A 113478-nucleotide genomic window follows, 5' to 3' on the forward strand; every position below is an offset into this window, starting at 1 on the left:
ATCTTCTGGACCAACCTGTCGCCGAACGGCGGCGGCCAGCCGGAGGGCGAGCTGAAGGCGGCCATCGACGAGTTCTTCGGCTCGTTCGAGAAGTTCCAGGCCCACTTCACCGCCGCGGCCATGGGCATCCAGGGCTCGGGCTGGTCCGTGCTCAGCTGGGACCCGATCGGCGCCCGCCTGATCATCCAGCAGCTGTTCGACCAGCAGGGCAACACCGCCCAGGGCACGGTCCCGCTGTTCCAGCTCGACATGTGGGAGCACGCCTTCTACCTCGACTACCTGAACGTCAAGGCGGACTACGTCAAGGCGGCGTGGAACATCGCCAACTGGGAGAACGTGTCGAACCGTTTCGAGGCTGCGCGCGAGAAGACCAACGGACTGCTGGTACTGTCGTAAAAGATGGGCGTCCTGATGGGCGTGAAGCCCATCAGGACGCCGTTGTCCGTGCAATCCGCAAGAATCACGCACTTCCTTGAGTAAGAACCAGGAGACTTTCGTGTCTGTCAAGATCGGTATCAACGGCTTCGGCCGAATCGGACGGAATTACCTTCGCGCGGCTCTCTCGCAGCACGCCGATCTCGAGATCGTCGCGGTGAACGACCTCACCGATCCGAAGGCTCTCGCGCACCTGCTGAAGTACGACTCCGTCGGAGGTGTGCTGAACGCGGACGTCTCCTACGACGGCGACACCATCACGGTCGACGGCAAGACGATCAAGGTCCTCGCGGAGCGCGACCCCGCCGCCCTGCCGTGGGCCGACCTGGGCGTCGACATCGTCATCGAGTCGACCGGCCGCTTCACCAAGGCCGAGGACGCCGCCAAGCACATCGCGGGCGGCGCGAAGAAGGTCATCATCTCCGCTCCGGCGACCGGCGCGGACGGCACGTTCGTCGTCGGCGTCAACGAGGAGACCTACGACGCGGCCAACCACCACATCATCTCCAACGCGTCCTGCACCACGAACGCCCTCGCGCCGCTCGCCAAGGTCTTCAACGACGCGTTCGGCATCGAGCGCGGCTTCATGATGACCGCGCACGCGTACACCGCCGACCAGAACCTCCAGGACGGTCCGCACAGCGACCTGCACCGCGCCCGCGCCGCCGCGATCAACATCGTCCCGGCCTCGACCGGCGCCGCCAAGGCCATCGGGCTGGTCCTCCCGGAGCTCGACGGCAAGCTCAGCGGATCCTCCTACCGCGTCCCGGTCCCCACCGGCTCGATCGTCGACCTGACGCTCGTCACCGAGCGCGACGACCTGACCGTCGACGAGGTCAACGCCGCATACCGTGCGGCCGCCGCGGAGGGCCGCCTGCAGGGCTACCTGCAGTACAACGAAGACCCGATCGTGTCGAGCGACATCCAGCAGAACCCGCACTCCTCGGTCTTCGACGCCGGCCTCACCAACGTCGCCGGCAACCTCGTCAAGGTCTCCAGCTGGTACGACAACGAGTGGGGCTACTCGAACCGGCTCGTGGACCTGACCGAGTACGTCGCCGAGCGCCTCTAAGCTCAGACACATGACTCTGCGCACCCTCGAATCCCTCGCCGATTCGGTCGGTTCGCTCGACGGAACGCGCGTCATCGTCCGTTGTGACCTCAACGTCCCGCTCCGGGACGGGGTCATCACGGACGATGGCCGCGTTCGCGCGTCGGTGCCGACCCTCCAGGCCCTGATCGACCAGGGCGCCCGTGTGATCGTCTGCTCGCACCTGGGCCGCCCGGATGGATCCCCGGATCCGCAGTACAGCCTCGTCCCGGCCGCCCGCCGTCTCGGCGAGCTTCTCGGGCAGCCGGTGGCGTTCGCCACGGACACGGTCGGCGATTCGGCGCAGGCCGCCGTCGCCGCCCTGCAGCCCGGCGGCGTCGTCGTGCTGGAGAACCTCCGCTTCAACCCGGGGGAGACCTCGAAGGACGACGCGGAGCGCCGCGCGTTCGCCGAGCAGCTCGCCGCCCTGGGCGATGCGTTCGTCTCCGACGGCTTCGGCGTCGTGCACCGCAAGCAGGCCAGCGTCTACGACCTCGCCGAGCTGCTGCCCTCCGCGGCGGGCCTGCTCATCGAGGCCGAGCTGAAGGTCCTGGACCGCCTCACCGAGAACCCGGAGCGCCCCTACACGGTCGTACTCGGCGGATCCAAGGTGTCCGACAAGCTCGGCGTGATCTCGCACCTGCTGCCCCGCGTCGACCGTCTGCTGGTCGGCGGCGGCATGCTGTTCACGTTCCTCGCGGCGGAGGGTCACGCGGTCGCGTCCAGTCTCCTGGAGAAGGACCAGCTGGACACCGTGCGCGGGTACATCGCGGAGGCGAAGGAGCGGGGCGTGGAGCTCGTGCTCCCCACCGACGTGGTCGTCGCCGCCTCGTTCGCGGCCGACGCCGCGCACGAGACCGCCGCGGCGGACGCGATCGAGCAGACCTCGTTCGGCGCCTCCGGCATCGGCCTCGACATCGGACCCGACACCGCCGCGCGCTTCGCCGAGGCGATCCGCGGCTCCAGGACCGTGTTCTGGAACGGCCCGATGGGCGTCTTCGAGTTCCCGGCGTTCGCCGCCGGCACGAAGGCGATCGCCGAGGCGCTCACCGAGACCGACGGTCTCAGCGTCGTCGGCGGCGGCGACTCCGCCGCCGCGGTGCGCCAGCTCGGCTTCGCCGACGACCAGTTCGGTCACATCTCGACGGGCGGAGGCGCGAGCCTGGAGTTCCTCGAGGGCAAGAAGCTTCCCGGCCTGGAGGTGCTCGGATGGGCGTGAACAATCGGACCCCGCTGATCGCGGGCAACTGGAAGATGAACCTCGACCACCTGCAGGCGGTCGCGTTCGTGCAGAAGCTGCACTGGACGCTGAAGGACGCCAAGCACGAGGACGGCACGGTCGAGGTCGCGGTGTTCCCGCCGTTCACCGACCTGCGCAGCGTGCAGACACTCATCGACGCCGACCGGATCCCGTTCGCGTTCGGCGCGCAGGACGTGTCCGCGAACGACTCCGGCGCCTACACCGGCGAGATCTCCGGCGCGTTCCTCGCGAAGCTCGACGCACGCTACGTCATCATCGGCCACTCGGAGCGGCGCGAGTACCACGCCGAGTCCGACGAGGTCGTGGCGGCGAAGACCCGCGCGGCGCTCAAGCACGGCCTCGTGCCGGTGATCTGCGTCGGCGAGACCGCCGAGGACCTGGAGGAGTTCGGCGCGAGCGCCGTTCCCGCCGGGCAGCTCGAGGCGGCCCTCGCCGGGCTCCCCGCGAACGCGGACATCGTGGTCGCCTACGAGCCGGTCTGGGCGATCGGCTCCGGCCAGGCTGCCACTCCGCAGCAGGCGCAGGACGTCTGCGCCGTGTTGCGCGGCGTGATCGCGAAGACCGTCGGGGAAGAGGCGGCCGCGCGGACGCGGATCCTCTACGGCGGCTCGGTGAAGGCGGCGAACATCGCCGCGTTCATGCGCGAGCCGGACGTGGACGGCGCGCTCGTCGGAGGCGCCAGCCTCGTGGTCGACGAGTTCGCCTCGATCGTGCGCTATCAGAAGCACGTCGGGGTGTGAGCCAGGGGCGCATCGCGCCCTCGACGTATAATTGACCGTTACCCGGGCCCCCGAACGACCGACGGGGCCCGAGCGAAAGGCCGATCCGTGGATATTCTCCAGTTCATCCTGCAGGTGCTGCTGGGCATCACCAGCGTGCTGCTGACCCTTCTGATCCTGCTCCACAAGGGGCGCGGAGGGGGCCTGTCCGACATGTTCGGCGGCGGCATGTCCTCCGCCGTCGGATCCTCCGGACTGGCGGAGCGCAACCTCAACCGGTTCACGGTGGTCCTGGCACTGGTCTGGTTCGTGTCCATCGTGGCACTGGGCCTCATCACGAAGTTCGAGGTGATCTGATGGCGACGGGCGGAAACGCGATCCGGGGCACCCGTGTGGGCTCCGGCCCGATGGGCGAGCAGGACCACGGCTACCACGCCGACCGCATCGCGATCTCGTACTGGGACGGGCTCGGCAACGAGACCGTGCGGTACTTCGCGGCGGGCCTGCCCGAGGAGGAGATCCCGGACATCATCGACCACCCGCACTCCGGCCTTCCGGCCGGGCGCGACAAGGCGAACCCGCCGGAGATCGCCAAGGCGGAGCCCTACAAGACGCACCTCGCGTACGTGAAGGAGCGCCGCACCGACGAGGAGGCCGAGCAGCTGCTCGAGGACGCCCTCGTCCAGCTGCGCGAGCGCCGCGGACAGCGCTGACGCTTCTGGCAGCATCGAGAGCCCCTGCTTCGGCGGGGACTCTCGTCGTTGCCGGGACGGATCCGGATCCGCAGGCGGCGGACCCGGATCAGCGGCAGGTCGCGGCGGTCGCGATGAGCGAAGCCGGCGGGGCGCCGTACGCGGAGGTGCCGTTGGCGTCGTTCGTGAAGCCCATGCTGATCGCCCACGCGGTCGCCCAGGCCTCCGCGGTCTGGTGGTTCGTGGCGTCGTACATGCCCTTGCAGCGGACGGTGATCGCGTGGCCGACCTCGTGCGCGACGATCGCATGCGCGGCGTCGCTCGGCCAGTCCTCGGCGATCGAGTCGGACAGCCGGATCGACGCGTATCCGCCCTGGTCGTACCACCATGCGGTCTCGCCGGACAGATAGTTGTTCGGGCCGCCGAGGCCGTTGACCAGCTCCGCCCAATGGAAGTCGATCAACACCCCGGGCGCGAGCGACCGCGCGAACGCCTCGATCTGCTGCCGCGAGTCGAACAGCGGGCCGGACTCGGCGGAGAGGGTGTCCGCATGCGACTGCTGCAGCTTCTGCACGGCGACGACCAGGCCCGGGTACACGCTGGCGAGCTGGTCCTGGAACTGCGGAGCGAGGTCCTTCACCTCGGCGACCGAGCTGCGCAGTGTCAGCACGCTGTCGTTGGCCGCCGGCACGTTCGCGGCCTCCGCGCCGGCCGCCCGGTCCGCCGCCGCGGTCACCGCGGCGGTGCCGGAGGCCTGCAGCGCCTTCGTCGCCTCGCCGAGCTTCGTCTCCGCGGCCGAAAGGGCTTTCGCGCTCCGACGGGCGTCGGCGGTCTCCGTGCGAATCCGGTCCGCGGCCGCGATCGACTCCCAGAACCAGAACGGCTTCGCGGGCGTCGCGGCGTGTGCGGGCGGGATCAGCGCGGTGGCCGCCGTCGCCTGCTTCTTCACGCTCTCGTCGGCGGCGGTGAGCGTCGCACGGTCGGCATCCGCGAGGAGACCCGTGCCCGGTGCTGCGAGCACGGCCGTGGCGGTCGTCGTCGCGGCGCCGCTCCGCGCGAGCACTGTGCGCGTCTGCCCGATCGTGGCGTCCTGCGCGGTCTGCGCCTGCCTGAGGCTCGCGCGGGCGTCGTCGTATCCGCTCGAGGTGGCGATCTGCGCGCCGACGAATCCGCCCGAGAGCAGGAGCACGCCGAGGATCGACAGCGCCCAGATGCGCGCGGTCCGGCGGTTCCGCGGATGGCGCGGCCGGAGGGGATCCGCGGCCGAGGCCGACCCGGAGAACCGCAGCGGAAGGACGTGATCCGCGCTCATGCCGCCGGGGGAGGTGGCGAGCGGATCGGTCATCGATGTCCTGTCGATCGGCGTCGATTCGTATCAGAGAGGGGGTGACGGGAATCGAACCCGCACTACCAGTTTGGAAGACTGGGACTCTACCATTGAGCTACACCCCCGGGCCCTTCGGCAAGCTCAGGGACCGGTCGGGGCTTGACGCCTCCGACTCCTACGAGCATAGCGGACCGCCGGGCGTGCTCCGTTCCGTTAGACTCTTGTGGGCCGTTCCCGCGCGCGCGGGTTCCTACCCGGGGCGTAGCTCAGCTTGGTAGAGCGCCCGCTTTGGGAGCGGGAGGTCGCAGGTTCAAATCCTGTCGCCCCGACGTCCACGACGTCGCACCCGCGCCCGTCAACCGCGTGGGACATTCACAAGGAGAACACACCAGCATGGCGAACAGCACCGTCGAGAAGCTTGCCCCGACCCGGGTCAAGCTCCACATCACGGTCACCCCCGAGGACCTCAAGCCCAGCATCGAGCACGCCTACGAGCACATCGCGCAGGACGTGCAGATCCCCGGCTTCCGCAAGGGCAAGGTGCCCGCACCGATCATCGACCAGCGCGTCGGCCGTGGCGCCGTCATCGAGCACGCGGTCAACGAGGGCCTGGACACCTTCTTCCGCGCGGCCTCGCTCGAGCACAACCTCCGCATCGTCGGCCGCCCGTCGGCCGAGGTCGTCGAGTGGCCCAGCGAGAAGGACTTCACCGGTGACCTCAAGGTCGAGATCGAGGTCGACGTCCGTCCCGAGATCGAGGTCCCCGCGCTCGACGGCATCACGGTGACCGTCGACGCCGTCGAGGCCGACGACGCGGCGCTGGACGCCGAGCTGGACCGCCTGCGTGCCCGCTTCGGCACCCTCGTGCCGGTGGACCGCCCCGCCAAGGCCGGCGACTTCGTCGAGCTCGACCTGGTCGCGACCATCGACGGCGCCGAGATCGACCGCGCCGACGGCGTCTCCTACGAGATCGGCTCCGGCGAGCTGCTCGAGGGCATCGACGACGCGATCGACTCGCTCACCGCCGGTGAGGACACCACCTTCCGCTCGACGCTCGTCGGCGGCGACCACGCCGGCGAGGAGGCCGAGGTCGCCGTGACCGTCAAGGCCGTCAAGGAGCGCGAGCTCCCCGAGGCCGACGACGACTTCGCGCAGATCGCGAGCGAGTTCGACACCATCGCCGAGCTCCGCGAGAGCCTCGGCGAGAGCGTCGCCCAGCAGGGCGTGTTCACGCAGGCGTCCGCGGCGCGCGACAAGCTCGTCGAGACCCTGCTCGAGCAGATCGAGATCCCGGTCCCGCCGCAGCTCATCGAGGACGAGGTGCACAACCACCTCGAGCAGGAGGGCCGCCTCGAGGACGAGGAGCACCGCGCCGAGGTCACCGAGGCCAGCACCAAGCAGTTCAAGACCCAGGTGCTGCTCGACGCGATCGCCGAGGACGCCAACGTCCAGGTCTCGCAGGACGAGCTCAGCCAGTACCTGATCCAGTCCGCCGCGCAGTACGGCATGGCTCCGCAGGAGTTCGTCGAGGCGCTGCAGTCCGCGAACCAGCTGCCCGTGCTCGTCGGCGAGGTCGCCCGCAACAAGGCCCTCGCGGTCGCGCTGGGCAAGGTCACCGTCGTGGACAGCAACGGCAAGGCCGTCGACCTGACCGGCTTCGTCGCGGACGAGGACGAGGCCGAGGAGACCGCCGAGGCCCCGGCCGAGGAGAAGAAGCCGGCCGCCAAGAAGGCCCCGGCGAAGAAGGCCCCGGCCAAGAAGCCCGCCGCCAAGGTCGCGGACGACGCCGAGGCCCCGGCCGAGGAGAAGAAGCCCGCCGCCAAGAAGGCTCCGGCGAAGAAGGCTCCGGCCAAGAAGGCGGCCGACGCCGAGTAAGCAGACGCACCCCCATTTCTGGGGTTGTTGAGCGAAGACGCCCGAAGGGCGACTGAGACGAAACGCCGTTCCCGACCAGCTTGACGGGGGCGGCGTTTCGTCTCGCGGAGACCGGCACTGACCGAGCGCAGCGAGTCGAAGCGTCGCTCGACGACCGGGAGTCGACATCGAGGAGTGACATGGACGACTGGCAGGAACGGATCGGAGCAGTCTGGGAGGCTGCCGCGGGCGGGCTCGTCGACGACGAGGTGATCGCGCGGATCGACGCGCTCGCGGCCGAGCGCGATCCGGGCGATGCGGAGGCGCTGTTCGAGCGGGCGGGCGCCCGCGACTCCGCCGGCCGTCCGGACGAGGCCGTGCCGCTGTACCGTCTCGCGCTGGAGCGGGGTCTGGACGACGATCGCCGCGCTCAGGCGACCATCCAGCTGGCCAGCTCGCTGCGCAATCTGGGGGACGTGGAGGGCGCGCTCGAACTCATCTCCGCGGAGCACGCCGCGGATCCCGATTCGCCGTACCGCGATGCGATCGCCGCGATGCATGCGCTCGCACTCGCCAGCGCCGGCCGACCGGAGCGCGGCCTCGAGGTCGCGATCCTGGCGCTCGTCCCGCACATGCCCCGGTACCACCGGTCCATGACCGCCTACGCGCGGGCGCTCGGCGGCGGCGACGCCTGATATGCCGACGGCGAACACGGCCGGGCGCTCGCGTCGCCGCCGGTAGATTCGAACCACCGAACACGGAAACAGGAGCGGAAATGGCTGAACCCCTGGTCGCGACGAGCGTCTTCGACAGGCTGCTCAAGGATCGCATCATCTGGCTGGGATCCGAGGTGCGGGACGAGAACGCCAACGAGATCTGCGCCAAGATCCTCCTTCTCGCCGCAGAGGACCCCGAGAAGGACATCTACCTCTACATCAATTCGCCCGGCGGATCGATCACCGCCGGCATGGCGATCTACGACACCATGCAGTTCGTCCCGAACGACATCGTCACGGTCGGCATCGGCATGGCCGCCTCGATGGGCCAGCTGCTGCTCACCAGCGGCACCAAGGGCAAGCGCTACATCACGCCGAACGCACGTGTGCTGCTGCACCAGCCGCACGGCGGCTTCGGGGGCACCGCGAGCGACATCCAGACGCAGGCGCAGCTGATCCTCGACATGAAGAAGCGCCTCGCCGAGATCACCGCCTCGCAGACCGGCAAGACCGTGGAGCAGATCAACGCGGACGGCGACCGGGACCGCTGGTTCTCCGCCGCGGAGGCGCTCGAGTACGGCTTCGTCGACCACATGCGCGAGCACGCGAGCGACGTGCACGGCGGCGGCGGCACGGGCGCCAACGGCGCGGACAAGTAAGGCAGGAGAGGACACCCATGTACACACCCACGTTCCGCTCCGCCGGCACCCTTCCCTCGAGCCGCTACGTCCTGCCCCAGTTCGAGGAGCGCACGGCCTACGGCTTCAAGCGCCAGGACCCGTACAACAAGCTGTTCGAGGACCGCGTGATCTTCCTCGGCGTGCAGGTCGACGACGCGTCCGCCGACGACGTGATGGCGCAGCTGCTCGTCCTGGAGAGCCAGGACTCCGAGCGCGACATCACGATGTACATCAACTCGCCCGGCGGATCCTTCACCGCGATGACGGCGATCTACGACACGATGCAGTACGTCGCGCCGCAGATCCAGACGGTCGTCCTCGGTCAGGCCGCGTCGGCCGCCTCGGTGCTGCTCGCCGCGGGCGCCCCCGGAAAGCGCCTGGCGCTGCCGAACGCGCGCGTGCTGATGCACCAGCCGGCGATGGGCGAGGCCGGCCAGGGTCAGGCCTCGGACATCGAGATCCAGGCGAACGAGATCATGCGCATGCGCACCTGGCTCGAGGAGACCATGGCCAGGCACACCGGTCAGCCCGTCGAGAAGGTCAACCGCGACATCGACCGCGACAACATCCTCTCGGCCGAGCAGGCCAAGGAGTACGGCATCGTCGACCAGGTGTTGTCCAGCCGCAAGCGCCAGCCGCTGAACTGAGGCACGCGTCCACGGTGACACGGGGCGGTCCGGATCGATTCCGGGCCGCCCTTCCGCGTCCGCCCGCGGTTGCGCGGGTGAGTGGGGGCGCCTGCTCATATGAGCAGAACAGCGCGCGTGCGTGTGTCGGGCGGTAGTCTCTCAGCATGGCCCGGGGCACGATCGACGACGACGAGCTGCTCGCCGTCCGCGTCGCCGAGCTGTACTACGACGAGGACAAGACGCAGGACGAGATCGGCGGGCTCCTCGGCATCTCCCGCTGGAAGGTCGGCCGCCTCCTGCAGCAGGCGCGAGCCGATGGGATCGTCCGGATCGAGATCGTGCACCCCCGGGCCCGCAAGCTCGGCATCGAGCGCGAGCTGCGCGCCCGCTTCGGTCTGACGGACGCCGTCGTCGTGCCGAACGGCGGCACCGACGCGGAGACCCTCGGCCGGGTCGCGCAGGGCGCCGCAGATCATCTCACCGCGCTCCGCCCGGTGCCGAAGACGCTCGGCGTGAGCTGGGGGCGCACCCTCACCGCCGTCGCCGACCGCCTGCCCGACGGCTGGGCGCGCGGCGTCACCGTCGTGCAGATGAACGGCGGCGTGAGCGTGAACCGCCGCCCCGGCGGCGCCGCCTCGCTGGCCGCCACGATCGCGCAGCGCGCGTCCGGGCACGTCGCGCTGCTGCCGAGCCCCGCGATCCTGGAGCGGCTGGAGACCAAGCAGGCGATCGAGCGGGACCGCACCGTCGCGGGCGTGCTCGAGCAGGCCGCGCACGCCGACGCCTATCTGTTCACGGCCGGTGTGTGCGACGCCGGATCCGCGCACGTCGAGAACGGCTACCTCAGCGTCGCCGACATCGACGAGCTCGCCCGCCGCGGCGCGGTCGGCGACGTGCTCGGCCGTTACATCGACGCGGACGGCAACATCGTCGACCCCGAGCTCGACGCCCGCACGGTCGGGCTGGATCTGGACCGGCTGCGCGCCGCGCGCACCTCCGTCTTCGTCACCGCGGGGGAGTCGAAGCACGACATCGCCCGCACCGTGGTGACCGCGAACCTGTGCACGATGGTGGTCACCGACGAGGCGACCGCCCGAACCCTCCTGGAGGAAGAGTGACGACGACCGAACTCGCCCGGCGCACCGCGCTGCAGGTGCTCGGCGGTGAACCCGACGACCTGACCCTGCGCCGCTTCCTGCACGGGCTCCCCGGCGTGGACGCCGTGGGACTGGAGCAGCGATCCGCCGGCCTCGGCACCCGGTCCATCAAGACCACGTCGAAGGCGTGGGCCCTGGACACGATCATCCGCCTCATCGACCTCACCACGCTGGAGGGTGCGGACACCCCGGGCAAGGTGCGCTCGCTCGTGTCGAAGGCCAAGCTGCCGGACGCGGCGGATCCGTCCTGCCCGTCCGTGGCCGCCGTGTGCGTCTACGGCGACATGGTGCCGTATGCGGTCGAAGCGCTCGGCGCGCGGCACGGCGACCCGGATCACGGCGGCATCTCCGTCGCCGCCGTGGCGACGGCGTTCCCCAGCGGCCGCGCCTCGCTCGCGGTCAAGCTCGCCGACACGCGTGACGCGGTCGAGGCGGGCGCGGACGAGATCGACATGGTCATCGACCGCGGGGCGTTCCTCGCCGGCCGCTACGGCCAGGTGTTCGACCAGATCGTCGAGGTCAAGGAGGCCTGCCGCCGCGAGGACGGCACCACCGCCTCGCTCAAGATCATCCTCGAGACCGGCGAACTGAACACCTACGACAACATCAAGCGCGCGTCCTGGCTGGGGATCCTCGCCGGCGGCGACTTCATCAAGACCTCCACCGGCAAGGTGCAGCCGGCCGCGACCCTGCCGGTCACGCTGCTCATGCTCGAGGCCGTGCGCGACTGGCACCGGATCACCGGCGAGCGCATCGGCGTGAAGCCGGCCGGCGGGATCCGCACCTCGAAGGACGCGGTGAAGTACCTCGTGCACGTCGCGGAGACCGTGGGGGAGGAATGGCTGCAGCCGCACCTGTTCCGCTTCGGCGCGTCCAGCCTGCTCAACGACGTGCTGCTGCAGCGCCAGAAGCTGACCACCGGCCACTACTCCGGCCCCGACTACGTCACGATCGACTGAGAGGCCCGCAATGGGATTCCTGGAATACGCGCCCGCGCCCGAGTCGCGGAGCATCCTCACCCTGAAGGACGAGTACGGCCTGTTCATCGACGGCGAGTTCGTCGAGGGGCGCGGCGGATCGTTCGGCACGATCTCGCCGGCGGACGAGTCGCGGATCGCGACCATCGCGCACGCGTCCGACGAGGACGTCGACCTCGCCGTCGCCGCGGCCCGCCGCGCCTACACGAAGGTGTGGTCGAAGATGAGCGGCCGCGACCGCGGCAAGTACCTGTTCCGGATCGCGCGCCTCGTGCAGGAGCGCGCCAGGGAGCTCGCCGTGGCGGAGAGCCTCGACAACGGCAAGCCGATCAAGGAGAGCCGCGACGTCGACGTGCCGCTCGTGGCCGCCTGGTTCTTCTACTACGCCGGCTGGGCGGACAAGCTCGACTACGCCGGCGTCGGCCCGAACCCGAAGGCGCACGGGGTCGCCGGTCAGGTCATCCCGTGGAACTTCCCGCTGCTCATGCTGGCGTGGAAGCTCGCCCCGGCGCTCGCCGCCGGCAACACGGTCGTGCTGAAGCCCGCCGAGACGACGCCGCTGACCGCGCTCATCTTCGCGGAGATCCTGCAGCAGGCCGACCTGCCCGCGGGCGTCGTGAACATCGTCACCGGTGCCGGCGCCACCGGTGCCGCCCTGGTGCGCCACCCCGACGTCGACAAGGTGGCCTTCACCGGATCCACCGGCGTCGGCCGCGAGATCGCCCGCACGGTGGCCGGCACCGGCAAGAGCCTCACGCTCGAGCTCGGCGGCAAGGCGGCGAACATCGTCTTCGACGACGCGCCGATCGACCAGGCCATCGAGGGGATCGTCAACGGCATCTTCTTCAACCAGGGGCACGTGTGCTGCGCCGGCAGCCGCCTTCTCGTGCAGGAATCGGTCCACGACGAGGTCATCGACCGGCTGAAGTCGCGGCTGTCGACCCTGCGCATGGGCGACCCGCTGGACAAGAACACCGACATCGGAGCGATCAACTCGGCGGAGCAGCTGGCGCGGATCCGCGAGCTCAGCCAGGTCGGCGAGGACGAGGGCGCCGAGCGCTGGACGGCCGACTGCGTGATCCCGGAGAAGGGCTTCTGGTTCGCGCCGACGATCTTCACCGGCGTCGAGGCGTCCCACCGCATCGCCCGCGAGGAGGTGTTCGGTCCGGTGCTCTCCGTGCTGACCTTCCGCACCCCGGCCGAGGCGATCGCGAAGGCGAACAACACCCCGTACGGCTTGTCCGCGGGCATCTGGACCGACAAGGGATCCCGGATCCTCGCCGTCGCCGACCGCCTGCGCGCGGGCGTGGTGTGGGCGAACACGTTCAACCGCTTCGACCCGTCGAGCCCGTTCGGCGGATACAAGGAGTCGGGCTACGGCCGCGAGGGCGGCAAGCACGGCCTCGCCGGCTACCTGAAGGGATCCGCAGCATGAGCGCGCGACTGACCGTGCCGAAGACGTACAAGCTCGCGATCGGCGGGGCGTTCCCGCGCAGCGAGTCCGGCCGCACGTACGAGGTGGCCACCCCCCAGGGAGCGTTCCTGGCGAACGCGGCGAAGGCGTCGCGCAAGGACGCCCGCGACGCGGTGCAGGCCGCGCGTGCGGCGCAGGCCGGCTGGGCCAAGGCGACCGCGTACAACCGCGGCCAGGTCCTCTACCGGGTGGCCGAGGTGCTCGAGGGGCGCAAGGCGCAGTTCGCGGACGAGATCGTCGCGCAGCAGGGCGTCTCCGCGGCCGTCGCTTCGGCGCAGGTCGACGAGGCGATCGACCTCTGGGTCTGGTACGCGGGCTGGTGCGACAAATACGCGCAGGTCGCCGGCAACCTGAACCCGGTGGCGGGCGCCTACTTCAACATCTCCGCCCCGGAGCCGACCGGCGTCGTCGCGATCGTGGCGCCGCAGGACTCCGCGCTGCTCGGCCTCGTCTCCGTGGTCGCCCCGGCACTCGTCGCCGGGAGCACCGTCGTCGTCGTCGCGAGCGAGCGGCACCCGCTGTCGGCGATCAGCCTCGCCGAGGTGCTCGCGACCAGCGACGTCCCCGGCGGCGTCGTGAACGTGCTCACCGGATCACCGGCGGAGCTGACTCCGTGGCTGGCCGCGCACGCCGACGTCAACGCTCTCGACCTCGCCGGTGCCGGATCCCTGGAGTGGGTCGACCTGCAGATCGCGGCCGCCGACACGCTCAAGCGCGTGCTCCCGCCGGGCGAGGTCGTCGCCTCCCCGCAGCGGATCGCGGCGTTCACGGAAGTCAAGACGGTCTGGCACCCGAAGAGCATGTTGTGATCTGACACGTCCTCCGACGCGAGCGATGTCCCTGGGCGGCTGCGGCCCCCGGGGACATCGTCGTCCCGGCGCGAAGTCACAGCCTGCGCACAGACTGCCGGGACCAAAACGGGCGAGCTGTTCGTTGTCTCTGATGTCGCCGCAGCCGGCGGTGACGACAGAGGAGCATCCCGATGAATCCCACCGACTACCGCAAGACCCCCGAGGCGCTGAGCGCCCTCACCCCGCACCAGTTCCGAGTGACGCAGCAGGGCGGCACCGAGCCGGCCTTCCGCAACGCCTACTGGGACAACCACGATCCCGGCATCTACGTCGACGTCGTGTCCGGGCAGCCGCTGTTCTCGTCCACCGACAAGTTCGACAGCGGCACCGGATGGCCGAGCTTCACCCGGCCCATCGACCCGGACGCCGTCACGACCTCGACCGACCGCAGCTACGGCATGATCCGCACCGAGGCGGCCTCGTCCGGAGCCGGCAGCCATCTCGGCCATGTCTTCGACGACGGCCCGCGCGAGGCCGGAGGTCTGAGATACTGCATGAACTCGGCCTCGCTGCGCTTCGTCCCGGCGGCCGAGCTCGAAGAGCAGGGATACGGCGCCTACCGCCGCCTGTTCGACCCGACCGCAGACACCCCGACGCAGACCACTGAGGAGAGCGCATCATGACCAGCGGAACCGCCGACACCGGAGAGATCGCCCGCGTCCCGGGCGCCGAGACCGCCGTCCTCGCGGGCGGCTGCTTCTGGGGGATGGAGGATCTCATCCGCCGTCAGCCCGGAGTGCTCGCCACCCGCGTCGGATACACCGGCGGGAGCAACGACCACGCGACCTACCGGAACCACCCCGGGCACGCGGAGGCCGTCGAGATCGTCTTCGATCCGTCGAAGACCACGTATCGCGACATCCTCGCGTTCTACTTCCAGATCCACGACCCGTCGACGCTGAACCGTCAGGGCAACGACATCGGCACGAGCTACCGCTCGGCGATCTTCCCCCTCGACGGAGAGCAGGAGCGGGTCGCCCGCGACACGATCGCCGACGTCGACGCCTCGGGCCTGTGGCCGGGGAAGGCGGTCACGACGATCGAGCCGTCCGGCCCGTTCTGGGAGGCGGAGCCCGAGCACCAGGACTACCTGATCCGCTACCCGGACGGCTACACCTGCCACTTCCCGCGCGCGGGCTGGGTGCTGCCGCGCCGGGACGCCGTCTCCTCCTGACCGACGGTCCGAGCGGGCGCGCCGCCCTCCGGGTGCGGCCGGATCCGCTCCGCCGACGAAGGCCCTCACCATCCGTGGATGGTGAGGGCCTGTCGCGTCGCTCAGCGGCCGCGCGGGGCCCAGACGACCTCGCGGCGCTCCGCGTCGGGGTCCGTGAACGCCAGGAGCGCCTGCCCCTCCTCGGCGACGGCCGCGGCGTCCCGCGTGCCGAACGGTCGGTCGTACGGGCGCACCGTCAGCGTCGCGGCGTCGCCCTCGCGGGTGATCGTCCAGTCGGCCGCGGTGAACCCGTCGACGAGCAGGATCTGCGGGGCGGGCCGCTGCGTCCGGTAGCCCTGCTGTCCGTGCGCGTCCGTGATCACCCGGCTGCGGTCGGCGTGAGACAGCAGGAGGTTGTCGAAGTCGTACAGGAACCGCGGCGGCGCGGGCATGTCGGGATCCGGTCGCGGCGCGTCCGGCAGGTCGAACAGCTCCTGCCCGTTCTCGTCGCGGAACGTCAGCAGATCAGGCCGCATCCGGTCGACGACCTCGCGCAGCCGCGTCAGCCCCGACCACACCTGCACGTCCTTCACGGAGGCCGGACCGAATGCGCCGAGATAGCGCGCGATCGTCCGCCCGGGTGTGATCGGGGGCGTCCGGTCCGGCCCGAGCCAGGCGTCCGCCGTGGTGTGCGCGATCGGGCCGCTGCGCCCCCACAGGCCGCGTGGTGGCACCTGCACGAGCGGCACCTGGTTGCGGATCGCGTAGACGAGCGACGCGGGCGCCCGGTCCGGCCAGCGCTCGGCGAGCCGGGCGCCGAGCTGCGGATTGGTCAGCGGTGCCGGGGCGAGCAGCTCGGCGCCGTCCGCGACGAGCCGCGCCATGTCGATGCCCGCGACGGGCTTGCCGTGCGTATGGTTGCGGTAGAGGTCGCGATCCAGGACCGGCTGGACGAGCGGGCGCAGCGCGCGGGCGTCGTCAGCGGAGACCAGGTGGATCGTCGAGCGCATCAGGGCGATGCGGACGAGCGTGCGGTCGGTGAGCGGATCGGCCGCCTGCGCCGGGGCGAAGCCGGCGAGCCGCGACCACAGCCCGACGTACCAGGAGTGCGGCGTCTGCGCCTGCAGGCCGACCAGATGCCGCACGGCGTCGATCACCGGCAGATCCGACCGGCGCAGCAGGAGCTGACGCTCGAGGGTGGCACGGCTGAGCGCACGGCGGTCGAGAGTCACGGTCATCCCACGAGCCTCGCAGGAGTTCACGTCCGTCCGGCGAAAGAACGCGCGGATGTCGGCGATCAGCGGATCGGGGGCGCGGCGAGGCCCCGGGATCCGTGGCGATGCGACCCGTTGTCGGATGTTGCGGTTAGGCTCGAACAGCGGTATCACCGCCCCCGCGATCGAGGGCACATCGGCCGCGGACCAGGTCTCGAAGGAGGACCCGCATGGCTCGTATCGGTGAGAGCGCCGACCTCTTCAAGTGCTCGTTCTGCGGCAAGAGCCAGAAGCAGGTCCAGCAGCTCATCGCGGGCCCCGGCGTGTACATCTGCGACGAGTGCGTCGAGCTCTGCAACGAGATCATCGAAGAGCGCATGGCGGAGTCGGCGAACGGCGAGGTCGCCGAGTTCGATCTGCCCAAGCCCCGCGAGATCTTCTCCTTCCTCGAGGAGTACGTCGTCGGGCAGGACCAGGCGAAGCGGGCGCTCGCCGTGGCCGTCTACAACCACTACAAGCGGGTGCGCGCCCGCGGCACCCTGCAGCCGGCCGAGCAGAAGGCCGACGAGATCGAGATCGCCAAGAGCAACATCCTGATGATCGGTCCCACCGGCTGCGGCAAGACCTACCTCGCGCAGACCCTGGCCAAGCGGCTGAACGTCCCGTTCGCCGTGGCCGACGCCACCGCCCTCACCGAGGCGGGCTACGTCGGCGAGGACGTGGAGAACATCCTCCTCAAGCTCATCCAGGCCGCCGACTACGACGTCAAGCGCGCGGAGACCGGGATCATCTACATCGACGAGGTCGACAAGATCGCCCGCAAGGCGGAGAACCCGTCGATCACCCGCGACGTCTCCGGCGAGGGCGTGCAGCAGGCGCTGCTGAAGATCCTCGAGGGCACGGTCGCCTCGGTGCCGCCGCAGGGCGGCCGCAAGCACCCGCACCAGGAGTTCCTGCAGATCGACACGACGAACGTGCTGTTCATCGTCGCCGGCGCGTTCGCCGGCCTCGAGGACATCATCTCCGCCCGCGTCGGCAAGCACGGCGTCGGCTTCGGCGCCCCGCTGCACGACAAGGGCAAGGATCTCGACCTGTTCAGCGAGGTGCTTCCGGAAGACCTGCACAAGTTCGGCCTCATCCCGGAGTTCATCGGCCGTCTGCCCGTCGTCGCCTCGGTCACGCCGCTCGACCAGGCCGCCCTCATCGACATCCTCACGGGCCCGCGCAACGCGCTCGTGAAGCAGTATCAGCGGATGTTCCAGCTCGACGGCGTGGAGCTGGAGTTCGAGGAGGACGCGCTGCAGTCGATCGCCGACCTCGCCGTCCTGCGCAAGACCGGCGCCCGCGGCCTGCGCGCGATCCTGGAGGACGTGCTCGGGCCGATCATGTTCGAGATCCCGTCCGCGGAGGACGTGCAGAAGGTCGTCGTCACCCGTGCCGCGGTCGAGGAGGGCGCACCGCCCACGCTCGTCCTGGCCCGCAAGCGCAAGAGCGCCTGACCGGACGGTCCGCGCCGGTGCGCCGTCGCGGATGACGAACCGCGTCGGCGGCGCTGCTCAGTCGGCGACGCGCAGGAACAGGTCGGTGCGCTGTTGGTGGGCGGGCGTCGTCTGAAGATCGTCGTGGTAGACCTCGACCCAGACGCCGGCGGGGCGGCGTCCCTGCGCGATCATCGCGTCGTGCAGGCGCTCCCAGGCCGGGCCGAGGCCCTCGTACGAGCCCGTCAGTGTGCTGGCGAGCGCTGGGCCGTCCGGTACAGCGGAAGGGACGATCCTGCACCCGCCGAAGAGCAGTTCGCCCTCGGGCGGATCCTGCACCGGGTAGCCGAGTTCCATGTCGAACAGCGTCATGGGGTCGCCGCGATAGATCGCGATCGCCGGACCGGTGCGGACGAGCGCGTCCGCGTCGAACGCCTCGCGCAGGGCCGCGATGGACGTGTCGACGGCCGTTCCCAGGTCGGAGAGTCGAAGCTCGGTGAATCGGACGACGGCGAGCGGCTCCGCCGGCAGCTCGAGGGGAGTGGCCTCGCCATACGGCCCGTCAGAAAGTGTGAACATCGGGATCTCCTCCAGGGCAGGGCAAGAACAGGACAGAGAGCACGGCAGAGGTCGGGGTCGGGTCCACGACCTCTTCTCCCAGCCTAGATCCGTGCCGGGGTGCCGGGAAGAGTGTGACGGTCAGGCATCCAGCCCACGGCGCTTCAGCAGCGGGGCGATCTCGGCGGCACGGCCGCGGAAGTCGCGGTAGGCCTCGAGCGGATCCTTCGCCCCGCCCACGCCGAGCAGCCGCCGGCGGAAGCGCTCGCCGTTGGACCGGGTGAGGCCGCCGTTCTCGCGGAACCACTCGACCGTGTCGGCGTCGAGCACCTCGCTCCAGATGTACGAGTAGTACCCCGCGCTGTAGCCGCCCGAGAACACGTGCGCGAAGTACGCCGACGAGTACCGGGTCGGCACAGCCGGGTCGTCCAGTCCTATGTCCGCGAGCGCCGCGGCCTCGAATCCGGCGACGTCGTCGATCGTCTCCCCGGCGTGCAGCGCGTGCAGCGCCTGATCGAGCCATGCCGCGGCGAGGTACTCGCTGGTCGCGCGGCCCTGGTCGAAGGTCTCGGTCGCCCGCAGCCGCTCCACCAGGTCGGCGGGCAGCGGCTCGCCGGTGAGGTGGTGGCGGGCGTAGGAGTCGAGGATCTCCGGCCAGAGGATCCACATCTCGTTCACCTGGCTGGGGAACTCGACGAAGTCGCGGAACACGTTCGTGCCGGAGAAGTGCGGGTAGGTCACGTCCGAGAAGAGCCCGTGCAGCGCGTGCCCGAACTCGTGGAACAGCGTGGTGACCTCGTCGAGAGTGAGCAGGGTGGGCTCGCCGTCGGCGGGCTTCGCGACGTTGAGGTTGTTCGCGACGACGGGCGCCGCCCCGCGCAGCGCGGACTGGCTGACGATCGGGTTCATCCACGCGCCGCCGCGCTTGCTGTCGCGCGTGTACAGATCGAGCACGTACAGCCCGAGCGGGGATCCGTCCTGCTCGGACACCTCGAAGACCCGCGCGTCCGGGTGGTACGCGCGCAGGTCGGCGCGCTCCGCGAACGTCACGCCGTACAGCCGGCCGGCCGCCGCGAAGACGCCGTCGTGCAGCACCCGTTCCGCCTCGAACCAGGGCCGCAGGGCCGCGGCGTCGATGTCGTAGCGCGCCGTGCGCAGCCGCTCGGTGTAGAACGCCCAGTCGTGGGCCTCGAGCGGGAACGGATCCGGCTCGGTCCGGTCGACGAGCTCCTGCAGGGCGGCGCGCTCGGCGGCGGCGTTGCGGGCCGCCGGCGCGGCCAGGTCCCGGAGCATGCGCTCGACCGCCGCGGGCGACCCCGCCGTCTCGTCCGCGGTGACCGCGGCGGCGTGGGTGGCCGCGCCGAGCAGGGCCGCGCGCTCGGCGCGGATCGCGACGATCTCCGCCAGCGTCGCGCGGTTGTCATGCCTGTTGCCGCGGGAGCCGCGGGACAGGGACGCCGCCAGGATCCGCCGGCGGCTGTCCCTGTTCGTCAGCGACGACAGGGCAGGGTGCCCGGTGAACAGCGGCAGGGTGAGCACGTGGGCGCCGTCCAGGCCGCGGTCGGCCGCGGCGCGTGCGGCGGCGGACAGCTCGCCCGGGCTCAGGCCGTCGAGCTCGGCGGGGTCGTGGAAGACCACGGCGAGCTCGTTCGTGTCGGCGAGCAGGTTCCGCTCGAACGTCGTGCTCAACGTGGACAGACGCTGGTTGAGCGCGGTCAGCCGGGCCTTGGCGTCGTCGTCGAGGGCGGCGCCGGCGAGGGTCATCTCGCGGTGCCAGCGCTCGACGAGGCGGCGCTGCTCGGGCTCGAGAGGGAATGCGGCGAGGTTCTCGTGCAGCAGCGAGATCCGCCAGTACAGCGCCGAGTCGAGCAGGATCGCGTCGTGGTGCGCCGCCATGAGCGGTGCGAGCTCTTCGTCGATCGCCTGGATCTCGGCCGTGGCGTCGGCCGAACTGACCGTGTAGAACGTGTGCGCCGTGCGATCCAGCAGCTCGCCGCTGCGCTCGAGCGGTTCCATCGTGTTCTCGAACGTCGGCATCGAGCGCGCCATGGTGATCCGCCGGATCTCGGCGAGCTGCTCCTCGCAGCCGAGCCGGAACGCGGGCAGGTAGTGCTCGGGGCGGATCGCGGAGTAGTCGGGGAGCCGGTACGGGAGGGCGGAGGGCTGCAGCAGCGGGTTCGTCTCGACCGTCATGGGTCCGAGCCTAGGCGGGCACCGCGCCCTTCGACAGGCTCAGGGACCGGTCCGGGCTCAGCCGGTGAGTTCGCCCATCACCCGGACGAGGGCGTCGGCGACGAGCCGGACCGCGCGGCGGCGCAGGTTCTCCGGGCGGGCGAGCAGGTCGATCATGCGGTTCGTGCTCACGTACTGCAGCGGGCGGCGGACGACGGTGTCGGCCACCGCGGACGTGTACCGCGGGAGCACGCCGATCACGTCTCCGGTCGCGATCACGGACGCGGCGACGCCGTAGTCGTTGATGCGGTGCACGATCTCGGCCGGACGGTTCGTCACGGCGGAGATCGTGCGGAGCACGTCGTCGGGGGAGTAGCCCGCGCGGCTGGTCACCCACCGCTCGCCGACGACGTCCGCCGGGTACAGCGAGGACCGCTTCGCGAGCGGATGATCCGGGGCGAGCGCGACGTCGAGGGGCTCTGCGGCCAGCGTGACCACCCGGATGCCCGTCTTCGGCCACGGCGGGCTGTGCTCCATGCGGTGCGCGAGTACGAGATCGTACCGGGCGGTGAGCGCCGGGAACTCGCTCTGCGCGACATCCTCGTCGGTGAAGCGGATCGCGGGGACGTCCGGCCCGGATCCCAGCTCGCGGATCAGCGGCCCGAACAGCGCCTGGGCCGCGCTGAGGAACCCGCTGACGGTGACCTCGCCGCCCTCCGCGGTCTCGAACTCCTCGACGGCCGTGCGGGCGGCGGCCATCGCCTCGAGCGCCGCGGCCCCCGCCTCGGCGAGCGCCTCCCCGGCGGGCGTCAGCACGAGCGTGCGCCCCTGCTTGCGGGTCAACGGGGCCCGCACACCGCGCTGCAGGGCCGCCAACTGCTGCGACACCGCGGACGGTGTCACCCGCAGCGCCTCGGCGACCGCGGTCACGCTGCCGAGCGCGCCGAGTTCGCGGAGGATCTGGAGCTGCTGGAGCTGCATATGTCCATTAGATCATGTAGTGATGCTTAAGGATCCCTCCAGATACTCGGCATTGATCTACATTATCGGGTGGAGTGAGATGGAAGCATGAAGGCTCTCTACAAGGACGGCCCGCACGCGGGCCTGGAACTCGTCGACCGCCCGGACCCGGTGGCGGGCCCCGACGAGGTGGTCATCCGCGTGCTCCGCACCGGAATCTGCGGCACCGACCTGCACATCGAGCGGTGGGACGACTGGGCCGCGTCCGCGGTGAACTCCCCGCTCATCCCCGGGCACGAGTTCTACGGCGAGGTCGTCGAGATCGGGCCGCTCGTGCGCGACATCGCCGTCGGCGATCGCGTCTCCGGCGAGGGGCACATCGTCTGCGGCACGTGCCGCAACTGCCGCGCCGGTCGTCGCCAGATGTGCATCCGCACGATCGGCCTCGGCCTGCAGCGCGACGGCGCGTTCGCGGAGTACCTCTCCCTGCCGGCCACGAACGTGTGGGTGCACCACGCCGACGTGTCGCCCGAGGTGGGCGCGATCTTCGACCCGCTCGGCAACGCCGTGCACACCGCCCTCGCCTTCCCGATCATCGGCGAGGATGTGCTGGTCACCGGCTGCGGCCCGATCGGACTGATGTCGATCGCGATCGCCCGGCACGCGGGAGCCCGCTTCATCACCGCCACCGACGTGAGCAGGCCGCGGCTCGAGCTCGCCAAGGAGATGGGAGCCGACGTGGTCGTCGACGTCTCCCGCGAGGACATCCACGACGCGCAGCGCGCGCTCGGCATGCGCGAGGGCTTCGACGTCGGCTTCGAGATGAGCGGCGCGCCGAGCGCCCTGCCCGCCATGATCGACAACATGAACCACGGCGGCCGGATCGCGATGCTCGGCCTGCCGACCGGCCCGTTCAGCGTGGACTGGGGCAAGATCGTCACGCACATGCTCACCGTCAAGGGGATCTACGGCCGCGAGATGTTCGAGACCTGGAACGCCATGGGCGCGATGCTGCAGACCAGCCCGGTGCTGCGTGACGCGATCACGCGGATCATCGCCGAGGTCATCCCGGCCCGCGACTGGAAGAAGGGCTTCGCGGACTCCGCGTCGGCGGGCACGGGCAAGATCATCCTCGACTGGACCCAGGTGTAGGAGACCCCATGTACGGAGCATTCCAGAACCACCTCGCGAGCGAGCTCGCCGGGATCGAAGAGGCCGGCCTCACCAAGCACGAGCGCGGGATCCGCGGTCCGCAGAGCGCTGAGATCGTCGCCGACGGCGCGGAGGTGCTGAACTTCTGCGCGAACAATTACCTCGGTCTCGCGGACGACGCGCGTCTCATCGCCGCCGCCAAGGGCGCCCTGGACGACTGGGGCTACGGCCTCGCGAGCGTGCGGTTCATCTGCGGCACGCAGGAGCAGCACCTCGAGCTCGAGCGGCGGCTGTCGGCGTTCCTCGGCACCGACGACGCGATCCTGTTCTCCTCGTGCTTCGACGCCAACGGCGGCGTCTTCGAGACGCTGTTCTCGGCGGAGGACGCGATCATCTCGGACGAGCTGAACCACGCCTCGATCATCGACGGGATCCGCCTCTCCAAGGCCCGCCGGCTGCGCTACCGCAACCGCGACATGGCCGACCTCGAGGAGCAGCTCAAGGCCGCCGCCGACGCCCGCTTCCGGGTGATCGTCACGGACGGCGTGTTCTCGATGGACGGGTACATCGCCCCGCTCGCCGACATCTGCGACCTCGCCGAGCGCTACGACGCCCTCGTGTTCGTGGACGACTCGCACGCCGTCGGCTTCATCGGGGAGCACGGCCGCGGCACCCCCGAGCTGTGCGGCGTCGAAGGGCGGGTCGACATCTACACCGGCACCTTCGGCAAGGCCCTCGGCGGCGCCTCCGGCGGATACGTCGCGGCGCACCAGGACATCGTCGACCTGCTCCGCCAGCGCGCGCGTCCGTACCTGTTCTCGAACACGCTCGCGCCGTCGATCGTCGCCGGCACCCTGCAGGCGCTCGACCTCGTCGAGGGATCCGGCGCGTTGCGTGCGCAGCTGCAGGAGAACGCCGCGCTGTTCCGTCGACGGATGACCGAGGAGGGCTTCGAGCTGCTCCCCGGCGAGCACCCGATCGTCCCGGTCATGTTCGGCGACGCCGCGCTGACCGCCCGGGTCGCCGCGGAGATGCAGAGGCAGGGCGTGTACGTGACCGCGTTCAGCTTCCCGGTCGTGCCCCGCGGGCTCGCACGGATCCGCGTGCAGCTGTCGGCGGCGCACACCGCGGAGCAGGTGGAGCGCTGCGTCACGGCCTTCGTCGCCGCCCGCGCCGCCGCCTGACGGATCCGTCATCGAGAGCGCGCGAGGGACACCCCCTGGCGCGCTCTCGTGTTCTCCCGGTGCGTCCGCGGCCCGAGTCGCATCGAGGGGAGCGGACGGGGTCGGCGGCGGTGGAGGAGGGGCGGGGAGGGCGTTGTCGTGGCGCTCCCCGCGGCGTAAGATTGCCGCCGCGCGTCGATGGGGACCCCGGGGGATGAGTGCGGGAGCACCGATTCCTGCGGCATCCGTCGACGCGGCGACGACACGAGAGTGCCGTCGGTCACGATCGCCGAACCCGACGACCGCAAGAAGATCGAGCGCCGCACGGCGCCAACCGTCTGGGATGGCTGACGTCCGCCTGCCCGCGCGATCCAGACATTCTGGGGAAACGATGTCGTGGAGTCTGACCGGGAGCTACGCGGAGACGTGCTCCTGCGAGCTGATGTGCCCGTGCAACCTGAGCTTCGACCACGGAGCGACCTATGACTACTGCCGCGTGACGCTGGCGTTCGACATCCGTGAGGGCGCCATCGACGACACGAGCGTCGATGGGCTGAAGGTCGTCCTCATCGCGGACACGCCGAAGGTGATGACGGAGGGGAACTGGAAGGTCGGCGTCTTCGTCGATCAGGAGGCGAGCTCCGACCAGTTCGATCGTCTCGTCGAGGTGTTCGGCGGTGCGCGCGGCGGACCGATGGCGGGCCTCGCGCCGTTGATCGGCGAGATGCTGGGTGTCGAGCGCGCGGACATCACGATGGCCGACGACGGGCTCCGGCACTCCGTCCGGGTCGGCGACAGCCTGATGTTCGAGATCCAGGACATCGTGCCGTTCGGCAAGGAGGACGGCCGGCCGATCCGCTTCGACGGGATGTTCCATCCGGTGGGCGGCGACCTCACGATGGCGGAGGCGACGAGCTCGCAGATCGACGCGTTCGGCATCGCCTACGAGGCCAAGACGGGGCTCTCGTACGCGAGTTTCTCGTGGGCGGGCTGAACGAGTGTCCGCTGGATCCTCCCGAACGGCGGACGAACCCGGCGGTCTGACGGCGGCCTACCGCGCCGTGCGCGTACGGATCGGCGCCGTCCTCGTCCTGCTCGTCCTCGCCGGCGCGGGATGGTGGTGGACCGCCGGGCAGATGACGGGGATGGACGGCGGACCCTGGTCGCCGCTGGGATCGCCGGGCTGGTTCCTGGTCGTGTGGACCGTCATGATGGCCGCGATGATGTTCCCCTCGGTGGCCCCCACCGTCGCCCTCTACGCCCGGATGACGCGGACCCGGCAACCCCTGCTGCCGGCGGCGTTCACGGTCGGATACCTCGCGGTCTGGTTCGGCGCAGGAGCGCTGGCCCTCGCTCTCGCCGCACTGGCGGACATCATCCCGGGCGACGTGCTGGCGTGGGACCGCTGGGGTCGACCGCTCACCATCGCGACGCTGCTGCTGGCCGCGGCATACGAGTTCACCCCGTGGAAGAACGCCTGCCTCGGACGCTGCCGCAGCCCGCTCGGCTTCCTGCTGGGCACCTGGCGGGACGGATGGTCGGGCGCGGGGGTCATGGGTGCGAGGCTCGGGGCGTGGTGCCTGGGCTGCTGCGGGGCGCTGATGGCGGCCCTCTTCGCCCTGGGCGTGATGAACCTCGTCTGGATGGGATCGGTCGCCGCTCTCATCGCGCTCGAGAAGCTGCTGCCCTGGCGACGCACCGCGACCACGGTGACCGCCGCGGTGCTGGTCGGGCTCGCGGTCCTGGTCATCGTCGCCCCCAATGCGATCGCGGGTCCCGCCATGACGCCGACGGCCCCGATGGGCTGACGCGTTCCGGGGCTCGTCATGGACGGGGATCCGCGGCAGACTGCCGTCATGACGCACTCTGTGGAGGCGACCTGGACGCTCGACGGCATCGACATTTTCGGCACGATCACGAAGCCGACCGGCGACGGGCCGTTCCCCGCCGTGGTCCTCGTCGCGGGGAGCGGCCCGACCGACCGGGACTGGAACTCGCCGCTGCTGCCCGGCACGAACGGCTCCGGCCGGCTGCTCGCGGAGGAGCTCGCCGAGAACGGGTTCGCGTCGATGCGCTACGACAAGCGCGCCTCGGGGCCGCACGTCATGCAGAACCTGCCGCGGCTCTCGGGCACGTTCAGCATGGCCTCGCACCTGGCGGAGCTCGGGGCCGCGGTCGACGCGCTGGTCGCGGATCCGGCGATCGACCGCACCCGCGTCGTGGGGCTCGGGAACAGCGAGGGATGCCTGCACGTGCTGCACTACGCCGTCACCGGGGCCGCCGTCGGGGCCGTGGGCCTGGCCGTGCCGTTCGCCGGCGCGGTGCTGACCGGCCCTCCGGGTCGCAGCGTCGGGCAGGTGCTGGACATGCAGCTCGCCGCCGCGGCGGCGGCGATGCCCGACGGGGAGCGGATCCTGGTGCTCGTCCGCGAGGCGATGGCGCGCTTCAGCGGGGGCGGGGCGATGGATCCGGACCCCGCCATCCCGGATGACGTGGCGAACGTGCTGCGCAGCTTCGACGCGCCTGCGAACCTGCCGTTCGCACGCGAGCTCTGGGCGGAGAGTGCCGCGGACGACCTCGCCCGGGTCGCGATCCCGACACTCGTGCTGATCGGGGGGAAGGATCTGCAGATCGACGCGACGGCGGACGGCGACCCGCTCCGGGTCGCCGCCGCGGGCAACGTGCACGTGTCGTTCGCCTTCCCGCCCGATGCCAACCACGTGCTCAAGCACGAGCCTCGCCCCCGCGTCGAGATCGTGCCGGGGTCGAACTACAACGAGGACGGCGCGCAACTGGATCCGGGCGCGGTGGCCACGATCGTGGACTGGCTCCGGCAGATCCTCGTGGTGTGACCGAGCGGGACGGGTCAGTCCTCGAAGGGACGGACCACGACCTCTCCGGACGCGGTGCGCAGGACCTCCCAGCCGGTGTCGAGCTCGGCGATCGGCCGGCCCTCCAGCCAGGTGAGGGTCCAGGTGCCGCGGAGCAGGTTCAGCACGCCGGTCTGCAGGCTCAGGGTGCCGTTCTCGACGCTCCGGGCCTCGGCCTCGGCGATCGCGGGGCGCAGGGCCGCGGGGACCGAGGCGGGCGGCTCGGATCCGGCCGCCCAGCGCGTGCCGAGCTGCATCATCTCGCCTCCTCGATCGCGGCCAGTTCGATCGCCGTGACGAGGAGCTCCTCCGCCTCGACGAAGGTCAGCTCGGCGATCCGGCCCACGGCTCGCAGGTCGTCGGCCGCGGCGCGCAGCGACGCGATCTCGGTGGCCGGCGCGGCGATGGTCGCGGAGGACACCGGGGTCTTCTGCGACGCCTTCGCCTCGGTCTTCGCGCGGCGGATGCCGATCAGCGCCCTGCTCGCGGTGGCCAGGATCGCGGGCTCGCCCGCGCTCTCGGACGGCTCCGGCCAGGACGCCGTGTGGATCGAGCCCTCCTCGAACCAGCTCCACGCCTCCTCGGTTGCGAACGACACGACCGGGGCGAGCAGGCGCAGGAGCGTCGACAGGGCGAGGCGCAGCGCGAGCGCGGCGGACGCCTGGCCGACGTCGGTGCGGTCGTAGGCGCGCTCCTTGACGAGCTCGAGGTAGTCGTCGCAGAACGTCCAGAAGAACGCCTCTGTGACCTCGAGCGCGCGGGCCTGGTCGTAGTTCTCGAACGCCTTCGTCGCCTCGCGCACGACGCCGTCGAGCGTCGCGAGCATCGACGCGTCCAGCGCGTGCGTGATCTCGGCGTCCTCGGGCACCGGGAAGGACAGCACGAACTTCGCCGCGTTCAGGATCTTGATCGCCAGGCGACGGCCGATCTTCACCTGGGTGGGGTTCTGCGGGTCGAACGCGGCGTCGGCGCCGAGGCGGCTGGAGGCCGACCAGTACCGGACCGCGTCGGATCCGTGCGCGTCGAGGATGTCGGCGGGCGTGACCACGTTGCCCTTCGACTTCGACATCTTCTTGCGGTCCGGGTCGACGATGAAGCCGCTGATCGCGGCGTTGCGCCACGGGGTGCGGCCGTCCTCGAGGGTCGAGCGGAGCATGGTCGAGAACAGCCAGGTGCGGATGATGTCCTGGCCCTGCGGGCGCAGGTCCATCGGCGAAACGAGGTCCCACAGCTCGGCGTCGCGCTCCCAGCCGCCGGCCAGCTGCGGCGTGAGCGACGAGGTCGCCCAGGTGTCCAGGATGTCAGCCTCGGCGTCGAACCCGCCCGGCACGCCGCGCTGCTCGGCGGAGTAGCCCGCCGGCACGTCGCTGGTCGGGTCGATCGGCAGGTGTGCCGCGTCGGGCACGAGCACGCGGTCGTAATCGCGCTCGCCGTTCTCGTCCAGCGCGTACCAGAGCGGGATCGGCACGCCGAAGAAGCGCTGGCGGGAGACGAGCCAGTCGCCGGTGAGGCCGCCGACCCAGTTCTCGTAGCGGACCCGCATGAAGTCCGGGTGCCAGTTCAGCTCGGTGCCGTGCGCGAGGAGCTGGTCGCGCAGCTCGGCGTCGCGGGCGCCGTTGCGGATGTACCACTGGCGGGTGGACACGATCTCGAGCGGGCGGTCGCCCTTCTCGAAGAACTTCACGGCGTGGTTGAAGGGCTTGCCGATCGCGGTGAGGGCGCCGGTGGACTGCAGCTTCTCGACGAGCGCCTTGCGGGCGGAGAACACCGTCTTGCCGGCCATGTTCTCGACGTACCAGGTCGCGGCGTCGGCGTTCCCGACCGAGGCGGGGGCGTCGGCGAGGAAGCGGCCGTCCAGGCCGATCGTGGTCATGTTCGGCAGGTCGCGGCCGTCGGTCGTGCGCAGCTCGCGCCACCACACGATGTCGGTCACGTCGCCGAAGGTGCAGACCATGGCGGCGCCGGTGCCCTTGTCGGGCTGGGCGAGGTGGTGGCCGTGGATCTCGATGTCGGCGTCGAAGAAGGGCGTGCGCACCTTCGTGCCGATGAGGTGCTTGTGCGGCCCCTCCGGGTGCGTCACGAGCGCGACGCAGGCGGGCAGCAGCTCCGGGCGGGTCGTCTCGATCGTGAGGGCGCCGGATCCGTCCGCGAACGGGAAGTCGATGGTGTGGTACGCGGCGGGCTGCTCGCGGTCCTCCAGCTCCGCCTGCGCGATCGCGGAGCGGAAGTCCACGTCCCACAGCGTCGGGGCGAGGGACTGGTAGGCCTCGCCGCGCTCCAGGTTGCGCAGGAACGCGAGCTGCGACTGCCGGATCGACTCGTGCGAGATCGTGCGGTAGGTCTGGGTCCAGTCCACGCTCAGGCCGAGCTGGCGGAACAGCGCCTCGAAGTGCTTCTCGTCCTCCTCGGTGAGGCGCTCGCACAGCTCGATGAAGTTGCGACGGCTGATCGGCAGCTGGTCGGCCGCGCGCGAGGACTTGTTGTCGCCGCCCTCGAACGGGGGAGCGAACTCGGGATCGTACGGCAGCGACGGGTCGCAGCGCACGCCGTAGTAGTTCTGCACGCGGCGTTCCGTCGGCAGGCCGTTGTCGTCCCAGCCCATCGGGTAGAACACGGTCTTGCCGCGCATGCGCTCGAAGCGCGCCTTCACGTCGGTGTGCGTGTACGAGAACACGTGCCCGATGTGCAGGCTGCCGCTCGCGGTGGGCGGCGGGGTGTCGATCGAATAGACGCCGTCGCGGCCGCTCTGCGCGGCGCGGATCCGGTCGAACAGGAAGGTCCCGTCCGTCGACCAGCGCTCACCCCACTTCGCTTCGAGGCCTTCCAGCGCGGGCTTGTCGGGAACCGGGTTCGCCACTGACATGGGTGAATCTCCTCGTGCGATGTGTGCGGCACCGTGTGAGCGTGCCTGAGTGTGGGGGTTCCCGACAGTCTAGCCGGGCCCGGCGGGGAGGCCGTCCGGCATCGTCCGGCGGCCGCCGCGAATGATCCACCCGGTGCACAAACCGATAGCCTGGAGTGTCCCGATCACAGCACTCCGAGGAACACCCATGCCTTCTCCGCTTCGGCGCCGACTCCTGCCTCTCGCCGCGCTCGCCGCGGCCGCCGCGCTCGCGCTCAGCGCCTGCTCCGGCGCCTCGACCTCGAGCGGGGGCGGATCGGGCGACGGCGAGCTCGTCTGGGGCGTGGACGGCAGCCTCCTCTCCGCGGGCAAGATGGACCCGCAGTCGAGCCAGCTCGACGTGACCGCCATGGTGCAGCGCGCCGTGCTGGACTCGCTCGTGTTCCAGAAGGCCGACGGATCCTTCGTCCCGTGGCTGGCGAAGAGCTGGGACGTCTCGAAGGACGGCACGGCCTACACCTTCCACCTCCGCGACGACGTGACCTTCACCGACGGCGAGAAGTTCGACGCCGCCGCCGTCAAGGCGAACTTCGACCGGATCGTCGACCCGGCCACGAAGTCGGCCCAGGCGGCGAGCATGCTCGGCGGCGAGCTGTACAAGGGCACCGAGGTCGTCGACCCGACCACCGTGAAGGTGACGTTCTCGCAGCCGTACGCGCCGTTCCTGCAGGCGGCCAGCACCGCGCAGCTCGGCTTCTACGCGCCCAAGGTGCTCAAGGACCACGCCGCGGACCTCGCCGCCGGAGGCAAGGGCATCACGGTCGGCACCGGCCCGTTCGAGCTGAGCGGCTACACCCCGAACCAGGAGATCGTCTACACCCGCAACGCGAAGTACGCCTGGGCGCCCGAGGGCATGAAGGCCCCCGCGTTCCAGACCCTGCGCGTGCGGATCCTGCCCGAGGCGTCCGCGCGCAGCGGATCCGTCGCCTCCGGCGAGATCGACCTCGCCTCCCAGCTGCCCCCGAACCTCGTGGCGGCCCTGAAGGGCAAGGCCACGGTGAAGTCGGCCGAGGTGCCCGGCCTGCCGTACTCGCTGTTCCTCAACGAGAAGTTCGGCGTGTTCGCCGACCCGAAGGTGCGCGAGGCGTTCACCCGCGCGGTCGACGTCGACACGGCCGTGGACAAGATCTTCTTCGGTCAGTTCCCGCGCGCCTGGAGCATCCTCGGCCCGACCACGCCCGGCTACGACAAGACGCTCGAGAAGAGCTGGCCCTTCGACAAGGCCCTCGCGAACAAGCTGCTCGACGAGGCCGGCTGGACCCAGCGCGGCGCCGATGGCATCCGGATCAAGGACGGCAAGCGCCTCAGCGCCGACTGGATCGCGTGGACCCCGGTGTCCGACGACCACGCGGCCCTCGCGAACGCGATCCAGTCCGACCTCAAGGCGGTCGGGTTCGAGATCACCCGGGAGACCCTCGAGCCCGGCGCGTACAACGCCAAGTACGGCCCGAAGACGTTCGACATCACCGACTGGGACTTCTCCGGCGTCGACCCCGACCTGCTGCGCAGCCACCTCGCGACCGACGGCTTCCAGAACGCCTCCTCGGTGAGCGACCCGAAGGTCGACCAGCTGCTCAAGGACGGCATCGCCACCACGGACGGCGCGAAGCGCTCCGCCGTCTACGCGCAGCTGCAGCAGTGGAACGCGAAGGACGACGCGATCATGCCGCTGTACGTCACCTCGGCGATCACCGCGGTCGACGACAGGGTGTCGGGCCTGACCTTCGACATCTACGGCCGTCCGCTGTTCTTCGGCACCAGCGTCAAGTAATCCGATGCGCCGCGTCCTGCAGCGGATCGGCCCCATCCCTCGCCGGATCGGGTCGATCCTGCTGTCGGTCGCGCTCGTGCTCTGGGGCGCCGCGACGGTCTCGTTCCTCGCGTTCCGGGTGCTGCCGGGCGACCCGGTGAGCGTGATGCTCGGGCCGCAGGCGCAGGTGAGCGAGGCGGTGAAGGACCGGATCCGCGCCGACCTGGGGCTGGACCAGCCGCTGTGGCAGCAGTACCTGACGTCGCTGGGATCCCTGCTCCGCGGGGATCTCGGCACGTCCTATCAGCTGCGGATGCCGGTGAGCGAGGTGATCGGCGGCCAGCTCGGCGCGACCGTGCAGCTGACGGCGGCCGCTCTCGCGATCGCGGTGATCCTCGCCCTGGCGGGTGTGCTGATCGCCCGAAGGCCCCTCGCCCGCGGCCTCATCGCGACCGGCGAGCTGATCGTGCTGTCGTCGCCGGTGTTCTGGATCGGTCTGCTGCTGCTCACCGTGTTCGCGTTCGGGCTGGGCTGGTTCCCGCTGTCCGGCGCGCGGACGGGGGCGAGCCTGGTGCTGCCCGCGGTCACCCTCGCGCTGCCCGTCGCGGCCCTGCTCGGGCAGGTGCTGCGCGACGGCGTGGAGGCGGCGGAGCGGCAGCCCTGGGCGCTCACCGTGCGTGCCCGGGGCGCCGGGCACGGCCGTCTCACGCTGCGGCACACGCTCCGGCACGGTTCGATCGGGGCGCTCACGCTGAGCGCCTACCTCGTGGGATCGCTGCTGGGCGGGGCGGTGCTCGTCGAGACCGTGTTCGCCCGTCCCGGGCTCGGCCGGGTCACGCTCGCGGCGATCACCGGACGCGACCTGCCGGTCGTCACCGGGATCATCCTGCTCAGCGCGCTCGTGTTCGTCGTCGTGAACACCGCGGTCGAGCTGCTCGCGCCGCTGCTGGACCCGCGGCTGCGGGATGTGTTGGCCGCGCCGGCCCGCCCCGACGCCGGGGGCGCACGATGAACGCCCTGCGCCGGATCCTGCTCGTCCTCGCCGTGCTCGTGCTCGCGGTCGCGGTGCTCGCGGCGCTCCTGCCGGGGGTGCTCGCCCCTCTGGACCCGCTGCAGACGAACGTGCGTCACGCGCTGCTGCCACCGGGCGCCGGGCATCCGTTCGGCACCGACCAGAGCGGCCGCGACGTCTACACCCGGGTCGTGCACGGCGCCGCGCGCTCGCTCGGCATCGGCGCGCTCGCCACGGCGCTCGCGCTGATCGTGGGCCTCGTCGTCGGATCGGTCGCGGGCTCGGCTCCGCGTTTCGCGGACACGGTGCTCATGCGGGTCAACGACGTGCTCATGGCGTTCCCGGAGTTCCTCGTGGCGCTCGTCGTGGTCGCGATCCTCGGGCCCGGTCCGGTGAACGTCGCGGTCGGCGTCACCCTCGCCGCGATGCCGGTGTACGTGCGGCTCGCCCGCGCGCAGACGCAGGTGCTCCGCCGCGCCGAGCACGTCGAGGCGGCGCGGATCCTCGGCGTCGGGCGGTTCACCGCGTTCCGCCGCCACGTCGTGCCGGGCGTGCTCGGCTCGCTCAGCGTGCTCGCCACGATCGGGCTCGGGTCGAGCATTCTGGCCGCGGCGGGGCTCAGCTTCCTCGGGCTCGGGCCGACCGAGCCCGCACCCGAATGGGGGCTGATGCTCTCCGGCGGGCGGAACGTGCTCGGTCAGGCGTGGTGGATCTCGGTGTTCCCGGGGCTCGCGATCACCCTCACCGTGCTCGCGGCGACGTTCCTCGGGCGCACTCTGCGGGCGGCGGCCGAGGGGAGGCGGGCATGAACTCGGTCGCCCCGGCGCCGTCCGCGCTTCGCGTCGCCGGTCTGCGGATCCGGCTCGGCGGGCGGACGCTCGTCGACGGCGTGTCGTTCGACGCCGCGCCGGGCGAGTGCGTCGCCCTCGTCGGCGAGTCGGGGGCGGGCAAGTCGCTCACCGTCCGTGCGCTGCTCGGCCTCTCGCCTGCGGGGGCTGACGTCTCCGCGGACGAGCTGACGGTGGACGGCACCGACGCCCGTGCGCGTGCGGAGCGCGGCTGGCGCGAGCTGCGCGGATCCCGGATCGCCCTCGTCTCCCAGGACGCGCTCGTCTCGCTCGACCCGCTCCGCCGCATCGGCGCCGAGGTCGCCGAGCCGCTGGAGATCCACGGGACGGTGCCCCGCGAGGACCGCGGCGCCCGGGTGCGCGCGCTGCTCGAGGCCGTCGCGATGCCGGATCCGGATCGCCGTGCCCGGCAGCATCCGCACGAGCTGTCCGGCGGGCTGCGGCAGCGGGCCCTGATCGCGTCCGCGCTCGCCGCGGCGCCGGCCGTGCTGATCGCCGACGAGCCGACCACGGCCCTGGACGCGACCGTGCAGGCGCGGGTGCTCGATCTGCTGCGTCGGATCGCCGACGACGGCACGGCGGTGGTCCTGGTCAGCCACGACATGGCGGCGGTCCGGCGGGTCGCGGACCGGATCGTCGTGCTCCGCGGCGGCGCCGTGGTGGAGCAGGGTCCGGCGGAGGTCGTGCTGTCGAACCCCGCGGTGGCGTACACGCGCGAGCTCGTCGCAGCCGCCTCGCCGGAGGTGCGCGCCGAGCCCGCCCCGGCGGCATCCGTCCTGGGCGCGGCGCAGGGGCTGGGCAAGAGCTTCGACCGCCCCGTGCTGCGCGACGTGTCGTTCGCGGTGCACGAGGGGCGCACGCTCGGCGTCGTCGGTGAATCCGGATCCGGGAAGACCACGCTCGCGCGCATCCTCATCGGCGTGGAGCGGCCCGACCACGGCACGCTCGCGTGGCGGGACGGCGCACGGCCGCGGATCCAGCTCGTGCACCAGAACCCGCTCGGCGCCTTCGATCCGCGCTGGAGCATCGGACGGTCCCTGCGCGAGGCGCTCGCTGCGGGCGGGGTGCCCCGGGCTGCGCGCCCGGCGCGGGTGGCCGAGCTGCTGCGCGAGGTCGACCTGGATCCCGCCCTCGCCGGCCGGCGCCCCGCGGCGCTGTCCGGCGGTCAGCGCCAGCGCGCCGCGATCGCCCGTGCGCTCGCGGCGGATCCCGCCGTGCTCGTGCTCGACGAGCCGGTGTCGGCCCTCGACGCCACCGTGCGTGCGCGCGTGCTGGCACTGCTCGACCGGCTGCAGCGCGAGCGCGGGCTGACGATGGTGCTCGTCTCGCACGACCTCGACGTGATCGCGGCCGTGGCGGACGAGGTCCTGGTGATGCAGGACGGCGCGGTCGTGGAGCAGGGATCCGCCGCGCAGGTCTTCGCGGACCCGCAGCACCCGTTCACGCGCGAGCTGCTCGCGGCGTCCGGATCCGCGTCCGGCTGAGATCCGTGCCGCGTGCGCACGGTCGGATCCGTACGCCCCGTCGGAGTTGTACGGCAACCGCGGACCGGTTCGCCGGATCCGTCCGAAGTTCGCGCACATCTCCGAGGCGACCGCGCGCGGTCCTGATCCCGGTGGACCTCGGCCGATCGTCCTGCACCGCGCGGTCGCCGGGCGGATTCTGCACGGGATCCGTGGTCCGGACCGGTGACGGGTCCGATCCGCGACACGGTGGGGAGATGACTTCGCGTGCACCGGATCCTGCCGAGTTCGTCGCCGACCGCGGCGGTGTCGTCCGGGTCGTGCGCCTCACGGATCACGGGATCGGGCGCCGCGCGATCGACGGTGCGGTCCGGGCGAACCGGGTGATCCGGGTGCGGCGGGGCTGGGTGGCGACGCCGGATGCGGATCCGGTGCGGGTCGCGGCTGCGCGGGAGGGCGTCGTCGTCACCTGCGTCTCGCAGGCCGCCCGCCTCGGGCTGTGGGTCCACGACGTACCGACCGCGTTCCACGTCGGCGCGGATCCGAAGTCCGCATGCCGTCCGTCGGAGCGCACGCACGTGCACTGGTTCGCTCCGATCCTGCCCCGGGATCCGGACGCCCTGGAGGATCCGATCGAGAACGTGCTCACGGCCGTCGCGGACTGCGAACCGTTCGAGCGAGCCCTCGCGACGTGGGAGTCGGCGCTCAACCGCGGACTCGTCACCCTCGAGGGGCTCTCGCGACTTCCGTGGAAGCCCGCGGCACGCCGGATCCTCGCCGAGGCGACGCCGTTCGCGGATGCGGGGCTGGAGACCTACCTGCGCCCCCGGCTGGGCTGGCTGAGGCTGCCGATCCGCATCCAGACCTGGATCGCCGGGCACCGGGTCGACGCGCTCATCGGCGATCGGCTCGTGCTGCAGATCGATGGCCGGCATCACGTGGGCGGTCAGCGCAGCGAGGACATCCGGCACGATGCCGAGCTGCGCCTGATGGGCTATCACGTGATCCGGATCAGCTACCCGCAGATGATGTTCGAGTGGCCGATGGTGCAGGACCTGATCATGCGCGCCGTCGCGCAGGGGCTCCACCGGGCGCGGTGATCCTGCGTGCGGCCCGGTGTTTCCGTGCGCCCGTTTCGGAGATGTGCACGTTCTTCGGACCGATACCGCGGATTCGTCCGAAGCTCGCGTACATCTCCGACCGAGCAGCACACGTGGGGATCCGCGGACAGGGACATGGATCCGCGCCACTGGACCCGGATCCGCGTCGCGTCAGTCCTGCACGTCGATCCCGGCGGCTCTCGCGAACACCGGGGCGAGCAGAGCGACCTGGTGCGGGGTCAGCGTGGCGCCGCGCAGCGCGGACACGTCGAGGAACGCCTCGGCGTCGAGCCCGCGCAGATCCAGGGAGTCGGCGCGCAGGCCGCGGGTGTCGACCTCGTCGACGCGGGTGCGCTCGAACCGGACCCGCGTCGCCGTCGCCGCCGGCAGGTCGAGGGTCGTGAGCGTGCAGTCCGCGATGAGCGAGTCCTGGATCTTCGCCGCGGCGAGCGTCAGGTAGTCGATCCGCGCGTGCTCGAGGATCAGCTCGGCGACGTGCGCGCCGGACAGGTCCAGCGTCCCGATCCGGCCGCCCGAGATCCGCAGCCGGCGGACCGTCGCGTCCTTCAGCGTGACGACGGCGGCACGGACGTCGACGATCTCGACGTCGAGCAGGGTGACGCCCGTGAGATCCGCCCGATCCGCGGATCCCGACAGGGAGCACTGCTCGAACCGGGCGTGCGCGAGATCATCGGCGAGCGGGATCCGCTGAAGCACATGGTCGCCGTTCCGACGTCCCGCGGCGTCGTTCAGTGCCTCGGGCAGATCGGGCGGGGAGACGCGCGGCGGGACGGGACGAACGGTGGGGCGGGCCATCCGACGAGAGTAGGGCCCGAGGCCGAGCGCGGCTCACGGCCGGATGGGCTACACGGCCCTCCCTCCGCGACACGAGAGGCGGGACGTCCGAGCGGAAGATTCGGAGAAGTACGCGACCTTCGGACCGTATCGCGGGATCCGTCCGAAGATCGCGCACATCTCCGCGCGAAGCGGACGCGACCACCCGGCCGACATGCGCTCCCGGGGAGGCGTCGTAGACTATGACCACGAGCATCGATCCGGCCATCACCGGGGAGCTCTCGGAAGAACGCTTTCGCCCGACAGGGACGGATGTCAGTAGAACCGAGCGGGGCAGGCCCGTCACAGCCGCAGGGAGAGTGGCCGCGTCCGCCGGACGGGGCAAGCAGGGTGGTACCGCGGTCCGCACGGATCGTCCCCGCAGCAGCATCCGCCCGCCACCGACACTGCGAGACACGATGACCTATCCGCGTTCCTCCGCCGCCCCGACGAGCTCCGCGAGCGGATCCGCATTCGGCTCCGCCGCCGTCACGCCCAGCCCGCGCTTCCCCGAGATCGAGCGCGAGGTGCTCGCCTTCTGGGAGGCCGACGACACCTTCCGCGCCTCGATCGCGCAGCGTGACGGCGCCGAGGAGTGGGTCTTCTACGACGGCCCGCCGTTCGCGAACGGCCTGCCGCACTACGGCCACCTGCTCACCGGGTACGCGAAGGACCTGTTCCCGCGCTTCCAGACCATGCTCGGCAAGAGGGTTGACCGCGTGTTCGGGTGGGACACGCACGGCCTGCCCGCCGAACTCGAGGCGATGAAGCAGCTCGGGATCACCGAGAAGGACGAGATCGAGCAGATGGGCATCGACGTCTTCAACGCGAAGGCGCGCGGGTCCGTGCTCACCTACACGCACGAGTGGCAGGACTACGTCACTCGGCAGGCCCGCTGGGTCGACTTCGAACGCGGATACAAGACGCTCGACCTGAGCTACATGGAGAGCGTGCTCTGGGCGTTCAAGACCCTGCACGACAAGGGCCTCGCCTATGAGGGTTACCGGGTGCTGCCGTACTGCTGGCGCGACGAGACGCCGCTCAGCGCGCACGAGCTGCGCATGGACGACGACGTGTACAAGGAGCGTCAGGATCCCTCCGTCACGGTGAGCTTCCCGCTCACAGGGGACAAGGCGGCGGCGCTCGGGCTCGAGGGCGTGCGGGCGCTCGCCTGGACCACGACGCCGTGGACCCTGCCGACCAACCTCGCGCTCGCCGTGGGGCCGGACATCGTCTACGCCGTGCTCCCGGTCGGCCCGAACGGCGCCGCCGAGGGTGCGCACGTCGGTCGCTTCCTGCTCGCGAAGGACCTCCTCGGCGGCTACGCGAAGGATCTCGGCTACGACAGCGTCGACGACGCGGTCGCCGCGATCGAGACCACCGTCACCGGCGCCGAGCTGGGCGATGTGGCCTACGACCGCCTCTTCGATTACTACGCCGACGTCGAGACCTGGGGCACTCAGAACGCCTGGCGGATCCTCGTCGACGACTACGTGACGACCTCCGACGGCACCGGCATCGTGCACCAGGCACCCGCCTACGGTGAGGACGACCAGCGCGTCGCCGGCGCCGCCGGGATCCCCACGATCCTCTCCCTCGACGAGGGCGGCCGTTTCCTGCCGTCGGTGACCGACGTCGCGGGCGAGCTGTGGATGGACGCGAACACCCCGCTCGTGCGCCTGCTGCGCGCGAACGGTCGCCTGCTGCGCCTGCAGAGCTACCTGCACTCCTACCCGCACTGCTGGCGCTGCCGGAACCCCCTCATCTACAAGGCCGTCTCCAGCTGGTTCGTGCGCGTCACGGACTTCAAGGACGACATGCTCGCGGGCAACGAGCAGATCACCTGGGTGCCGGAGAACGTCAAGCACGGTCAGTTCGGCAAGTGGCTCGAAGGAGCCCGCGACTGGTCGATCAGCCGCAACCGGTACTGGGGATCCCCGATCCCGATCTGGAAGAGCGACGACCCGGAGCACCCGCGCGTCGACGCCTACGGATCCCTCGCCGACATGGAACGCGACTTCGGCCGCCTGCCGCGCAATGCGGAGGGCGAGGTCGATCTGCACCGCCCGTACATCGACGAGCTGACCCGTCCGAACCCGGACGATCCGACCGGCAAGAGCACGATGCGCCGCATCGAGGACGTCTTCGACGTGTGGTTCGACTCCGGATCCATGCCGTTCGCGCAGGTGCACTACCCGTTCGAGAACCAGGAATGGTTCGAGGCGCACTCGCCGGCCGACTTCATCGTCGAGTACATCGGGCAGACCCGCGGCTGGTTCTACGTCATGCACGCCCTCTCGACCGGGCTGTTCGGCCGCCCCGCCTTCACGGGCGTGAGCTGCCACGGGATCGTGCTCGGTTCCGACGGCAACAAGATGTCGAAGTCGCTGCGCAACTACCCGGACGTGTCCGAGGTGCTCGACCGCGACGGATCCGACGCGATGCGCTGGTTCCTGATGTCCAGCTCGGTGCTGCGCGGCGGCAACCTGTCGGTGACGGAGGAGGGGATCCGCGCGGGCGTGCGGGAGTTCATCCTGCCGCTGTGGAACTCGTGGTACTTCTTCGCGACGTACGCGAACGCGGCGGCCGGCCCGGACGGGGAGGGCTACGTGGCGCAGTGGCGCACCGACTCGACCGACGTGCTCGACCGCTACATCCTGGCCCGCACCGGTGACCTCGTCCGTGGGGTGCAGGAGGACCTCGAGGGTCTCGACTCGACCACGGCGGCCGCGCGCCTGCGCGACTTCGCCGAGGTGCTCACGAACTGGTACATCCGCCGGTCCCGCGACCGGTTCTGGGTGGGCGTCGACGCTTCGACAGGCTCAGCGACCGGCTCCGGCACCGAGGCGTTCGACACGCTGTACACGGTGCTCGAGACCCTCACCCGCGTGGCCGCCCCGCTCGTGCCGCTGATCGGCGAGCGCGTGTGGCAGGGCCTCACCGGCGGCCGCAGCGTGCACCTGACGGACTGGCCGGACGCCGAGCTCTTCCCGCACGCCGACGACGTGCGCGACGCGATGGACGCCGTGCGCGAGCTGTCCAGCGTGGGCAACGCCCTGCGCAAGAAAGAGAAGCTGCGCGTGCGCCTGCCGCTCGGCCGCTTCACCGTCGTCTCGCCGGTCGCGGCCTCGCTCGCCCCGTTCGAGGACATCCTCCGCGAGGAGCTCAACGTCAAGTCGGTCGAGCTCGTCGCGCAGAGCGAGGGCACCGCCGTCGAGTACGGGATCAGCCACCGCCTCAGCGTCAACGCGCGTGCCGCCGGTCCGCGCCTCGGCAAGGAGGTGCAGCGCGTGATCCGCGCCGCGAAGGACGGCTTCTGGACCGAGGAGGGCGGCATCGTGACCGCCGACGGCATCGCGCTGGAGCCGCACGAGTACGAGCTCGCGCTGGAGACCACGGGCCGCCCCGACGGCGAGGCCCTCGCGGTCGTGCCGAGCGGCGGCTTCGTGCTGCTGGACACCGCGACCACGCCCGAGCTCGAGGCGGAGGGCCTGGCCCGCGACGTGATCCGTGCCGTGCAGGACACCCGCAAGAACGCCGGCTTCGACGTGAGCGACCGGATCCGACTGCAGCTGCGCTTCGACGACGCGGAGGACGCGGCGGCGGTCCGTGCGGCGTTCGACATCGCCGGCGTCGCAGAGGAGACCCTCGCGGTCGAGGCCGCGGTGTTCGGCGCCGGCGCGGAGTTCGCGGCGGCGGAGTTCGTCGCCGACATCGACAAGGGCACCTACGCCAACCGCGGCGGCTTCGCCGTGGCCGTGAGCCGGATCGGAGACGCCGTATGAGCAGCGACCGCGAAAGGGCCGACGCCGTCTACACGGCGCTGCTGGAGCGGGCGGGGGAGCGCTGGGTGCAGCCCCGCAAGGAGCGCACCGCGCGTCTGCTCGAGCTGATGGACGACCCGCAGAAGACGTACCGGGTCGTGCACATCACCGGCACGAACGGCAAGACGTCGACCGCCCGCATGATCGAGAGCCTGCTGCGCGCGCACGGGCTGCGCACCGGCCTGTTCACGAGCCCGCATCTGGAGCGGTTCACCGAGCGGATCATGATCGACGGTCAGCCGATCGGGGACGCCGCGGTCGCCGACGCCTGGGACGAGGTCGAGCCGTTCGTCGGCATCGTCGACGCCGAGCTCGAGGCCGGCGGCGACGCCCCGCTCACCTTCTTCGAGCTGCTCACCGTGCTCGCGTTCGTGGCGTGCGCGGACGCCCCCATCGACGTGCTGGTCCTCGAGGTCGGCATGGGCGGATCCTGGGACTCGACGAACACGGCCGACGGCGACGTCGCGGTGTTCGCCCCGATCGACCTCGACCATGCCGACCGTCTCGGCGGCACGATCGCCCAGATCGCCGAGGTCAAGGCCGGGATCATCAAGGACGGCGCGGCCGTCGTGTCGTCCCGGCAGACGCCCGAGGCCGAGGCCGTGCTTCGCCGGGTCGCCGCCGAGCACGGTGCGACGATCGCGTTCGAGGGGCAGGAGTTCGCCCTCGCCGAGCAGCGCCTCGCCATCGGCGGGCAGCAGATCACCGTCCGGGGGCTCGCCGGTCAGTACCGCGAAGAGTACCTGCCGCTCTACGGCGCACACCAGGGCTTCAACGCCGCCCTCGCGATCGCGGCGGTCGAGTCCCTCATCGGCGGCGCGCAGCACGCGATCGTCGGCGACGTGCTCGCCGAGGGCCTGCAGGGCGCGACCTCGCCGGGCCGTCTGCAGCTGCTCGGCATCGCCCCGACCGTCGTCGTGGACGCCGCGCACAACCCGCACGGCGCCCGTGCGCTCGCCGAGGCGCTGCGCGACAGCTTCGACTTCGACGAATGGGGTCTCGTGCTCGGCGTGCTGGGCGACAAGGACGCCGCGGGGATCGTGCAGACCCTCGTGCCGTCCGTGCAGCACGTGTTCGCCACCGCCCCCGACTCCGACCGGGCGAGCGACGCCGACGCGATCGCCGACCTCGTCGAGCAGGCCGGCGGCCGGGTCACGGTGCACCCGTCTCTCTCCGACGCGGCCGACGCCGCGCGCGAATGGGCGGCCTCGGCCGACCGTCGTGCGGTCGTGATCGCCGGATCCGTGGTGCTCGCCGGGGAGGCCATCGCCCTCGCCGCCGAGGAGGACTGGAAGAGCGGATGGCGGTCGTGACCGACGCGGGCGCCCCGGGATCCGAGGGGGCCAAGCCCCGCCGCGCCCGCGCACCCCGCGGGCTCGTGCAGAAGCTCGGATCCATCATCCTCGGTTTCGAGGCGGTCGTCGTCGCGCTCGGCGGGCTCACGGTCTTCGGCCTGAAGGCGCTCGGACCCGACATCGCCCCGTGGTGGGGCATCGTCGGCGGGGCCGTCGTGTCCGTCGCGATGCTCGTCGCGGCCGGCCTCATGGGCAGCCGCGCCGGAATCGTGATGGGATGGATCCTGCAGGTCGTCGTCCTGCTCTCCTCCTTCGTGGTCACCGCGATGCTGCTCGTCGCGATCGTCTTCGGAGGCATGTGGGCCTACGCGATGATCGTCGGCGGTCGTGCCGACCGTGCCGCCCGTGCCGCGGCCGCCCACCCCGAAGCCCCCGCTCATCCGACAGAGAGTGATTGACATGCCCATCGAAGAGACCCTCGTCCTGGTCAAGCCCGACGGCGTCGCCCGCGGCCTCACCGGCGCGGTCCTGGCCCGCATCGAGGCCAAGGGCTACGCCCTCGTCGACATCCGTCTCGTCGAGCCCGACCGCGACGTGCTCGCCGCGCACTACGCCGAGCACGAGGGCAAGCCGTTCTACGAGCCGCTCATCGAGTTCATGCTGTCCGGCCCGTCGGTCGCGATCCGCCTCGCAGGCAACCGCGTCATCGAGGGCTTCCGCTCGCTCGCCGGCACCACCGACCCGACGACGGCGGCGCCCGGCACGATCCGCGGCGACTTCGGTCGCGACTGGGGCCTCAAGGTGCAGCAGAACCTCGTGCACGGCTCCGACTCGCCCGAGTCCGCCGCGCGCGAGCTCGGCATCTGGTTCGCCTGAACCCGCGACAGAACGCCCCTGTCGGTCCGCGTGTTCGTCGGGCCCGACAGGGGCGTTCTCGTTCGCCGCGAACCCGCGAGACTCCTCGTTCCGCATGAGACATCATGACTCGCGTGGTGTCTCATGCGGAAAATGGAGTCTCGCCGGATGGGCGTCGTAGCCGAGCGGGGCGAGGCGGATCAGCCGCGGACGAGACGGAGGATCTCGCCGATCAGGTCGATGCCGGAGGTCTGGGCGAGGGCGAAGATCACGGCGAACGCGAGGATCGACGCGAGCGGCACCCAGACGCCCAGGCGACGGGCGCCCTCCTGGGCGCGGTGGCTGATCGGGAACGTCCCGTTGGCGAACAGCTGCTGCACGGTCGCGAAGAACGTCGGGATCACGACGAGGTAGGTGAGCCCGCACCACGGGCACAGCGTGTGCAGGGCGTAGAAGCTCTGCCCGATGAGCCAGCAGATGAACACGAACGCGCCGGTGATGCCGAGCCCGAACAGCCCCCAGAACCAGCGCGGGAAGCGGGCTCCGGCGAGGATCGCGACCCCGACGACGAGTGGGGCCATCCAGCCCGTCAGCCCGATCAGCGGGTTCGGGAATCCGAACACCGACCCCTGCCAGGACTCGAGGTTCTTGCCGCACTGCACGAAGACGCTGACGTTGCAGCTGAGCGAGGAGTTCGGATCCTCCAGCGTCGCGAACTTGTCGAGCGTGAGCTGGAAGGCGGCCCACCAGCCGACGACGCTCGCGATGATGAGCCAGATGGCGTAGCCGACGGGGCGGTTGCGCTGTGCAGACATGGCCCGATTATCCCAGGTGCGGTTCGGCGCGGGGTGCGCACCCGACGTGTCGGAACGCGTCGGCGCGGGGTTCCTTGCGGGAAGGTGCGATAATGGTCAGGTCGCGCCGCCCCGCTGGGCGGACGACGGATACAGACTTCGGGAGCTCCGGCTCCCAGCGATCAGAGCATGTGCCGATCGCAGACCGATTGAGTTCGCGGCGCTCAGCGAGCGCCGCACGAGAGAATTCACGGCGGCCGGGCCGCCGTGCAGGGAGTACGCCAGAGATGGCCGACGAGAACAATGACAACGCCCCTACCCTCGACCTCGATGCGCTGCTGCCGGTAGCGCCGGAGGAGCCTGCCGCGCACGAGCAGGGCGCCGACGAGGCTGCCGAGGCTCCGTCGGACGAGGCCCCCGCGGTCGAGACCGAGACCGAGCGGGTCGACGAGACGACCTCCCCGGTCGCTGAGCCCGTCGACGCGGCGGAGACTCCGGCCGAGGACCCCTCGACGGGCTCAGTGGCCGACGACGCCGGGACCGACGATGCCGGGACCGCCGACGCCGGGACCGACGATGTCGAGCCTGCCGCAGGGCAGACCGGCCCCGAGGCCGAGCAGACCGCCGAGCCCGAGGCCGAGCAGACCGCCGATGACGAAGCCCCTTCGACAGGCTCGGGGACCGAGGTCGCCGAGACCGTCGTAGCGCCCGAGCCCGCCGCTGTCACGGCGGTGAGCCTGGGCCTGCTGCCCGAGGTGTTCGTCTCCCGCGTCTCCACCCAGCTGCACTTCTACGCGCCGACGATCGTGCCGCTGCCGGCGCGCAGCACGCGCGAGCCCCGCGAGTCCGACGAGAACCGTCGCACGCGCAGCCGCGGCGAGGGCGAGCAGCCCCGTCAGCGCCGCGTCGTCGAGTACATCACCGAGCCGAAGGCGATCAAGGGATCCACCCGGCTCGAGGCGAAGAAGCAGCGCCGCCGCGACGGCCGCGACGCCGGCCGCCGCCGTCCCGTCGTCACCGAGGCCGAGTTCCTCGCCCGCCGCGAGGCCGTCGACCGCGAGATGATCGTCCGTTCCAAGAACGGCCGCACGCAGATCGCCGTGCTGGAGGACAACGTCCTCGTCGAGCACTACGTCGCCCGCAATCAGGACGCGTCGCTGATCGGCAACGTGTACCTCGGCCGCGTGCAGAACGTGCTGCCCAGCATGGAGGCCGCCTTCGTCGACATCGGCCGCGGCCGCAACGCGGTGCTGTACTCCGGCGAGGTCGACTGGGACGGCGTCGAGACCGGCAACCAGCCCCGCCGCATCGAGCTCGCGCTCAAGCCCGGCGACCGCGTGCTCGTCCAGGTCACCAAGGACCCGGTCGGCCACAAGGGCGCCCGCCTGACCAGCCAGATCTCGCTGCCCGGCCGCTACCTCGTGTACGTGCCGAACGGGTCCATGAACGGCATCTCCCGGAAGCTCCCGGACACCGAGCGCGCCCGCCTCAAGCGCATCCTCAAGGAGGTGCTCCCGGAGTCCAGCGGCGTGATCGTGCGCACCGCGGCCGAGGGCGCCACCGAGGAGCAGCTCACCAACGACGTGCAGCGCCTCACCGCGCAGTGGAGCTACATCCAGAAGCAGGTCGAGTCGCAGCAGGCCCCCGCGCTGCTGCACGCCGAGCCGGACCTGCTCGTCAAGATCGTCCGCGACGTCTTCAACGAGGACTTCACCCGGATGCGGATCCAGGGCGCCGACGCCGGCCGCACGATCCGCTCCTACCTGGAGTCCGTCGCCCCCGACCTGCTCGAGCGGGTCGAGGCGTACGAGGACGAGAGCGACCCGTTCGACGCGTACCGCGTCACCGAGCAGATCGAGAAGGCCCTGGACCGCAAGGTCTGGCTGCCCTCCGGCGGATCCCTCGTCATCGACCGCACCGAGGCGATGACCGTGGTCGACGTCAACACGGGCAAGTTCGTCGGCTCCGGCGGCAACCTCGAGGAGACCGTCACCAAGAACAACCTCGAGGCGGCGGAGGAGATCGTCCGCCAGCTGCGTCTGCGCGACATCGGCGGCATCATCGTCGTCGACTTCATCGACATGGTGCTCGAGTCGAACCGCGACCTCGTGCTGCGCCGGCTGGTGGAGTGCCTGAGCCGCGACCGGACCAAGCACCAGGTCGCCGAGGTCACCTCGCTCGGCCTCGTGCAGATGACGCGCAAGAAGCTCGGCCTCGGTCTGCTGGAGACCTTCAGCGAGCCCTGCGAGGTCTGCGCCGGCCGCGGCGTGATCGTGCACCACGACCCGGTCGTGAAGCACCGCGCCGCCGCTCCCGCACAGAGCTCGAACCGTCGCCAGCGCGGCAACGGCGGCGGGAACCAGGGCGGCAACGCCGGCGGACAGGCGCCCGCGGCCGCGCCGGCCAGCGGCGGCACCCACGGCATCCCCGAGGGCGCGAAGTCTGCCCTCGCCCAGATCGCCGCGTCCACCCGCGCGGTCGTCGGCGAGACCCCGGCCGCCGCCGAGGCTCCGGCCGAGACCGCCGTCGAGGCGGCCCCGGCCCCGGAGCGCACCAAGCGCCCGCGCAAGAAGCGCGGCGGATCCGACCGCGGCAAGGGCCCCCGCTCCGAGGCCGAGCAGCTGCTCGACTCGGTGCTCGACGCGCTGCCCGAGCCGAAGGCGCCCGGTCAGGGCCGCAACCGCCGCCGGGTGACCACCGCCGCCTTGTCGGCCGGCACCGCGGTCGTTCACACGACCGAGGCCGCGCCGTCCTCCGACGCGGACTGAACGGGAACGACCCCGGAGGTTTCGAGGAGGACCCGGCGCTACGCCGGGTCCTCCTCGTCGTCCGCGGCCTCGCCGAGGGGCCCCTGCGCGTTCAGATAGCGCTCCACCCGCCGGTCCGGCACGAGCCAGATCACCGCGACGGCGACGAAGGGCACCAGCCCGATCCACGGCTGGACGAAAGCGAGCCCGATCCCGATCAGGTACAGGATCGGGGAGATCACGCCCTTGAGGTCACGGCCGAACGCCGCACGGATCCGTGCTCCTCCGGGCCGGTGCGCGATCGTCTGCTGCAGCACCATGTACGCGATCGCCGCCCCGAGCAGATTCAGCCCGTACACGACCGTCGGCACCTCGGCGACCCGCGTCTGGGTGAGCCAGGCGGTCGTGAACGGGTACAGCGAGAGCCACAGCAGCAGGTGCAGGTTGGCCCAGAGCACCGCGCCGTCGACGACGGGCCGCAGCTGGAACAGGTGGTGGTGGTTGTTCCAGTAGATGCCGATGTAGACGAAGCTCAGCACGTACGTGAGCAGACCGAGGCCGGACGTGTGCACGAGGTCGGTCCAGCTCGCGCCCTTGGGCACGGCGAGACCGAGCACCATGACGGTGATGATGATCGCGAGCACGCCGTCGCTGAACGCCTCGAGCCGGCTGGAGGTCATCGCACGTGCCGATCCGCGCGATCGCGGGCCGGGATCCGCAGGCCGGACGCGATCAGGCGGCGGGTGAGCTCCTTGCTGCCGACGTGCTCGGCCCCGCCGGCGAGCAGGCGGGGGAGCGCCTCCTCCGGGACGTCGTAGTGGTCGAGGTCGAAGGCGCGCGGCGGGATGTCGTGCGAGGCGGCGAAGGCGTGCAGCTCGTCGACGCTGGAGTCGCTCACCAGATGCGCCCAGAGCCGGCCGTGCGCCGGCCACATCGCATCGTCCACGAGGATCGCCATGCCGCGATCCTACGGGCGCGAAGAGGATCCCGGATCCGGATCCCGACACGGTCGCCCTCGCTTTGCGGCATCGGAACGCATCCGGTAAAGTGGCTCCTTGGTGCACCGCGCCGGACGCCCCACTCGGCCGCCGCGGGATCATGCAACTCGCGCCCGCCACTGCGGATCCCTCTGCTGTGGCGCGATGCAAGCACAGTCTTCCCGTGAGAATACGGAGCGATCCCGCTCCCCAATGAAACAGGTATGAAGTGGTTTACGCAGTAGTGCGCGCCGGCGGACGGCAGGAGAAGGTCGAGGTCGGCACGATCGTTCAGCTCGACCGCCTGAAGGCGGCCCAGGGCGACAAGGTCGAGCTCGCGGCGGTGCTCCTCGTCGACGGTGACAACATCACCACCGACGCCGACAAGCTCGCGAAGGTCAAGGTCACCGCCGAGGTTCTGGGCAACCTCCGCGGCCCGAAGATCGTCATCCAGAAGTACAAGAACAAGACCGGTTACAAGAAGCGCCAGGGCCACCGTCAGGACCTCACGCGCGTCAAGATCACCGGCATCAAGTAAGCACGAAGAGGAGCTGAGAAATGGCACACAAAAAGGGTGCGAGCTCGACCCGCAACGGTCGTGACTCCAACGCACAGCGACTCGGCGTGAAGCGCTTCGGCGGCCAGGCCGTCAACGCCGGCGAGATCCTCGTCCGTCAGCGCGGCACGCACTTCCACCCCGGCGCGAACGTCGGCCGTGGCGGCGACGACACGCTCTTCGCCCTCGCCTCCGGCGCGGTGGAGTTCGGCACGAAGGGCGGCCGCAAGGTCGTCAACATCGTCGCGACCGCCGAGTAACACGGCGAACATCTTCGGGAACGGGGCGGGCTTCGGCTCGCCCCGTTCTCATATCTCTGCTCCCGTCCGCTGCCCGTAGCGGCACCACCCCAGGAGGATCCCGCATGGTCACGTTCGTCGACAGGGTGACGCTTCACCTGCGCGCGGGCAAGGGCGGCAATGGCTGCGTGTCCGTGCACCGGGAGAAGTTCAAGCCTCTCGGCGGCCCGGACGGCGGCAACGGCGGCGACGGCGGAGACATCGTGCTCGTCGCGGATCCGCAGACGGGCACCCTGCTCTCGTACCACCACTCGCCGCATCGCACGTCGGCGAACGGCGGCTTCGGGATGGGCGACCACCGCTCCGGCTACGACGGCGAGGACCTCGAACTCCCGGTCCCGGTCGGCACCGTCGTGAAGAACGCGGACGGCGAGGTGCTGATCGACCTGGTCTCCCCGGGCGAGCGCTACGTCGTCGCGCCCGGCGGCCAGGGCGGTCTCGGCAACGCGGCGCTGGCCACCCCGAAGCGCAAGGCCCCGGGGTTCGCGCTGCTCGGCACCCCCGGCTACGAGGGCGACGTCGTCCTCGAGCTGAAGACCGTCGCCGACGTGGCCCTCGTCGGCTACCCCTCGGCGGGCAAGTCCAGCCTGATCGCGGCGATCTCCGCCGCCCGGCCGAAGATCGCCGACTACCCGTTCACGACCCTGCACCCGAACCTCGGCGTCGTCCAGCAGGGCGACTTCCGGTTCACCGTCGCCGACGTGCCCGGCCTCATCGAGGGCGCGAGCGAGGGCCGCGGCCTGGGCCTCGAGTTCCTCCGCCATGTGGAGCGGTGCTCGGCCCTGCTGCACGTCATCGACTGCGCCACGCTCGAGCCGGGCCGCGACCCGATCAGCGACCTCGACGTGATCCTCGCCGAGCTCGGCGCCTACGAGGTGCCGGAGGGGCAGATCCCGCTGCTGGAGCGCCCGCAGCTCGTCGCCCTGAACAAGATCGACGTGCCCGAGGCGCGCGAGTTGGCCGACTTCGTCCGCCCGGATCTGGAGGCCCGCGGCTTCCGCGTCTTCGAGATCTCCACGGTCGCGCACGAGGGGCTGCGCCCGCTGACCTTCGCGCTCGGCGAGATCGTCGACAAGCACCGCGCCGAGCTCGCCGCCGAGGCCGCGAAGCCGTCCGAGCGGATCGTCATCCGGCCGAAGGGCGCGCGGCGCGAGTTCGAGATCCGCGTCGAGGGCGGCAGCTACGGCAACATCTACCGGATCCTCGGCGACAAGCCGGTGCGCTGGGTGCAGCAGACCGACTTCACGAACGAGGAGGCCGTGGGCTACCTCGCCGACCGCCTGGAGAAGCTGGGCGTCGAGGACGAGCTGTTCCGCCTCGGCGCGACCCGCGGATCCACCGTCGTGATCGGCCCCGGCGAGAGCATCGTGTTCGACTGGGAGCCGCAGCTGTCCTCGGCGGCCGAGCTGATCACGTCGCCGCGCGGCCTGGACTCGCGGTTCGACCCCAACACCCGCCGCACCACGAGCGAGCGTCGCGAGCGCTACCACGAGCGCATGGACGCGAAGGCCGCCGCCCGCGCCGAGCTCGAGAACGAGCGCCTCGCCGCCCGCGCCGCCGCGCTCGACGAGGGCGACGAGTGACCGCCCGCACCAGGGCGGACCTGGCCGGCGCAGGGCGCATCGTCGTCAAGGTCGGATCCTCGTCCATCAGCGGCGAGGCCGCGTGGCGGATCCCGCTGCTCGTCGAGGCGCTGGCCGCCGCGCACGCGCGCGGCACCGAGATCGTCCTGGTGTCCTCGGGCGCCATCGCGACGGGGATCCCGTTCCTCGCCCTCGACGCGCGCCCGACCGACCTCGCGACCCAGCAGGCCGCGGCCGCGGTCGGCCAGAACGTGCTGATCTACCGGTACCAGGAGGCGCTGCGCCCGCACGGGATCGTCGCGGGGCAGGTCCTGCTGACGACCGGCGACCTCGAGCACCCGACCTCCCGCAGCAACGCGCAGCGCGCGATGGAGCGGCTGCTGGGCCTGCGCGTGCTGCCGATCGTGAACGAGAACGACACCGTCGCCACGCAGGAGATCCGCTTCGGCGACAACGACCGACTCGGCGCCCTCGTCGCGCAGCTGATCGGCGCCGACGCCCTGGTGCTGCTGAGCGATGTCGACTCCCTGTACACCCGGCCGCCGTCCGACCCGGCGGCGAAGCCGCTCGACGTCATCCCGGCCAGCTCCGACCTGTCCGGGCTGGAGTTCGGCTCCACCGTCGTGAACGGCGTCGGCACCGGGGGAGCGGCGACCAAGGTCTCCGCCGCGCGGCTGGCCTCGGCCTCCGGGATCGGCGTGCTGGTCACCAACGCCGACCGGGTGGAGGAGGCGCTCGCCGGCGCCGAGATCGGCACCTGGTTCGAGCCCGCGCTCTGATCCCGTTCTCCACTTCCGCTCGCTGGTCGCGAATCGTCGCCATGCGCCCGGAATAAGGGCATGTCACGACCAGGGAACGGTGGGTGGTGGGCTGGATCCTGTTCCGCTCGCTGCCCGCGAATCGTCGCCATGGGCCCGGAATGAGGGCGTGTCGCGACCAGCGAGCAGGAAGGGGTGGATCCGTCATCCTCGATCCCGGGGCGTCGGGGCGTGGATACACTGGCGACATGCCCACCGTCACCGCCGACCCCGCCGTGCCCGCCTCCACCGTCGAGGACTCGCCCGAGACGCGCATGCGGCGCGCCAAGGAGGCCGCCAGGGACACCGCGCGGCTGACCAGCGACGGCAAGGTGAGCGCCCTGCATGCGATCGCCGACGCCCTCGTCGCCCGGGCGGCGGACGTCATCGCCGCCAACGGACGCGACCTCGCCCGCGGGGCGGAGCAGAACATCGGCGATGCCCTGCTCGACCGTCTGCGGCTCGACGAGAAGCGCGTCGCCGCCCTCGCCGCCGCGGTCCGTGACGTCGCGGCGCTGCCGGATCCGGTCGGCCGGGTCGTCGGCGGACACAGGATGCCCAACGGCGTCGCCCTGGAGCAGGTGCGGGTGCCGTTCGGCGTCGTCGGCGCGATCTACGAGGCCCGCCCGAACGTCACGGTCGACATCGCCGCCCTGGCCCTCCAGTCCGGCAATGCGGCCGTGCTGCGCGGCGGCAGCGCGGCGCGGGAGAGCAACACCGTGCTCGTCGGCATCATGCGCGACGCGCTCGCCTCGGTCGGGATCACGCCGGAGGCGATCCAGACGGTCGACGACTTCGGCCGCGCCGGCGCGACGGCCATGATGCACGCCCGCGGGCTCATCGACGTGCTCGTGCCGCGGGGGAGCGCCTCCCTGATCGAGACGGTCGTCACCGAGTCGACGGTCCCGGTGATCGAGACCGGCGCCGGCGTCGTGCACATCGTGCTCGACGAGAGCGCGCCGCTGGACTGGTCCCGGGACATCGTCGTGAACGCGAAGGTGCAGCGCCCGAGCGTGTGCAACGCGGTGGAGACCGTCCTCGTGCTGCGTGCGGCCGCCGAGCGGGTCGTTCCCGACGTCGCGGCCGCGCTCATCGACCAGGGCGTCACGATCCACGGAGACGAGGACATCCGCCGGCTCGTGCCGGCCGCGGTCGCCGCGACCGAGGAGGACTGGGCGACCGAGTACCTCGGCCTCGAGCTGGCGATGCGCGTCGTGGACGACCTGGACGAGGCGCTCGCGCACATCCGGCGCTACAGCACGGGCCACACCGAGTCGATCATCAGCACCGACGCCCTGCGGATCGAGCGCTTCCTGGCCGAGGTCGACTCGGCCGTGGTGATGGCGAACGCGTCCACGCGGTTCACCGACGGCGGCGAGTTCGGCTTCGGCGCCGAGGTCGGCATCTCGACCCAGAAGCTGCACGCGCGGGGGCCGATGGGGCTCGCCGAGCTGACCAGCACGAAGTGGCTCGCGCGCGGAGCGGGGCAGACCCGCGCCTGAGGGCTAGACTGGGGACCCGAGATCCACCCTGGTCACACTCTTGGAGTATCGATGAACCTCGTCGCACAGTTCGTGCACGCCGCGGCCGAAGCCCCCGCGAACCACGGGAACGTGGCACTGGAGACTCTTCCGTTCGGCCTGATCGCCGCCGGCGTGTTCACCCTGCTCGGGCTGGTCGCGTTCTCCTACCGCCACGTCGCCAACCGTCACGCCGCGAAGGCGGAGGCCTGGGCTGCCGAGCACGGACACGAAGGGCACGGGGCCGGTCACGGCCACTGAGCGCAGCTGATGACGACGACTCCGGCGCCGCGGATCGGCGTGATGGGCGGGACGTTCGACCCCATCCATCATGGTCACCTCGTCGCCGCGAGCGAAGTCGCGCACTCGTTCGGGCTCGATGAGGTGATCTTCGTGCCGACCGGTCAGCCGTGGCAGAAGAGCGGCGTGTCCGAGAGCGAGCACCGCTATCTGATGACGGTGATCGCGACGGCGTCGAACCCGAGCTTCACCGTGAGCCGCGTCGACATCGACCGCCACGGACCGACGTACACGATCGACACGCTGCGGGATCTGAAGAAGGAACGGCCCGATGCGGAGTTCTTCTTCATCACCGGTGCCGACGCCGTGGCGCAGATTCTCAGCTGGAGGGATCATGATGAACTGTGGGACCTGGCCCACTTCGTCGCGGTATCCCGACCCGGTCACGTGCTGAGCACGGACGGTTTGCCCAGTGATGACGTCAGCCAGCTGGAGGTCCCTGCCCTCGCGATCTCGTCGACGGACTGCCGTTCCCGGGTCCGTGAGGGGGATCCCGTCTGGTACCTCGTGCCGGACGGAGTGGTCCAGTACATCGCGAAGCATCATCTTTATCGGAGCACGTCATCATGAGCACATCGGATCAGCAGCTGACTCGCAAGCAGTTGCGGGAAGCCCGACTGACCGGATCGACCCCGATCGTCACCCCCGAGGAGGCCGAGGCCTCCCGTCAGGCCGACGCGGCCGTCCACGTCGCTCCCGCCGCCCCGGTCGTCGAGACCGTTCCCGAGCCCGAACCCGAATCCGCTGACGAGCCGCTGACCCGCCGCCAGGTGCGCGAGCAGGAGCGGATCCGCACCGCCTCGGTGCCGGTGCTGGACGAGACTCCGCAGAGCCCGGCCCTCGCGCCCGTCGGCTCCCCTCCGATCCTCCCCGCTCCCGTCGCGTCGGCCCCGGCTGCCGCTCCCACGGCCCCGCCGCGCCCCGACCGCGCGGAGACGACCGGGACGCCGTCGATGATCACGGACGTGCCCCGTCCGAGCTTCCTGAGCCGTCGTCGCGCCCCCGAGCCGTCGCCGGCCGCCCCGGTCGGTGCGGACGAGCAGGACGGCGTCGACGACGCCGAGCAGGGCGTCGCGCCGGTCTCCGCCTCCGCGCTCATGCGGGCCGAGGAGGACGCCGGCCGGGCCCACTCCGTTCAGGACGCGAAGCCCGAGCCGCCGGCACCGATGGTCGAGAGCATCGCGGCCCCCGTCGCCCCGGTGCTTCCAGCCTCCTCGAAGCCGTCCGCGCCCACGGGGCCGACGCCGCTCGAGGCCCTTCTGCAGCAGGCCGACGCGCCGCGCCCGCAGGCCGACGCGCCGCGCCCGCAGGCGGAGGCGCCGCGCCCGCTGACGGGGGAGTCGACGGTGAACCCCGGCTTCGGTCAGCGCGTGCTCGCGGATCAGGCCGTCGACCCCGCCCCCGGCTCGTTCGACCAGCTCCTGGTCAGCGACTCGACGGGCTCGCACCACGCGGCCCCGAACGCCCTGATCTTCCAGCAGGCGCCGGCCGGTCTCTCCCTGTCCGGGCCCGTGGCCTCGACCGGCGAGGTCCTGGTGACCGGCAGCTACGACCTGCCGGCCGGCCTGGGGTCGCGCGGACACGCCGACGGCGTCGCCGACGGCAAGGAGATCGACGCGATCCTCGTCGACGGCGAGCTCGCCCCCGCGTCCTCGCCCACCCCGATCGCGGCCAGCGCCGCGATCGGCACCATCAAGCCCGCCGGCGAGGTCATCCGCCCGCCGGAGCCCGAGAAGGGCAACAAGCTCATGCTCGCGCTGACCATCACTGCCGGCGCCCTCGCCGTCGCCCTGGTCGGCGCTCTCATCGTCGCCATCACCACAGGAGCCTTCTCTTGATGCAGTCGCCCGTCTCCGCCGTCGAGATGATGCAGATCGCCGCCGACGCGGCCCGTTCGAAGGGCGGAGAGGACCTGCTGGCGCTGAACGTGTCGGAGCCGCTCCCGCTGGTCGACATCTTCCTGCTCGTCACCGGCAACAGCGAGCGCAACGTCGCCGCGATCGCCGACGAGGTCGAGGACAAGCTGGTCGAGGCGGGGCACAAGCGCGTGCGACGCGAGGGCCGCAGCGAGGCCCGCTGGGTGCTGCTGGACTTCGGCGACCTCATCGTGCACGTGTTCCACGAGGAGGAGCGGGTCTACTACGGCCTCGAGCGCCTCTGGAAGGACTGCCCCGTCGTCCCGATCGCCGAGCCGGCGCCGCTCGGCACGGCGCCCGCAGACAAGGACTGACCCGGAAGAGCGAGCGCGGCGCCGGTCACATCTCTCGGGCGAACAGATCGTCCCAGGTCTCGCGGCGGATCACGGCCCGGGCCGCGCCGTCGCGGACGAACACGACCGGCGGGCGGCGGTAGCCGTTGTAGTTGTTGGCCATGGTGTGCGTGTAGGCGCCCGTGGCCGGCACGACGAGAAGGTCGCCGACCCTCGCGGCCGGGATCTGCAGCGGGTCGATGAGCACGTCACCGGACTCGCAGTGCCGGCCGACGACGACCACGTCCTCGGCGGGGTCCTCGTGCATGCGACCCGCGAGCGCCGCCTCGTAGCGCTGCTGGAACAGCGCCACCTCGAGGTTGTCGCCCATTCCGCCGTCGACCGCCACGAACGTCCTCGCGTCCCGTTTCACGGTCGTGACGGTGTACAGGGTCATCGCGGAGGCGTTCACCATGCTCCGGCCCGGCTCGATGATGAGTTCGGCGTCCGCCGGGAGGTGCTCCCGGGCCGCCGTGAGCAGCGCGTCGACGTACTCGTCGACCGAGGCGGGGTGCTCGTCGTAGGTGTAGCGGGCGCCGAGGCCGCCGCCGAGGTCGTAGACCCCGAACGTGCCGAGAGCCGCGAGCGGCGCGACGGCGGCGGCGAGCTCGGCCGGATCCATGATCTGCGATCCGACGTGCGCGTGCACGCCGCGCATGTCCAGCCGCGGGCTCGCCTCGATCCGGGCGATGAGGGCCTTCGCGGCAGGGGCGGTGAGCCCGAACTTCGAGCCCACCTGCCCGGTCTGCACGTGCGGATGGGTGGACGACTCGACCTCCGGGATCACGCGGACGAGCACGCCCTGTGCGCGTCCTGCGGGCACCAGCTGCTCCAGCCGGTCGACGTCGTCGCCGTTGTCGACGACCACCAGGCCGACTCCCGCGTCCACGGCGATGCGCAGCTCCTCGGTCGTCTTGGCGTTGCCGTGCATGACCAGCAGGGCCGGATCGACACCGGCGCGCAGGGCGCTGAGGATCTCGCCGCCGCCCGCGACATCGAGCCCCAGGCCCTCCTCCACCATGACGCGCTGCACGGCCGTCGCCGGGAACGCCTTCGATGCGAACACCGCGCGGGCGTTCGGCCATCGCGACGTCAGCGCGGTGCGGTACTCCCGAGCGCGAGCGCGCAGAGCGGCCTCGTCGACGATGATCGCCGGCGTATCGAACTCCCGGGCCAGGTCGTCGGCGCGGCAGCCCGCGATCCGCAGGACGCCGTCGTCGTCGACGCTCGTGCCGTCGGGGAGGAGTTCGAGGAGGGGGTGCGACACGTCAGGTCCTTCCGTACGGGCCAGGCGGATCCGATTCAGCGGTGGTCGTGCTCGAGCGCGCCGCGGGGCACGACGACCACGGGGACGGGGGAATTCCGCACCACCTTGGTCGCGTGCGAGCCGAGGAACACGCGGGCGAGCGGCCCGAGGCTGCTCGATCCCACCACCAGCACCTCATCCTGCTCCCAGGGCACATCCGCGATCGCGCCCTCCCAGTCGTCGCCCCTCCCGATCACGGTGCCCTCCAGAGTCGGTGGATCCGCGAGCGCGGAGACCTCGGACAGCAGCTGCGCGGCGTGCCGCTGCACGTCGGCGGCCCAGCTGTCCGCGATGCTCTGCTCGATGTCCAAGCCCGTGCCGGCGGCGCCGGAGACCGGCGGCACCACCGCGAACGACGCGATCCGCAGTGCAGCTCCGACCCGGCCCGCGACGTCGGCCGCGCCGTGCACGAGATCGGCCGAGGTGTCCGTGCCGTGGTAGGCCGCCGTGACCCGGCCGACGCGCGACGCTTCGGGGGCCCGGAACCCGCGCGGCGCGATGGCCACGGGGACCGGGGAGACGTGCAGCAGGCCGTCGGTCTCGGATCCGAGCGCGATGCGGCCGGTGGGAGCGGTCACCGAGGATCCGACGACGACGAGATCCGCCGCGTGCTCCTCGGCGAGCTCGAGCAGGCCGCGGCGGACGGACGCCGCCTCGTGCACGAGGTACCGGGCCGGAACCGCGTCGCCCAGCACAGCGGCGGCATGGTCGAGAGCGGCGTCGGCCGTCGCGCGCGTGTGCTGCCGCCATTCCGCGTCGGCGGAGCCCACCGAGAGGTGCCACGTGCGGGGGACGACCGCCGCCACGACGAGATCGGTGTCCGCCGAGCGGGCCAGCATCGCCGCGAGGTTCAGCGCCGAGGCCGAGCGGTGCCCGGGATCGACGCCGACGACCAGGGTCATCGCAGACCCGCCTTGCGGCGTTCGGCGCCTGCCTGGCGCACCGCCTCGGTGCTGGGCTGCGCGACGTTCGTCGTGTAGGGGGCCTCGGCGTCGGCGACGGGGCGGCCGACCTCGAGCGCCGAGTGCTTGCGTCCGTAGAACCAGTAGAAGACGAGGAACACGGCGGCCCAGATCAGGAACACCACGATCGTGATGACGCGCAGCTGGGTGATGATCGCGATGCAGCCGATGATCGACAGGATCGGGATGGTCCAGCCGAGCGGGAGGCGGAAGCCGCGTTCCAGCTCGGGCTCGCGCACGCGCAGGATGATCACGCCGACCGAGACCACGAGGAAGGCCACGAGCGTGCCGATGCTGGTCATCTCGGCGAGGAAGTTGATCGGGATCACCGCGGCGAGGATGCTCGTGGCGATCATCACGATGACCGTATTGCGCACCGGGGAGAGCGTGCGCGGGTCGACCTTCGCGAACACCGGCGGGATCATGCCGTCACGCGACATCGCGAACAGGATCCGGGTCTGGCCGTACAGGCAGACCAGGGTGACCGAGAAGATGGAGATGATGGCGCCGATCGCCACGACCGTGCCGGGCCAGGTGGATCCGATGATGTTCTGCAGGATCGCGGCCAGACCCGCGTCCTGGTTCTCGAACTTCGCGGGAGCCTGAGCGCCGAGGGCGGCGAGGCAGGTGAGCACGTACAGCGTGATGATGATGCCGAGGGCGAAGATGATCGCCAGCGGCAGGTTGCGCTTCGGGTTCTTCGCCTCGTCGCCCGCGGTGGAGACGGCGTCCAGCCCGACGAACGAGAAGAAGATGATGCCGGCGCCGCCGACGATGCCGGCGAAACCCGCCGGGGCGAAGTTGTGGAAGTGGTCCGCATTCCAGCCTGTGAAAGCGACGGCGCAGAAGAACAGCACGACCGAGATCTTGACGACCACCATGATGCTGTTGACCAGCGTGGATTCGCGGGCGCCGCGCATCAGGAGCAGGCCGCACAGCACGATGACGATGACGGCCGGCACGTTCACGATGCCGCCCTGCTCGGGCGCCTGGGAGAGCTGCACCGGCAGCTGCCAGCCGAACAGGTTCTGCAGCAGTTGGTTGACGTACTGCGACCAGCCGACCGCGACCGCGGCGGTCGAGACGCCGTACTCCAGCAGCAGGCAGGCGCCCACCGCCATCGCGGTGCCTTCGCCGAGCGTCGCGTAGGCGTAGGAGTACGTGGATCCGGAGACCGGGACGGCGCCCGCCATCTCGGCGTAGCAGAGGGCGGTGAGGCCGGCGACGATCCCGCCGATCACGAACGACCAGATGACGGCCGGGCCGGCGACGGGCACGGCCTGCGACAGGATGAAGAAGATCCCGGTGCCGAGGGTGCCGCCGACACCGATCATGGTCAGCGAGAAGAGCCCGATGCTCCGTTTGAGGTGCACCTCGCCGGCGCCGACGGGGGTCGTCGGCTTCCGGCGCAGCAGCTGCTGGGCGATGGTGGGCATACCAGTCTCCTTCGAATGGTGGGGGTCGACCCGCGACGCGGTGCGCCGCGGGATGCGTTTCAGTCTTCTTTCGTCACCCGGAAGGACGCGACCTGGGGGTCGGCCGCGCCTCGCACGTATCCGCTGGGGGAGGCGGCGACCGCCTGGAGGAAGGCGACGGTCTGCGCCGTGATCTCCTCTCCGGGGATGACGTTCGGGATCCCCGGAGGATAGGCGGCGAGGGTGTCCGCGGAGATGCGCCCGACGGCCTCGGCGGCCGGGACGAGCTCCGTCTCGGAGAAGAACGCGTCGCGCGGGAGCACCCGCAGCGGTCCGGACGGCGGCAGGGCCGGGAAGGCCGCGGCGTCGCCCGTGGTGCGCTCGGCGTGGGCCTCGACGGAGTCGACGGCCGCGACGAGCGCGCGGTGCGCGGCGGCCAGGTCCGGAACGGAGCCCGCGCCGATGAGGGCGACGAGCGAGGTCGCCGTCGACATCTCGAAGAAGATGCCGTCCTGGTCGATGAGGCGCTGGCGCAGCCAGTGCCCGCTCACGCCCGTGGCCGAGACGTCGATGGGGACGCGCAGCGGGTCGGTCGCGACGATGTCGTCGAATGCGCCGAAGTCGTCGCTGAGGACGGCGAAGCGCGGGTCGTCGCGCAGAGCCGCGCGGAAGGACTCCGCGGCGGCGATCGACCGGCCGATCAGCTCCTCGCCCGTGACGAGGGAGTGGCGCGCGATGTCCAGCGAGGCCTGCAGCAGGGCGGACGACGACGTCGACGCGGTGAGCGCGACCGCGCGCTCGATGAGAGGTTCCAGCCGGTCGGCGAACGGGCCGTGCCCGAGGTGCAGCATCGCCGACTGGGTGAGGGATCCGGCGAGCTTGTGCGTGCTCGAGACGACGAGGTCGGCGCCGAGCCGCGCGGGCGACTCGGGCAGGTCCGGGTGGAACCCGAAGTGCGGCCCCCAGGCGCCGTCCACGATGAGAGGGGCGCCGTGCGCGTGCGCCACCTCGGCGAGACCGGCGACATCCGCGACGGACCCGAAGTAGCTGGGGGAGACGACGTACACGGCGCTCGCCGCGTGCCCGTCGTGCGCCGCGGCGATCAGCGCCGCGTCCAGCGCGGCCGGGGAGACGCCGTGCGCGATGCCGTGCCGCGAGTCGACGGAGGGCAGCACGAAGGACGGGGTGAGCCCCGCGGTGAGGACGCCGTCGCTGAAGCTGGAGTGGGCGCTGCGCTGGGAGAGGATGCCGGATCCGAGCCCGCGCACGGCGAGCGCGGCGATCCGGTTGGCTTGCGAGGCGCCGCCGGTGAGGAACCAGGTGCGGCGGGCTCCCCAGGCGTCGGCGGCCAGGTCGAGCGCCTGCGCGAGCGGGGAGTCCTCGCCGAGGTCGATCCCGTCCAGCAGCATCGGGACGTCGAGCTGCAGCGGGCGCTCCCCGAGGAAGTCGGCGAGCCGGGCGCTGAGGCCGCGGCCGTCACCACCGTGGCCCGGGACCATCAGCTGGATCGGCGCACGTCCCGCGTGCCGGTCGAGCGCGTCCGCGTACGGCGTCTCCCAGTGCCGCAGGTCCGGGGAGGGGCCGGACGAGGACGGGGCGACGGTGGCGGACTCGGAGAGCATTCTTCCATGGTGAGACCTGTCCGCCGGGGGAGGAATCCCCCGAAGTTCGCCCAGCCCACATATTCTGTATGTGACTGACGGCGAAGTCAGGGTGTGTAATGACATAGGAGGTTGGTGTAAGTGGTCGATCTGCGACAGCTCGAAGCGCTCCGGGCGGTGCACGCCGAAGGGTCGGTCACTGCCGCCGCGCGCCGGCTCGGGTGGGGGCAGCCGACCGTCGACTACCACCTCAAGAACCTCGAGCGGCTCGTGGGGTCGCCGGTGCTGATCCGTTCTCCGCGGGGCAGCAGGCTCACGCCGGTCGGGATGCTGCTGCTGGAGCGGGCGCAGGAGATCCTGACGCTGAGCGAGCGGGCGATCCGGGACGCGAGGGAGCTGACGTCGATGGGGAGGGTGCGGCTGCGCTTCGGGACGTTCCCGACGGCGGCCGCGAAGATCCTGCCCTCCGTGGTGTCGCGGGTCAACGATCTCGGGATCGAGGTCGACGCGGTGCTGGAGGAGGGGCCGTCGCTCGTCGAGCGGATCAACCGGGGCGCGCTGGATGCGGCACTGATCTACACGGTTCCGGGGTACGAGCTGCCGTTCCGGCCGCATGTCGCGACGGTCGAAGTACACCGGGATCCGCTCATGCTGGCGTTGCCGACCGGGCATCCGCTGGCGTCGCGGGCCTCGGTGGACGTCGCCGCCCTGCTGTCGCTGTGGAACGAGCGCTGGCTGTTCGCCGCGGCGGCGGACGATCCGATGGACACGATCGTCATCGACGCGTTCGCCGCCGAGGGGCACACCCTGGACGTTGCGATCCGCACCGACGACTTCCAGGTCATGCTGGGCATGATCGCCGCGCGGATGGTGGTGGGGCTGGTCCCGGCGCTCGCGACCGGGGGAGCGCATCCCGGCATCGTGCTGCGGCCGATCGACGACCCGTCGTTCGTGCGGTCGATCCTCGTCGCGACGACGGCCGAAGGGGCGTCGCGACGCCCGTCGACCGCGGTCCGTCAGCTCGTCGCCGCGATCCGCGACGGGTTCAGCGCGCTCGCGGCCGGGGCGGGGGCGGAGTGAGCCGGAGTCCTTGCGATGCGGACACGCCCGGAGGTCGGGATCGCGGCGTCGATTCGCATCCGCTGAGATCCATGTTGTAAGCTGAATGAGTTGTCGCGGGAAGCCGCGAACAGCAGATGGGCCTGTGGCGCAGCTGGTAGCGCACCTGCATGGCATGCAGGGGGTCAGGGGTTCGAGTCCCCTCAGGTCCACCGTGTGATGAGTTGGGACATAGGTCCCTGATGAGTCACGACATATGTCACGAACGAGAGCCCGGCCATCGGCCGGGCTCTCGTTGTGTGTTGCGCCAGTATGCCCGGGTGGGGTCGATGGTGTTTGTGGCGATGATCTCGCGGTCATGCCGGCGGCTTCGAGGCCGACGTGGGTGCGGTGGGCGAGGGACTGCCACGGAGCGACCTCACCGATGAAGTAGTACGGGATGCCGCAGATGGAGAAGCTCGGGTAGGCGTCGGCGACAACGACGGTCACGTCGACGGTGGGCTCGAGTTCGCGGGCGCGGAGCGCCGCGGAGATCCCCGCTTCGCTACCGCCGATCACGGCGATATGGGTCGTCAGGATGCTTCTTCCAAGTCGGAGGGAACAACCGTCGCCTGGGCATCCGCGACGGTCGGCGGTGGAGGGAACAGCAAGAGGATGAGTCCGATCCCGACTGCGGCGCCGACGAGCTGCGCAGCCAGGTAGGGGAGCATGGAGGCGGGGGCGATGCCGGCGAAGGTGTCGGTGAAGATGCGCCCGATGGTGACGGCCGGGTTCGCGAACGACGTCGACGAGGTGAACCAGTATGCCGACCCGATGTAGGCGCCGACTGCGGCCGCGATCTGTGGGAGCGTCGCCCGCGCCCGGCTCAGCCCGGCGATCAGGAGCACGAGGCCGGCGGTAGCGACGACCTCGCCGAGTAGCGTGCCAGGGGTGGCCCGGTTGGTGGTGGAGATCGCGGTCGGGAGCTGGAACATCGCGTTGGCCAGCACCGCTCCGCAGATGGCGCCGAGTATCTGCGCGACGATGAAGACCAGAAGGTCCAGACCGGCGAGGCCGGTGCGGTCGCGGCGGCCGAGGATCGCGTTCATCGCGGAGACGACCGGGTTGAAGTGCGCGCCGGAGACCGGGCCGAGCAACAGAATCAGCACCCCGAGTCCGAAGGCGGTCGCGATCGAGTTCTCCAGCAACCGCAGGCCCGTGTCCGCGGAGAGTCGCTGCGCGGCGATCCCGGACCCGACCACGACCGTGACCAGCAGGCCGGTGCCGAGGAACTCCGCGAGCGCGCGCCGCGCAATGCCCGAGGTCATGTGGCGGTCCCGGCAGGGTGAGCGTGCAGTTCGGCGAGGAGGTGCTCGACGTGGGCCTGGATCTCGTCGCGCACGGCACGGATGCCTTCCATGTCGAGGTCGGCGGGGTCGGCGAGCTGCCAGTCGAGGTACCGCTTCCCGGGGTAGATCGGGCACGCATCCCCGCACCCCATTGTGATAACCGCGTCCGCGGCGCGAACGACGTCGTCGGTGAGCGGTTTCGGGAACTCCTCACCGAGGTCAATGCCGGCTTCCTCGAGCACGGTCAGCACCCCGGGCAGCAGGCCCGCCGCGGGCTGGGAGCCGGCGGAGCGCACATGCACCGTGTCGCCGGCGAGTTGTCGGGTGATCGCGGCGGCCATCTGGGATCGGCCCGAGTTCTGCACGCAGACGTACAGGATCTCCGGCACCGGCTTGTCCACCAGCCCGCGGGACTGGGCGAGAGCGGTGAGCCGGTCGCGGGCGAACTTCTCTGCCATCGCCGGAAGGTGCGCGGTCACGGTCGCGGTGCGGGCGAGTGCCGTGTACGACTCGAAGACAACCCGCTCCACAGTCTCCTCACCCACCAGCCCGGTGAACTGGTGGGCGAGGCGTTCCGCGGCGCGGCGGAGCACCGCGTCGGCAGAGGAGAGGCCATCCTGGCCGTGCGGCCAGGGTCCGGCGTTCATGCCGCACCGCCAGCAGGAAGCAGCTCGCCGATCAGGGTCTCGACGCGGGCGCGGATCTCGTCTCGGATGCGCCGCACGGTGGCGGTGTCCTGCCCTGCCGGGTCGTCGAGTACCCAGTCCTCGTACCGCTTCCCGGGAAAGATCGGGCAGGCATCCCCGCAGCCCATGGTGATCACCGCGTCCGCCTCCCGCACAGCCTCGGTGGTGAGCAGCTTCGGGGTGTTGCCGGCGATGTCGATGCCCTCTTCGGCCATCGCAGCGACGGCGATCGGGTTGATCTGATCCTTCGGCGCCGACCCGGCGGAGAGCACCTCGATGCGGTCCCCGGCGAGGTGCTGCAGATAGCCGGCGGCCATCTGTGACCGGCCGGCGTTGTGCACGCAGACGAACAGAACAGTCGGCTTCTCAGTCATAGTCGGGTCCTCTCCTGGCGGGTTTGCGTGTCCATCTTGACGAACCGACTATAGCTCAGTCAAGATTGAGGCGATGAACGTTGAGGGAATTCCGTCGGTGGAGGATCGGGCGCGGAAGCATGCCGCGCTGGCCGATCCCGCACGTCTCCGGATGCTCGACATGCTCACCTACGGGGACCTCACGCCGACCGAGCTGCGCGAAGAACTCGGGCTGCCCTCCAACCTGGTCGCACACCACTTGGGGGTACTCGAACGTGAGGGGATCATCGCGCGGACCCGGTCCGAAGGCGACCGTCGGCGCAGCTATGTGCGTCTGATTCCGTCAGCACTGCCCGAGCTGGGGTTCACCGCCGCGGCTGGTGCGGAGCGGGTCGTGTTCGTGTGCTCCCACAATTCCGCCCGCTCCCAACTCGCCCGCGCACTGTGGACAGGGCTCAGCCCTGTCCCGGCAGAGTCCGCCGGCACGCACCCCGCCGCCAAGGTCGCCTCGGGCGCGATCGCCGCGGCGGCTCGTCATGGTCTGGATCTGACCGGTGCGGTGCCGCAGCTGGTCGAGGACGTCGTCACCGAGACGGACTTCGTGATCACGGTGTGCGACCGAGCACACGAGGAATACCGGGCCGGGACCGTGCACTGGTCAGTCCCGGACCCGGTGATCGTGGGCACGGATGCTGCGTTCGAAGCCGCGTTCGCCGACCTCGCCGCTCGCGTCGAGCACTTCTCGCCCCGCCTCCTCGCCCTCGCGTGACGCCCGGCTCGCCCGTTGGGTCAGTCGGTGCCGTTGACGGACGAGCGGCGTTCGACGAGCACGGCGTGCCGCCAGGCGCCGGCGTGCAGGCCGAGCCGCGACTTCGCTTGAGTTCCCGCCTGCCGAAGACCCGGAACACGGCAGGTCGTGCAGGCGCAGGCTCGCCGTGTTCTCGGGGAAGATGCTCGATTGAATGCTCCAGAACCCGGCCGGATCCGCGGCCTCGATGAACGCGGCCAGCAGGAGGTGCCGACACCCTCGCCGTGGTGGTCGGGGGGGAATGTAGACCGAGTGCTCGATCTCATCCCCGCCCAGCGACTGGTCGCGGTCGACGACGCCGACGTTGTGTGGCTTCCCCCGCGGCGATGCGGGCAACGAAGATCGCCTCCACCGCGAGTCGATCAGCCGCCGCCATCGGACGGATGCATGTCACGAACAGCAGGACCCGCCGCTGCTGTCCCCGGTGGAGCAGACTCCGGTTGCCGGGAGGACGAGCTGCACCCGGGATGCAGCGCTCAGGTCGCCATCCAGCCACGCGGTCACGGACCGGACCTGCTCGTAGCCGGTGGTGAGCAAGAACGTGGGGGCGCGGCCGTACGACTTCATCCCGACGATGAAGAACCCCTGCTCCGGGTGCTTCAGCTCCTGGAACCCGTGCGGGGAGACCGTGCCGCACGAGTGCAGGTTCGGGTCGATCAGCGGCGCAAGGCGCTTCGGAGCTTCGACGATGTCGTCCAGCTCGAGCCGGATCTCACGCAGCATGTCCAAGTCGGGCCGGAACCCGGTCGCCGCGACCACGAGGTCCGCGTCGACGACGGCAGGCTCACCTCGTCGGGTGCCGACCACACGGATCCCGCCGCCAGCCGGCTCGAGGCGGCCGATCTGGAACGAGTCGACGACATCCACGATCCCGGCACTGACGAGTCGCCCGAGGCGGGTGCCGAGCTTCGCGCGCTCGGGCAGCTCGTCATCCGCGGATGAGGACACCCGGATCGCGGACGGGTTGCGGATCAGCCAGGTCACCCGCGTGCCGGGCTCCTCGCGGGTGAGCTTCCCAAGCCCGATGAGCGTGTTCGCCGCAGAGTGCCCGGCACCGACGACCGCGGTGTGCTTGCCCGCGAACCGGACGCGGTCGGCGCCGAGAACGTCAGGCAGCGCATGGACGATGTGGTCACTGACCTGGTCGGCGCCCAGCGGGCTGAGACCGGACGAGCTCAGCGGATTCGGGGTCGTGTAGGTACCGGACGCGTCGATCACCGCGCGTCCCGTGATCTCCTCGACGCGGCCGTCCGCGTGCCGGACACGGATCAGGAACGGTGCTGCGGCTCGGCCGGGGGTGCGGGTGCGGTCCATGCCCACCCTGGTTACCGCCAGCGCCTTCGTCGAGTAGCGGATCCGGGGCCCGATCTCCGGCAGCTCCGCCAGCGGCGCCAGGTAGTCGTCGACGAGCTCTTGCCCGGTCAGCGCACGACCCTCGGCGGCGGCCAATGACCAGCCGGATGCTTCCAGAAGCCGGCGCGACGCCGGGTCGATGAGGTGCCGCCACGGGGAGAAGAATCGGGTGTGACCCCAAAGCCGGATCGAGGATGCCACCTTGGTGCCGGCCTCGAGGATGGTGAAGTCGATGCCGCGTTCGACGAGGTTCGCTGCGGCGGCCAACCCGACCGGGCCAGCGCCGATGACGATGACCGGCAGCGCGGCGAGCTTGTCATCCGCAACCGAACGGGGAGCGAGATCGAGCAGGGTCACGAAAGCCTCCAGAGCTATATCGATGAACGTCGATGTTCAGTCTTCGCCATCTATCGACGCTTGTCAATATCGACTATTATCGATGCATGGTCACGATGCTCGAGGTCACCGACGTCACCACAAGGGGTGGGTCGTGCTGCGCGCCGCTCGTCAAGGAGCCTCTCGGTCGGTCGGACGCCGCGGAGCTCGCCGCGACACTCAAGGCGCTCGCGGACCCGGCCCGACTGCGGCTGCTGTCGATCGTCGCCTCCAGCGAGGGTCAGGAGGCGTGCGTGTGCGACCTCACCGACCCGATCGGACTGTCTCAGCCGACGGTGTCCCATCACTTGAAGATCCTTACCGAGGCCGGATTCCTGACTCGCTCGAAGCGTGGGACATGGGCGTACTTCGCCCTTGTTCCCGATGCGCTCGAGAAGGTCGGGCACATCCTTCTGGACCAGTAGATCGCGGCTACCTATTATCGCCAGCTCTGGGCCGAATCGGCACGCCGGCGCCGCGGTCGCGACGCTGCGAGTGGCCCATGCCTCTCCACAAGCGCGTCGATCTCACTCGGCCGGAGCTGCCGTGCCATCTTCGCCGCATGGGACGTCCTCCCGCTCGGGCGTTGCGACGCCTGACCAGGTCGGCGAGCAGCCTGGGCGCATCGGCTTGGCAACAGGCGTGCAACAGGTCCACCATGAGCTCCTCCAGCCGCGTCGTGTGGCCAGAAGCAACGCGACCGAGGCGATTCAGTCCGAGTTTCGGTTCCCGCCACCCTGATGTCACCTCCGCTTGGCAGTCTTCCTTACCGACGTACCCCACCGTGCAAGGAGCAGGAATGCCGAAACTGAACCGTCGACACTTCATGACCGCCTCGGCCGCGGCCATCGCCGCAGCCGCGACCTCGCAACTGCTCGGCGAGAGCATCGCCCGCGCGGCGACGATCCCTGCGAATCGAGCCACGGGAACGATCAAGGACATCGAGCACGTCGTCGTGTTCATGCAGGAGAATCGTGCGTTCGACACGTACTTCGGCACGATGAACGGCGTGCGCGGGTTCGCCGACCCGCACCCCGCGATCCTGCCGTCGGGTGCGAGCGTCTGGCATCAGAACGACGGCAGCCGGGACGTCCTGCCGTTCCATCCGACCGCGCCCAACCTCGGCATGCAGTTCCTCGAGGACCTCGACCACAACTGGGGCGCGACGCACACCGCGTTCAACGGCGGCAGGTACGACAAGTGGCTTCCCGCGAAGGGCGACGCGACGATGTCGTTCTACCAGAAGGACGACATCCCGTTCCACCGTGCGCTCGCGAACGCGTTCACGATCTGCGACCAGTACCACTGCTCGGTGCTCGGCCCGACCGATCCCAACCGGTACTACATGTTCACCGGCTACACCGGCAACGACTACGCGGGCGGCGGCCCCGACCTGTGGAACGCCGAGAAGGGCTACGACTGGAGCACCTACCCCGAGGAGCTGGAGAAGGCCGGCGTCAGCTGGAAGGTCTACCAGGACGTCGGCGACCCCGGGCTGGTCGGCCCGAACTGGGGCTGGGGGAGCAACCCGTACATCGGCAACTACGGTGACACGGCACTGCTGTACTTCCACCAGTACCAGAACGCGACACCGGGCAGCCCGCTCTACGACAAGGCCCGCACGGGCACCGACGCGCTGCACGGCGACGACCTGTTCCGCATCTTCCGGCAGGACGTCACGAACGGCACGCTGCCGCAGGTGTCGTACATCGTCGCGCCCGAGGCCTACACCGAGCACGCGAACTGGCCGCCGAACTACGGCGCCTGGTACGCGGCGAACATCCTCGACATCCTCACCTCGAACCCCGACGTGTGGAGCAAGACCGCGCTGCTGTTCATGTACGACGAGAACGACGGACTGTTCGACCACGTCGTGCCGCCGCACCCGAACACCCCGAAGATCCCCGGCGCCTCGACCGTGTCGACCGACGGCGAGTGGTACGACGGGCGGCCGACCTACTCGCGCGCGAAGGGTGACGTCTCCGGTCACTACGGCCTCGGCGTGCGCGTGCCGATGATCGTGGCCTCGCCGTGGAGCATGGGCGGCTGGGTCTGCTCGGAGACCTTCGACCACTCGTCGATCGTGCGGTTCCTGGAGAACCGCTTCGGTGTGGCCTCGCCCAACATCTCGCAGTGGCGGCGCGCCGTCTCCGGCGATCTCACGAGCGCGTTCGACTTCTCGTCGACCGGCGGCACGGTTCCCTCGATGCCCGCGACCGCGCAGTACCGGCCGCCGGCTCAGGACGTGGCGGGGGCGGTGAAGCACCCCAACTACTACCCGCAGCCTCCCGCCGAGAACACCATGCCGACGCAGGATCCCGGGACGCGTCCATCCCGACGGCTGGGCTACGCGCTCGACGCCACCGTCTCGCTCGCGGCCGGCACCTTGACCGCGCAATGGGCGAACCAGGGTTCGCTCGGCGCCCACGTGCAGGTCCGCTCGAACCTGCTGTCCGCGGCTCCGTATTCGTACACGATCGGCGCCGGAGCCTCGCTCGACGCTTCCTGGACGCTCGGGGCCGAGTACGACGTGCAGTTCCACGGCCCGGCGGGTTGGTACCGGCGGTACGCGGGCACGACTGCGGCCGCCGACATCCGGGTGTCCGTCGCGGGTGACGGCGAGGCGGCGCACGCCCGGATCCGGATCGAGAACGCGGGATCCCGCGCGGCCGCGCTGACCCTCGCCGACGCCTACGCGGGCTCGCAGTCGCTGCACCTGCAGGCCGGGCAGGCCACGACCGTGGTCGTCTCCACGAACGGCGGATGGTACGACCTGACGGTCACATCGGACGCCGACCCGAAGCTCGTCCGCACGGTCGCCGGGCGGCTGGAGAAGGTGAAGACGCTCACCACCGACCCGCAGCTCGGTCGGTGACGTCGGCTCCGGCCGTCACAACCGGAACGCCAGACCATGCGCGGAGGGGGAGGGACGCCGATACCCGGCGTCCCTCCCCACCAAGCGTTGTCGCGGCGTAGAGAAATATCGCCATTTCGATATCCCGGTGGGCGCCTCCCGTCCCAAGGCCCTTCCCCGGGCCCGAACCGGATCCGTCCGAACGCGGTGGGCGGCCGGCAATCGCTGCAAGGACGCTGCAAGTGCGTCGCCGGGCATTGGCCTGAGCGACCCGCTGACGGAGAATCTCCCCATGAGCGAACGCAACGAAGATGCGGCTATGGCGAAGGTGCTCGACCGTATCGCGGAGCGTTTTCCCACGGTCTCCCGCGGACGGATTGAGGCGATCGTGGGGGAGGAGCGGGCCCGTCTGAGCGGAAGTCGGATCCGCGACTACATCGCCGTTCTCGTCGAACGCACGACGACGGACCGTCTGCGGAACGAAACCGTGGTGGTGTCGGCCCCCGGTGACGCCGGTGTCGGGACGCTTCTGCATAGGGATCCGGACCGGTCCGATCCCATGGAACGGGATGCGCGTTCTCAGAGCGGTGGAGCACTGCGCAGCGACCTCGGCGGGCCTTCGCGGGTGGCGTGAGCGAGCTGCTCACCTGGATCCACCCCATGCAGCGGCATTGCGGACTCGCGACGGTGATGATGTCCCGAGCGCTGGTGCGGGCCGCCGACGCCGGCATCACGAAGCCCCGGGGCGCCGACGGCTTCGGGGCGGTGAGGTCTGAACCGGCGGTTCGGCGATGTCGACGACTGTGGCTCCGGCTGTTGTAAGGAATGTCATCTCCGGTGTCATGGTTGGCATCGGGTTCTGGGACGACGAACGGCGAGAAATCTCGCGAGCACCGGAGTGGCGAGCGAGGAACCGTCTCTCGGAACGCAGGAATTTCTGGTCGCCATAGGTGACATCTTCTCTCTCTCGTGCTTGCTGTTTCGCTGATTGTGTCGTCGGTGTTGCGCGGCTGACGGGTGGCAATGCCCCGTCTGAGGGCCGGCTGTCTAGCTTGGTCTGACCCGCATTCGAAGACGAACGGCGTCTCCGAATGGAGGTGCGCTCAGCGGCGGGTGCCCTGGTCGGACGATTGCATCATCATAGATGATGATGTACCTTGGACGCGCCGGGTAGATCCCGGAACTCAGAGGTCATGGGTGCCCCCTTGTCTTGCGTCGTCGTAGGCGTTGGACGACGGGGAGTCATGTCCGTGTGGAAGAGGTGTTGATTCCGATGGCGATCACGTCCAGCGTTTCCCGTGTCGCACCCGCCGAGCTCTTCTCCCGGCGGCCGACTGACGATGAGCGGGCTCGGGCACGCGAGATCCTCGGCAGCTCGACCGTGATCGATACCTGCGGCGCGATCAGGCCGACCGGGCCTGGCGGAAGCCTCGACGATTCGATTGCAGAGCTGCGGGCGAATGGGATCAACGGGGTTGGGCTGACGCTCGCTGCCGAGGAGGACGGCCTTCAGGCGGCCATGAACATGATCCTCAAGTGGAACGGTCTCATCCGGAGCTACTCGAACGATCTGGTGCATGTCCGATCCGCGGACGAGATCCGACAGGCGCGGGAGGATGGCAGGATCGCCGTCTACTACCTGCTTCAGAATGGGCGTCCTTTCGAGGACGATCCGGGCAACGTCGAGCTGTTCCGGCAGATGGGGGTCACCTCCAGCCAGATCACGTACAACAAGAAGAACTTCCTGGGCGACGGTTGCCTCGAGCCGCGCGACGGCGGACTGAGCCTGCTCGGACGCGAGGTGATCGCGGAGATGAACCGAGTCGGGATGCTGGTGGACCTCTCCCACGCCAGTCGGTTGACGCAGCAAGATGCCGTTCTCGCCTCCACGAGGCCCGTCTACTTTTCGCACTGCAATGTGAACGCCATCTGTTCCATCCCGCGCAACGCCGCCGACGACACACTTGAGCTCGTCGCGGATCGCGGCGGAATGGCCGGCGTCTATCCTCTCGACCTCACGCACGACGGCGAGGCGACCGTCGCGAATGTGGGTGAGCATCTCGAGCATCTGCTGCGGGTGATGGGTCCGGATCGGGTGAGCTTCGCGAGCGACTTCCCGAAGGGACGGCCGATCATCTACGAGCTCGCGCACCTGGACGACGACGGCTACCTGCACATCCAGCACGACGGCACGCACAAGGTGCGCCGCATGAAATGGGACAAGCCGGGCTGTGTCCCGTTCTATCCCTGGTACAAGTATGCCGAGGGCGTTGGCAGTTACGGCGAGTTCGTCAATGTCGCGTGCGAGCTGCTGGTGCGCGGGGTGCCGGACGATGTGGTCGCCGGCGTGCTCGGCGAGAACTTCCTCACCTTCTATGAGGCGAACGTCGGCTGAACGGGTGGTGGCCGCTCATCCGAGGTGAGGCCCGGTCACGCGATTAGTCTCACCCGCCGAGGTCCTCGAACGTCTTCGTCCCTCGGCTGGTCGCCAGGAGAAGGCCCGCCAAGGAGCCCGCAGCCGCAATGGCAAAGGTGATCGCGAACGGAACCATCGACTGTGCTCCGAGCAGCCCGACCAGTGGCGCGACCAGACCGCCAGCCAGATACTGCGTCGCCCCCTGGAGAGCGCTTGCAGTGCCCGCGCGTCCCGGAAGAGCGCTGATCGTCAGCGCGGTGATGTTTCCCATGGCGATCCCGAACGCCATGTTGGCGATCAGGATGAGGGGGACGATCGCGACCGGATCGAGATCGCCGAAGACGACCGTCGCGGTGGCGCCAGACGTGCCCAGGAACGTGAGCAGGCCGGCGCGGGCGATCCGAATCGGACCGAACCTTCGAACGATCAAAGCGCTCACGAGACCCGCCAGAAGCATGCCCGTGGCGTTCATGGCGATCAGGAGTCCGTAGTCCATCTCGCTCATGCCGAGACGCTTCTGATAGACGAACGGGAGGGAGGCGCCGATCGCGATGATCGCGGCGTAGCCGAACGCATAGCTCCCAGCGAAGCCGAGGAACCGCCTGTTCAACCTCGGCAGCCGGTGGATCAACAGCGTCTGCGACGCCGTGGTCGGATGAGGACTGCGCGGAACCGTGGCGCGGCGGGGAATGAACATCGCGGAAGCGGTGAGCGCGACCGTCCCGAAGCAGAACGTCGCCGCAGAGACGCCTCGCCAGCCTGTGACCGGACCGAGCGCGCTTCCTATCAGGGGTGTCACGATCGGTGCCAGTCCGACGATGAGCATGAAGACGCTGAAGGATCGAGCCGCGTTCGATGGGGATGTCAGGTCGGCGATGACGGCTCGGCTGACCACCATGCCCGCCCCGGCGCCGATGCCTTGCATCACGCGTGCGGCGAGCACGAGGGGCAGGGCGTTCAGCGGTATCGATGACGCGACCGCCACGAGGAACAGCGCGAGGCCGAGAACGATCGGGATCTTCCGCCCGATCCGATCGGAGAGCGGTCCGAAGACCAGCTGACCGACGCACACTCCGACGAGAAACGTCGTGATCGTCAGCTGAACCAGTGACGCTCCCGCGCCGAACTCGAGGGCCATCGCCGGCAGAACGGGCAGGAGCATGTCGATCGAGGCGGGACTGAGCATGCCGGACAGGGCGAGTGTGAGCAGAACGGCGGGTGTGAGGCCGCGGTGCGGCTCGATGGACGCGGTGTTCATCCTGGGGGCGTGCTCTCTTCCGGGTGAGGACGAACTGGATGTGCTTCTCGAGGTGGATCCTCAAAACCTATTGCCTCATCATCGATGATGATCTATTGTCATGATATCCGAGCCGGCACCGCCGACCAAGCGCCGCCCGGCGCGAGCAGATCCGCACCCGAACGCGCGAGTGGCTGCCCGGATGCAGGCATCACAACCGATTTCGAGAACGGTCTCGCGATTGGCGCGACCGTTCGCCCTGAAAGGTGAGGCGCATAGTGACGGCAGTCGACACGTCCGTGAAGGACGACTACCTCTCTCGCATTCCGACCGCTGACGAGGAGGAGCGCGCGCGCCTGCTTCAGCGTGACGCGATCATCCTCGACACGTGCGGTTCGGTGCGTCCGAACAACGCGGCGATGATCGACGACTCGATCGCGATCCTTAAGCAGAACCACATCAACGCGATGGCGCTGACGCTGGTCGCGGAGGAGGACGACACGCGCGGCGCGATGAACATGATCATGAAATGGAACAAGCTGATCCGCCAGCATTCCCACCATCTGGTCAAAGTCCAGAGCGCCGCTGAGATCCGTCAGGCGAAGGAAGACGGCCGGATCGGGATCTGGTATCAGTTCCAGAACGGGCGCCCCTTCGACGACGACGAGGGAAACGTGGAACTGTTCCGCGACATGGGGGTGACGCAGAGCCAGCTGACGTACAACACCCGCACATTCCTCGGAGACGGCGGTAGCGAGCCGGAGAACGCGGGGCTGAGCAATCTCGGCCGTCGTGTGATCGAGGAGATGAACCGCGTCGGCATCCTCATCGATCTGGCGCACTCCGGCGACCGCACGCGCCTGCAGACCATCGAGCACTCGGCGATGCCGGTCCTGATGTCTCATTGCGCGACGTTCGGGATCAACGGTGAGCAAGGCAACATCACCGATGAGATCCTCGAGCGCGCCAACGAGAAGGGCGGAGTGATCTCCATTCCGCCGCTGAGCCTGGCTTCCGGGCGGATTCCGACCGTCGCCGATATGGGCGAGCACATCGAGTACGCCCTCGCGAAGATGGGCCCGTCCGGCGTCGGATTCGCGACCGACTACCCGAAAGGTCGCCCGCTCATCTACGAAGCCGCGCACCTGGACGAGAACGGCTACCTCCACCTTCAGCACGACGGCACGACCAAGGCCCGGGTGGCGAAATGGGAGGGCCGTGGTCACCTGATGGAGTACCCGTGGTACCAGTACGCGGAAGGCATGACCACCTACAACGAGTTCCCCAACCTCGTGCGCGAACTGGTCGTGCGCGGACTCGACGACGAGACCATCCTTGCGGTCCTCGGCGGCAACGTTCTGTCCCTTTATGAGAAGGTCGTGGGTTGACCATGCACGTCAGCAACCGGAGGAGCCCCCTCCTCATCGTCTCGGTCCTCGCGCTCGGTGGACTGCTTGTCTCCTGCTCCGGACCCACAGGGAGCACCGCCACCCAGGGCTCGAGCAATGCCGGTGTCCTCACCGTCGACCAGGTGTTCATGATGCCCAGCGTGGATCCGTACGCGCTCACACAGACCGATCAGTGGGAAGACGTCTATGCGATGTACGACCCGCTGACCCTGTCGAACGACAAGGGCCAACTCGAGAACATCCTCGCCAAGGACTGGAAGAACGAGGATCCGCTCAACTGGGTGCTGACCCTGAAGTCCGGCATGAAATGGAGTGACGGTTCGCCGATCACCGCGGACGACGTGAAGTTCAGCATCGAGCGGATGAAGGATCCGGCCACGAAGTCGATCTGGGGCCCGGCCTACACGTACATCCAGTCGACCCAGGTGCTGGACGGCACGAGCATCCGCATCACGACGGCCCGGCCGATCGCCGAGTTGCCGCGTGACTTCGGGCGCATGGTCATGATGCCGAAGGTCGCCTTCGAGAAGGTCGGACTCCAGGAGTTCCTCAAAGCACCGGTCACGTCCGGACCATTCCTGTTCAAGAGCATGGTGCCGGGTTCATCCCTCACGCTCGTGAAGAATCCCAACTACCACGCGGGCGTGGTCAAGCTCGACACGCTGATCTTCCGCGAAGTGCCGAACGCGTCCACGCGGGTCGCAGACGTCCTCTCGGGCCAGGCGGACATCGCGATGGCGGTCTCGCCCTCCGACATGAAGCAGGTCAACTCCAGCTCCAACGCGAAGATCATCTCCACTGAGTCGATCCAGCGGATCAAGCTCGAGTTCATGATGAAGACCGATCCTCGTCTCCAGAACGAGAAGGTGCGCCAGGCTGTCATCCGCGCGATCGACCCCAAGGCGCTCAACAAGTCGCTCTTCCAGGGCACCGCCGGCCTCCCCACCGGGTGGATGAACAGTCTCACCGACGGGTACTGCCCGGTTCCGTTGCCCTCCTACGACCCGACGGCGGCGAAAGAGCTGCTCAAGGAAGCGGGATACCCGAACGGATTCCCGCTCGATCTGAACGGGCTGACCCCCAGCTACACCCTGTCGGATCAGGTGGAACCGGCGATCGCGGACATGATGTCGAAGGCCGGCTTCACCGTGACCCAGAACGTCAACGAGAGCGCGAAGGACGCCGACCTGTACAACAACGGCAGGATGACCGGTCTCCGTATCTGGGGCATTGCCAACACGTCCGGCGGTGCAGACCAGATGCTGCGCAACAGCGACATCAACCGGTCGAGTCGGGCGATGGTCGATCCGACGCTCCAGGCGCTGATCCAGCAGCAGCAATCCGAGTTCGACACGAGCAAGCGCCGCGCGGTCGTCTGCGACATCAACAAGCGCGTCGTCGACGCGAGCCTCGAGATGTCGGTGCTCAGCCTGCCCAACATCTCGGCGGTCAGCAAGAGCGTGTCCGGGTTCACTCCCAGCCCGTATTTGCTGCAGCGGTACAACACGGTCGTCAAGCACTGAGCGGACGACCCACGAGAGGAACGACGGTGTCCTGAGTGGCGACTTACATCCTGAGACGGCTGAGCTACGGCGTCATCACCCTGTTGATCATCGCCATAGTGACGTTCCTGCTGATCTTCTCGGCGGGCGATCCGGCGCTGATGCTGCTCCCGCCGGGGGAGAACTCGCCGGAGATGATCGCGCAGATCCGCGAAACGTTCGGGTTCGACCAGCCGCTCTACATGCAGTTCGGGAAGTTCCTGCTCGCCGCGGTGCACGGGGACTTCGGCTACTCGATCAAATACGGGACACCCGCCTTCGCGCTGGTGCTGACCCGGCTGCCGGCGACTTTCGAGCTGGCGGCCGGGGCGCTCGCCTTGGCCTGCGTCGTGGCCATCCCGCTCGGAATGCTTGCGGCTCGGAGACGGGACACGGCGACCGACCGAGCGCTCACCGCAGTCTCCGGTGTCGGACTCGCGGTTCCCACGTTCTGGCTGGGGTCGATGCTCATCTTCGTCTTCTCGGTGAGGCTGCAGATCCTTCCGGCATCCGGGTTCCAGACGTGGGCCGCCGCGATCATGCCGATCCTCACGCTCTCGGCCCTTCCAGCAGCAGTCATCTTCCGCTACACCCGATCGTCGATGATCGACAACGGCGGCAAGGACTACATGCTGATGGCGCGGGCGAAAGGGATCGCGTCCTGGCGCGTGCTGTGGATCCACCTGTTCAAGAACTGCCTCGTGACCATCATCACTGCCATCGCCCTCCAGTTCGGGGTCCTGATCGGAGGAGCCGTGGTGACTGAATCGGTCTTCGCCTGGCCGGGACTCGGCCAGCTCGCGGTCAACTCGGTCACAGCCCGCGACATCCCCGTCGTGATGGCCACGGTGCTCGTCGGCAGCACCCTCTATCTTCTGCTGAACACGGTCGTGGACATCGTCTACGCCGTCGTGGATCCGGCGGTCCGATATGGCGATTGACAGCACCAGCACCCTGGCGATCGGTCTCGGCGCGGCAACACGGTCCGGTCGTCGACGTGGGCGCGTCAACTACGAGCTGCTCTTCGGCATCGTCATCATCGCGATCGTGTTCGGGATGGCCCTGGTCGGCCCGCTGCTCGTCCAGGACCCGATCAAGACCGATCTCCTCGACCGGCTCCTGCAACCCGGAACATCGGGTCACCTCCTCGGAACGGACGAACTCGGGCGGGACGTGCTCGCCCGGCTCGTGCTGTCCGCCCGGGTAACCCTGTCCGTCGCCGTGCCGGCCGCCCTCGCCGCCGCGGTCATCGGCGTCGTCGTCGGCCTCTTCGCCGGATTCCGCGGCGGGAGCACGGATCAGATCGTCATGCGGCTGGTCGACGCCCAGCTCGCCTACCCGCTCATCCTCCTCGCCATCGTCGTCATCGCGATCTTCGGCAGCTCATGGCCGGTTCTCGTCGTCGTCTTCACCGTCGCCACCTGGGCGCCCTTCGCCCGCGTGGTCCGAGCCAACACCCTGCAGGCGAGGAGATCCGAATACGTGCTCTCCGCAAGGGTCACCGGGGCGACGCAGAGCCGGATCATGTTCCGGCACATCCTGCCGAACCTGACCGGGAACGTCGTCACGCAGTTCAACATCGCGATCGCGGAGATCATCCTTCTCGAGTCGGGCCTCAGCTACCTCGGACTCGGCGTCCGACCACCTACGCCGACGTGGGGGAACATGGTCCTCGGCGGACAGCCGTTCATCAGCACCGCCTGGTGGATCATCGTCCTGCCCGGCGTGTGCATCGTCCTCACCGTTCTCGGATTCCAATGGCTCGGCCAGGGAATCGTCCGGGGGAGGAGCACGTGAGCATGGCGACAACAACCGTGCGAACGACCGACGACGCGGTCCTGTCGGTGCGCGACCTCTCCGTGATCTACCACGTCGGCCGTGACAGCGCTCCGATCCTGGAGCACATCGATCTCGACATCCAGGCACGAGAGATGGTCGGAGTTGTCGGCGAGTCCGGAAGCGGCAAGAGCACACTGGCGAAGGTCCTCCTGCGACTCCAGCCCGAGAACGATGTCGACGTCGCAGGAGAGGTGCGACTCAAGGGCGAGGATCTCCTCGCCGCCGCGCCTCAGCGCCTCCGCAAGATCCGCGGCGGCGGCATCGGGATGGTGCTCCAGGACGCGATGGTGAGCCTCAACCCGACATTGACGATCGGCTTCCAGCTCATCGAAGGGATCCGCGCGCATCGCGACGTCTCCCGAGCGCAGGCCAAGAAGATCGCCATCGAACTGCTCGAACTCGTCGCGCTGCCGGATCCCCCGCGGCACATGAAGCAGTACCCGAGGCAGCTGTCAGGAGGCATGCGACAGCGGGTGGCTCTCGCGATCGGCATCTGCGCCGAGCCGTCCGTCCTCATCGCCGACGAGCCGACCAGCGCTCTTGACGTGACCGTGCAGCGCCAGATCATGGAGCTGCTGCGCTCGTTGCAGCGACGCCTGGGAATGTCGGTGATCTTCATCACCCACGATCTGGATCTCGCGAGCGAGTTCTGCGACCGTGTGGCGGTTCTGTATTCCGGACGCATCGTCGAGTCCGGCACGGCGCAGGAGATCTTCAACGCTCCGCTCATGCCGTACACCGCGGGGCTCATCAACTGCACCCCGCGCATGGATTCGTCGAAGGAGGCGGATGCGCATCTGCCGTCCGTGAGGGGCAGCATCGCCGACAGCTGGGCGGCGCGCGCAAGCTGTCGCTTCGCTCCGCGATGCGATTTCGCGCGTGAGGTCTGCTTCGGCGGCGAGCCCTTGCTGACCTTGCGAGAGGAAAGCGGCCATGTCGCGCGCTGCTGGGGCACGGAGCCGGAAGGGTGGATCGATGAGGCTCGTCGATGACCGGCCCATTCTCGAGGTGCGTGGTGTATCGCTCGCCTACTCGAGCGGCAAGCTCTTCAGCAGGCGGAACGAGCGCGCTCTCGCCGTGGACGACGTCAGCCTCGTGATCCGCCGCGGCGAGGCGCTCGGCATCGTGGGGGAGTCGGGGAGTGGCAAGAGCTCCCTCGCCAAGATCATCACGGGACTCGTCCCGCCCGACACGGGGTCGGTGATCTTCGACGGAACGGATCTCCTGCGGACGAAGGGCGCCGCTCGGCGCAAGCTGGGCAGACGACTGCAGATGGTGTTCCAGGATCCGTACTCGAGCCTCAACCCCACGATGACGCTCCAGCAGCTCGTCACCGAGCCGCTCGTGATCCATGGGCTCGCCCATGGGGCAGAAGAACTCGAACGGCGATGCGTGGAGATCCTGGAACAGGTCAGCATCGACCCGGGCTGGCGGCGGCGATATCCCGGGGCGCTCTCCGGTGGGCAGCGGCAGCGCATCGCGATCGCGCGGGCGCTGGCTTCCTCCCCGGACCTCATCGTCTGCGACGAGCCGGTGTCCGCGCTGGACGCCTCGATCCGGGCCCAGGTCCTGAACGTCCTCGTCGATCTGCAGCGCGACCACGGCGTCGGCACGCTCTTCATCGCACACGATCTCGCGATCGTGCGTCACGTGTGCGACCGGGTCGCGGTCATGCACAAAGGCCGGATCGTCGAAGTGGTCGCCGCCGCCGACATCCCCGACAAAGTGCAGCATCCGTACACCAAGGCTCTCCTCGCAGCGAACCCATCACCGCTCCGTGCCGCCGATCCCCCGGGCGGTGAAGGGCGCCGACTATCGTGACGTTCAGACCGACACACATCGATAGACCCGGAGGCACGCCGATGAGCGCGAACACCGACCCCGCAGGTGGCGAGGCACACGTCGATGACATCGCGGACTCGATGATCGGGGAGTACCTCTCGCTGCTCTCGGACCGCGACGCCATGGAGATCACGGCGCTCGACGTGCTCGCGAAGGCAGACGGTCCCGTCGGATCCTCCCGCCTCTGGAAGGCCTGGGCCGAGTACGGCATCGTGCGTGGACAGGCCACGGCCGGGAGGCTCCTCGACCAGTTCGAGGTGAGTGGATACTCCAAGGGGGCGGGGCCGAATGCCGGCCGAACCATCACGAGCGCAGGTCTGAAACGGCGTGACGAACTCGTCCGCTTCCTCAGCCGCCGGAGGCTCAGCCGCGAGATCATCGAGGCGGCGGACGCGTCCGTGGTGTCCGAGCTCGTCGACGTGCTGCACGCTCGCCGAGGTCTCGAGAGCGAAGCGGTCCGCCTCGCGGCCGAGCGCGCGAGCGTCATCGAAGTGACCGAGCTCTTGAACGCCGCCAATGATCACCTTCGCCATGTCGAAGACGGAGGTGAAGTCGAGACCGACGAGTCGCGCAGCTTCCACATGGCTCTCGTGCGCCTCTCCCACAACGAGGTGATCATCTCGACGCTTCGCCTTCTGCTGGAAGGAGTGAACCCTGATCTGCAGACGACGCTGCAGGAGGCGACGGAACTCCGCAAGGCGACAGTTCCGCAGGCGATGGATCACCAGGCGATCCTGGAGGCGATCCTGGCCCGCGACGGGGACCGCGCAGCACGGCTCGTCGAGCAGCACTTCACCGAACTCATCGCGATCAGCGAATCCATCAAGCTTCCGAACCCGGCCGGGTAAGGGCGACATCGTCGCTCCGCCCGGACGAGAAAGAGAGACGACATGACACGCACAGAGATCCGGATCGGGTCGGCACCGAATCTGGCATACGCGCCGCAGTACGTCGCCGTGTCACGAGGCTACTTCCGGGATGCCGGCGTGGATGTGCGCATCATCGGCGCTCCGCCGGGCTCGAGCGACATCGTCACGCAGCTCGTTCGCGGCGAGATCAACGTGGTGCTCGGGAGCCTGCTCTTCGCGCATCGGATGGACGTCGTCACCCGCGGCAACGCCAGGATCGTATCTGGCGCGAACGCGAACAGTCGGCACGTGCTCATGGCACGCAACGGCGAGTTCGTCGACGGGATCGACTGGGCGGATCTCCGCGGCACGGTCGTGAACATCGCGCCCACGTTCGTCCCGACGTCGTGGTTCGCCTTCAGGGAAGGCCTTCGTCGGCACGGGCTCACCCTCGAGGACGTGCCCACGCTCGTCGGGTTCCAGTCGCAGCATGTCATCCAGGAGTTTCTCGACGGCGCCGGCGACCTTCTCTTCATCGGGGGAGAGGAAGGACAGCATCCCGATCTGCACCGCGTCGCCACGATGGCCGACGGATACGGCCCGGTGCCCTGGAGCGTCTACTGCGCGGCAGCGGACTGGGCTGACTCCCACACGGAGGAACTCGTCGCGTTCCGCCAAGGCATCAACAGGGGCATGCAGTGGGTGTTCGAAGCAGACATCGACGAGATCGTCGCCCAACTGAGCCCCGACTTCCCCGCGCTGGACGACGGGAAGATCGCGGACACGATACGGAGCTACCGTGAGATCCCGTTCTGGGCGCGCACCGCCGAAATCGATCTCGCGGCGCTCGAAGGATGGCAGGACGCGCTGATCCGCTGGGGGATGCTCGCCGCGGGAACGGACCTGTTGAAGCTGGCCGGTGCATGTCCGTCGGGCGGTCCCGCGAAGCGCCTCGGTTGACAATCCCTCTTTTCTGCATCATCATTGATGATCAAGAAGGGTGGGTTCATGGACGAACGCTTCAACGAGGTCGGTCCTCAGCGAGACCTCATCGGTTATGGACGGGTCAAGCCGCGAGTCACGTGGCCGCAGAACGCGTCGCTCGTCGTGAACTTCTGCATCGCGTACGAAGAGGGCGGTGAGCGCTCGGTACTGTACGGCGACGAACGGGGGGAGAGTCTCGGCCCCGGATACCCGATGGATGCCGGTCGACGGGACCTGGCAGTCGAGTCGATCTTCGAGTACGGCAGCCGTGCGGGGATCTGGCGCCTGGCGGACCTGTTCGATGAGCACGCCGTCCCCGTGACGCTGTTCGCGCCCGCTCTCGCGCTCGAGAAGAACCCCGAGGTGTGCGGCTGGGTCGCCGAGCGCGGTCACGACATCTGCAGCCACGGATGGAAGTGGATCGAGCCCTGGTTGCTGTCCGAGGAGGAGGAGCGCCGCCAGATCGCGTGGGCGTACGAGTCGATCGAACGCAGTGTGGGGCGGCCTCCGTCCGGATGGCGCTCCCGGACGGGGCCCAGCATCCGCACCCGGCGGCTCTTGGCCGAGCACGGCGGCTTCCTCTACGACTCCGACAGCTACAGCGACGATCTGCCTTACGTGACCACGGTCGAGGAGAAGGAGCACCTGGTGGTGCCCTACACGCTGACGTACACGGAGGGCCGACTGGTGCAGCCGGTCGGCTTCACCAGCCCGGAATCCTTCTGGTCGACCTGCATCGCCGGCATGGAAGAACTCACGCGCGAAGGACGTCAGGGCTTCCCGAAGATGATGTCGATCGGCGTCCATCCCCGGCACACAGGCCAAGCAGGGCGCATGACCGGCCTGCGGACCCTGCTGGAGCGGGCCGAGGAGCTCGGCGACGTCGCCTTCGTCACCCGCGAGACGATCGCCCGCCATTGGCTGGAGCATCGGCCCGACCTCATTACGAAGACCACCGCGACGGGAGCACGCGCATGACCGAAACGACAACGACCAGGGCGCTGCGTCGCGACGCCTTCATCGGCGGGCGCCATGTCTCCGCCGCCGAGACCTTCCCCGTCTACGATCCGTCCACCGGCGAGCTCCTCGCGGAAGTGGCACGAAGCACCACGGCAGAGGTGGACCTCGCTGTCGATGCGGCACGGAAAGCGTTCGACGGCGGATGGAAGCGGACGACCGCGGCCCAACGGGCGAAGATCCTGCGCTCGGTGGCGGACGCCATCGCAGCGCACGAGGAGGAACTGGCCCTGCTGGAGAGCCGCGACACCGGCAAGCCGTTGCGACAGGCGCGCGTGGATGTGGGCTTCGCGGTCCGCTTCTTCGAGTACTACGCGAGCATGGTCGAGGCCGTGTTCGGCCATGTCCTCCCTGCGTCGACCGACCGCATCACTCTCGCGATGCGCGAGCCCTACGGTGTCACGGGCCACATCATCCCGTGGAACTACCCGATCGGGATCGGCACCCGCACCATCGCCCCCTCGCTCGCCGCAGGGAACTGCGTCGTCCTCAAGCCGGCGGAGGAAGCGCCGCTGTCGTGTCTGCGGCTCGCGGAGATCATCCATGAAGCAGGCGTTCCTGCAGGCGTTCTCAATGTCGTTCCCGGGCTCGGCTTCGAAGCGGGCGCGGCCCTGTCCGGTCACCCCGGAATCGACCGGATCTCGTTCACCGGCTCAGTGCCCGTCGGCATCGCCGTCGCGCAGGCCGCGGCGCTGAACCTCGTGCCCGCGGATCTCGAGTTGGGCGGCAAATCTCCGAACCTCGTCTTCGCGGATGCCAACCTCGACCTGGCGGCGGACGTCGTCGCTCAGTCGATCCTGCAGAACGCGGGACAGACGTGCTCGGCCGGCGCGCGGCTCCTCGTGGAGCGCAAGATCCACGAGGAGTTCGTCGACAAGGTGGCGACGCGCTTCCGTCGCACAACCCTCGGTCCGGGACCGCAGGACCCCGGGATGGGGCCGGTGATCTCGCGCAAGCAGCAAGGACGCGTGCTCGACTACATCTCGCTCGGGCGTGAGGAGGGCGACCTCATCGTCGGCGGCGGCGTACCCGACGACGAACGGCTCGCTGCGGGGAACTTCGTGGAGCCGACCCTGTTCGACGGCGTGCCGGCCGATGCGCGCATCGCACAGGAGGAGATCTTCGGCCCAGTACTGACGGTGACGAGCTTCGACGACACGGACGAGGCGATCCGGCTCGCGAACGGAACGGAGTACGGACTGGTCGCGGGAGTCTGGACCTCTCACGTGGGACGTGCGCATCGTCTCATTCGTGACCTCCGCTGCGGGCAGGTCATGGTCAACACGTTCTCGAACGGCGTCGAGCTTCCGTTCAGCGGGCGCAAGCGCTCGGGATACGGCGTCGAGAAGGGCTGGGAGTCGCTGATCGCGTTCACCCAGGTCAAGGGGGCCGTCGTGATGATGACCGATGACTGAGCGGATGACCGATCCCGGATCCGACACGTTCGTCGTCGGCGGAGGCCGCCTGGTCCTGCCGGAGCGCGTCGTGGACGCAGACCTGTGGGTCGAGGACGGTCGGATCGTCGACGTGATCCCGCGCGGCCACCGGCCGGAGCTGCCGCGTGTGCCGGCCGACGGGCTTGTCGTGATGGCGGGCATGATCGACACGCATGTGCACCTCCGAGACCCGGGGCATCCCCATCGGGAGACCTTCGCGAGCGGCACGCGCGCCGCCGCACGCGGCGGGGTGACCACCGTCCTGGAGATGCCGTCGGGCATTCCCGCCGTGTCCGATGCGGAGAGCTGGCAGGGAAAGAACGAGATCGTCGCGCGCAAGGCGGTCGTGGACTATGGGCTGTACGGCGGGGCGGGTCTCAGCAACCTCGACCGGATCGGCGAGCAGGCCGATGCGGGAGCCGTCGCCTTCAAGTCCTTCATGAATGCGCCCGCACCCACCGCGGATCCGGGGATGTCGAGTCGGTGCCTGCCCGACGACGCGGTCTTCCTCGAGGCCATGCGGCGCGTCGCTGCGACCGGCCGTGTGGCCGTCGTGCATGCAGAGAACGACGCGATCTGCACCCACCTCACGCATCGTCTGCGAGCGCAGGGGAGGGACGATCTGCGCGCGCACGCGGAGTCCCGTCCCGTAGTCGCGGAAGAGGAGGCGGTATCGCGCGCGATCCTGCTCGCCCATCGTGCAGGCGTGCGGCTCTCCATCGCGCATGTCAGCTCCGCTGCCGCAGTGGACGCCATTCGTCGCGCCAAGAGGAATGGCCATGACGTGACTGCCGAGGTCTGTCCCCACCATCTCCTGCGGAGCCTCGACGACGCCGAGGAGCTCGGCCCGTACGCCAAGGTCAACCCGCCTCTGCGCGATGACGAGGATCGTGCCGCTCTGTGGCTGGGGCTCCGCGACGGCACACTGGACTTCATCGGCACCGATCACGCCCCGTACTCCGAGGCGGAGAAGGATCGCGGATGGGAGAGCATCTGGGATGCTCCGCCGGGCATCCACGGCCTGGAGGCAGTGCTCTCCGTGCTCCTGACGGAGGCGCACGACGGGAGGTTCACGTTGCCCGAGCTCACAAGGATCGTGTCGCTCAACGCGGCCCGACGATTCGGTCTTGGGGGACGGAAGGGCGAGCTTCGTGCCGGTGCCGACGCCGACTTCGTGCTCGTCGATCCCGACGCACCCGGTGTGCTCGACCGGCGCAGCATGGAATCGGTCAGTCGCGACGCGGCGCGTTTCTGGGACGGGCGGAGGACGGTCGGCTGCGTGCTCACGACCTTCGTGCGCGGCACCCGCGTCGCTGATCGCGGCGTCGTGGTCGGAAACGAGGGCTTCGGCCGACTCGTGCGTCCCGAGCGAGCGGAGTGAGCGCCACGGCACACGTGGTCATCGTCGGGGGAGGGAGCATCGGCCTGGCGGCGGCCGTGGACCTCACTCGACGCGGGTACAGGATCGACGCGATCATCGAAGCGGATCAGCACCGCGCCGCGTCCCTGCGCTGCGCCGGACGGATCCGGCTGACAGGGCTGATCGGCGACGGCGAGCTGCCGGATCCACCCGTGTCCTCCTCGTGCGACGCCGTTTCCGAGGCGGACACGGTCCTCATCGCGACCACCGCCGACCGCTACGAACACGTCGCTCAGGGGATGGCGAACCACGTCTTCGCGCGTCAGCTCGTCGTCCTGGCCACCGGGTATGTCGGCGGGGCCGCTCGTTTCGCGGCAGCCCTACGCCGCCACGGAACAACGATCGCCGACACGCCCGCGATCTTCGCTCTCAATACATCGCCTTATCTGTCCTACGCCGATGGCCAGGGAGCGGTGCACGTCGCCGCGGCCAAATCGTGGATGGAGGCTACGGCGGTCAGTCCTGGAATCGCGAAGACGCACGCGGATGCGATCGCTTCGCTGTTCCCGGGATGTGTCGTCGCGGACGAGCAAATGGCGTCGTCCCTCAACAATCCCAATCCCATCGCGCACGTGCCGGCCTACGTGCTCAACGCGACGCAGGCGCAGAACGAAGCCGCCGGACGGATCCCTGCGGGCGGGGCCTTCCACCTCTCGGACGTCACCAGTGTGCAGCTGGAGAATCTCCGCACGCGCCTGGACGACGAACGGCTGGAGGTCATGGCCGCGCTCGGATTCGCCTCGCTCGCCTTGTCCCGCGGCGACTTCGGCAACCGCGCCTATGGCCCCGGAGCTCGGGAGGCCTCGCCTCCACGAATCGGCCCGACCTTCCAGCGACGGTTCCTCGTCGAGGATGTCCCCTTCGGCCTCATCCCTCTTGAAATGCTGGCTCAGCGGACGGGAACCCCCGTGCCGAGCATCACCGGACTCATCGACCTCGTCAACGGGATGACCGGTGTCGACTACCGCGCGGCGGCTCCGGCTCTCGCAGATCTGGGGGTCGTATGACCGGTCGAACGTTCATGGACGCGCGTGTGGCGATCACAGGCGGAGCCCGTGGGATCGGGTTGGCGCTCGCGAAGCATTTCGCCGCGCGCGGAGCGGTCGTCACGATCATCGACATCGACGGTGACGAGGCGCGCCGGCGTGCGGCAGATCTGGATCGTGCGATCGGCATCGAGCTCGACGTGTCGCGCACCGATGCGACCATGCGGTTCTTCCAGGAGACGGCCGAGCCGTTCGACGTCGTGATCGCGAATGCCGGCGTCTCCCTCCCGCGTACGCCGGCCGTCGACCTGACCGAACCCCAGTGGGACTGGCTGATCGATCACAACCTCAAGGGTGTCTTCAACACGATCAGCTCAGCCGCCGTGCGGATGCGGTCGGAGAAGCACGGGGGCCGCATCATCGCGACAGCGTCCGTCGCCTCCGTCGTCGCAGAGCCGGGCTTCGCCGCCTACGCTGCGGCCAAGTGGGGCGTGCTCGGCTTGGTGAAGGCCATGGCCATGGAACTGGTCGAGGACGGCATCCTCGTCAACGCGGTCTGTCCGGGTGACGTCCGCACGCGCTTTCTCGACGAGACGGCGCCGCCGTCGGCCAGCAGCGGGCCACTCGGCCGGCCAGCGGATGTCAGCGAGATCGTCGGCATCTACGACCTTCTCGCCGGCCCCGCCGGCAGCTATCTCGTGGGGGAAGCGATCGTCGTCGACGGTGGTCTTTCGCTGACGGCGCTGGCATGACCAAATCGATCCCACCTATTGCTTCATCACTGATGATGAAGTACATTTCGAGAGTCATCTAGTCGCGAACCGGTCCGGGAACCCGATCCCGGGGTGGTCCGAGCTCAACGAGGAGAACGATGTCCACGTCCAATATCTCGACGCCGGCGGGGAGCCTGCAGCGTCGGTACCTGAAGCTTGCCGAGTCGATCGATCGGATTCCCATCGGTCGCACTCACCGGGTGGTGATCCTCCTCGTCGCCGCCGGAATGTTCTTCGACATCCTGGAATCGAACGGGCTCGGCGCATCGGGCCCGTCCATCATCGCGACGTTCGGCATCACCAAGCCAGAGTTCGCTCTCATCAGCTCGGCAACGTACGTCGGTCTCGCGATCGGCGCCTACTTGGCCGGGTGGATCGCCGACCGGCGCGGACGCAAGTTCTCGCTCGTGCTGAATCTGCTGATCTACACGATCGGCGGCGTCGCGTGCGCTCTCGCCCCGAGCTACAGCTTCCTGATGGGCGCTCGATTCGTCGTCGGACTCGGGCTCGGTGGCGAGCTCGCCGTGGGTATCGCACTGGTCAGCGAGATCATGCCCACGCGGCGTCGCGCCAGCGCGGTCGCATCGCTGAACGCCTTCGCGGGCGGCCTCGGCAACCTTGTCGCTCCCGCGTACGCGTGGCTCATCCTCGTCGGATTCGGAACGGTGTTCGGTGGCGTCACCGAGAGCTGGCGCTGGCTCTTCGGCCTGCTGCTGATCCCGGCGTTCCTCGTCGTCTTCATCCGGCGCGGGATGCCCGAGTCCCCGCGCTACCTCCTGGCGCGCGGAGACGTCAACGGCGCCAACCGCAGCCTGGCCTCTCTCGCCCGGGGCAGTGTCCCGAACGACGAGATCTTCCTGACCGACCTGAACGAATCCGTCATCCAGGACGTTCAGGCGGAGCGGTCGCGACTCGTCGAGATCTTCCAGCTCCCGCTTCTCCGCCGCACGCTCACCGCCAGCGGCGCCTACTTCATGGTCGTCGGCGCCCAGATGTCGCTCGTGACCCTCATGCCCACCTTCCTCGTGGCGCGCGGGTCTACGCTCGGTCAGAGCCTGGTGTACACCCTGATCATGCAGACCGGAAGCTTTGCCGGCGCGCTCGCGGCCATGTACACCCAGCGCTGGCGCCGGCGTCGGGTGCTCGTCGTCGCCGCGATCCTCGGCTGCATCGTCGGCGTGGGATTCGGCCTCTCGGCCGGCAGCGACACCGCTGTTCTCATCCTGGGTTCGCTCTTCCAGTTCTTCGTGCTGCTCGCCACCACCACGATCTGGTCCTGGGCACCGGAGCTGTTCCCGACGCGCGTGCGTGGATTCGGTGTCTCGTTCGTCAAGGGAACCGGGGGTGTGGGTATCATCGCCATCCCGCCGCTGATCGCGGTCGTCTTCGGCGCAGGCGGGCTCGGAGCCGTGTTCCTCGTCATGGCCGCCATGTTCGCGTGTATCGCCGTGTTCGGCGCTCTCGGTGTCGAGACCAAGGGGGCGACTCTCGAGGACGTCAACGAGGCGCGCAGCGAGATCGATGCGATCTGAGTAGAACGCTGCCCGCCGCATTGGCGCGGCGAGCGGCGATGAGGCCTCCGCTTCGATGATGTCCCCACGTCGAAGCGGAGGCCTTTCGCTTACCCGCGGACTGATCCTCCGTCGGATGGCGACCTATGCATCGTGGTCGAGAGCCTGGTAGTCGGTCGCCGATTGGAGGAAGTGCGAGAGGTGCTCACCGGTCAGGCGTGACGCGCGCTCGGCGTCCCGAGCCGCCATGGCCTTCGCTATCTCGATGTGCTCTTCCGCCTGCCGCCGGATGGAATCCGAGCGAAGGGAGACTTCTTCGCCGCTACGCAGTCGCTGCGCGTTCGTGGGATCGAGCAGCATCGCGGCAACCGACACGAGCACAGGATTGTGTGAGGCCGTCGCGATCGACATGTGGAACTGGCTCGAGCCGAGGGCTGTCGGAACCTCGCCGCGGTCAACGGTTCGCAGATCTTCGATCGCGCCCGCGAGAATCGTCGCGAGCTCCTCGTCGGTCGCCGCGACGGCGGCAAGCCCCGCGGCTTCGGCTTCCAGCCCGCGCCGCACTTGAAGCACTGCGATGAGGTCTTCCAATTCGGCGGCGCGAATCGCTTCTGCGACATTGGCGCCGTGTTCGTGCAGCGACATCGACCGCTGCAGTTCGTCCAGGCGCTGGCGGCCTTGAGAGGTGATCGTCCGACCCTGTTTCGTCCCGGCTGTCGCGATGAGTCCGGCGGCCTGCAACGCGTGAAGGTATCGACCAGCGGTAGCCTCCGCGACCGGAATCTCCTGGGCGCGCAAGGCATTGGCCAGCCTCTGCGACCCGACAGGGCCTTCGGCCTCGGACAGGAAGGAGAGCACCGCCAGTTCGACGTTGCCCGGCGGTGTACTCATGGGACCAGGATAGTTGGATGACTCCGGCCGACCTTGCATCCGTCAGCCAAGGTCGAACGCGCTCATCACGTGCGGAGATCGACCAGCAGGTCGGCCGGGCGACGTCCCAGCAGCCACGGACAACCCGAGCGGGTATCCCCAGCTCGCCGGGCCTCCAGAATCGCGGCGCCGCGGGCCGCACGGGACTGGCGCCGGCTTCGACTCCTGTGGAGCAGCGCTATCGTCCCAGCGCGGCCAGGTGCTCCCGGATTCCGCGGAAGTGCTCGTTGAGGCGTTCTGCGGCCAGGCGCTTGTCGCCGACTCTGAGCGCGTCGAGAATGAGGCGGTGCGCGTGAGCGTTCTCCGTCAGGCTGTGCGATTCGATGCCGGCGTCTTCGTGAATCTGCCGGTAGACGTTCCAGAACACCTCGAGGAGGCTCGAGAGAAGATCGTTGTGCAGCGGCACGTAGAGCAGATGGTGGAAGTTCTGATCTTCGTCGATGAAGTGCTTTCCCTGAGCGGCGAGCTCTTCCATGGCGACGACCTGTCGTTCCAGGGCCTCGAGGTTGTGCGTGGTGATGGCATCGATCGCCTGTCCGATCAACCCCGACTCGAGCGCTTGGCGCACATCGACCAGTTCGAGTGCTTCCGCGCCGCCGTGCCGAAGAGAGAGGCGTCCGCGGAAGGCGAGGCTTGCTCCGAGCGCGGCGAAGCTTGTCTCGGCGACGAAGGTCCCGAGTCCATGCCGGATCTCGACGACACCGAGGGCCTGAAGCACCTTGAGCGCCTCTCGCACCGTATTGCGCCCCACGCCGAGCGCCGCGCACAGCTCGTTCTCCGTCGGCATCGGATCGCCCACGTCGAGATTGCGCTCCAGGATCAGATCCATGATGTCGTTCTGCAAGGTGCGCAGGCGCTCCTGCGCACCGTATCGGGCCGCCCTCGGCGTCATCAGGTCATTGCTCACTTCGTCGCCCCCGTGCTCCTTCTTCGCCCAATGTAATAGGTCGTGCGTCGCGAATCGCGCAATAGCACGCCTCGGTGACGGCAAGGCTCGCTCGTGCATCCTTCAGGGTGTATTTCGGCGCACCCCCGGCGGACAGAGCGCCGATCAGCTCGTCCAGGTAGCGGGTGACGGCGACGACCGAGCTCGCCCCGCTCACCGGTCGGGCCGTCTGCAGCCCGTCTGTTCGATACACCGCGATCGCGGGCTTGTCGTCGTCCGCCACGGCATGGCCGTGCGAGCCGAGCACCCGCACGGACGAGGAGACCGGTCCGTGCCCGGGCGCCGCGGCGGCGCGGGCCAGGGTGACCGTCGCCGTGACGCCGTTCTCCAGCAGCAGCGAAACGACAGCGGAGTCCTCCACGCCCGCGTCCCGGTGCGGCTGCTGGAACAGCGTCGCCGCCTCGGCATACACCTCCACCACCTCGAGACCGGTGAGGAATCGGATGTAGTCGACCGGGTAGAGGAGGAAGTTCAGCAGCTCGCCGCCGCCGGACAGCTCCGGATCCGTGACCAGCTCCGGCCGCTCCACGGACGTGGAGAAGTGCGCGCCGGACGCGAACCACTCCACGTCGACGTGCAGCGGCAGGCCGAGGTGCCCCGCGTCGATCCAGCCGCGCAGCCGCTCGACGGCAGGGGAGCGGAGCCGATTGACGACGCACGCGACGGCACCGGAGCGCTCCTGAGCGGCCAGGATCCGGTCCGCCTCGGCCACGTTCACCGCGACCGGCTTGTCGATCAGCACGTCGATGCCGGCGTCCAGCGCCGTGATCGCGAGTGCGGCGTGCCGAGTCGGCTCGCTGCACGCGACCACGAGGTCGCACACGCCGGGGGCGAGCAGCTCGGCGACGGACATCAGCGGCAGCCCGTGCTGTCCGGCGAACCGACGCGAGTCCGACTGGATCCACTCCGCGGCGTCGGATTCTTCGGCGACGCCGACGACGGTCGTCCGAGGGTCGGCCAGGAAGGTCGGAAAGTACGACTCGGCATGGCGCACCGCCGAGAGAAAGCCCACCCGGATCATGCGATCTCCTCCTCGCGCAGATCGACCGGCCGCCCGGTGTCCAATGAGCGCTGCGCGGCGATCGCCGCCGCCAGCGCGGAGCGCACCTGGTCGGTCCGCACGATGGGCTCGGCCCGGCCCTCCACCACGTCGATCCAGTGCGCGAGCTGACGGCCCATCGCGTTCTCCACGGAGGGCAGCGGGACCCCGGCCCCGGCCGAGTGCAGCACGGGGTCGTCATCGGTCGAGTGCGATACGGTGCCCTCGGTGCCGGCGACCACGATCCGACGGAACATGTCGCGCGGCTGGGCCAGAGAGTACGAGATCTCCAGCGTCGCCAGGGAGTCGTCGTCGAAGCGCACGATGAGCTGGAACGAGTCGTGCACGGGCATCCCCGCCGCGAAGCTGGGGAACGACCGCGCGAACACCCGCACCGGCGTGCGGCCCAGCAGCCACGACGCGACGTCGAGCAGGTGGGTGCCGTTGTGCACCGGGTGCCCTCCGGAGCGATCCCGGTCCAGCTGCCAGCCGCGCCAGCCGCCCGGCCACACGTAGCCGGTGTACCAGCTGACGTGAGCGAGCCGGGGGCGGCCGATCGCACCGTCCGCGATCGCAGCGGCGAGCGCGGCGACGGCGGGCTGGAAACGCACGGTCTGACCCACCATGAGCGTGCGCCCCGAGCCCTCGGTCGCCGCGATCATGCGGTCCAGGTCGGCCAGCGACAGCGCGGCCGGCTTCTCCACGTGCACGTGTTTGCCCGCAGTGCCGGCGGCGACCGTGAACGCGGCGTGCGCCGGGGTGGCGTTGCACACGTCCACCGCGACGACGCTCGGATCGGCCAGGATCCGCTCGTAGTCGACGGTCGCGACGGCCCCAGGGGCGAGGGCGGCTAGGCGCTCCGCCCGCGCCAGGTCGGAGCCGTGCACATACGCGATCTCCACGCCGGGCAGGGCGGCGAGCGCGCGCACGTGGTCTCCGGCGATCACCCCGGATCCGGCGATGGCGACGCGGGTCACTGTCGCCCCTCCGCCGCGACCGCGTTCGCGCGCAAGGCGGTGCGGGCAGCGGTGGCCGGATGTTCGGTGAGGACGGTCGACGATCCCTGCACGGCCGCAGCGATCTCGTCGAGCTCGCAGGTCACGGCGGTGCGCATCCACAACGGGCCGGGTCCGCCCGTGTTGTACGCCTGCGCGGCCTGCGCGGCCTCGCGCAGCGAATCGTTCGATGCGTCGTCGTCGAACACGCCGGTCACGTCGACGACCGCGCCGTCGACGAAGCGGGTGACGGTGCCGGCGCGGAAGTCGGCCTCGACGCTCGCGTCGGTGCCGGAGATCCGGAACCACCACTCGGCCCGATGTGCGGACGTCGAGATGCTGTGACGGCCGAGCGCGCCGTCCGCGGTCCGCAGCACCGTCTCGGTGACGCTGTCCACGATGTGCGCGCCGTGCGCCAACGGCGCCCCGGACACGCCGACCACGCCGACCACGCTCGCGGGCTCGCCCAGCGCCCACACGACGAGGTCGAGCTCGTGGATCTCGTGCAGCAGCTCGCCGCCGCTGCGACTCCGATCCAGCTTCCACCAGTCGCCCGGGTCGGCCGGGACGTGCACGAGCCTGCGGCGGGCACCGGCGGCCTCGATCAGGGTGCCGAGCGCGCCGCCGCGCGCCTGCGCGACCATGCGTCGCACCCCGGGGAACGCGCGCATCACGTGTCCGACGACGAGCCGGCCGGGGGCGTCCTCGGCGGCGGCGAGGATCGCGTCGATCGAGTCGGCGTCGATGCCGAGCGGCTTCTCCACGAACACGTGCTTCCCGGCCCGAAGACCCGCGATCGCGGGGTCGGCGTGCAGATGGTTCGGCGTGGCGACGACGACGAGATCCACGTCATCGGCCGCGGCCAGCGCCTCGGCACCGCCGTGCACCCGGGCGCCGAGAGCGGTGGCGAGGCGTTCGGCCGCCTCGGGTACGGCGTCGGCGACCGCGGTCACCGAGAACGCGCCGTGCTCGTCGCAGGCACGGGCGATCATCGCTCCGAAGAAGCCGGCGCCCACCACGCCGACGCGGATCGATCCGTTCATGCGGCACCCCCGACCACGACAGGGCGGCCGGCGTCCAGCGGGTGATAGCACCGTGCCGTGTGCAGCGGCAGCTCGCCGAACCGGGTCACCGGCGGCATCTCGGTCGCGCACTGCTCGGTCGCCTTCCAGCACCGGGTGCGGAACGGGCAGCCGGACGGCGGACGCACCGCCGACGGTACGGGACCCTCGAGGGTGATCGGCTCGATCTGCTCGACCAGGCTCGGCGTCGCCGACAGGAGCGCCTCGGTGTACGGGTGGCGCACCTGGGCGGGGACCGCCGTCGCGGGCGACTCCTCGACGATGCGGCCGAGATACATCGTGACGATGCGGTCGCTCATCCGGCGCACGGTCTGGATGTCGTGCGAGATGAACACCATGGCCAGATCGAACTCGGCCTTCAGCTCCAGCAGCAGGTTCAGGATCTGGGCGCGCACCGACACGTCGAGCGCGCTCGTCGGCTCGTCGGCGATCAGCACCGAGGGACGCAGCGCGAGCGCGCGCGCGATCGCGACGCGCTGACGCTGACCGCCGGACAGCTGCGCGGGCAGGGCGTCGGCGGCGCTGGAAGGCAGGCCGACGAGATCCATGAGCTCGGCGACACGCGCCGTGCGCGCCCTCGCGTCGCCGACGCCGTGCACGGTAAGCGGGTCGCGAAGGATGTTCTTCACCGGCATGCGGCGGTTCAGAGCCGTGGAGGGATCCTGGAACACCATGCCGACGTTGCGGCCGAACTGCGTGCGTCGGTCGCGAGTCGACATCGCCCACAGTGAGGAGCCGTGGAACAGCACCTCCCCGGAGGTGGGGCGCTGCAGCCCGACGATCGTCTTCGCGAGCGTGGACTTCCCGCAGCCCGACTCGCCGACCACGCCGACGGTCTCGCCGGCGCTCAGGACGAGGTCGGCGCCCGTGAGCGCGTACACGGTGTCCTTCGTGAACAGCTGGGCTCCGTTGATCCGATGCTGCACGTGCACGTCGCGCAGCTCGAGGATGGGCGAGGTCATGCCGGTACCTCCATTCCTTGCCGCGCGACGTCGCGCGCGGGGTGATGACAGGCGACCTCGTGCACGAGCGGCGTGCCGAGCAGAACCGGATCCTGCTGCCGGCAGAGGGCGGTGGCCGCGGGGCAGCGGTCCGAGAACCGGCAGCCGACCGGGAAGGCCGCCGGGGACGGCACGACGCCCTTGATCTGGGTGAGCTGGGCGTCACCCGACTCGAGCGAGAGCACCGCGGAGAGGAGTCCCCGCGTGTAGTGGTGGGCGGGGGCTCCGACGACATCGGCGATTCCGCCGGTCTCGGCGACCTCGCCGCCGTACATCACGACGACGCGATCGACGATGTCCGACACCAGGGCCAGGTCGTGCGAGACGAGGATGAGGGCGAAGCCCAGCTCCTCCTTGAGGCTCAGCAGGAGCTTCATCACCTGGGCCTGCACGGTGACGTCCAGCGCCGTCGTCGGCTCGTCGGCCACGATCAGCTTCGGGTCCCGGGAGAGGGCCATCGCGATGAGCACGCGCTGGCGCTGACCGCCGGAGAGCTCGTGCGGATAGGCGTTCAGCGTGCGACCGGGGTCGAGGTTCACGAGCTCGAGCAGTTCGGCGGGCGTGCGCCGGCCGCCGCGACGGGTGAGCTGGGTGAGCTGCTGCTTGATCGTCATGGCCGGGTTCAGCGAGCTGAGCGCGTCCTGGTAGATCATCGACATCCCGCGGCCCATCAGCGCACGGCGATCCTTCGATCGCATTCCGACCAGCTCGGCGCCGTCGAACACCATGCTGCCGCCGATCTGCGCGCCGCGCGGCTCCAGGCCCATCACGGCGAGACTCGTGAGCGACTTGCCGCACCCGGACTCGCCGATCAGCCCGAGCACCTCGCCGGGGCGCACCTCGAACGAGACGCCGTTGACGACGTTGACGCCGTTGTGCCGATCGGGGAAGGAGATCGTGAGGTCGGCCAGGGTCAGCACCGGTTCGACATCCGCGATCGGGCGGATACGGCGCCGGATGCGCGCCCCCGCCTCGCGAAGCCCGGCGATCGCGGGCACGGCGTCGGTGCCGCGGTCGATGTCCTCCGCCTCGGCGGTGACGGCCTGGGATGCGGCCTTCGACGCCTTCGCGGACGGCGCGGCGATCGCGTCGGTGAGGCCCTCGGCCAGCACGTTCAGGCAGAGCACGGTGGCGAAGATCACCAGGCCGGGGAACAGGGTGGCCCACCAGCCTCCGGTGAGCAGCAGGTTCTTCCCGTCGGAGATCACGCTTCCCCAGGACGGGTTCGGCGGCTGCACGCCGGCGCCGATGAAGGACAGTGACGCCTCGAACACGATCGCGTCGGCGACCATGACCGTGCAGAACACCAGTACCGGCGCCGCGATGTTCACGGCGACGTGGCGCGTGACGATGAAGAACCGCTTCGCCCCGATGATGTGCTCGGCGGCGATGTAGTCCTCGCCGTACTGCGCCTGCACGTTGGCGCGCACGATCCGGGCGATCGAGGGCATGTACAGGAAGGCGATCGCGAGGATCAGCACCTGAACGTCCCGGCCGAACACCGCGACCAGCACGGCTGCGAGGGCGATACCGGGGAAGGCCATGATGACGTCGAGGACCCGCATGACGGTCTCGTCGATGACACGGCGGCTGGTCGCGGCGAACGCGCCGACCACCGCTCCGGAGAGGAGGGCGAGCGCCGTGGCACCGAGGCCGATCGCCAGGGACCACCGACCGCCGTAGAGCAGACGGGCGAGGATGTCGCGACCTTGGCTGTCCAGACCGAGCAGGTGCGCGGCGGTCGGGGCCTTGTCCGCGGCGACCGTCTGCATGTTCGGGTCGTAGGCGGACAGCAGCGGCGCGAGGATCACGGCGAGGACGATGACGGCCAGCGCGGCGACCGCGATCCAGGCGCCGAGGGTGAGCCGGCCGAAGCGGAGGCCGGGCCGGGAGAGCTTCTGGGAGAGGTTCTTTCGCATCAGTGGTTCGTTCGCAGTCTCGGGTTGGCGAGCAGGGAGAGGATGTCGACGATCAGGTTGATCACGACGAATCCGAGGGCGATGGTGAGCACCGCGCCCTGCACGATCGCCGGCTCGTTGTTCTTGACGGCCTCGATCATGAGCTGTCCCATACCGGGGAGGTTGAACATCTGCTCGATGACGACGGCGCCTCCGAGGAGGTAGCCGATCCGCAAGCCGAGCACGTTCAGCGGGTTGATCAGCGCGTTGCGCATCACGTTGCGTCCGACGACCACGATCGGCGGCAGGCCGCCGCCGCGGGCGGTGCGCACGTAGTCGCGGTCGAGCTCCTCCACCATCGAGGTGCGCACGATGCGGGTCATCTGCGCCGCCAGCGGCAGGGCGAGGGCGAGGGCGGGCAGGGTCATCGTCAGCAGCCAGCCGTACACGGAGTCGGCGGGGTTGACGTACCGGGAGGAGGGGAAGATCGGGACGGTGATGGAGAACCACTGCACGAGCAGCAGGGCCACCCAGAACGACGGGGCCGCAACGCCGCCGAGGGTCAGGATCCGGATGGTCTGGTCGGGCCAGCGGTCACGGAAGACGGCGGAGATCGTGCCGAGGGTGAACGCGATGATCACGGCGATGATGAGGCCGAGGAAGGTCAGCTGGAGCGTCAGCGGCAACGCCGTCGAGATCAGGGTCGTGACGTCCTGCCCGGTCGCCAGGCTCTTGCCGAGGTGGCCGGTGACGATCTGGCCGAGAAAGGCGAAGTACTTGACGATGAAGGGCTGGTTCAGGCCGTGCTCCTCGCGGAACCGCGCGAGCTGGTCGGGGCTCAGCGGGGCGTCCGCGAAGACGGCGACGGCGGGGTCCGTGGAGGAGAACTGCATCACGGTGAAGACGAACAGCACGATCCCGAGCAGAAGAGGGATCAGCGTCAGCAGTCGCCTGCCGATCATTCTGAGAACGACGGTCACGGGGGATTCCTATCAGATCGTGTGTGGCCGGGGCGCCGGGCGGGACGCCCCGGCCGGAGACGCTCAGCCCTTGAGCTTGGCGTCCATCATGTAGACGCCGGGGATGTTGAGCGGCTTGATCCCGTTCAGCTTCTTGCCGTCCCATGCGGTGAACAGCTGCATGTGCATGACGGGGTAGATGACGCCCTGATCCGCGATCGCGTTCAGCGCGTTCTTCATGTCGGCGTCGGTCGTCTTCTGCGAGTCCGACTGCTCGGCGGCGGTGAGCTGGGCGTCGAGCGCGGCGTATTCGGGGCTCTGACCCCACTTGTTCCACTTCATGAACGTGTTCGCGTTGGAATAGAACCAGCGCACGTTCAGGTCGGCGTCGGTCCCGAACTGGTTCGGGTTGCCGGAGAACGTCAGCACGTCGGCGGGGTCGCCCTGCGCGACCTTCGTGTTGAAGGTGGCCGTCTCGACGACGTCGAGGTTGGCGGTCACGCCGATCGCCGCCCAGTCCTGCTTGATCGCGTTGACGGCGATCGTGGTCCAGGAGATGTTAGTCGACAGCAGCGTCAGGTTGAGGTTGGAGACGCCGGCCTCCTGCAGGAGCTTCTTGGCCTGGGTCGGGTTGTAGTCGTATTGCGTGCTCGCCTTGGAGTAGTACGGGCTCGACTCCTGGAGGAAGCTCGAAGCGGGAGAACCCTTGCCGGCGATCGCCACCGAGATGAGCTTCTTCGAGTCGATGGCCATGCGCAGCGCCTGGCGGACGCGCTTGTCGTTGAACGGCGCCTTGCTGGTGTTGAACGCGAGGCCCAGCATGTTCATGCTGTCCGCACCCTGGACCGTGAGCCCCTTGCCCTGCAGTGCGGAGACGGTGTCCTGCGGGATGTTGTCCGAGATCTGGACACCGGAGACTCCCGAGGTGAGCAGGCTGGTGCGGGCCGCCGCGTCCACGGACACGTTCCACTGCATCGAGTCGACCTTCGGGTGCAGCGGGCCGTTGTAGTCCTTGTTCAGGACGAACGAGGTGAACGAGGTGGGCTCGGTCGCCTTGATCTCGAACGGACCGGATCCGAGCTGGTTCTTCGCGTCGGCGTAGAAGTCGTCGGCCTTGCCGTCGAAGACGTGCTGCGGCATGATCTTCAGGATCGAGAAGCGGTCCAGCGCGTACGGGAACGCGTTCTTGAGGTCGATCTTGACCGTGTTGGCGTCCACTTTGACGGCGTCCTTGAGCCAGCTCGAGAAGAAAGCCGTGGTGATGACGGGCTTCTGCGGGTTGAGCACGCGGTTCACGGAGAACACGACGTCGTCGGCGGTGACGGGCTTGCCGTCGCTCCACTTCGCGCCGGAGCGGAGCTTGACCGTCCACGTCAGCGCCTTCGTGTCCTTCGGCATCTCGGCGGCGAGGGCCGCATAGGGCTTGCGGTCGACGGGGGAGGAATCCCACAGCGCCTCGTAGATGTGGTTCTCCGCGGACATCGCGAAGGCGGAACCCGTGTTCAGCGGATCCCAGGAGCTGTTGTTGTTGTAACCGATCGCGACGTCGACGTGGCCCTTCGCCACATCCTGACCGACGGACGTGCTGGACTGCGGGCCGGAGCACGCCGTCACCAGGCCGACGGTGACGACCGCTGCCACGAGGCCGGTGAAGCGGGTGAGCGTGCGCGCTCGGGAATGGAGCAACTTCGTTGTTTCCACTGCTGTTCCTTTCGGGAAAGGGTGCCGGAGGGACGGAGGCGAATGCCCAACATAGGACGTCCCACCTCTCGAAAACAAGAACGTAGATCACCGGGACCGATCCGTCAATAGTGATCGGGGCGGCCTCCGAAAAGCCTCATTGACGCACTCTCCAGGTTTTGCCATACTGCTCAAGTCGGTAGGACATCCCACGTCCTATAACCCGGGATTCCGAAGGAGAATCGTGACGAACGCCAGCATCGACCGCTACCAGGGCATCATTCCGCCCGTGCTCACCCCGCGGACCGCCGATGGGCGGATCGACGTCGAATCGCTGCGCCGCGTCACCGCCCATCTCGTCGACGGCGGTGTCGACGGGCTCTTCGTGCTGGGATCCTCCGGCGAGGTCCCGTACCTGACCACCGGGGAGCGCGACCTCGTCGTCACGACGGTCATCGACGAGGCCGCAGGGCGGGTTCCCGTGCTCGCCGGCGCCAACGAGCAGACCACCGCGCGCGTCGTCGCCGAGGCGGAACGGCTGCACGGCCTCGGCATCGACGCCCTCGTCGTGACGACGCCGTACTACGCGTTGTCCAATCAGGCCGAGGTCGCCGAGCACTTCCGCACCGTGCGGTCGCGCGTCGACCTGCCGCTGTTCGCATACGACGTGCCGGTGCGCACGCACCTGAAGCTGAGCTCCGCCGTGATCCGCGAGCTCGCCGAGGACGGCGTCATCGCAGGCCTCAAGGACTCCTCCGGTGATGATGTCGCGTTCCGTCTGACCACCCTGGCCACCGCCGACCTGCCCGAGTTCCGCGTCTTCACCGGGCACGAGGTCGTCGTCGACGGCGCCCTGCTCGGGGGTGCCGATGGCGCCGTCCCTGGCCTGGCCAACGTCGATCCCGCGGGCTACGCCCGGCTGTTCGCCGCCGCCGTCGCCGGCGATTGGGAGGCGGCCCGGCGCGAGCAGGATCGCCTCGCGCGCCTGTTCCGGATCGTCGAGGTCGTCGATCCGCAGGTTTCGGCCGGCGCGGCGGGTCTCGGCGCGTTCAAGACCGCGCTGCAGCTGCTCGGCGTGATCGAGAGCAACCGCATGAGCGCGCCCATGCGATCTCTCGGCGGGGTCGACGCCGACCGCATCCGCGGGATCCTCGACGAAGCCGGCCTGTGATGGTGGCGCCCGTCGGCTACGGCATCGTCGGCGCCGGCTACCTCGGAAAGGCGCTGGCACGCGGCCTCGCCGCGCAGCCCGGGGCGCGGATCTCGGCGGTCTTCGACCCGGCGAACGCGCAGACCGTCGCCCTCGAGTTCGGCGCCCGTATCGAGCCGACGCTCGAAGCGCTGCTCGCCGCGGATGATGTCGACGCCGTCGTCGTCGCGTCGCCGAACGGACTGCACCACGCCCAGGTGGTCGCCGCCGCCCAGGCCGGCAAGCACGTGTTCTGCGAGAAGCCGGTCGCGCTGTCGTATCGCGACGCGGACGAGATGATCCGCGTCTGCGAGGCGGCCGGCGCAGTCTTCTTCGCAGGCCATGTCACCACCTACATGGCGGGGGTGCGGCGCGCGAAGGAGGCGATCGCGGAGGGTCTGCTCGGCGAACTCACCTTCGTCCGCGCCGTCCGCACCACCTGGGAGGGACACGGCGGCGGGTACAGCTGGAAGAAGCAGACGGCGATGTCCGGCGGCCACCTCTACCACCACATCCACGAGCTGGATCTGGTGCAGTCGCTGCTGGGTCCCGCGACCCGCGCCACGATGGTCGGCGGCAACGTCGCCCACCATCGTGCGGGCGACGGCGACGAGGCCGACATGATGGCCATGCTTCTCGAGTTCGACGGCGCGCGGTTCGCCGCCCTCGAGTACGGATCCGCGTTCCACTGGCCGGAGCATCACGTCCTGATCCAGGGCACCGAGGGCGCCATCCGCCTGGGTTTCCAGGGGGACGGTTGCACGCTGCGGACGCAGGGTCGCGTCGAGCAGTTCCTGCTGCACCGCTCCGTCGAGGAGGAGGAGAGCCGCGCGGCGTTCTACCGGGCCGGCGACGAGGACGCGTCGAGCCTGTTCGGCACACCGGACACCGATGTGCCGCTGTGGCTGGCCGGCATCCTCGACGAGGAGACCGAGAGCTTCCACCGGCTCATCGTGACCGGACAGCTCGACGACGAGTTCGCGGCACTCGCCGACGGCAGCGCGGCCCGCTCCGCGCTCGCCACCGCCGACGCGCTCACGCTGTCGATGCGCGAGCACCGCACCGTCGATGTCGCGGAGGTGTCCGGCGGCCATGTCGTCCGCTGACGAGCGGCCGCTCGCGGTCGGCATCGACATCGGCGGCACCAAGACCGCCGCCGGCCTCGTCACGATGCGCGGCGAGGTGCGCCGCCGCGCCGAGGTCCCGACGCCGGCGGCGGACGGCGCCGAGGCCGTGCTGGCGACGGCGGCCCGCCTCGCCGCGGAGCTCGTCGACGGCTCCGCGGATCCCGTCTCCGCGATCGGGATCGGCGCCGCGGGCGTGATCGATCCGCGGCGGCGGCTCGTGCTGTCGGCCACCGATACGCTCCCCGGCTGGTCCGGGATGCGCGTCGGGGATCGCGTTGAGACTGCCCTCGGCCTGCCCGTCGCCGTCGACAACGACGTGCGCGCGCACGCTGTCGGCGAGGCGCGGTTCGGCGCCGGACGCGGCCTCTCCTCGGCGCTCGTGATCGCGGCCGGCACCGGTGTCGGCGGGGCGCTGGTGCTCGACGGGCATCCGCAGCAGGGCGCCACGGGCATCGCCGGGCACTTCGGCCACATCCCCAGCGTCGAGGCGCAGGGGCTGCCCTGCACCTGCGGGCGCAGCGGCCATCTCGAGGTCATCGCCTCGGGTCCTGCCGTGCTCGCCGCCTACCGGCGAGCCGGGGGCGGGGGAGAGGCTGGCGACACCCGAGCCGTGTTCGAACTCGCCGAGGGCGGCGACCCCGCCGCACTCGCCGCCATCCGCACCGCCGGCCGCGCGCTCGGCGGCGCGATCGGCGGGCTCGTGAACGCCTTGGACCCGGAGGTGGTCATCGTCACGGGCGGTCTGTCGCACACATCCGCCCTGTGGTGGGGCCCGCTGCGGGACGGATTCGGCGAAGAGGCGATCGATCTCGTCCGATCCTGTCCGCTCACCCCGGCCGCCCTCGGCGCCGATGCCGCGATCATCGGAGCCGCCGCCCTCGCGTTCGACCTCGTTGCGGAGCGCATGCGGTCCGGGATCCCCTCGTCGGCAGGATCCGCGGATCGGGGGATCCTGCCCGACCCGCGTTCGCGCAACCTTGGAGGTTCTGCATGACACTGCCCTCGCCACTCGACGCACTCGCCGGGGGGCTTGTCGTCTCCTGCCAGGCCTACCCCGGCGAGCCGATGCGCAACCCTGAGACCATGGCGCAGGTCGCGCAGTCGGCGCGGATCGGGGGCGCCGTCGGGATTCGGGCCCAGGGTCTCGCGGATATCGCCCTCATCCGCGAACGCGTCGACCTGCCGTTGATCGGGCTCTGGAAGGCCGGCGACGCCGACGTGTTCATCACGCCGACCCTGCGCCACGCGATGAGTGTGCACGCGGCGGGTGCGGACATTGTCGCACTCGATGGAACACGCCGAGCGCGCCCCGACGGGCTGAGCCTCGCCGAGACGATCAGACGGCTCAAAGCCGAGACCGGGGCGATCGTCATGGCCGACGCGGGATCGCTCGACGATGCACTCGCCGCGATCGATGCCGGCGCCGACTGCGTCGGCACCACGCTGGCCGGATACACGCCGGATCGGCCGAGATCGCCGGGGCCCGATCTCGAACTGATCGGGTGGATGGCCGATGCGCTCGAGATTCCCGTGATCGCCGAAGGCCGAATCCATACCCCGGCGCACGCAGCAGAAGCCATTGCCGCAGGCGCGTTCGCGGTCGTGGTCGGCACCGCGATCACGCACCCCGCGTCCGTCACCCGGTGGTTCGTCGATGCGGTGCACGGATGAGCCTGATCGTCGGCGCCTACGCAGCATCGGCCGCTCACGCGCGCTGGAATCCGGCCGCCGAGCAGGAGTTCTTCGAAGGGCTCGAGACGCTCCCCGATGTACGCGGTCTGGAGCTTCCGTGGATCGGCTCTGCGCATCCGCACGACGACGACTGGCTGTACTCGCACTTCCCTCGCAGGTTCGATGCCGTGCTGACGAGTGTTCCGGGCGTCATGGTCCGCCTGCGCGATGAACCGCGATTCGGACTCGCGTCGACGGATCACGGGGGTCGGGCCGCAGCGGTTCGCGAGGCGCTCGCGATGCGCGACGCGGTTCACCGGCTCAACGATGCATGCGGGCGCGCCGCCGTGATCGGAATCGAATTGGTGAGCGCACCCACCGCAGGCCCCTCGGCAATCGGCTCTGCAGACGCGCTTCGCTCGTCCCTTCTCGAACTCGTCGAAGCGGGAGGATGGGACGAAGCCCTGCTCCTGATCGAGCACTGTGACGCCGCCGTAGCCGATCACCCCGCCGAGAAGGGCTTCCTGTCGGTCGAGGACGAACTCACCGCCCTCGCGGACCTGCCGATGAGCGTCGGCATGTCCGTCAACTGGGGCCGTTCAGCGATCGAACTGAGGGATCCCGATTCGGTCGCCGCCCAGATCGCCCGTGTCGCCGCGAGCGACAGGCTCTGCTCCCTGATGCTGTCAGGCACGTCCGCCGAGGTCACAGCTTTCGGATCGGACTGGGCGGACGCGCATCACCCGTTCGCGCCGATCGCCGGGTCGTCGGACGCGAAAGCATTTCCCCTGGGCGAGCCGACATCGCTGTTGACGCTCGATCGACTACGGGCGGCGCTGACAGCGGCCGGACCGACACGCTGGAAGGGATTCAAGTTCGGGTGGGCCGATTCCGTGGCGCCCGTCGCCCGGCGAATCGACATGATCTCCGCTGCTGCGGAACTCATCGCCGCAGAAATGGCCTTGTCGGTTCACCGGGCCTAGACCGGTTCTGGACGACATCTCGGGTCCCTCGACGAGGGCGGCGCAGTGAAGTCCTGGGCTGGAGGCGCGTCAGAGCGCCTCTTTCGCCTCGTGCCGCAGTGCGAGCAGGGAGATCAGGTCGTATCCGACGTGGGAGGCGGCGACGCCGGTGATCTCGGCGTGGTCGTACGGCGGGGCGACTTCGACGACGTCCGCGCCGATGAGGTTGAGGCCGCGGAACCCGCGGAGGATCTCGAGCAGTTCCCGGCTGGTCATGCCGCCGGCCTCTGGCGTGCCGGTGCCAGGCGCGTGGGCGGGGTCGAGGACGTCGATGTCGATGGAGATGTAGAGCGGCCGATCGCCGATGCGATCGCGCAGCCTGTGGACCACCTCGTTCACGCCCTGGTGGTACACGTCCGCGCTGGTGACGATGCCGAAGCCGAACCGGCGGTCGTCCTCGAGATCGCGCTTGCCGTACAGCGGCCCGCGGGTGCCGACGTGGCTGAGCGCCTCGGTGTCGATGATCCCTTCCTCGAACGCGCGACGGAACGGGGTGCCGTGCGTGTACTCCGCGCCGAAGTACGTGTCCCAGGTGTCCAGGTGCGCGTCGAAATGCAGGAGCGCGACCGGCCCGTGCCTCTTCGCCGCGGCGCGCAGCAGGGGGAGGGCGATGGTGTGGTCGCCGCCGAGGGTGACCAGACGCGCTCCGTCGGCGGTCAGGTCGAGCGCGGCCTGCTCGATCGTCTCGATCGCCTCTCGGATGTCGAACGGGTTCACGGCGATGTCCCCGGCATCCGCGACCTGCGCGACGGCGAAGGGCGACACGTCGAGAGCAGGGTTGTAGGGGCGCAGAAGCCGCGAAGCCTCCCGGACGTGGTTGGGCCCGAACCGCGCCCCCGAGCGATAGGACACGCCGCTGTCGAAGGGCACACCGGCCACGACGATGTCGGCGTGTCCCACCTGCTCGAGCAGCGGCAGGCGGGCGAAGCCGTCACGCCCGGCGAACCGGGGCGTGCGCGAACTGTCGACGGGTCCGATCGGTCCAGTCATGGGATGCTCCTCACTTCGGCGGCGGCCGCCGAATCGTCCACCTGCGGGTACTCTGCGCGATCACATGTCGAGATGACCGAGGAACTCGCCGGTGTAGGGGCAGAGGTAGGCGACCGTGTCGGTGATGCGGACGGTGAAGTCGGTGCCGCCGGGGACCTCGAACTGCTCGCCTTCGCCATACGTGGTCCATTCGCCCTGACCGGCGGGCTGCTGCACGTCCCAGCTGCCGCGAACGAGCAGCATCCACTCCTTCACCGGGGCCTCGAACGTCCACTCGCCGGGCTCCATGACCCCGACCGTGAAGTTGCCCTGCTCGTTCGTGAACTCGAGGCTGCGCACCTGGCCCTCGAAGTATTCGTTCTGTCCGATCATCGGATAAGCCCTTTCGGTCTGTTGATTCCGCCATGGGCGGCAGTGGTGAGCCTAGGGAGGCGAGCGCAGACAGTGAATCTCCGGCAGGGACACTTCTGATCGATGATTTTCGCCCTGGCGGAGATATCCGACTGCCGTTCCTGGCCTGCTCGTTGGTACGCTCGCCGGCATGACCACGGACTCGCCGCCCGACGACGGCACCTCGACACTCGTGCAATCACTGGAACTCCAGGTCGCCCTCACCTCGATCGTGGCGCGCGGCGGCGGGATCGATCAGCTGCTGCACGGCTGGCAGGCCCGCACCGGGGAGGCCATCGCCGCTTTCCACCGCCTCGGGAGGCCCGTCGGCCGCAGCGACGGCTTCTCGGTGGAACTGCTCGACCGGGTCGCCGCCGTGCTCGCCACCGCGAGAGCACCGCGGATCGGCGAGGTGCTGACTCTGAGCGATCCGAGCCTGGAGATCACCCCGTTCGCCGGCAACGATGTCATCCGCGGCTTCCTCGCCCGGGTGCCGACCGGCGGGCGCTCCTCGGAGCTCGCCGCCCCGACGATGAGCTCGATGCTCGCGCTCGAGTACGAGCGCTACTGGTATCTGGACGAACCGGCCCGGCGGCTGCGCGCCACGCATCTGAGCCGCGTGCTCTCGTCGAGCGACGGCGGCGGCACCCGCGCCCTTCTGCGGAGCATCGGCGTCGACTTCACCGAACTGCGCGGGCTCGTCATCGAAGCCCGGAACGAGACGCACGCAGAGGTGCTCATCGACGATCTCGTGGCGATGCTCGGCACGCCGCTCATCCGCCAGCACGAGCGCATGGTGGAGTGCCTCGTCGGCTCCGACCCGCGCAGCGTCCTCGCGGACTACGGGTTGACCGTCCCCCTCGGCCTCGGCACCGCGTACGCGCCGCAACATGCTGCGCGGAGCATGCGGCAGGCGCACCTCGCCCTGGATACCAGCCGTAGGCTCGGCACTCCGATCGAGTACCTCGACGGCGCAGCTCACGAGTTCTTGATCCGCGTCGCACCGCCCGAGTATCTCGAGGCGTTCGCCGATGCGACACTCTCGTCGATCGAGTCCGTCCGCGGCGGCGAGACGCTCCTGCGCACCCTCAGCACCTGGTTCGTCGAACGACGCTCGGTCGACGCGGCGGCGGAGCGGATGGGCGTGCACCGGCACACCGTCCGCAACCGTCTGCAACGGATCGTGCAGCTGACGGGCCATGACCTCGACGGCATCGACGCGCAGACCGAGCTCTGGCTCGCCCTCAAGGCGCGCGGCGTCCAAGAGCGCGACTGAATGGACGCTACGTATAACTTGGGTTGCTGACTTTGGACTCTGTGGCCATTCTTGATCGGGAGCCTTGTTGGGAGCATGTGCATCGAACCCTTCAGCGTCCCGACTGAAGAGGCACACTCGATGAGGAGCACCCGATGTCCACAACCGCACCCCCCTTCTCCACCGAGCAGCAGAATCGGGCGGTGCTGCGCCGGGTCCTGATCGCCGGTGGGCTCGGAACGCTGCTCGAGTACTTCGACTACGCGAGCTACAGCTACTTCGCCACCACCATCGCCATGGTGTTCTTCCCCAGCGAGGACCGCACCGTCGCCCTGCTCAGCACCTTCGCCGTCTTCGCGCTCTCCTTCCTCGTGCGCCCGATCGGCGCCCTCGTCTGGGGGTCGCTCGGAGACCGGGTGGGACGGAAGGCGATCCTCGCGACGACGATCATCATCATGTCCGGATCCACGTTCCTCATCGGCTTCATCCCCGCCTACACGGTCATCGGGGTCGCGGCGCCCATCCTGCTGCTCCTGCTGCGGATGACGCAGAGCTTCTCCGCCTCCGGCGAGTACGCGGGAGCGGGGACCTTCATCGCGGAGTACGCGCCCGCGCGGCGGCGCGGTCTGCTGACGAGCGTCGTCACGGTCGCATCCGCGGCGGGGTTCCTCGTCGCGTCCCTGATGGCCACGGTCTTCTATGCCACGATGTCGACGGCGTTCATCCAGTCGTGGGGCTGGCGGATCCCGTTCCTCATCGCCGGTCCGATCGGCCTTCTCGGGCTGTGGCTGCGGAACCGGCTCGAGGACACCCCGCAGTTCCGGCACGTGCAGGAGCTCGAGAAGGAGCGGCGCGACCTCGATGCCCGCGCTCGCGCCGCGATGTCGCGCCACACCCGCCGGGCCGAGGCCATCCGCAGCATCCCCGCGATGATCAGGATGCTGCTCGTCATGGCCCTGAACGCCGGCGCCTACTACCTGCTGCTCAGCTACACGCCGACGTTCCTCATCGAGCAGGCGCACATGAGCGAAGCCGACTCGAACCTCGTGGTCACGATCGCGCTCGTCGTCTACCTCGCCCTGATCCCGATCGCCGCGATCTTCTCCGATCGGATCGGCCGCAAGCGGACGCTGCTGATCTCGAGCATCGCGTTCATCGTCCTGTCCTACCCGATCATGTCGCTGTTCGCCGCCGGCGGCGTCGTACTCGCCACCGCCGTGCTCATCGTCTCGCTCATCTTCTTCGCCATGAACGACGCCGTCTTCCCCTCCTTCTTCACTGAGATGTTCGGCACCCGATCGCGCTACCTCGGATTCGCCCTGCCGTTCAACGTCGGCGCCCTCCTGTTCGGCGGTGTCGCCCCCTACATCGGCACCTGGCTCATCTCCAAGACCGGCAACCCGAGCTCGCCGGCGTTCTTCCTGATCCTCGTCGCAGTCCTCTCGCTCATCGGACTGCTCATGAGCAAGGAGACCGCCCGCACCGAACTCGTCGATGTGCAGAGCGAGGTCGGAACCCGGCCGATCCCCACTCTGTGACAAACCCTCCCGTCCGGCCCCGCTCCCGGAGCCGGACGGGAGTCGACGCCGTCTGCGCGACGTCAGGACTCGAGAACTGCCGCGACGTCGGCGAGTTCTATCCTGGTCACATGGGCACTCCACGGGAGTGGGCACGGCTGCGGGAGTCCGAACCCGAGCAGCGTGACGACGAAGACCTCTGGGCCACCGGGTACGGAGTCATGGGCGTGCCGTTCGGCAGCGGGCACGTGCTTGCGCTGCGCCGTTGGACGGCGTCGTCCGCAGGGATCCCGTTCACATCGATCTGGCATCGCACTCCCGACGGTCGTTGGCGCTTCTACGAATCCACGGACAGTACTGTGGCCTGCTCGCGCTGGTTCGCGACGAGCAGTGACACTCCGATCCCTGCGCAGATCGACATCGCGTGGCTCGATGACTGGACCCTGCAGGTGCGCAGCGTGGAGGTCGACTGGACGGTGCGCCTCGCCGCCACCCCTGTCACCCGGGCGATGAGCGTCGTCGCCGGGAATCTGCCGGACCGGATGTGGCACTCGCGGGCGACGCTCACCGCCATGCAGACGATGGCGACCGCAGCCATGGGCGTCGGCACGGTGGGCCTCCTGGGACGCACGCCGAGCGGGGGCGAGTTCGATGCGAGTCCGCAAAGGGTGTGGCGCGTCGCGGACTCTCATGCGCTGATCGACGGCGCGGATGCGGGCGTCCCGCATCCGCTGCCTGTTCAGGCCGCCGTCGGCGACTTCGCCATCCCGCAGCGCGGCATCTTCGCGATCGGCGGGATCGCGCTACGCCCAGCGGAGCGGAGAGGCGACTGAATCGGATTCCTGCGCCACCGGCGGTGCCGGTCAGGCCCGGGGTTGCGGCGTCGTGTCGGCCGACGGCGCCGCCGGCGCTGCGCGCCGTACCCACCCGCGACGGTGCGTGAGCAGGATCATCACGCCGCCGAGGATGAGGAACGCCGCCGCGATCGCGCCGATGTACATCATCGGCGTCGCGTAGCCGCCCGGCCCGTTCGGGTCGAGGAAGAAGTAGGGGTACCAGTAGGGCGTTGACGCGTCCGGCGCGGGAACGAGCGGCCCGCGGATCATCGTGTAGGCGGCCCAGAGCAGCGGGATGCCGACGATCGCCACCAGGGAGAGCCAGCCCAGCCGGCGCCTCCGCGGCGCGAACAGCACGTCGACGACGACGTAGGCGAGCAGTGCGACGTGCAGCACCTCGAGGGACCAGCGGTCGAGGAAGGTGACCCACCACGGGTCGGGCGTGGCGAGATCGAGCGGGAGGCTGCGCAGCAGCGCGTTGTAGACGACGCCGAGGATGATCATCGCCGTGCTCGTGGTGGCGAGCGCGATCGCCAGCGGCGCGGACTCGACGCCGTCCGCTGTCGCGAGGGGCCCGTTCCGCCGTGCGGCGATCAGGAAGGTGACGATCGTCGCGATCGTGCTCACGATCGTGAAGAAGCTGAAGTAGTTCTCCACGACGAGCACCATGTCCTGCGACATCCGAACCCCTCGCGCGATGTTCACGACCCCGCCCGTGATGACGCCGGTGATGGCGAGGCAGGACGCGATGATCCGCAGAATCCTCCACGACGACTGATTCATGGCAGGTTCCTTCTTCCGCCCGGATGGCCGTCGATCCGCTCGACCTCGGCTACACACACTCTCGTGCATCACCCGCGCGAAAGCAGGGACTTCGTGCGACCGATCCTCGGATCAGGTGCGGGATCCGCCCTCCTTCCGCATCGCTCACGCCCGTGTGCGCCCGCTCGATCCCCAACGGTGGTGCATCCCGGTGAGGAGCGCCTCCAGGCCGATCTCGAACAGCAGGTCGCGCGGACGCCGGCCCCTCTCCGCCACCGTCGCGGCGAACGCGGCGGTCGTGCGGGCGAGCAGAGGGGAGCGCTCCGGATCCTTCGGGCGGTACACGTCGTCGGGGGACTCCGAGTCGGCCACGGCGCCGAAGATGTACGTCTCCAGGACGCTCATCGCGGCGATGATGCTCTCGTCGGGCCACCCCGCCGCGGAGAAACCCGTCACGACACGCTGATACATCAGCGTCGTATACGGCGTGTGCGCCAGGGGGACCGCGACGATCAGCGGGACGAGCTCGGGCCGTTCGCGGAGACGCTCCAGGTAGCTCCACGCCCACTTCGAGAGCGCGTCGCGCAGCGGCAGGATCCCGAAGCCCGTCGTGTCGAGCGTGGCCGCGAACCGTTCCTGCAGCAGGGCGAGGACCGCGTCCCGCGAGGCGACGTGGTTGTACAGCGCGCTCGGCGTGACGGCCAGGCGGCGCGCGAGTGCGCGCATCGTGAGTCCGCGCAGACCCGACGTGCGGATCTGGGCGAACGCCGCATCGGCGATCAGGTCACGGTTCAGGATCTGCTCCCGGGGACGTCCCGGTGCGCGGCGGACGGGCGGCGGGACGCCCAGTGCGGATGCGCGTGGTGGGGGCACGGAGAGCCTTCTCGAAAATGTACGGATGATGGGAGGCGACGATCGTTTCAACACGATATTCCGGGTGGTAAATGTACGCAAGCGGCAAATCCATGGTTCGGGCGCCGCGCTCTGCCTAGCATCCAGGGAGCCATCAGCGTCGATTCGGTCCGGTCCTCCGGCCACCTGGTGTGCGCAGTCGCGCCCGCGACTCGGAGTGAGAGGAAGACCATGACCGCGATTCAGCCTGCCCCCGGTGCCGTCGAGCAGACACCGGCCGGACCCGGGGTCGAGACGCTCGAGCGGGACGTCGTCGTGATCGGCGCCGGGATCTCGGGTCTCGTCGCGGCGCGTCGTCTGGTCCAGGCCAGGCACTCCGTGGCGGTGCTCGAGGCCAGGGACCGGGTCGGCGGGCGCACCTGGTCGCAGACGATCGACGGCTCGTTCTTCGAGATCGGCGGCCAGTGGATCTCGGCGGAGCAGTCGGCGCTCAAGGCGCTGCTCGCCGAGCTCGGCAAGGAGACCTTCTCCCGCTACCGCGAGGGGAACTCCGTCTACGTCACGCCGGACGGGGAGCGGCACGAGTTCGTCGGCGACTTCCCGGTGGCCCCGGCCACGCTCGCCGAGATCGGGCGCCTCGTCGACGAGCTCGACGAGCTCGCCGCCCAGATGGACGTGGACGCGCCGTGGGAGCACCCCGACGCCGCGGAGCTCGACCGGATCGCGTTCGACGGCTGGCTCGCCGCGCACTCGGACGACGACCAGGCGCGGCGCATCGTCGAGCACTACATCGCCGCGGGCATGCTCACCAAGCCCGCTCACGCGTTCTCGGTGCTGCAGGCGCTGCTGATGATCGCGTCGGCGGAGAACTTCGAGAACCTCATCGACGAGGGCCTGCTGCTCGACGAGCGGGTCGTGGGAGGCATGCAGTCGGTCTCCGAGCAGATCGCCGCCGAGCTCGGCGCGCACGTCGTGCGCCTGAATGCTCCGGTGCGCTCGCTGCATCGGAGCGCGACGGACGACGGGGCCCCGGGGGAGGTGCTCGCCGTGAGCGACACCGTGCAGGTGCGGGCGCGGTACGCGGTGGTGGCGGTTCCGCCGAACCTGTACGCGCGGATCGACCACGTCCCCGAGCTGCCGCGGGAGAAGCAGGTGGCGCATCAGCACGTGTCGATGGGGCTCGTGATCAAGGCGCAGGCGGCCTACGAGCGCCCGTTCTGGCGCGACCACGGCCTCAGCGGGACGGGGTTCGCCTCGCACGAGCTCGTCTGCGAGGTCTACGACAACAGCTCCCCGCACGAGAGCCGCGGCACGATCGTCGGCTTCATCGCCGGTGAGGCCGCCGACCGCGCCTGGGCCCTGGAGGAGGAGGACCGTCGCGCCGCCGTCCTGGACTCGTTCGCCGCCTACTTCGGCGCGGAGGCGACCGAGCCCGTCGCCTTCTACCTGTCCGACTGGGGCAGCGAGCAGTGGACCCGCGGCGCCTACGGCGCGAGCTACGACCTCGGCGGGCTCAGCCGGTGGGGGCACCAGCAGAACCAGCCGACCGGCCCGGTGTTCTTCGCGAGCAGCGACATCCAGGGCGCCGGGTACATGCACGTCGACGGCGGTGTGCGGATCGGCACCGACACGGCGGCACGGATCGCGGACGGGCTCGCCGGCGAGGGGTGAACCCTTCGGCGGGCCCCGTCAACCGCCGACCTGCTCTCCGTCCTCGCGCCGAGGCACGGAGAGCGGGTTTCCGTCGCGCAGTTCTGCAGGCAGGACGCTCTGCGGCGCGTCCTGGAAGGTCAGCGGAGTCAGGAAGCGCCGGATCGCGGTCGCGCCGACGGACGTGTGCACCGACGCCGTGGACGCCGGCCACGGCCCGCCGTGATGCTGCCCCCACGCGATCGCGACGCCGGTCGGCCAGCCGTTGAACAGCACGCGTCCGGCGATCCGGGACAGCGCTGCCGTCGATGCGGCGACGAACGCGTCGTCGTCGTCCGGGGCATGCCAGACGGTACCGGTCAGGCTTCCCTCGAGGACGGCGAGAGCGGCCTCGAGGCGCTCCGGGTCGTCGTACCGCACGAGCAGGGTGAGCGGGCCGAAGTGCTCCTCCTGGAAGCGCACGGGATCGGCGAGGAAGACGTCGACGCCGATCGTGGCGACCACGGGCGCGGCCTCCCCGTCGAGCGCGCCGGCCCGCGCGAGGACCTGCACCCCCTCCCGGGTGCCCAGCTCGTCCGCTCCGGCGTCGAACGCGGCGGAGATCCCGCCCGTCAGCAGCCGCTGTCCCGTGGACCCGGCGGTCGCATCCTCGAGCGCCTCATCGAAGGCGGCGCTCGGCGGCACGAACACCAGCCCGGGCTTCGTGCAGTACTGGCCGCCGTCGCGCGTGAAGGAGCCGGCCAGACCCTGCGCGATCTCGGCGCCGGAGGCCTCGACGGCGCTCGGCGTGATCACGACCGGGTTCACCGAGCCGAGCTCACCGTAGAAGGGGATCGGCGCCGGCCGCGCGGAGGCGAGGTCGAACAGCGCGCGCCCGCCCCGGGTCGATCCGGTGAACCCGACGGCGGAGACGAGAGGGTGCTGCACGAGCGCGGCGCCCGCGGCGAGTCCCTCCACGAGCACGAGGGCGTCGGCGGGACCGCCGGCTGCGGGGAGCGCCTCGCGGGCGAGCTCGGCGACCCGGCGGGACAGGGCGGGGTGGCCGGGGTGCGCCTTGACCACGACCGGGCATCCGGCGGCCAGAGCCGACGCGGTGTCGTTGCCGAGCACCGAGAACGCGAACGGGAAGTTCGAGGCGGCGAAGACCGCGACCACCCCGAGCGGACGCAGCATGCGCCGAAGGTCCGGTCGCGGCGGGATCAGCGCCGGATCAGGGCTGTCCAGCGTCGCCTCGAGGTACGAGCCCTCCGTGATCACGTCGGCGAAGAAGCGCAGCTGGGTGGCGGTGCGCACGACCTCCCCGCCGAGGCGCGCGGTGCTCAGGTGCGTCTCGGCATGGGCCAGCGCCACCAGCTCGTCGGCGTGCCGGGCGAGGACGTCGGCCAGTGCCCGGAGCCAGGCGGCCCGATCCGCGCGCGAGGACCCGTCGAGACCGGAGGCCGCGGCGGCCCGGACGGCCAGGTCCACGGCGTCGAGCTCGGCCCGGTCGGTCGGGGCGACGGCGGTCGGCGCGCCCATCAGAACGCGCTCAGCCCGGTCAGCGCGCGACCGATGACGAGCTGGTGGATCTCGTCGGTGCCCTCGTAGGTGCGCACGGACTCGAGGTTGGCGGCGTGCCGCATCACCGGGAACGCGTTCGTGATGCCGTCCCCGGCGAGGATCGAGCGGGCCTGGTGGGCGATCTCCAGCGCCTCGCGGACGCTGTTCAGCTTGCCGACGGAGATCTGCGCCGCCGTGAGCGCGCCGCGCTCCTTCAGCCGACCGAGGTGCAGCGCGAGGAGCATGCCCTTCTCGACCTCGAGCAGCATGTCGGCCAGCTTCGCCTGGGTGAGCTGGTTCGCCCCGATCGGCTTGCCGAACACCTCGCGCGAGGTCGAGCGCTCCAGCGCCGCCTCCAGGCAGCTGCGGGCGGCGCCCATCGCGCCCCAGATGATCCCGTACCGCGCCTCGTTCAGGCAGCCGAACGGACCGGAGAGTCCTTCGGCACCGGGAAGGATCGCGTCGGCCGGCAGCCGCACGCCCTCCAGTGCGATGTCGCACTG

General features: G+C 69.8%; 105 protein-coding genes and 3 tRNA genes (2 of these 108 running past the window's edge). 72 read left to right on the forward strand and 36 right to left on the reverse strand.

Going from position 1 to position 113478, the window contains the following annotated elements; translation table 11 throughout:
• From RBR11_RS03700 to RBR11_RS03725, 6 genes are all read left to right on the forward strand, one after another.
• Positions 1 to 396, forward strand: partial view of a superoxide dismutase gene (locus RBR11_RS03700; protein ID WP_308487957.1) — the 3' portion only. 231 nt of this gene lie to the left of the window's left edge; 396 of the gene's 627 nt are visible here — the last part of the coding sequence; its start codon lies beyond the left edge, outside the window; it ends in the stop codon at positions 394 to 396.
• Positions 397 to 496: 100 nt separating this feature from the next.
• Positions 497 to 1507 carry a type I glyceraldehyde-3-phosphate dehydrogenase gene (gene gap, locus RBR11_RS03705; protein ID WP_308487958.1) on the forward strand — a complete coding sequence of 337 codons (1011 nt, stop codon included), beginning with the start codon at positions 497 to 499 and terminating at the stop codon, positions 1505 to 1507.
• A gap of 10 nt (positions 1508 to 1517) precedes the next feature.
• Positions 1518 to 2744 carry a phosphoglycerate kinase gene (locus RBR11_RS03710; RefSeq protein WP_308487959.1) on the forward strand — a complete coding sequence of 409 codons (1227 nt, stop codon included), beginning with the start codon at positions 1518 to 1520 and terminating at the stop codon, positions 2742 to 2744.
• A complete protein-coding gene (gene tpiA, locus RBR11_RS03715) occupies positions 2735 to 3526 on the forward strand; it encodes a triose-phosphate isomerase (RefSeq protein WP_308487960.1) in 792 nt (263 codons plus the stop codon). Before RBR11_RS03710 ends, tpiA begins: the two co-directional genes overlap by 10 nt.
• A gap of 87 nt (positions 3527 to 3613) precedes the next feature.
• Positions 3614 to 3862 (forward strand): preprotein translocase subunit SecG, encoded by a 249-nt coding sequence (gene secG / locus RBR11_RS03720; RefSeq protein ID WP_308487961.1) that lies wholly within the window; start codon positions 3614 to 3616, stop codon positions 3860 to 3862.
• Positions 3862 to 4218: an RNA polymerase-binding protein RbpA gene (locus RBR11_RS03725; RefSeq protein ID WP_308487962.1), complete on the forward strand. Its 357-nt coding sequence runs from the start codon at positions 3862 to 3864 to the stop codon at positions 4216 to 4218. Before secG ends, RBR11_RS03725 begins: the two co-directional genes overlap by 1 nt.
• An 88-nt stretch (positions 4219 to 4306) precedes the next feature.
• Here RBR11_RS03725 and RBR11_RS03730 read toward each other — a convergent pair whose 3' ends face one another.
• Entirely contained in the window at positions 4307 to 5542 is a 1236-nt protein-coding gene (locus tag RBR11_RS03730) for a hypothetical protein (RefSeq protein ID WP_308487963.1), read from the reverse strand.
• A gap of 36 nt (positions 5543 to 5578) precedes the next feature.
• A tRNA-Gly gene (locus RBR11_RS03735) sits at positions 5579 to 5649 on the reverse strand.
• 130 nt (positions 5650 to 5779) lie between these two features.
• On the opposite strand from RBR11_RS03735, the gene RBR11_RS03740 reads away from it, so the two are divergent.
• The 11 genes from RBR11_RS03740 to msrA all read left to right on the forward strand — a co-directional run bounded on the left by RBR11_RS03740 (position 5780) and on the right by msrA (position 15036).
• Positions 5780 to 5853: transfer RNA gene (locus RBR11_RS03740), tRNA-Pro, on the forward strand.
• Between the two features lie 64 nt (positions 5854 to 5917).
• Positions 5918 to 7399 (forward strand): trigger factor, encoded by a 1482-nt coding sequence (tig, locus tag RBR11_RS03745; protein ID WP_308487964.1) that lies wholly within the window; start codon positions 5918 to 5920, stop codon positions 7397 to 7399.
• A 179-nt stretch (positions 7400 to 7578) separates the two neighbouring features.
• Complete coding sequence (locus tag RBR11_RS03750) at positions 7579 to 8073, forward strand: tetratricopeptide repeat protein (protein WP_308487965.1); 495 nt, start codon at positions 7579 to 7581, stop codon at positions 8071 to 8073.
• An 80-nt stretch (positions 8074 to 8153) separates the two neighbouring features.
• Entirely contained in the window at positions 8154 to 8753 is a 600-nt protein-coding gene (locus RBR11_RS03755) for an ATP-dependent Clp protease proteolytic subunit (protein WP_308487966.1), read from the forward strand.
• 17 nt (positions 8754 to 8770) lie between these two features.
• Positions 8771 to 9421, forward strand: coding sequence for an ATP-dependent Clp protease proteolytic subunit (locus RBR11_RS03760; RefSeq protein WP_308487967.1), 651 nt, complete (start codon positions 8771 to 8773; stop codon positions 9419 to 9421).
• Between the two features lie 146 nt (positions 9422 to 9567).
• Positions 9568 to 10521 (forward strand): sugar-binding transcriptional regulator, encoded by a 954-nt coding sequence (locus tag RBR11_RS03765; RefSeq protein WP_308487968.1) that lies wholly within the window; start codon positions 9568 to 9570, stop codon positions 10519 to 10521.
• A gap of 29 nt (positions 10522 to 10550) precedes the next feature.
• Positions 10551 to 11519 (forward strand): deoxyribose-phosphate aldolase, encoded by a 969-nt coding sequence (deoC, locus tag RBR11_RS03770; RefSeq protein WP_373889769.1) that lies wholly within the window; start codon positions 10551 to 10553, stop codon positions 11517 to 11519.
• 10 nt (positions 11520 to 11529) lie between these two features.
• Entirely contained in the window at positions 11530 to 12972 is a 1443-nt protein-coding gene (locus RBR11_RS03775; RefSeq protein ID WP_308487970.1) for an aldehyde dehydrogenase family protein, read from the forward strand.
• A complete protein-coding gene (locus tag RBR11_RS03780; RefSeq protein WP_308487971.1) occupies positions 12969 to 13820 on the forward strand; it encodes an aldehyde dehydrogenase family protein in 852 nt (283 codons plus the stop codon). The genes RBR11_RS03775 and RBR11_RS03780 overlap by 4 nt, the downstream gene beginning before the upstream one ends.
• A gap of 173 nt (positions 13821 to 13993) precedes the next feature.
• Complete coding sequence (msrB, locus tag RBR11_RS03785; RefSeq protein WP_308487972.1) at positions 13994 to 14485, forward strand: peptide-methionine (R)-S-oxide reductase MsrB; 492 nt, start codon at positions 13994 to 13996, stop codon at positions 14483 to 14485.
• On the forward strand, positions 14482 to 15036 hold the full coding sequence (msrA, locus tag RBR11_RS03790) for a peptide-methionine (S)-S-oxide reductase MsrA (protein WP_308487973.1): 555 nt from the start codon (positions 14482 to 14484) through the stop codon (positions 15034 to 15036). The genes msrB and msrA overlap by 4 nt, the downstream gene beginning before the upstream one ends.
• A gap of 101 nt (positions 15037 to 15137) precedes the next feature.
• On the opposite strand, the gene RBR11_RS03795 is transcribed toward msrA, so the two are convergent.
• Positions 15138 to 16253, reverse strand: a complete 1116-nt coding sequence (locus RBR11_RS03795) for a winged helix DNA-binding domain-containing protein (protein ID WP_308487974.1) — start codon at positions 16251 to 16253, stop codon at positions 15138 to 15140.
• 206 nt (positions 16254 to 16459) lie between these two features.
• On the opposite strand from RBR11_RS03795, the gene clpX reads away from it, so the two are divergent.
• Positions 16460 to 17728, forward strand: coding sequence for an ATP-dependent Clp protease ATP-binding subunit ClpX (gene clpX, locus RBR11_RS03800; RefSeq protein ID WP_308487975.1), 1269 nt, complete (start codon positions 16460 to 16462; stop codon positions 17726 to 17728).
• A 57-nt stretch (positions 17729 to 17785) separates the two neighbouring features.
• Here clpX and RBR11_RS03805 read toward each other — a convergent pair whose 3' ends face one another.
• From RBR11_RS03805 to RBR11_RS03815, 3 genes are all read right to left on the reverse strand, one after another.
• Entirely contained in the window at positions 17786 to 18286 is a 501-nt protein-coding gene (locus RBR11_RS03805) for a GyrI-like domain-containing protein (RefSeq protein ID WP_308487976.1), read from the reverse strand.
• A gap of 120 nt (positions 18287 to 18406) precedes the next feature.
• Positions 18407 to 20458, reverse strand: coding sequence for a M3 family metallopeptidase (locus tag RBR11_RS03810; RefSeq protein WP_308487977.1), 2052 nt, complete (start codon positions 20456 to 20458; stop codon positions 18407 to 18409).
• A 57-nt stretch (positions 20459 to 20515) separates the two neighbouring features.
• Positions 20516 to 21418, reverse strand: coding sequence for a LysR family transcriptional regulator (locus RBR11_RS03815; RefSeq protein WP_308487978.1), 903 nt, complete (start codon positions 21416 to 21418; stop codon positions 20516 to 20518).
• Positions 21419 to 21505: 87 nt separating this feature from the next.
• Between RBR11_RS03815 and tdh the strand changes: the two genes are divergently transcribed.
• From tdh to RBR11_RS03840, 5 genes are all read left to right on the forward strand, one after another.
• Positions 21506 to 22549 carry an L-threonine 3-dehydrogenase gene (tdh, locus tag RBR11_RS03820; protein ID WP_308487979.1) on the forward strand — a complete coding sequence of 348 codons (1044 nt, stop codon included), beginning with the start codon at positions 21506 to 21508 and terminating at the stop codon, positions 22547 to 22549.
• A gap of 8 nt (positions 22550 to 22557) precedes the next feature.
• A complete protein-coding gene (locus RBR11_RS03825) occupies positions 22558 to 23733 on the forward strand; it encodes a glycine C-acetyltransferase (protein WP_308487980.1) in 1176 nt (391 codons plus the stop codon).
• Between the two features lie 370 nt (positions 23734 to 24103).
• Entirely contained in the window at positions 24104 to 24706 is a 603-nt protein-coding gene (locus tag RBR11_RS03830; RefSeq protein WP_308487981.1) for a DUF1326 domain-containing protein, read from the forward strand.
• Between the two features lie 4 nt (positions 24707 to 24710).
• On the forward strand, positions 24711 to 25520 hold the full coding sequence (locus RBR11_RS03835; protein ID WP_308487982.1) for a DUF2182 domain-containing protein: 810 nt from the start codon (positions 24711 to 24713) through the stop codon (positions 25518 to 25520).
• A gap of 48 nt (positions 25521 to 25568) precedes the next feature.
• Positions 25569 to 26564, forward strand: a complete 996-nt coding sequence (locus RBR11_RS03840) for an alpha/beta hydrolase family protein (RefSeq protein WP_308487983.1) — start codon at positions 25569 to 25571, stop codon at positions 26562 to 26564.
• Positions 26565 to 26578: 14 nt separating this feature from the next.
• Here RBR11_RS03840 and RBR11_RS03845 read toward each other — a convergent pair whose 3' ends face one another.
• Both RBR11_RS03845 and valS read right to left on the reverse strand, forming a co-directional pair.
• The gene (locus tag RBR11_RS03845) at positions 26579 to 26842 is read right to left on the reverse strand and encodes a hypothetical protein (protein WP_373889761.1); all 264 of its coding nucleotides are present in this window, start codon (positions 26840 to 26842) and stop codon (positions 26579 to 26581) included.
• Positions 26839 to 29445 (reverse strand): valine--tRNA ligase, encoded by a 2607-nt coding sequence (valS, locus tag RBR11_RS03850; protein ID WP_308487984.1) that lies wholly within the window; start codon positions 29443 to 29445, stop codon positions 26839 to 26841. The genes RBR11_RS03845 and valS overlap by 4 nt, the downstream gene beginning before the upstream one ends.
• A 187-nt stretch (positions 29446 to 29632) precedes the next feature.
• On the opposite strand from valS, the gene RBR11_RS03855 reads away from it, so the two are divergent.
• From RBR11_RS03855 to RBR11_RS03875, 5 genes are all read left to right on the forward strand, one after another.
• Positions 29633 to 31255, forward strand: a complete 1623-nt coding sequence (locus RBR11_RS03855) for an ABC transporter substrate-binding protein (protein ID WP_308487985.1) — start codon at positions 29633 to 29635, stop codon at positions 31253 to 31255.
• Positions 31256 to 31259: 4 nt separating this feature from the next.
• Positions 31260 to 32246 (forward strand): ABC transporter permease, encoded by a 987-nt coding sequence (locus tag RBR11_RS03860; RefSeq protein ID WP_308487986.1) that lies wholly within the window; start codon positions 31260 to 31262, stop codon positions 32244 to 32246.
• Complete coding sequence (locus RBR11_RS03865; RefSeq protein WP_308487987.1) at positions 32243 to 33055, forward strand: ABC transporter permease; 813 nt, start codon at positions 32243 to 32245, stop codon at positions 33053 to 33055. The genes RBR11_RS03860 and RBR11_RS03865 overlap by 4 nt, the downstream gene beginning before the upstream one ends.
• Positions 33052 to 34578 carry an ATP-binding cassette domain-containing protein gene (locus tag RBR11_RS03870; protein ID WP_308487988.1) on the forward strand — a complete coding sequence of 509 codons (1527 nt, stop codon included), beginning with the start codon at positions 33052 to 33054 and terminating at the stop codon, positions 34576 to 34578. The genes RBR11_RS03865 and RBR11_RS03870 overlap by 4 nt, the downstream gene beginning before the upstream one ends.
• Positions 34579 to 34814: 236 nt before the next feature.
• Positions 34815 to 35657: a DUF559 domain-containing protein gene (locus tag RBR11_RS03875; RefSeq protein WP_308487989.1), complete on the forward strand. Its 843-nt coding sequence runs from the start codon at positions 34815 to 34817 to the stop codon at positions 35655 to 35657.
• A 171-nt stretch (positions 35658 to 35828) separates the two neighbouring features.
• Here RBR11_RS03875 and RBR11_RS03880 read toward each other — a convergent pair whose 3' ends face one another.
• Entirely contained in the window at positions 35829 to 36473 is a 645-nt protein-coding gene (locus tag RBR11_RS03880; RefSeq protein WP_308487990.1) for a pentapeptide repeat-containing protein, read from the reverse strand.
• A gap of 437 nt (positions 36474 to 36910) precedes the next feature.
• Here RBR11_RS03880 and ileS point away from each other — a divergent pair, with 437 nt between their 5' ends.
• The 4 genes from ileS to ndk are packed head-to-tail and all read left to right on the forward strand — an operon-like array spanning position 36911 to position 42486.
• Complete coding sequence (gene ileS, locus RBR11_RS03885) at positions 36911 to 40276, forward strand: isoleucine--tRNA ligase (RefSeq protein ID WP_308487991.1); 3366 nt, start codon at positions 36911 to 36913, stop codon at positions 40274 to 40276.
• Positions 40273 to 41628 (forward strand): bifunctional folylpolyglutamate synthase/dihydrofolate synthase, encoded by a 1356-nt coding sequence (locus tag RBR11_RS03890; RefSeq protein ID WP_308487992.1) that lies wholly within the window; start codon positions 40273 to 40275, stop codon positions 41626 to 41628. Before ileS ends, RBR11_RS03890 begins: the two co-directional genes overlap by 4 nt.
• Positions 41616 to 42068 (forward strand): DUF4233 domain-containing protein, encoded by a 453-nt coding sequence (locus RBR11_RS03895; RefSeq protein WP_308487993.1) that lies wholly within the window; start codon positions 41616 to 41618, stop codon positions 42066 to 42068. The genes RBR11_RS03890 and RBR11_RS03895 overlap by 13 nt, the downstream gene beginning before the upstream one ends.
• A 1-nt stretch (position 42069) precedes the next feature.
• Complete coding sequence (ndk, locus tag RBR11_RS03900; RefSeq protein ID WP_308487994.1) at positions 42070 to 42486, forward strand: nucleoside-diphosphate kinase; 417 nt, start codon at positions 42070 to 42072, stop codon at positions 42484 to 42486.
• 179 nt (positions 42487 to 42665) lie between these two features.
• Here the strand turns inward: ndk and RBR11_RS03905 are convergent, their stop codons facing one another.
• Positions 42666 to 43280, reverse strand: a complete 615-nt coding sequence (locus tag RBR11_RS03905; RefSeq protein WP_308487995.1) for a vitamin K epoxide reductase family protein — start codon at positions 43278 to 43280, stop codon at positions 42666 to 42668.
• 266 nt (positions 43281 to 43546) lie between these two features.
• Between RBR11_RS03905 and RBR11_RS03910 the strand changes: the two genes are divergently transcribed.
• On the forward strand, positions 43547 to 46027 hold the full coding sequence (locus RBR11_RS03910; RefSeq protein ID WP_308487996.1) for an Rne/Rng family ribonuclease: 2481 nt from the start codon (positions 43547 to 43549) through the stop codon (positions 46025 to 46027).
• A 38-nt stretch (positions 46028 to 46065) separates the two neighbouring features.
• Here RBR11_RS03910 and RBR11_RS03915 read toward each other — a convergent pair whose 3' ends face one another.
• Both RBR11_RS03915 and RBR11_RS03920 read right to left on the reverse strand, forming a co-directional pair.
• The gene (locus RBR11_RS03915) at positions 46066 to 46686 is read right to left on the reverse strand and encodes a TMEM175 family protein (protein WP_308487997.1); all 621 of its coding nucleotides are present in this window, start codon (positions 46684 to 46686) and stop codon (positions 46066 to 46068) included.
• Entirely contained in the window at positions 46683 to 46964 is a 282-nt protein-coding gene (locus RBR11_RS03920) for a DUF4031 domain-containing protein (protein WP_308487998.1), read from the reverse strand. Before RBR11_RS03920 ends, RBR11_RS03915 begins: the two co-directional genes overlap by 4 nt.
• 248 nt (positions 46965 to 47212) lie before the next feature.
• Here RBR11_RS03920 and rplU point away from each other — a divergent pair, with 248 nt between their 5' ends.
• The 9 genes from rplU to rsfS all read left to right on the forward strand — a co-directional run bounded on the left by rplU (position 47213) and on the right by rsfS (position 54268).
• Complete coding sequence (gene rplU / locus RBR11_RS03925) at positions 47213 to 47521, forward strand: 50S ribosomal protein L21 (RefSeq protein WP_308487999.1); 309 nt, start codon at positions 47213 to 47215, stop codon at positions 47519 to 47521.
• 20 nt (positions 47522 to 47541) lie between these two features.
• Positions 47542 to 47799, forward strand: a complete 258-nt coding sequence (rpmA, locus tag RBR11_RS03930; RefSeq protein WP_308488000.1) for a 50S ribosomal protein L27 — start codon at positions 47542 to 47544, stop codon at positions 47797 to 47799.
• Between the two features lie 104 nt (positions 47800 to 47903).
• Positions 47904 to 49421, forward strand: coding sequence for a GTPase ObgE (gene obgE, locus RBR11_RS03935; protein ID WP_308488001.1), 1518 nt, complete (start codon positions 47904 to 47906; stop codon positions 49419 to 49421).
• Positions 49418 to 50200 carry a glutamate 5-kinase gene (gene proB, locus RBR11_RS03940; protein WP_308488002.1) on the forward strand — a complete coding sequence of 261 codons (783 nt, stop codon included), beginning with the start codon at positions 49418 to 49420 and terminating at the stop codon, positions 50198 to 50200. Before obgE ends, proB begins: the two co-directional genes overlap by 4 nt.
• 227 nt (positions 50201 to 50427) lie before the next feature.
• The gene (locus tag RBR11_RS03945; RefSeq protein WP_308488003.1) at positions 50428 to 51720 is read left to right on the forward strand and encodes a glutamate-5-semialdehyde dehydrogenase; all 1293 of its coding nucleotides are present in this window, start codon (positions 50428 to 50430) and stop codon (positions 51718 to 51720) included.
• A gap of 51 nt (positions 51721 to 51771) precedes the next feature.
• The gene (locus RBR11_RS03950; protein WP_308488004.1) at positions 51772 to 51999 is read left to right on the forward strand and encodes a hypothetical protein; all 228 of its coding nucleotides are present in this window, start codon (positions 51772 to 51774) and stop codon (positions 51997 to 51999) included.
• A gap of 9 nt (positions 52000 to 52008) precedes the next feature.
• A complete protein-coding gene (nadD, locus tag RBR11_RS03955; RefSeq protein WP_308488005.1) occupies positions 52009 to 52608 on the forward strand; it encodes a nicotinate-nucleotide adenylyltransferase in 600 nt (199 codons plus the stop codon).
• A complete protein-coding gene (locus RBR11_RS03960) occupies positions 52605 to 53876 on the forward strand; it encodes a hypothetical protein (protein WP_308488006.1) in 1272 nt (423 codons plus the stop codon). Before nadD ends, RBR11_RS03960 begins: the two co-directional genes overlap by 4 nt.
• On the forward strand, positions 53876 to 54268 hold the full coding sequence (gene rsfS / locus RBR11_RS03965; RefSeq protein WP_308488007.1) for a ribosome silencing factor: 393 nt from the start codon (positions 53876 to 53878) through the stop codon (positions 54266 to 54268). The genes RBR11_RS03960 and rsfS overlap by 1 nt, the downstream gene beginning before the upstream one ends.
• 25 nt (positions 54269 to 54293) lie before the next feature.
• Here rsfS and lysA read toward each other — a convergent pair whose 3' ends face one another.
• The 4 genes from lysA to RBR11_RS03985 are packed head-to-tail and all read right to left on the reverse strand — an operon-like array spanning position 54294 to position 59591.
• A complete protein-coding gene (gene lysA, locus RBR11_RS03970) occupies positions 54294 to 55553 on the reverse strand; it encodes a diaminopimelate decarboxylase (protein WP_308488008.1) in 1260 nt (419 codons plus the stop codon).
• Between the two features lie 35 nt (positions 55554 to 55588).
• Positions 55589 to 56494 carry a universal stress protein gene (locus RBR11_RS03975; protein ID WP_308488009.1) on the reverse strand — a complete coding sequence of 302 codons (906 nt, stop codon included), beginning with the start codon at positions 56492 to 56494 and terminating at the stop codon, positions 55589 to 55591.
• Positions 56491 to 57990, reverse strand: a complete 1500-nt coding sequence (locus RBR11_RS03980) for an amino acid permease (protein WP_308488010.1) — start codon at positions 57988 to 57990, stop codon at positions 56491 to 56493. The genes RBR11_RS03975 and RBR11_RS03980 overlap by 4 nt, the downstream gene beginning before the upstream one ends.
• Before the next feature lie 59 nt (positions 57991 to 58049).
• The gene (locus RBR11_RS03985) at positions 58050 to 59591 is read right to left on the reverse strand and encodes an aminotransferase class I/II-fold pyridoxal phosphate-dependent enzyme (protein ID WP_308488011.1); all 1542 of its coding nucleotides are present in this window, start codon (positions 59589 to 59591) and stop codon (positions 58050 to 58052) included.
• 120 nt (positions 59592 to 59711) lie between these two features.
• Between RBR11_RS03985 and RBR11_RS03990 the strand changes: the two genes are divergently transcribed.
• Entirely contained in the window at positions 59712 to 60650 is a 939-nt protein-coding gene (locus tag RBR11_RS03990) for a LysR family transcriptional regulator (protein WP_308488012.1), read from the forward strand.
• A 118-nt stretch (positions 60651 to 60768) separates the two neighbouring features.
• A tRNA-Ala gene (locus RBR11_RS03995) sits at positions 60769 to 60841 on the forward strand.
• 360 nt (positions 60842 to 61201) lie between these two features.
• Here the strand turns inward: RBR11_RS03995 and RBR11_RS04005 are convergent.
• From RBR11_RS04005 to RBR11_RS04015, 3 genes are read right to left on the reverse strand one after another with little or no spacing between them, the layout of a single operon-like run.
• Entirely contained in the window at positions 61202 to 61936 is a 735-nt protein-coding gene (locus RBR11_RS04005) for an aquaporin (protein WP_308488013.1), read from the reverse strand.
• A complete protein-coding gene (locus RBR11_RS04010; protein ID WP_308488014.1) occupies positions 61933 to 62604 on the reverse strand; it encodes an arsenate reductase/protein-tyrosine-phosphatase family protein in 672 nt (223 codons plus the stop codon). Before RBR11_RS04010 ends, RBR11_RS04005 begins: the two co-directional genes overlap by 4 nt.
• The gene (locus RBR11_RS04015; RefSeq protein WP_308488015.1) at positions 62601 to 63017 is read right to left on the reverse strand and encodes an arsenate reductase ArsC; all 417 of its coding nucleotides are present in this window, start codon (positions 63015 to 63017) and stop codon (positions 62601 to 62603) included. The genes RBR11_RS04010 and RBR11_RS04015 overlap by 4 nt, the downstream gene beginning before the upstream one ends.
• A 73-nt stretch (positions 63018 to 63090) precedes the next feature.
• Between RBR11_RS04015 and RBR11_RS04020 the strand changes: the two genes are divergently transcribed.
• A complete protein-coding gene (locus RBR11_RS04020) occupies positions 63091 to 63765 on the forward strand; it encodes an arsenate reductase/protein-tyrosine-phosphatase family protein (RefSeq protein ID WP_308488016.1) in 675 nt (224 codons plus the stop codon).
• Positions 63766 to 64194: 429 nt separating this feature from the next.
• On the opposite strand, the gene RBR11_RS04025 is transcribed toward RBR11_RS04020, so the two are convergent.
• Complete coding sequence (locus tag RBR11_RS04025) at positions 64195 to 65514, reverse strand: NAD(P)-binding domain-containing protein (RefSeq protein WP_308488017.1); 1320 nt, start codon at positions 65512 to 65514, stop codon at positions 64195 to 64197.
• Between the two features lie 86 nt (positions 65515 to 65600).
• Here RBR11_RS04025 and RBR11_RS04030 point away from each other — a divergent pair, with 86 nt between their 5' ends.
• From RBR11_RS04030 to RBR11_RS04045, 4 genes are all read left to right on the forward strand, one after another.
• A complete protein-coding gene (locus RBR11_RS04030; RefSeq protein ID WP_308488018.1) occupies positions 65601 to 65957 on the forward strand; it encodes a metalloregulator ArsR/SmtB family transcription factor in 357 nt (118 codons plus the stop codon).
• A gap of 374 nt (positions 65958 to 66331) precedes the next feature.
• Positions 66332 to 68407 (forward strand): phosphocholine-specific phospholipase C, encoded by a 2076-nt coding sequence (locus RBR11_RS04035; RefSeq protein ID WP_308488019.1) that lies wholly within the window; start codon positions 66332 to 66334, stop codon positions 68405 to 68407.
• Positions 68408 to 68678: 271 nt separating this feature from the next.
• Positions 68679 to 69020: a three-helix bundle dimerization domain-containing protein gene (locus RBR11_RS04040; protein ID WP_308488020.1), complete on the forward strand. Its 342-nt coding sequence runs from the start codon at positions 68679 to 68681 to the stop codon at positions 69018 to 69020.
• Between the two features lie 639 nt (positions 69021 to 69659).
• Entirely contained in the window at positions 69660 to 70781 is a 1122-nt protein-coding gene (locus tag RBR11_RS04045) for a membrane dipeptidase (RefSeq protein WP_308488021.1), read from the forward strand.
• Between the two features lie 49 nt (positions 70782 to 70830).
• Here the strand turns inward: RBR11_RS04045 and RBR11_RS04050 are convergent, their stop codons facing one another.
• Complete coding sequence (locus tag RBR11_RS04050) at positions 70831 to 72060, reverse strand: multidrug effflux MFS transporter (protein WP_308488022.1); 1230 nt, start codon at positions 72058 to 72060, stop codon at positions 70831 to 70833.
• Positions 72061 to 72317: 257 nt separating this feature from the next.
• Between RBR11_RS04050 and RBR11_RS04055 the strand changes: the two genes are divergently transcribed.
• The 14 genes from RBR11_RS04055 (at position 72318) to RBR11_RS04120 (ending at position 87666) form a co-directional block, all read left to right on the forward strand.
• Positions 72318 to 73427, forward strand: a complete 1110-nt coding sequence (locus RBR11_RS04055; protein WP_308488023.1) for a membrane dipeptidase — start codon at positions 72318 to 72320, stop codon at positions 73425 to 73427.
• 2 nt (positions 73428 to 73429) lie between these two features.
• A complete protein-coding gene (locus RBR11_RS04060) occupies positions 73430 to 74971 on the forward strand; it encodes an ABC transporter substrate-binding protein (RefSeq protein WP_308488294.1) in 1542 nt (513 codons plus the stop codon).
• 35 nt (positions 74972 to 75006) lie between these two features.
• The gene (locus tag RBR11_RS04065; protein WP_308488024.1) at positions 75007 to 75930 is read left to right on the forward strand and encodes an ABC transporter permease; all 924 of its coding nucleotides are present in this window, start codon (positions 75007 to 75009) and stop codon (positions 75928 to 75930) included.
• A complete protein-coding gene (locus RBR11_RS04070) occupies positions 75920 to 76786 on the forward strand; it encodes an ABC transporter permease (protein WP_308488025.1) in 867 nt (288 codons plus the stop codon). Before RBR11_RS04065 ends, RBR11_RS04070 begins: the two co-directional genes overlap by 11 nt.
• Before the next feature lie 47 nt (positions 76787 to 76833).
• Positions 76834 to 77820, forward strand: coding sequence for an ABC transporter ATP-binding protein (locus tag RBR11_RS04075; RefSeq protein ID WP_308488026.1), 987 nt, complete (start codon positions 76834 to 76836; stop codon positions 77818 to 77820).
• On the forward strand, positions 77804 to 78649 hold the full coding sequence (locus RBR11_RS04080) for an ATP-binding cassette domain-containing protein (RefSeq protein ID WP_308488027.1): 846 nt from the start codon (positions 77804 to 77806) through the stop codon (positions 78647 to 78649). Before RBR11_RS04075 ends, RBR11_RS04080 begins: the two co-directional genes overlap by 17 nt.
• A 41-nt stretch (positions 78650 to 78690) precedes the next feature.
• A complete protein-coding gene (locus RBR11_RS04085; RefSeq protein ID WP_308488028.1) occupies positions 78691 to 79518 on the forward strand; it encodes an FCD domain-containing protein in 828 nt (275 codons plus the stop codon).
• A gap of 42 nt (positions 79519 to 79560) precedes the next feature.
• On the forward strand, positions 79561 to 80478 hold the full coding sequence (locus RBR11_RS04090) for an ABC transporter substrate-binding protein (protein ID WP_308488029.1): 918 nt from the start codon (positions 79561 to 79563) through the stop codon (positions 80476 to 80478).
• Positions 80479 to 80526: 48 nt separating this feature from the next.
• Positions 80527 to 81480 (forward strand): polysaccharide deacetylase family protein, encoded by a 954-nt coding sequence (locus RBR11_RS04095; RefSeq protein WP_308488030.1) that lies wholly within the window; start codon positions 80527 to 80529, stop codon positions 81478 to 81480.
• Positions 81477 to 82934 (forward strand): aldehyde dehydrogenase family protein, encoded by a 1458-nt coding sequence (locus tag RBR11_RS04100; protein ID WP_308488031.1) that lies wholly within the window; start codon positions 81477 to 81479, stop codon positions 82932 to 82934. The genes RBR11_RS04095 and RBR11_RS04100 overlap by 4 nt, the downstream gene beginning before the upstream one ends.
• Entirely contained in the window at positions 82927 to 84336 is a 1410-nt protein-coding gene (gene allB / locus RBR11_RS04105) for an allantoinase AllB (RefSeq protein ID WP_308488032.1), read from the forward strand. The genes RBR11_RS04100 and allB overlap by 8 nt, the downstream gene beginning before the upstream one ends.
• Before the next feature lie 14 nt (positions 84337 to 84350).
• On the forward strand, positions 84351 to 85382 hold the full coding sequence (locus RBR11_RS04110) for an NAD/NADP octopine/nopaline dehydrogenase family protein (RefSeq protein WP_308488295.1): 1032 nt from the start codon (positions 84351 to 84353) through the stop codon (positions 85380 to 85382).
• A gap of 14 nt (positions 85383 to 85396) precedes the next feature.
• On the forward strand, positions 85397 to 86113 hold the full coding sequence (locus tag RBR11_RS04115) for an SDR family NAD(P)-dependent oxidoreductase (protein WP_308488033.1): 717 nt from the start codon (positions 85397 to 85399) through the stop codon (positions 86111 to 86113).
• A gap of 119 nt (positions 86114 to 86232) precedes the next feature.
• Complete coding sequence (locus tag RBR11_RS04120) at positions 86233 to 87666, forward strand: MFS transporter (protein ID WP_308488034.1); 1434 nt, start codon at positions 86233 to 86235, stop codon at positions 87664 to 87666.
• 123 nt (positions 87667 to 87789) lie between these two features.
• On the opposite strand, the gene RBR11_RS04125 is transcribed toward RBR11_RS04120, so the two are convergent.
• The 9 genes from RBR11_RS04125 to RBR11_RS04165 all read right to left on the reverse strand — a co-directional run bounded on the left by RBR11_RS04125 (position 87790) and on the right by RBR11_RS04165 (position 98181).
• The gene (locus RBR11_RS04125) at positions 87790 to 88536 is read right to left on the reverse strand and encodes an FCD domain-containing protein (RefSeq protein WP_308488035.1); all 747 of its coding nucleotides are present in this window, start codon (positions 88534 to 88536) and stop codon (positions 87790 to 87792) included.
• Positions 88537 to 88753: 217 nt separating this feature from the next.
• Positions 88754 to 89467 carry a FadR/GntR family transcriptional regulator gene (locus RBR11_RS04130; RefSeq protein WP_419956797.1) on the reverse strand — a complete coding sequence of 238 codons (714 nt, stop codon included), beginning with the start codon at positions 89465 to 89467 and terminating at the stop codon, positions 88754 to 88756.
• Positions 89468 to 89471: 4 nt separating this feature from the next.
• A complete protein-coding gene (locus RBR11_RS04135; RefSeq protein WP_308488037.1) occupies positions 89472 to 90542 on the reverse strand; it encodes a Gfo/Idh/MocA family protein in 1071 nt (356 codons plus the stop codon).
• Entirely contained in the window at positions 90539 to 91537 is a 999-nt protein-coding gene (locus tag RBR11_RS04140) for a Gfo/Idh/MocA family protein (RefSeq protein WP_308488038.1), read from the reverse strand. The genes RBR11_RS04135 and RBR11_RS04140 overlap by 4 nt, the downstream gene beginning before the upstream one ends.
• On the reverse strand, positions 91534 to 92598 hold the full coding sequence (locus tag RBR11_RS04145) for a Gfo/Idh/MocA family protein (protein ID WP_308488039.1): 1065 nt from the start codon (positions 92596 to 92598) through the stop codon (positions 91534 to 91536). The genes RBR11_RS04140 and RBR11_RS04145 overlap by 4 nt, the downstream gene beginning before the upstream one ends.
• Positions 92595 to 93599 carry an oligopeptide/dipeptide ABC transporter ATP-binding protein gene (locus tag RBR11_RS04150; RefSeq protein ID WP_308488040.1) on the reverse strand — a complete coding sequence of 335 codons (1005 nt, stop codon included), beginning with the start codon at positions 93597 to 93599 and terminating at the stop codon, positions 92595 to 92597. Before RBR11_RS04150 ends, RBR11_RS04145 begins: the two co-directional genes overlap by 4 nt.
• Positions 93596 to 95557 carry a dipeptide/oligopeptide/nickel ABC transporter permease/ATP-binding protein gene (locus RBR11_RS04155; RefSeq protein WP_308488041.1) on the reverse strand — a complete coding sequence of 654 codons (1962 nt, stop codon included), beginning with the start codon at positions 95555 to 95557 and terminating at the stop codon, positions 93596 to 93598. Before RBR11_RS04155 ends, RBR11_RS04150 begins: the two co-directional genes overlap by 4 nt.
• Positions 95557 to 96516, reverse strand: a complete 960-nt coding sequence (locus RBR11_RS04160) for an ABC transporter permease (RefSeq protein WP_308488042.1) — start codon at positions 96514 to 96516, stop codon at positions 95557 to 95559. The genes RBR11_RS04155 and RBR11_RS04160 overlap by 1 nt, the downstream gene beginning before the upstream one ends.
• A 63-nt stretch (positions 96517 to 96579) precedes the next feature.
• A complete protein-coding gene (locus RBR11_RS04165; protein WP_308488043.1) occupies positions 96580 to 98181 on the reverse strand; it encodes an ABC transporter substrate-binding protein in 1602 nt (533 codons plus the stop codon).
• A 238-nt stretch (positions 98182 to 98419) separates the two neighbouring features.
• Between RBR11_RS04165 and RBR11_RS04170 the strand changes: the two genes are divergently transcribed.
• Genes RBR11_RS04170 through RBR11_RS04190 form a run of 5 tightly spaced genes read left to right on the forward strand, consistent with a single transcriptional unit; the run spans position 98420 to position 103145 of the window.
• Entirely contained in the window at positions 98420 to 99346 is a 927-nt protein-coding gene (locus RBR11_RS04170; protein ID WP_308488044.1) for a dihydrodipicolinate synthase family protein, read from the forward strand.
• Positions 99346 to 100470, forward strand: coding sequence for a Gfo/Idh/MocA family protein (locus RBR11_RS04175; RefSeq protein ID WP_308488045.1), 1125 nt, complete (start codon positions 99346 to 99348; stop codon positions 100468 to 100470). Before RBR11_RS04170 ends, RBR11_RS04175 begins: the two co-directional genes overlap by 1 nt.
• Positions 100457 to 101485: an ROK family protein gene (locus tag RBR11_RS04180; protein ID WP_308488046.1), complete on the forward strand. Its 1029-nt coding sequence runs from the start codon at positions 100457 to 100459 to the stop codon at positions 101483 to 101485. The genes RBR11_RS04175 and RBR11_RS04180 overlap by 14 nt, the downstream gene beginning before the upstream one ends.
• Positions 101482 to 102162 carry an N-acetylmannosamine-6-phosphate 2-epimerase gene (locus RBR11_RS04185; RefSeq protein WP_308488047.1) on the forward strand — a complete coding sequence of 227 codons (681 nt, stop codon included), beginning with the start codon at positions 101482 to 101484 and terminating at the stop codon, positions 102160 to 102162. The genes RBR11_RS04180 and RBR11_RS04185 overlap by 4 nt, the downstream gene beginning before the upstream one ends.
• Entirely contained in the window at positions 102159 to 103145 is a 987-nt protein-coding gene (locus RBR11_RS04190; RefSeq protein ID WP_308488048.1) for a DUF4862 family protein, read from the forward strand. Before RBR11_RS04185 ends, RBR11_RS04190 begins: the two co-directional genes overlap by 4 nt.
• Positions 103146 to 103214: 69 nt before the next feature.
• On the opposite strand, the gene speB is transcribed toward RBR11_RS04190, so the two are convergent.
• Together speB and ppnP are read right to left on the reverse strand one after the other, a co-directional pair.
• On the reverse strand, positions 103215 to 104174 hold the full coding sequence (gene speB, locus RBR11_RS04195; RefSeq protein ID WP_308488049.1) for an agmatinase: 960 nt from the start codon (positions 104172 to 104174) through the stop codon (positions 103215 to 103217).
• A 60-nt stretch (positions 104175 to 104234) separates the two neighbouring features.
• Positions 104235 to 104546, reverse strand: coding sequence for a pyrimidine/purine nucleoside phosphorylase (gene ppnP / locus RBR11_RS04200; protein WP_308488050.1), 312 nt, complete (start codon positions 104544 to 104546; stop codon positions 104235 to 104237).
• A 169-nt stretch (positions 104547 to 104715) separates the two neighbouring features.
• Here ppnP and RBR11_RS04205 point away from each other — a divergent pair, with 169 nt between their 5' ends.
• From RBR11_RS04205 to RBR11_RS04215, 3 genes are all read left to right on the forward strand, one after another.
• Positions 104716 to 105840, forward strand: coding sequence for a PucR family transcriptional regulator (locus tag RBR11_RS04205; RefSeq protein WP_308488051.1), 1125 nt, complete (start codon positions 104716 to 104718; stop codon positions 105838 to 105840).
• Positions 105841 to 105974: 134 nt separating this feature from the next.
• Positions 105975 to 107357: an MFS transporter gene (locus RBR11_RS04210; RefSeq protein WP_308488052.1), complete on the forward strand. Its 1383-nt coding sequence runs from the start codon at positions 105975 to 105977 to the stop codon at positions 107355 to 107357.
• A 110-nt stretch (positions 107358 to 107467) separates the two neighbouring features.
• Positions 107468 to 108169 carry a hypothetical protein gene (locus RBR11_RS04215; protein WP_308488053.1) on the forward strand — a complete coding sequence of 234 codons (702 nt, stop codon included), beginning with the start codon at positions 107468 to 107470 and terminating at the stop codon, positions 108167 to 108169.
• A 30-nt stretch (positions 108170 to 108199) separates the two neighbouring features.
• On the opposite strand, the gene RBR11_RS04220 is transcribed toward RBR11_RS04215, so the two are convergent.
• Together RBR11_RS04220 and RBR11_RS04225 are read right to left on the reverse strand one after the other, a co-directional pair.
• Positions 108200 to 108955: a Pr6Pr family membrane protein gene (locus RBR11_RS04220; RefSeq protein ID WP_308488054.1), complete on the reverse strand. Its 756-nt coding sequence runs from the start codon at positions 108953 to 108955 to the stop codon at positions 108200 to 108202.
• Positions 108956 to 109099: 144 nt separating this feature from the next.
• Entirely contained in the window at positions 109100 to 109807 is a 708-nt protein-coding gene (locus tag RBR11_RS04225; RefSeq protein WP_308488055.1) for a TetR/AcrR family transcriptional regulator, read from the reverse strand.
• Between the two features lie 210 nt (positions 109808 to 110017).
• Between RBR11_RS04225 and RBR11_RS04230 the strand changes: the two genes are divergently transcribed.
• Entirely contained in the window at positions 110018 to 111457 is a 1440-nt protein-coding gene (locus RBR11_RS04230; RefSeq protein ID WP_308488056.1) for a flavin monoamine oxidase family protein, read from the forward strand.
• An 18-nt stretch (positions 111458 to 111475) separates the two neighbouring features.
• Here the strand turns inward: RBR11_RS04230 and RBR11_RS04235 are convergent, their stop codons facing one another.
• Both RBR11_RS04235 and RBR11_RS04240 read right to left on the reverse strand, forming a co-directional pair.
• Positions 111476 to 112954, reverse strand: a complete 1479-nt coding sequence (locus RBR11_RS04235) for an aldehyde dehydrogenase (NADP(+)) (RefSeq protein ID WP_308488057.1) — start codon at positions 112952 to 112954, stop codon at positions 111476 to 111478.
• Positions 112954 to 113478: the 3' portion of an acyl-CoA dehydrogenase family protein gene (locus tag RBR11_RS04240; RefSeq protein ID WP_308488058.1), read on the reverse strand. 666 nt of this gene lie beyond the right edge of the window; only the last 525 of its 1191 coding nucleotides appear in the window; its start codon lies off the right edge, out of view; it ends in the stop codon at positions 112954 to 112956. Before RBR11_RS04240 ends, RBR11_RS04235 begins: the two co-directional genes overlap by 1 nt.

It is taken from the genome of Microbacterium capsulatum (genome assembly GCF_030865425.1).
Classification (GTDB): domain Bacteria; phylum Actinomycetota; class Actinomycetes; order Actinomycetales; family Microbacteriaceae; genus Microbacterium; species Microbacterium capsulatum.

Coding starts and splice junctions, on each gene's coding strand:
- RBR11_RS04080 (WP_308488027.1), top strand. CDS start 77,804: ATGAGGCTCGTCGATGACCGGCCCATTCTCGAGGTGCGTGGTGTATCG.
- RBR11_RS04220 (WP_308488054.1), bottom strand. CDS start 108,955: ATGAATCAGTCGTCGTGGAGGATTCTGCGGATCATCGCGTCCTGCCTC.
- RBR11_RS03890 (WP_308487992.1), top strand. CDS start 40,273: ATGAGCAGCGACCGCGAAAGGGCCGACGCCGTCTACACGGCGCTGCTG.
- RBR11_RS04010 (WP_308488014.1), bottom strand. CDS start 62,604: ATGAACGCCGGACCCTGGCCGCACGGCCAGGATGGCCTCTCCTCTGCC.
- RBR11_RS03750 (WP_308487965.1), top strand. CDS start 7,579: ATGGACGACTGGCAGGAACGGATCGGAGCAGTCTGGGAGGCTGCCGCG.
- RBR11_RS03975 (WP_308488009.1), bottom strand. CDS start 56,494: ATGACCCTGGTCGTCGGCGTCGATCCCGGGCACCGCTCGGCCTCGGCG.
- RBR11_RS03710 (WP_308487959.1), top strand. CDS start 1,518: ATGACTCTGCGCACCCTCGAATCCCTCGCCGATTCGGTCGGTTCGCTC.
- RBR11_RS04035 (WP_308488019.1), top strand. CDS start 66,332: ATGCCGAAACTGAACCGTCGACACTTCATGACCGCCTCGGCCGCGGCC.
- RBR11_RS03805 (WP_308487976.1), bottom strand. CDS start 18,286: ATGTTCACACTTTCTGACGGGCCGTATGGCGAGGCCACTCCCCTCGAG.
- RBR11_RS04235 (WP_308488057.1), bottom strand. CDS start 112,954: ATGGGCGCGCCGACCGCCGTCGCCCCGACCGACCGGGCCGAGCTCGAC.
- RBR11_RS03870 (WP_308487988.1), top strand. CDS start 33,052: ATGAACTCGGTCGCCCCGGCGCCGTCCGCGCTTCGCGTCGCCGGTCTG.
- RBR11_RS03960 (WP_308488006.1), top strand. CDS start 52,605: ATGAGCACATCGGATCAGCAGCTGACTCGCAAGCAGTTGCGGGAAGCC.
- RBR11_RS03780 (WP_308487971.1), top strand. CDS start 12,969: ATGAGCGCGCGACTGACCGTGCCGAAGACGTACAAGCTCGCGATCGGC.
- valS (WP_308487984.1), bottom strand. CDS start 29,445: ATGTCAGTGGCGAACCCGGTTCCCGACAAGCCCGCGCTGGAAGGCCTC.
- RBR11_RS04040 (WP_308488020.1), top strand. CDS start 68,679: ATGAGCGAACGCAACGAAGATGCGGCTATGGCGAAGGTGCTCGACCGT.
- ndk (WP_308487994.1), top strand. CDS start 42,070: ATGCCCATCGAAGAGACCCTCGTCCTGGTCAAGCCCGACGGCGTCGCC.
- RBR11_RS04145 (WP_308488039.1), bottom strand. CDS start 92,598: ATGAACGGATCGATCCGCGTCGGCGTGGTGGGCGCCGGCTTCTTCGGA.
- RBR11_RS03760 (WP_308487967.1), top strand. CDS start 8,771: ATGTACACACCCACGTTCCGCTCCGCCGGCACCCTTCCCTCGAGCCGC.
- RBR11_RS03985 (WP_308488011.1), bottom strand. CDS start 59,591: ATGCTCTCCGAGTCCGCCACCGTCGCCCCGTCCTCGTCCGGCCCCTCC.
- RBR11_RS03880 (WP_308487990.1), bottom strand. CDS start 36,473: ATGGCCCGCCCCACCGTTCGTCCCGTCCCGCCGCGCGTCTCCCCGCCC.
- RBR11_RS03775 (WP_308487970.1), top strand. CDS start 11,530: ATGGGATTCCTGGAATACGCGCCCGCGCCCGAGTCGCGGAGCATCCTC.
- RBR11_RS03865 (WP_308487987.1), top strand. CDS start 32,243: ATGAACGCCCTGCGCCGGATCCTGCTCGTCCTCGCCGTGCTCGTGCTC.
- RBR11_RS04060 (WP_308488294.1), top strand. CDS start 73,430: ATGCACGTCAGCAACCGGAGGAGCCCCCTCCTCATCGTCTCGGTCCTC.
- RBR11_RS03915 (WP_308487997.1), bottom strand. CDS start 46,686: ATGACCTCCAGCCGGCTCGAGGCGTTCAGCGACGGCGTGCTCGCGATC.
- RBR11_RS03910 (WP_308487996.1), top strand. CDS start 43,547: ATGGCCGACGAGAACAATGACAACGCCCCTACCCTCGACCTCGATGCG.
- RBR11_RS03825 (WP_308487980.1), top strand. CDS start 22,558: ATGTACGGAGCATTCCAGAACCACCTCGCGAGCGAGCTCGCCGGGATC.
- RBR11_RS04185 (WP_308488047.1), top strand. CDS start 101,482: ATGACACTGCCCTCGCCACTCGACGCACTCGCCGGGGGGCTTGTCGTC.
- RBR11_RS04150 (WP_308488040.1), bottom strand. CDS start 93,599: ATGACCTCGCCCATCCTCGAGCTGCGCGACGTGCACGTGCAGCATCGG.
- RBR11_RS04155 (WP_308488041.1), bottom strand. CDS start 95,557: ATGCGAAAGAACCTCTCCCAGAAGCTCTCCCGGCCCGGCCTCCGCTTC.
- RBR11_RS03830 (WP_308487981.1), top strand. CDS start 24,104: ATGTCGTGGAGTCTGACCGGGAGCTACGCGGAGACGTGCTCCTGCGAG.
- tpiA (WP_308487960.1), top strand. CDS start 2,735: ATGGGCGTGAACAATCGGACCCCGCTGATCGCGGGCAACTGGAAGATG.
- RBR11_RS04175 (WP_308488045.1), top strand. CDS start 99,346: ATGGTGGCGCCCGTCGGCTACGGCATCGTCGGCGCCGGCTACCTCGGA.
- RBR11_RS03845 (WP_373889761.1), bottom strand. CDS start 26,842: ATGATGCAGCTCGGCACGCGCTGGGCGGCCGGATCCGAGCCGCCCGCC.
- RBR11_RS04205 (WP_308488051.1), top strand. CDS start 104,716: ATGACCACGGACTCGCCGCCCGACGACGGCACCTCGACACTCGTGCAA.
- RBR11_RS04130 (WP_419956797.1), bottom strand. CDS start 89,467: ATGACGCCGAGGGCGGCCCGATACGGTGCGCAGGAGCGCCTGCGCACC.
- msrA (WP_308487973.1), top strand. CDS start 14,482: ATGACCAGCGGAACCGCCGACACCGGAGAGATCGCCCGCGTCCCGGGC.
- ppnP (WP_308488050.1), bottom strand. CDS start 104,546: ATGATCGGACAGAACGAATACTTCGAGGGCCAGGTGCGCAGCCTCGAG.
- RBR11_RS03875 (WP_308487989.1), top strand. CDS start 34,815: ATGACTTCGCGTGCACCGGATCCTGCCGAGTTCGTCGCCGACCGCGGC.
- obgE (WP_308488001.1), top strand. CDS start 47,904: ATGGTCACGTTCGTCGACAGGGTGACGCTTCACCTGCGCGCGGGCAAG.
- RBR11_RS03840 (WP_308487983.1), top strand. CDS start 25,569: ATGACGCACTCTGTGGAGGCGACCTGGACGCTCGACGGCATCGACATT.
- RBR11_RS04020 (WP_308488016.1), top strand. CDS start 63,091: ATGAACGTTGAGGGAATTCCGTCGGTGGAGGATCGGGCGCGGAAGCAT.
- RBR11_RS03810 (WP_308487977.1), bottom strand. CDS start 20,458: ATGACGGTCGAGACGAACCCGCTGCTGCAGCCCTCCGCCCTCCCGTAC.
- RBR11_RS03950 (WP_308488004.1), top strand. CDS start 51,772: ATGAACCTCGTCGCACAGTTCGTGCACGCCGCGGCCGAAGCCCCCGCG.
- RBR11_RS03765 (WP_308487968.1), top strand. CDS start 9,568: ATGGCCCGGGGCACGATCGACGACGACGAGCTGCTCGCCGTCCGCGTC.
- RBR11_RS03895 (WP_308487993.1), top strand. CDS start 41,616: ATGGCGGTCGTGACCGACGCGGGCGCCCCGGGATCCGAGGGGGCCAAG.
- RBR11_RS04180 (WP_308488046.1), top strand. CDS start 100,457: ATGTCGTCCGCTGACGAGCGGCCGCTCGCGGTCGGCATCGACATCGGC.
- RBR11_RS04050 (WP_308488022.1), bottom strand. CDS start 72,060: ATGAACACCGCGTCCATCGAGCCGCACCGCGGCCTCACACCCGCCGTT.
- RBR11_RS03945 (WP_308488003.1), top strand. CDS start 50,428: ATGCCCACCGTCACCGCCGACCCCGCCGTGCCCGCCTCCACCGTCGAG.
- RBR11_RS04090 (WP_308488029.1), top strand. CDS start 79,561: ATGACACGCACAGAGATCCGGATCGGGTCGGCACCGAATCTGGCATAC.
- RBR11_RS03920 (WP_308487998.1), bottom strand. CDS start 46,964: ATGGCGATCCTCGTGGACGATGCGATGTGGCCGGCGCACGGCCGGCTC.
- RBR11_RS03815 (WP_308487978.1), bottom strand. CDS start 21,418: ATGCAGCTCCAGCAGCTCCAGATCCTCCGCGAACTCGGCGCGCTCGGC.
- RBR11_RS04030 (WP_308488018.1), top strand. CDS start 65,601: ATGGTCACGATGCTCGAGGTCACCGACGTCACCACAAGGGGTGGGTCG.
- RBR11_RS04005 (WP_308488013.1), bottom strand. CDS start 61,936: ATGACCTCGGGCATTGCGCGGCGCGCGCTCGCGGAGTTCCTCGGCACC.
- RBR11_RS03980 (WP_308488010.1), bottom strand. CDS start 57,990: ATGCCCACCATCGCCCAGCAGCTGCTGCGCCGGAAGCCGACGACCCCC.
- rsfS (WP_308488007.1), top strand. CDS start 53,876: ATGCAGTCGCCCGTCTCCGCCGTCGAGATGATGCAGATCGCCGCCGAC.
- allB (WP_308488032.1), top strand. CDS start 82,927: ATGACTGAGCGGATGACCGATCCCGGATCCGACACGTTCGTCGTCGGC.
- clpX (WP_308487975.1), top strand. CDS start 16,460: ATGGCTCGTATCGGTGAGAGCGCCGACCTCTTCAAGTGCTCGTTCTGC.
- RBR11_RS04120 (WP_308488034.1), top strand. CDS start 86,233: ATGTCCACGTCCAATATCTCGACGCCGGCGGGGAGCCTGCAGCGTCGG.
- RBR11_RS03860 (WP_308487986.1), top strand. CDS start 31,260: ATGCGCCGCGTCCTGCAGCGGATCGGCCCCATCCCTCGCCGGATCGGG.
- RBR11_RS04100 (WP_308488031.1), top strand. CDS start 81,477: ATGACCGAAACGACAACGACCAGGGCGCTGCGTCGCGACGCCTTCATC.
- RBR11_RS03855 (WP_308487985.1), top strand. CDS start 29,633: ATGCCTTCTCCGCTTCGGCGCCGACTCCTGCCTCTCGCCGCGCTCGCC.
- RBR11_RS04070 (WP_308488025.1), top strand. CDS start 75,920: ATGGCGATTGACAGCACCAGCACCCTGGCGATCGGTCTCGGCGCGGCA.
- rpmA (WP_308488000.1), top strand. CDS start 47,542: ATGGCACACAAAAAGGGTGCGAGCTCGACCCGCAACGGTCGTGACTCC.
- RBR11_RS04190 (WP_308488048.1), top strand. CDS start 102,159: ATGAGCCTGATCGTCGGCGCCTACGCAGCATCGGCCGCTCACGCGCGC.
- RBR11_RS03730 (WP_308487963.1), bottom strand. CDS start 5,542: ATGACCGATCCGCTCGCCACCTCCCCCGGCGGCATGAGCGCGGATCAC.
- msrB (WP_308487972.1), top strand. CDS start 13,994: ATGAATCCCACCGACTACCGCAAGACCCCCGAGGCGCTGAGCGCCCTC.
- RBR11_RS03725 (WP_308487962.1), top strand. CDS start 3,862: ATGGCGACGGGCGGAAACGCGATCCGGGGCACCCGTGTGGGCTCCGGC.
- RBR11_RS04125 (WP_308488035.1), bottom strand. CDS start 88,536: ATGAGTACACCGCCGGGCAACGTCGAACTGGCGGTGCTCTCCTTCCTG.
- RBR11_RS04230 (WP_308488056.1), top strand. CDS start 110,018: ATGACCGCGATTCAGCCTGCCCCCGGTGCCGTCGAGCAGACACCGGCC.
- ileS (WP_308487991.1), top strand. CDS start 36,911: ATGACCTATCCGCGTTCCTCCGCCGCCCCGACGAGCTCCGCGAGCGGA.
- RBR11_RS04135 (WP_308488037.1), bottom strand. CDS start 90,542: ATGATCCGGGTGGGCTTTCTCTCGGCGGTGCGCCATGCCGAGTCGTAC.
- speB (WP_308488049.1), bottom strand. CDS start 104,174: ATGACTGGACCGATCGGACCCGTCGACAGTTCGCGCACGCCCCGGTTC.
- RBR11_RS03795 (WP_308487974.1), bottom strand. CDS start 16,253: ATGACCGTGACTCTCGACCGCCGTGCGCTCAGCCGTGCCACCCTCGAG.
- RBR11_RS04115 (WP_308488033.1), top strand. CDS start 85,397: ATGGACGCGCGTGTGGCGATCACAGGCGGAGCCCGTGGGATCGGGTTG.
- nadD (WP_308488005.1), top strand. CDS start 52,009: ATGACGACGACTCCGGCGCCGCGGATCGGCGTGATGGGCGGGACGTTC.
- RBR11_RS04045 (WP_308488021.1), top strand. CDS start 69,660: ATGGCGATCACGTCCAGCGTTTCCCGTGTCGCACCCGCCGAGCTCTTC.
- RBR11_RS04215 (WP_308488053.1), top strand. CDS start 107,468: ATGGGCACTCCACGGGAGTGGGCACGGCTGCGGGAGTCCGAACCCGAG.
- RBR11_RS04095 (WP_308488030.1), top strand. CDS start 80,527: ATGGACGAACGCTTCAACGAGGTCGGTCCTCAGCGAGACCTCATCGGT.
- tig (WP_308487964.1), top strand. CDS start 5,918: ATGGCGAACAGCACCGTCGAGAAGCTTGCCCCGACCCGGGTCAAGCTC.
- RBR11_RS04015 (WP_308488015.1), bottom strand. CDS start 63,017: ATGACTGAGAAGCCGACTGTTCTGTTCGTCTGCGTGCACAACGCCGGC.
- RBR11_RS04210 (WP_308488052.1), top strand. CDS start 105,975: ATGTCCACAACCGCACCCCCCTTCTCCACCGAGCAGCAGAATCGGGCG.
- RBR11_RS03755 (WP_308487966.1), top strand. CDS start 8,154: ATGGCTGAACCCCTGGTCGCGACGAGCGTCTTCGACAGGCTGCTCAAG.
- RBR11_RS03905 (WP_308487995.1), bottom strand. CDS start 43,280: ATGTCTGCACAGCGCAACCGCCCCGTCGGCTACGCCATCTGGCTCATC.
- RBR11_RS04085 (WP_308488028.1), top strand. CDS start 78,691: ATGAGCGCGAACACCGACCCCGCAGGTGGCGAGGCACACGTCGATGAC.
- tdh (WP_308487979.1), top strand. CDS start 21,506: ATGAAGGCTCTCTACAAGGACGGCCCGCACGCGGGCCTGGAACTCGTC.